The sequence below is a fragment of the Vibrio porteresiae DSM 19223 genome (assembly GCF_024347055.1).
GTDB classification, from domain to species: domain Bacteria; phylum Pseudomonadota; class Gammaproteobacteria; order Enterobacterales; family Vibrionaceae; genus Vibrio; species Vibrio porteresiae.
In genome coordinates, this window is record NZ_AP024895.1 from 2,133,118 (window position 1) to 2,248,460 (window position 115,343).

Here is a 115,343-nt window from a genome sequence, read left to right on the forward strand (position 1 = left end):
AGTATCGGCCAAAAAAACGCCGCCAAGCCAAAAAAGCGGCCGCGCATTAATCGATTACGGCCGGTTAATCGTGCCCACTAATGACTGAGTTCATTGTCCATCATCGTTACCAACAGTTTCAAAAAGGCACTTGGCGCCTTACCCAATTGACGACCCAAACGCGTAATAATGTGCGTTTGGGTCTGATTGAGTTGCGCATTTTTGACCGGTAAACAGTTAAGTCGCGTATCCCATTGCGGTTGGCTTTTGATAATAAAACCGGGAATCAACGTCACACCACCATGCGCAGCATAGCAGTGTAATGCGGTGAGATTATTACTAATGATATTAGGCGTGAGCGTGATATTTGTGTCGTTCTCTACCGCAGAAATGATCTGGCGAATACCGTGCGCGGTATCGGGTAATGCGATCGGATAGGGCTTTAACACACTCATTTTCAAAGGCAATGGCGCTTCATTTAACGGATGGCTTTTATCCACCACCACAGTGAGCGGATGCTGACAGTGATAGTGGCTGCGAATTTTCGGATGGGGCGGCGGATTGAAAATCACCCCGATATGGGCATTATCTTCAGTGATTTTGCGCATTACATCATTGCCACTGTGAATCGAGAGATGAATTTTCACGCCGGGAAACTGCTGAGAAAACTGGCTCATCACATGGGTGACCAGATTGATATAACCTTCCCCAATCGCCAATTCTATGGTTCCCGATTGCAGTCCGCGCAGTGACTTTAAGTTATCGAGCAGCAATTCCTGCTGTTGCAGATAGCTTTTGTAATAGGTCAACACCTCTTCGCCAGCTTCGGTGGGTTTTATCCCGCGTCGATGTCGTTCAATTAATACCGTATCAAGCTCTTGTTCTAAATGGCTAATCTGCCGACTCACTGCCGAAGGCGCTACATTAAGGTAATCAGCCGCCGCGCGCACGCTGCCATGTTGTACCGCTTCAAAGAAGAATTTTATTCGGTTTTCCTGCAAATAGCTCATGACCAATCCTTTGGTATGTGTGTTGCCCAAAACGCAACAAAGTTACGAGATGCGATTATTGTTCACAACAAAGCGCCTGTCTATACTCGCCAAGGTACACAAATAACTTAATTCATGTGCTACTCGCTTAAGCTATTTGCTTCGAGCTATTGACTTCAAGTTAATGACCTAGGAGAGCCGGGATCGCTTTCTTACGTTGCCTGATAGTCTGTGTGCCGGCCTGTGACAAACACAGCCTGCCCTATCAAATCGGGTCAAACCGGATAACTGACCCTCATTTAAAAAGGATTGAAAATGAACATCGGTGTAATCGGACTGGGCAATATGGGCTCAGGCATGGCGGCCACTCTGGCCAAAAAATCTTTCCCTGTCTTTGGTTTCGATCTCTCATCACAAGCGCTAGAGGCTATCGCGACGCAAGGTGTCACACCCGTTGCTCAATTTGCCGAATTGGTTGCGCTTTGTGATGTGGTGATTTTATCTCTGCCTAAAGCCCTTCATGTCGAACAAGTGTGTTTAGGCCATCACCAAAGTACCGAGAGCATTCTCGCCTTAGGCAAACCGGGGTTGATCGTCATTGATACCACCACATCAGAGGCGCAAACCAGTCGTAAGGTGGCAGCTGAACTGGCTAAACAAGGCATAGAGTTTCTAGATGCCCCCGTATCCGGCGGACCAGCAGGCGCAGCTTCTGGCACCATGAGCATGGTGATAGGCGGAAAAGAGAGTACCTTAGCCACCGTTATGCCCATTTTGGCAGCGATGAGCACCACCCAAGTGCACATTGGCGATGTTGGTGCGGGCAATATTGCCAAAATCGCCAATAACTTACTTTGCGCAGCGCACCTTATCACCACGGCGGAAGTGGTGAGCCTGGCTCAGCACGCAGGAGTCGATGCCGACAAAGTCCTCGCTGGCATTAACGCAGGCTCAGGACGCAGTGGCGTTAGCCAAGTGAACTTTGCTAAATGGATTCTCAACGACACCTACAATTCAGGCTTTACCATGGGGTTAATGCGCAAAGACGTAGGTTTAGCACAAAACCTCTGCGAGACGTTAAATCTCTCCCTTCCTCTGAGTGAAACCGTCATGGATTTGTGGCGACAAAGCAGCGAATCGTTAGCTGATAACGAAGATTTCAATGCCATCGTAAAACTCTCCGATAGCCAACTCTATTAAAAGGAATCAATAACATGGAAAAGTTATTTACCACAATGCTCGACCTTTTACACACCGATACCATAGGTAGCTGGGTGAATGGCCAGATTGAACTGGGTAGCGGTGAGCTGATTGAATTGATCAACGCCGATGACGAAACGGTGATGTTGCGTTATCAAGATGCAGACCCTGCGATTGCGGCCACCATTGATGAAGCGGCGCAACGCGCACAACAAGAGTGGTGGGCCATGCCTGCCAAGACCCGTGGTCGCATCCTGTATCAAATCGGCACTGAAATTCGTAAAGAAGCCGAGGCATTAGGTTGGGTGGAATCGCTCTCCACCAATAAACCGCTGAATAATGCCAAGGCAGAGATCCTGATCGTCGCCGAAATGTTTGAATACTATGCAGGCTGGGCGGACAAACTGCATGGTGAAGTGATTCCAGTGCCAACCACCCATCTCAACTACGTCAAATACGAAGCGATGGGCACTATTTTACAAATGACACCATGGAATGCCGCTTTCTTTACCGCCGGTTGGCAAGTTGCCCCTGCGTTAGCAGCCGGGAACGCCGTGATTTTAAAACCCTCGGAGCTAACGCCAATCACCTCCTTGATGCTCGGCGCACTGATTGAACGTGCTGGCGCACCAAAAGGCTTAGTCAACGTCGTCGCTGGCTACGGTCACACCATAGGTCAAACCTTAATTGCCAAAGCCAACATTCGCAAAGTGTGCTTTGTTGGCTCACCGAAAACGGGCGCGCACATCGCAACGGCGGCAGCCAAACGCTGTATTCCATGTGTCTTAGAGCTCGGTGGCAAATCTGCCAACATTGTGTTTGCCGATGCGAACTTAGATCAGGCAATGAAAGGGGCAATGGCTGCTATCTTTGGCGGTTCAGGACAAAGCTGTGTATCAGGATCGCGTCTTCTCGTCCAAGAAAGCATTTTTGAAAAATTCGTCGCTTCGGTGGCGAAAGCGGCGCAACAAATTCGTGTTGGTCATCCACAACATGCCGATTCAGACATCGGCCCAGTCAATAACCGCAAGCAATACGATCACATCTGCAATATGCTGGCGATTGGCGAACAAGAGGGTGCCAAAGTGGTTGCGGGCACCACACCGATTCCTGAGCGCGATGGTTTTTACATTAATCCCACCGTACTCGCCGGAAACAACCAAATGACGGTCGCCCAAGAGGAGATCTTTGGCCCTGTTGTGGTGGCCATTCCGTTTAAAGATGAAGCCGATGCAATTGCTCTTGCCAATGACAGTCAGTTTGGGTTGGCTGGCGCAGTCTGGACCAATGATGTTGCGCGCGCGCATCGCGTTGCCGATCAAGTGAAAGCAGGGACATTTTGGATCAACAGTTACAAAACCATCCATGTCAGCTCACCTTTTGGCGGCTATCGTAACAGCGGTTACGGCCGTTCATCTGGCTTGGAAGTATTACGAGAATACTGTGAAGTGAAGAGTGTCTGGGTTGAAACCTCAGCACAACCAGCCTTTAGTTTTAACTACGGAACAGTAGAAGGATAAAATATGACGATTGCTCAGTCGTTACTCACCGAAGTCAAAGCATGGCGTCGTGATTTACATCGTTACCCAGAATTGGGCTTTGCCGAACATCGCACTGCCGCTCAAGTGGCAGCGCTATTGCAAGAATTTGGCCTTGAAGTCCATACCGGTCTTGGCGGTACTGGAGTCGTTGGCACATTGAAAAACGGGGACGGACCAACCATAGGACTGCGCGCCGATATGGATGCCCTGCCCTTTGCTGAACTTGGCGACATCGAACATAAATCGTGTCATCACGGCGCCATGCACGCCTGTGGTCACGATGGACACACTGCCATTTTGCTCGGTACAGCGAAACTTCTTGCTCAAACCCGTCGCTTCTCTGGGACGGTGCATTTTGTTTTTCAACCGGCGGAGGAGAACTTGGGCGGCGCACTCAAAATGGTCGATGATGGACTGTTTACCCTCTTTCCTATGGACGCGATTTATGGCCTACACAACTGGCCGGGCTTGCCTGTAGGTACGCTTGCGGTCAATGAAGGGGCGATGATGGCATCACTCGATACCTTCAAAATCACCTTAACGGGCAAAAGTTGCCACGCCGCGATGCCAGAAAATGGTCACGACCCAATCGTGGCTTCTGCAGAGCTGGTCACTGCGCTGCAAACCATCACCGCCAGACGACTCTCTCCTTTGCAGGCAGCCGTGGTCAGCGTGACTAAAATCCAAGGTGGCGAAGCAATCAACATCATCCCTGAGAAAGTGGTGTTGGAAGGCACCTATCGCTGCCTCGATAAGGGTGTGCGCGCCAAAGTAAAATCCCTGATCGGAGAACTCGCCAGCTCAGTACCTGCAGCGCATCATGTGCAAGCACAGGTTGAGTTTTTTGATGGGTATTCAGTAACAACCAACCATGCCACTCAAGCGCAACAGGTTCGCGATGCGGGCATTGCCGCTCTTGGGGAAAGTAAGGTGCATTGGAACATCTTGCCTTGCATGGCGTCGGAAGACTTCTCTTATATGCTCGAACACTGCCCTGGTGCCTATTTCTGGCTCGGAGCCGACGGTTCTACCCCCTCCAAACCGCTGCACAATGCCTATTACGACTTCAATGATGACATCATCGAAACTGGGATGACCGTTTGGCAGGAACTCGTAGAGCGCCTGCTTAAATAAACATCGCTTTTGAAATCATCTTTTTTGATACCGCCCAACTGGGCGGTATTTTTATATAAAACCAGTTCATTATCAGAAAAATCCCACACTAAGCGACAAAATAAGCACTTTTGTTTTGCGCTCTTACTCACCCTATCACTGAATCTACGCCACTATTTACTTAAACAACGCCACCATTTGCTTAAACAACGCGATAACATCTTGTTTTCTAATAAGTCACTTCATTTCCTTGATGAATAAGCGCGAGCAGCTACGCTGGCGGCTCATTGTTACCTACATGGTTTTATCGAAATATAACCAAATGATTTACAAGACTTTTGTGTGTTGCCTTTTCGGTAACGATAAAGAGATATAAAGAGAACACTAACTATGCTGTAATGCCTAAACAGCAATGGAATGAACTTTTACTCAAGGAGAGTAATGATGAGCAACCATTATTCAATTAGAGCGCTATTAGATTGGCGACTGCATCTTATTATATTAGCAACAACTGTTATCTCTGAATTAATTGGTGTTAAAAGCATCCCAATCGGTTCAGCAAAATTGTTATTTTTACCCCTTTTCTACTCTTTTCTTTTGTGTTTGCTGTTTAACCCAAACATTACTCGTTTTTCGAGCAAATTGATCACCAAAAAGCAGGCCTCGGTAGCCACCTCCATCATTGGTATTGGCATTTTGCCGTTCATCGCTAAGTTCGGCACTCTGATTGGCCCAGCGTTACCCAAAATCTTCAACTCAGGTCTAGCGATGATTTTGCAAGAAGCAGGTAACCTTGCCACCATGTTGATCGCCATGCCCGTTGCCGTTGTGCTATTTAAAATGGGACGCGAAGCCATTGGGGCAACTTACTCCATCGCTCGCGAACCGAATATCGCGGTGATTTCCGATCGCTTTGGTTTAAAAAGCAGTGAAGGCGTTGGCGTTATGGGCGTCTACGTCATGGGTACCATGTTTGGCACTATCTACTTCGCGTTACTAGCGGGCTTTTTAGCATCGACACACTGGTTTGACCCACGAGCGCTAGCGATGGCCTGTGGTGTTGGTAGCGGCAGTATGACCGCCGCGTGCTCTGGCACTTTAGCCGCCGCTTATCCCGCCATGAAAGATGACATTCTCGCTTTTGCAGGGGCAAGTAACTTGCTGACCAACGCAACGGGCTTATACGTGGCTATCTTTATCGCCCTGCCTTTTGCTGAGTGGTATTACAAAAAGCTCAGTGGTACGAAATCATCAACCGCAGTGACGTCTAACCCAGTGGAAAGTGGAGAATAAGCCCATGAACGTACAAGAAATGGATTTACGCGCCGAAGAAGAGAAAGTCCTTGGCTTTAAAGAGAACGTCATTTTAACGCTGATTTTCTGTGGTATTGCCTTAATGAGTAACTGGGCTGGAACAGGACACAGCTTTGCCAAAGCGCTACCCGGCATGCTGATTCTGTTTGTGATGATTCTTATCGGAATGGGCTTAAAAGAACTGATCAAAGGCCCGATCCCCACCGTGGCATGGGTTTCACTGGTGAGCGTTGTCGCTACTTTGCCAGGTGTGCCGTTCTCTGATCAGCTCTTAGGCGAACTGCAAAACCTCAGCTTTTTATCCCTAGCAACACCCGTGCTAGCGTACGCAGCCATGGCTGTTACGCACATGGAAGTGAAACTGTTTAAACAATCCGGTTTCAAAATCGCGATTGTCTCGCTACTGGTATTCACTGGTACTTATATCGGTTCAGCGCTTGTCGCTCAAGCCTTTCTGTAACACCCTGAGTGACAACGCCATTATGTGACGTTGTCACTCAAACTTCCTCCCTGTAGGACAGAGACTGCATACCATGTGCAGTCTCTTTTTTTATTCCAGCGCCTTTAGGTGAACGTTATTGGGGCGAAGTGGCGTTTCTTACCCATCAGCTTTTTCTTCACACAGTTTCTTTTGCATAAAATAGAGTCAGTTAGGAACTTTTTGCGCTTTTGGCTATCTAAGCCAACATTCTAATAACCCATCACTATCCGAGTTCTTGCTGAGCCTTGAGGTTGCCAGCTTGCACAGACAGTTCATCGTGTCACACCATGAATCAATGCCTTTGCTATTTGCCCTCGCCCTCATCAATGGATGATGAACAGTGAAATAAAACGCTGCCAACATGCGGTGCACTTTCGACAACCAAAGAAACTGCATAACGTTTTTACACACTATTGATACACATAAAGGGATTCAAACCATGATAAAACCACACACTGTGTTTGGCACATCAGCAACCTTAATCACTCTCGCCTGCTCTTTTGCGGTAAACGCGGCGCCAAGCAAAGCCGATGATTTATTGAACGCGACTTTGTGGATGCAAAATTCCGTTGAGTACAAAGCCAACGTCCGCGGCATGTATGCCTTAGCGCAAATGCGCCTAGATGAAGCGTTAAAAGACAAAAATTGGACTGCACTGCCAACCATGCAAAAAAGCGGTTTTGGTATGTTGCCACCAGCAATCATCGTCGACTGCGATGAAACCATGTTAGACAACAATGTCTATGAAGCGTACCTGATTAAATCGGGTCAAGGTTACAGCTCGAAAACATGGTCTCAATATGTCCAAGACAAGGTCACTGAAGCCATGCCTGGCGCAGTGGATTTTGCCAAATATGCTGCAAGCAAAGGCGTTAAAATTTTCTACATTACTAACCGTAAAAAAGAGAGCGAACAAGCCACACTCGACAATATGAAAGCGCTCGGTTTCCCAATGGACAGTCAAGTCGATGTGCTCCTCACCAAAGGAGAGAAAAAAGAGTGGACCTCAGATAAAGCAACACGCGACCAATATGTGGCCAATCACTATCGTGTTGTTTTGATGTTAGGGGATAACCTGGGCGATTTTACCTCGCCTGCCGGCTCTCCAGCACAGCGTCTCACGACTTACCAAACCAACATGGCTCACTGGGGTAAAGATTGGATTATGCTGCCAAACCCAGAATACGGTTCGTTTGAAAGTGCCACATTTGGTAATGATTACTCTCTTAGTCCAGAAAAACGTCGCGAGCTTAAAATCAGCGCACTGAAAGCCTGGGAACCAAAGAAGTAATCTCTCTTTAGAAACATCAATTTACATCCCCCGCAAACCAAGGGGGATGTGCTCTTATCACCTATACTGATAACGATTCGCCATGGCTTGACCGAACGAATCACCTGCCTCTTACGCATCAATATCCAACAAGAATAACTGCTACTATTAGTATATAATTAGATAAATCATTAGCTTAACCGCCCTCATCAACCATTAATCATTTAGACATATTATGAGTCATCGCTTACAAACATCTCAGCCCGTTTTAGGGAAGAACGGCATGATGTTCTTCCTGATTATTATCAGTGCCTTCCCACCTTTGACTATCGATCTCTATTTGCCAGCACTGCCGGAAATGACCCATATCTTTAATACCCAGCAAGCCTTGGTCAACCTCACTTTAAGTGGCTATTTCGTCACTTATGCGGTTGGCTTATTGATTTGGGGGCCTCTAAGTGAAAAGTTTGGTCGTAAACCTATCCTACTTAGTGGGCTTTTCATTTACATGATTGCGAGTCTTTGCTGTTCTCTGGCGGGCAATATTGAACAATTAATTGCTGCGCGCGTGCTGCAGGCTCTAGGCGGCAGTGCAGTTACCGTGGTCTCCACATCAATAGTCAAAGATTTATACTCTGGGCGAGAACGTGAAAGGGTCATGGCGACCATCATGTCACTGGTCACTATCGCTCCAATGGTTGCTCCGGTGTTGGGGGCGTTTATTCTACAGGTGGCTTCATGGCGGATTGTCTTTGTTGCTTTAGCGATATTCGGTGCTTTTGCGACGCTCCTTGCGCTCTGTTATAAGGAAACCTTGGTAAGTCGTTACACTGGCTCGATTATCTACTCTTGGGGACGACTGGCGGTGGTTATTAAAAACCGCCACTTTGTGATTTTGTTGGCGATTTTTTCCATCACGCCGATGGCGATGATGGCTTTTTTGGCGGCAGGTTCTTATATCTACATCAATGACTTTGGTTTAACTGAGCAACAATTTAGCTATGCGTTTGCGTTTAACGCGCTATGTGCTTCGTTTGGCCCAACCATGTACATCAAAATCTCCCGTCATGTTCAGGTGACTAAGCTCATTACCTACAGCTTTTTGCTGCTCTCCTGTGCTGGCGTGCTGACGTTAACGGTGGCGCATCTATCGCCTTGGTTCTTTGCGTTTATCTGCGCCCCTGCGACCTTAACCGTCATAATGGTGCGCGTACCGGGGATGAATTTAATGCTGGATCAACAAGAGCACGATACGGGCTCTGCCGTCGCATTGATCCAGTTCTTTGGCATGATTTCAGGTTCTATCGGTATGGTTTTGGTGTCGTTAAAACCAGACAGTTTAATTAACAACCTCGGCGTGATTCAGCTCTGCGTCGGACTGCTGGGTGGCGCGCTATGGCTGATGGCTCGTCATCGCCCGTTTGTCACCGAAAAACTGCCTAAATAATCGAATACATGACTCATTTTCTGGCTACACAATCTCGGTGATGGTCTATCCCATCACCGTACTAAGCACTCCAAACCACACGATTACGTCCTAACCCCTTGGCTTTATAAAGCGCTTGGTCGGCCGCTTTAATTTGCTCTTCCCACGTTGATTGCGAGCCTTTCACCACAAAATGAGCCCCGATACTGACAGTGACATTGAGTACCAACTGCTCACAGACAATCTCATCATTGGCTAAGCTCAAGCGCATCTCGTTCAATCGCTCATGGAGCACTTGTTGATTATCACTATGAATAACAATGGCAAACTCTTCACCACCGATGCGGGCAATTAAATCGTCACTGCGAACCTGATTACCTAAACGGCTGGCGATCGCTTTTAGTACTTGATCACCCACCATATGACCGTGTTGGTCGTTAATCTGTTTAAAATGGTCGACATCGAGAATCGCCAACGCATAACTGCTATTGACCGCGTCATGCTGCGCAAAATGTTCTTCCAATGCACGGCGGTTATAAAGCCCAGTTAAAGGATCACTCATTGCCATCCGTTTTAATTGCGCTTCAGCCTGGTTACGCGCCTCTTCCATCTCAACTGAATAATAGAGCCCGGCTAACGCGTCGGTTAACGGAGAGAGAAAGGCCGCATCTTGATCACTGTAGTTGTCGAGCTTATTGGCAAATCCAATCATGCCGACCACTTTGCCTTGCAACTTAATCGGTAAGCCCATAAAGCGAAAGATTTTCGGATGCCCTTTAGGCGTGCCCTTAGCGGCACTATGAGTGGATGGCTCATTACTGATGACAATGCTTTCGGTGCGAATCACGCTGCCAAACAGATTGTCGAGATTGGTGAAATAGAGTTGGCGCTGATGGTAAAGCTCCAATAAAACTTGCGCCTGATTATTCCACGCCAGCTCAGAGGTCGCATGAATAAACAGCGCCTCTTTCCCCTCTTTCATGCGCATTTGACCAATAAAGGCAAATTCACTGTCCGCAATTTCGGTTAACTCGGGGAGAACTTTACGACAAGCGTTAGAGAGATCGTGATCCTGCAGATAAGCGCTCATGGCTTTATTTATAAAGCTCAGCAGTTGATGCTGCTTCTCTTGCAATAATTCGATTTTTTTCTTTTGTGTGATATTGCGATGGGTGCCTGCCACACGCAGGGCGTTGTGTTTTGCATCGCGTTGAACAATTTTACCGTAGCTCTCTAACCAGACCCACTCACCATTAGCATGCTTAATTCGATAAGTGGTGAGCATCGCGGTTTCTTTACCAATAATATGCTGATGGAAAGCTTGATCCATTTTTGTGCGATCCGCTGGATGAATCAGGCTATGCCAAAAATGGCGACTTGAACCAAACAGGTCAGGCTCAATACCTAACATATCGTAACAGTACTGATTCACTGAGAGATGATCGTTAGCCACATCATAATCCCATGTCGCAAGGTCAGATGCTTCAAGTAAGATACGCATTTGCTGATTGGCTTCACGGAGCTTTTGTTCCATAAACCGTTTGGCGGTGTAATCAATCAGTAAGGCATGCACCGCATCAAGGTGACCTTGTTCGAAAAACGCTTTACTGATCATCTTGACCCAAAAGGTTTCCCCTTGCGGATTACGTAACTCAAATTGCGCATCGGCATTTTGCACGCCGTCACGGTGCACACTCATTAAAAAGGCAAAATTATTCAAACTCTTGGGATCGATATAATCTTCAAAAATCGCTTTATGCTGACGCAGTTGCTCGACAGGCAAGCCAAAGATTTGTTCCAGATTATTTGAGGCGTAATGAAGGCTTAAACCGCCGGAGATTTGCCATTGCATAATCACCGCTGGCGAGTTTTCGATAAGTTGATGCTCTTCTTGCAAATCCAATTGCTGCTTCAACAAACTCAGATAACTCGACAGCGACGCTCCGAGTGCCACTAACGGTGCAAGGTCAGCTGAACTTAGCTGGCACGCCTTCTCATCCTCGGTATGCTCATCCTCTGCGTACTTATCTTCGGCGTACTTATCTTCTGCATAGATAAGCCCAATCGCTGTATGCTCAACCACCAACGGCACACCAGCAAAAAAGCGGCGCTTTGGCGTCTCCTTAACCCACTTTGAGGGCGAGACAATCACGGATTGTTGAGTTAGCACCGCTTGCTGACTTTCATCATCACTATCCGTTGGGTGAATTGTGCCATCAAACCACTGAGCAAAGTGCTCATAATAGTCATCCAAGATGGCGACCTTAACGTGGGATACAGGTAAGGCTTTGGCAACGGCATCGAGCAACGCATCGATGTCTATCGGTATCGGTTCTCTCGTTAGATGTGCAATTTTGGCTTGATTGGTCGGCTGCGTATGCTCCATTACACCATTCCATCCCAACGGTTATGGGCTCGCCACCAGAAACTCTGTGTCGTTACCCAGTGATTCTCAAAGAGAAAAACAAATTCACTTGAGTATAGTCAATATCACGTTGACCAGAGGGGGAATAGAGAGAAAAAGTGCAACTCACTCATTGCTGACGGTGGTAAAGATTAGCCTTGAGTAAGAGAGAAACTCTGGTTAAGGAAAAAAAGCAGCTCGTCTTGCTCAATCGTCCCATCCAAAAGCAAAGTGACCCAATGCTCTTTGTTCATGTGATAAGCAGGAAAGAAGCCAGGTGATGCTCGTAAACTCATGACCATCTCCGGCGGGCATTTGACATTGAGAATATCGACTATACCGTCACTTTTCAGACCCAGCGTCGTTCTCGGTATCGCAGTGACTAAACCAAACCATTTTCGACTGTTGGTATGGCGAAATACCGCCGTATCGGGATATTTGGCCCATGGAAAATCTGGGCTTATCCCGTATTGGTTTGCAATGTACTGCGTGAGATCTCTCTTTATCGTCATTTTGTTGTCTCAAATAGTCGTAGGCAGTTGCAGTGTATATCCAAACAGTAGTGATGCCCAGCGAGTTGTTTTACGGTTCCATTTGCCTAATTTGAACAAAATGACATACGGCGCATTTTGCTCTGACCTTCTCCTTCTAATCGAGCCAAAACAGCTTCAAATCATTGCATTGAAATGACATTCACAACTGAACTTGGACCAATACTAAAGTTGTTAAGACGGTGCAACATTAACTAGCAAGTTCTTAACAAAATACTCAATGGAAGCGAAGTCACTTGGTAAGCAAGTGGATTCCCGATAAAAATCATGAAGGTATTCAAATGAAAACTAAATTCGCCTTTACTCTTCTTGCCAGCCTAATCGGTGGTAGTCTGTTGGCTCAAAGTGCATTTGCTGATGTCTATGTGGGTGGTCGTGCTGGCTACTCTTTCCTCGATGATGCTTGCCACCAAACAAGCGATTGTGATGATGACAGTGGTGCGGCGGGTCTCTTTATGGGATACCAAGCCAACGATTGGTTAGGCGTTGAACTTGGCGCAGATTGGCTTGGCGACCAAGGTATTAACTACATGAAAAATGGCTCTTTGCACCATGCAGACCATAATCTTTCCGCCATTTCCCTTGCCCCTAAATTCTCTTACCCGATTAACCAAGATGTTGATCTATTCGCCAAAGTTGGTGCAGCTTACATGCAGTATGGCAATGCGAACGATGTGGTACCAACAGGTGCAGTTGGTGCGGAATACCATATTTCGAAAAAATGGGATGCGCGCGTCTCTTATCAACGTTACCAAAATATGGACGACGGCGTGTTTGATGGCATGGACACCAACTTAGTCAGCGTCGGCTTCAGCTACAAACTGGGCCAATCTGAACCAGAAGTACAACCTATCGCCCAAACCGAGCCGGCGCCAGTTCAAGAAGTGCAACCTGAACCCCAAGTGGCACCAGAACCTGCTCCAGAGCCCGTTCCTCAAACCAAATGGGTCGTCAAAGAACATGGTCTTAAAAACAACCAAGGCCTCTTTGAACTTAACAGCGCTAAGCTGACTGAAGGGGGTAAAGAAGCCTTCCAACCTCTGATTGCGACTCTGCTGAAATACCCTGAAGCGCAAGCCACTATCACAGGTTATACCGACTCAACAGGTTCCAAAGACTACAACCTGCAGTTGTCTAAAAAACGGGCTCAAGCTGTTGCTGACTACCTAGTAGAAAACGGCGTTAACCCAGACAAACTGACCGTTGATGGCCTTGGTGAAAAAGATCCAATCGCGACCAACAAAACCCTGGATGGTCGTAAACAAAACCGTCGCGTGGAGATCACCATTCCTCAATTTAAGTACAAAGTGAAAGAGACTGTGACTCCGGCAGCAACACCAGCCGCGGTTTAATCTTTGTTGACCACTGCACTTCCTAACATGACTCCGGCTTACCGGAGTCATTTGTTTTCCCCGCTAAAAACCTTTGACCAATTTGTTGTTATACAGCCAGAGACGGTTGTGATTAACGTCGTTGAGATCGCGCTGCTTAGCTGCGTTTCCCGTAAATGCTCGGTTAGTGGTAGCAGCTGCTCCCCAAGGTTGGTTCACGTCATAACAAGTCTCAATTTGACTTTGGGTGATCAGCAGTTGACCATTGGCCGTTTTGCCCGGCAAATAGCCCGTTTTACTTGCCCCTTGTTCCCATGCCCGTCCCAACTTAGGTGCAAAATGGGTAAAGCCTGAATCACAAGAAAGCTTGCTTTGTGTGACTAAAAAGCCATAGGTGGAGTTAGGTAAGGTATCTGGCGCAAACACATAGGCAGAAGAGACATTTCTTGATGAGACGGTATGAAATTCGACTTGATCAAATACCGCTTGAGCGCGGCCAAATACATAGTCAACATCCCCTTCAATGTAGCTGTTACGAATATAGGCACGAGTATGACGCTCAGTATTATACTGGTTGTCTTTATCGGCGTTGTTGACAAAGAAGGTGTCTTGTCGTCCCAGTAACCGCACGTTATCCAATAGCACTTTATCCCCATCGGTGCGCAAAGCGACACCTTGGTGAGTGCCCGCACCGATACCATCTAACATGCTATTTTCTATCGTTAAGTTGGCTAAGGTAAAGCGATCGCTTTGACTCCACACGACCGCAGAGCACACGGTGGTGACCACTTTATTCGGTGTCTGAGCACAGTTTTGGTACATATACCAAGCAGGGTCGCTCGCTTGGTATTCCCCTTGGCTACCGACTAAGGTTTGATACTCTTGGGGCGAAATCATCGAGTCAATCGCTAAGCTCAGCACCACTTTGTTAGCGTCATCGCCTGCCCCATAAATGGTCATCGCGGGGGCATCTTGTGGAATGTAGACCGTGCCAACATAGCGACCGGGCAGTACTTTAATCGCAATCGGCTCATCGCCTTTATGTTGAGCCAGTGCCGCATTAATGGCTTGCTGCACTGTGTGATACGGTGCTGGACTACGCGGCTCACCGACCACAAAAGCCGTCTCTGCCATCGTCACCGCTTCTGGCACCCAACGGTCTTGGTTTAGGGTTAAATAGCGTTCGACGGTAAATGGCTTCTGCTCTGCAGCCGTTAATACCGGATGTTCGGGAGAGTTTACAAAATCGCTGCTGTTTGCAGCGTTCGCGCCCGCGACCAAAAGCGCAGAAGCGATAAGAGAAGCAACGGGTTTTAGCATAGCGTTCTGTCCTTAATGAAGAACAGCTAGCCTAACCACAGCCAGACGAAAAAAACGCCAGTAAAATCACTTTTTAAAACAGCGTTTCAATATGATAAGTCAAACTGCTATTCAGATCGCAATTCAACTTGACCTAAAACAGGTTAACTCAGGATATAAATCACGTTGATTGTTGATATTTATTGGGTTTGTTATGATTTGCGCACATGCCAACATGAGAAATAGATGATGAGAGTACTGAAGTACGCCATTCTTGGTTTACTAAATCGCCATCCAATGACGGGATATGATATTGCAAAGGATTTTAAACATGAGTTAGCTGAATTTTGGCACGCTAACCATAGTCAAATTTACACCGAGCTAAAAAAACTCCATGACGAGCAGCTCGTGACCTTTGATATTGAAATCAGCGGCGAAGTACTAGAGAAGAAGCAATATTCCATCACTGCCGCAGGCAAAGCCGATCTCCTCAATTGGCTGCACCAAGATGAGTTAATGAGCAAAACCGCTAAAGACCCATTTCGGGTGAGAATGTATTTCTGTAACTTTCTGCCGCTCGATACGCGAATTGCTCTTTTAACACACCAAAAAGAACTTCATGCAGCCAAGCTTGCTAAGTTACAAACGACTGCTTTGCAATACCCTAGCGTTCCTCAAGTCGACAGTGACCGTTTCGGTGACTTTATTATCCTTGAAGGTGCCATCATTCGTGAAAAAGGCTTTATTGAATGGTGTGAGCGCTGCATTGGTTACTGCGTGGCAGCACAAAGTCAATAGCTCAACTTTCGGCAGGTTTCTATATAGAAGCGCCTGCCGAGATAATCAACATCGACGGTTATTTATCGCGAGCTGACACGAGAGTTATTATTTGTCCAACTTAAGAAAATCACCATCAATAATGAGTAGCTTAACGCCATGTTCCGTCACTGAGCGATGTGAGCTTAAGTCATCAGATACGATATAGGACATACCTGGTGTTAATACGCAAGACTCGCCATTTTCTTGTTCATTAACCACCTTGCCTTCAAGGCAGTACACAATATGGCCTTTCTGACACCAATGGTCAGCCAAGTAACCTGCGGTGTATTCCACGATACGAACACGCAATCCGGGAAACTGAACGGTCTGCCAATAAGCAATACCGTGAGTACCATAGTGTTCTTGCTTAGGAATGCTTGACCAGTCAATGGTCTGAAAAGGGATTCCGATATCTTCCATAATAAACGATCCTACTGTACCTAAATTAAGCATTCACCATCCCATTTTTCCCCTTACCGATCAATCGCTATTATTGTTAATGACCGTTATTTATTCCTATTTAAGGGTTATTAATAGATTAATTCAATGAGCCTATAGCCTTTATATATAAATAGCACTCATTGTTATTTATATTTATTTTGTCAGCATTATGAAAGCAAGCGTAAATATACGAAATATCACTACAAGAGGAGTAAGTATCGAACTATTTTTTAATAAGCGGGACATCGAAAACACGATATCGCTATTTGATATCAGGAGTCACATCATGATGAAAATGCAACGTCCTTACTTAAGCCCATTTTTGCTGGTCTGCTATTTGTCGACGTCAATAACCGGGATATTGATGCTGCTGCATGTGGGATTTCCGGCCATCCACCCAATTCACGAATGGGGCGGCGTAGCGTTTGTTATCGGCGGCCTGCTCCATTTGATATTGAACTGGCGCGCATTAACCACTTACTTCAAGCCTAAGCTCCGCTTTACGGTATTCATACCAGAACAAGAGCGACCTAGGCGTCAACGGTTAGGCGGAGCACAAACCAGTATGGTAACGAGTCCCAGTACGTTAACTGGCTCCAGCATGGTAACTAACTCCAGAACAATAGCTAGCAATAGTGCCAACAGCGAAGCTGAGCTTTCCGCCCCAACAGCAATCATTGCCTCTTCACAATAACCACTTATTTTTAATAGAAAAAGGGCAGCCAATGCTGCCCTTTCCATCTATTCTTTTGCCGAGCGCTTAAGACATAAAACGGGCGCGGAAAGATTTACCTTTCATCTTGCCGTTGCTGATTTTTGCCAAAGCCAATTTTGCTTTAGGACGCTGCACAGCAACATAAGACCAAATATCATGAACTTGGATCTTACCTACGTCAGCACCAGACATTTCGTTACCCGCCGTCAGTGCACCTAGGATATCACCAGGACGCAGCTTCTGTTTCTTACCGCCTTCAATACGGATACAGGTCATTGCTGCTTTGGCTGGGAAATCTTCAATCTCTTGCTGCTCAGGCAGACGAGTAAATGATTGTGGACCGAAACGATCTTCTAACAGCGAAAGTTTCATCTCATCTTTAGGACCGACAAAGCTCAACGCCAAGCCTTTCGCACCAGCGCGACCAGTACGGCCCATACGGTGGACATGAGTTTCCGTATCGTGCGCCATATGATGGTTTACCACCAAATCCAACGCGTCGATGTCTAAACCACGCGCGGCAACATCGGTCGCCACCAGCACGTTCACGCATTTAAGAGCGAAAAGCGCCAACGCTTGGTCACGTTCACGTTGCTCTAAGTCACCATGCAGCGCTTTAGCATCGAAGCCAACATCGCTAAGGTAGTTAGCTAACTCTTGCGTTTCACGTTTGGTATTACAGAACACTACCGCACTTTCTGGTTGGAATTGCGTCAGCAACATACGAGTCGCTTCTTGGCGGCTCAACGCATCGGTCACTTGATAGAATTTCTGCTCGATATTGACTTTATCTTCTGTGCTCTCAATTTTTACTGTCACAGGTTCGTTCATCATCTCGCGAGCCATCTCTTCAATTGGCCCAGGGAAAGTCGCGCTGAACAGCAGGTTTTGACGCTGCATTGGCATGTAACGCTCAATGGTCTCTAGTGCTTCAGAAAAGCCCATCTCTAACATGCGGTCTGCTTCATCCAAAACAAACTGAGTCAAGTTATCTAGGTTTAGACGACCTTTATCCAAGTGGTCTAACACGCGACCTGGCGTACCTACAATAATGTGCGCACCATGTTCTAACGAGCCGATTTGTGGACCGATGGCAACACCACCACACAGCGTTAAGATTTTAATGTTGTGAATACCACGAGCGAAACGACGCAATTCACTGGCTACTTGATCCGCCAATTCACGCGTTGGGCACAATACCAACGACTGAACGCGAAAACGCTTCACATCCAGATGGTTTAAAATCCCCAAACCGAATGCTGCAGTTTTACCCGAGCCTGTTTTCGCCTGCGCCAACACATCTTTACCCGCCAAAATGTGCGGTAAAGATTGGGCTTGAATTGGTGTCATTGAGGTAAAACCTAAATCATCAAGCGTACTGAGCAGTGAAGGCTTAAGTGCGAGAGAACGAAAATCAGTCTTGGTTTGCAAAATTTTTCCCATGGCCAGAAACTGGCGGATAACAAAAATGAAAGGCGCGATTGTAGCAGTTGAGTTCGATACTGGGTATCACTAGTTCAAGCTTTAACAGTAAATCGTGCTGCCTAATCTTGATTATGGCGTTTTTTAGCCGATGTGGAAGCTATGTCAAACAATCTTATCCCCCGTAAGATTGTCCCCACTCCTAGTCTCGGTATATGTGCAAAACGGCCATCATTTGCTGTTGCAAAAAGCGATGCCTGACTTTCAGCAGAGCTGATTAAACAGCTAGAACAGCAATAAAATAATGAAAACAATGCCCGCATCGAGCGGGCATTGTTTATGGTTCGGTATGACGCTTTTTGGCAAAACGTATCTATTTGGCAAAATGTATCTATTTAGCAAAATGTATCGATGTAAAGCGCTTCCACTTTATCTCTTGCCCACTGGGTGCGGCGCAAAAACTTCAACGAGGACTTAATGGATGGGTCGCTGTAAAAGCAGTTCACATTAATTTCTGCGTATAACCCACGCCAACCATAATGTTCCACCAATCGGGTTAGAATTTTTTCCAAAGTAAGACCATGGAGCGGATTGTTGGGTTGTTGTTGACTCATCGTCGGTGCCTTAAACTTGCGTAGTGACTAACATCAGATGCCCGCCACTTTAACCGATTTTTTGACGAAAGCCAGCAGCACACATCATTAACGTCAACCTATGGCTTAAAACAGCACCAAATTTGCCCCAAGATAAGCGCCGGAGACCTCAGATTCTATCTCACGATGGTGATCACCAAAGGTGGCAAAATCCACTTTGGAATAACGATAGCCCGCAATGATTTCAATATCGGCAATATCAAAATTGATCGGAAACTTTAAGCCCGCTGCATAATCTGTTGCGCCGTTACCGCCAACCCAATGAGCAAACCCACGCACGTAACCGGTATGCGGCCCAACCACCAACGACGCATAATAGTGTGGTTCTATCTCATCTAGGGTCTTACGTTGAGCAAGGTTAAGATGGCCTGCGGTTTGCGTCCAACCGCCACCGACACCTAACTGTAACCACTCAATGGTTAACGGCTCAATAAACAGCGTGATGTCATTTTTATCATAGGTATAACGCGCCGACGTCATTTTGGTTGAGTAACCGCGCAAGCTTGGCAAAAACACGGTATCGGGTCGATAGATAAAACCATACTGATTCGCCGACGAATCATTACCTTGATCTTGCCCATTCACTTCATAGTGCTGTAACCAACGTGCATACTCAAATTCGGTGCCCGTTTTTAATCCATTACTGGCTAAGTTAACGGTATTGACCGTATCCAATACTGCCGCACCACTCATCGCTGAAAAAAGGGCTAAACCACCGCTAGCAAGCCAACCCCAAGCCTGTTTTTTCATTCTGAACTCTTTCCTAAATACCACTGTCGTGGTTAATCAATTATGGATACCACATTCATCCTATTAACAGATTGCAATAGACGAACCCTACATTTAGCTTCTCTCTTGTATTATTTTTAGTTATTTAATCAAGGGAGATTTAATGCTTATTTATATAAGAGGCACAGTGTACACGAAAAAAGCAAATAATAAGTAGCAAAACCGCCTTGTCCTATATTTAAACCAAGCCTAAATTAGTGATAACTAAATAAATAGAAATGTAAAGATATGAAAAGACATACTACCTTTGTCACTTATTGAAATAATTTTGTTGCAATTGTTATGTAGTATTTTGTGATCAAATTCATTGTATACAGAAATTTGCCGCGTCAACGACGTGATTAAAATGTATATCTATGGCTCTCAGGACTGACCATACCATAAGGATAAAAAATGAGTTGGCGAGTGTTGTCTATTCGAAGTCGCATGTTCATTGTGACTGGGCTGCTATTGGTTATTTTTAGCCTAATCTTCACTGTTAAACAAACTGTTACCAACATGGACCAGCAATTAGGCCAGTTGCAAAACGAAACATTACCCACGTATTTGCAAAATCTCTCTGCGCAAATGAGTTCGGAAATAAAACCCTTTATTACCGCTTCGCAGATGATGGCGAACGATCAATTTATTCAACGCTGGATTGATAACGGCTCCAAAGACGATGAATTAGCCATTATTGAACAGCATTTAAAAACCATTCGTACTTCCATTGGTAGTGACGTGACATTTATCACCGTCGACTCGCCAAATGGAACCGAGTATTTACAATACAATGGTCAATTTTCTCACCCGCTGTTAAAGGATTACCAGTTCAAAGATTTCTACCCTAATTTCTTAGCGACAGGCAAAGAATATGAACTCAATATGGAAAACTTTAATGGCGAATTTGTTATTTTTATCAATTACCGTAGCCAAGCGATTAATAGTAAAACCCAGAAACCTTATGCGGTAGCTGGCCTTGGGTTAAAAGTCGATAAATTAATTGAGATGATCACCAAACTCAAATTGGGTGAACATGGTCGCGCTATGTTGGTCACAGACCAAGGGCAGATTCAAGTCAAACCCAAAGAGAGTAACTTAGATGCCATTCAAACAGAGCACATTCGTGATTTGATTACGGATAAAAGCCAGATCAAAATTGAAACCAAAGAGATTCAAGGTCAAACCTACTATATGGGCTCTTTGTGGGTACCTACTCTTGCGCGTTATCTGATTTTGGAAGTGCCTGCGAAACAAATTACTGCTCCCATTTATGCGCAGCTGACCAGCATCATTACCTTTGTGGTGATCTTTATTGCCATTGCACTAGTGCTACTGCACTTCGCAGTAAACTCTCTAACCAAACCGCTATCAGCGATTGTGGTGAAAGTGAACCAAGCCGCCGATCACCTCGATTTGGGCCATGAAATCACCAGCGAAGATCAAGCAGAAATCGGCCAATTAGCCAAAGCCATTAACTCCCTTTTGACCACGTTAAAAGAGTCGATGCGTACCGTGAATGAAGCCGTGGTCACAACAGACAGCTCGGTGGTGGTACTGAATCAACAATCCAAAGAGCTGTTCCAAGCCGCCGCCGCAGAAGATGCATCGGTGCAGCGTATTTTCACCGCCACTCAAGATATAACCCAACAGAGTTTGCTGATGGCACAACTGGCAACTCAAGCGGGTACGCTCTCAGACCAAGGCAACCAAGATTTGCGTAACGCCAACGACCAAGTTCAGCACAGCTTACATTATTTGGGTGAATTGGAATCCGAAATGAGCAGCAGTAAAGCAAGCCTTGAGCAGCTTAATACGCACATTGAAAAGATTCTCTCCGTGCTGTCTGTGATCACTTCTATTTCCGAGCAAACAAACCTTCTTGCGCTTAACGCTGCCATTGAAGCAGCTCGTGCCGGTGAACATGGCCGTGGGTTTGCGGTCGTTGCCGATGAAGTGCGGATGCTCTCGCAACGCACCAATGAGTCAACGGTTGAAATTCAGAGTATTATCAAAGAGCTACGTGACTCTTCCCAAGATGTTACGCTGCGTATCGACCTAGCTAACCAAAAGAGTGTTAATACTTTAGAAGGCCAGCAAGCTGTCGCAACCAAAATGAATGATTTAGATGAATTTATGCATCAGCTTTTCTCACTGACACAACAAGTTGCCGAGCAAGCTGAGCTGCAAAATATCGCAGTATCAGAGATCAACCAGCAACTGGAAGCGCTTGGAGCGCAAAGCGAACAGACATCGCGTCTGTTTGAGTTAAGTCGCCAAGCAACCAATGCCATTGGTGACGAAATGGGTAACTTGAAAAAACGCGTTTCGCTCTTTCAAGGTATCTAGTTAAAGGTATTTAGTTAAGGATATTTAATTAAAGGAATCACGTTTCCTTCTCGCCCCCTCAAACAAACAGGCAGAGTTCACCACTCTGCCTGTTTTTTATTGCTCAGCATCTCAACAGTCCCAATGACATACGCAAATCACATGCGGTTTAACGCCTGATAAAGAGTTGCTCTGGTCTGCTCCGCTAAGGCTTGTCCGAACGCCTTATCAATGTCACTTGCTTTGAGAGGATCGCACTCGCTGCGGCTTTTGCACTCACCTTTAACCGTTTGCTTTTGGTAACCTTTGCTGGTTGCCATATAGCGTTTTTCTCCCACCTCATCCAAATCGACATCGATAATCTCACTGGCTAAGAGCTGCGAATTATCAAAGCTGTACACCATGATTTGTCCCAGTAATTGCCGCGGATAGTAGTCAGTAAGTTCAATTTCAACCAACAGTTGCGCTGCCGATTTTAGCTTGGTGCTGATGACGTTACTGTCCCCTTTCAGCTCGGCAAAGACGCGTTGATTCACCAGCTTGACGCCATCTTTAAGTAAGCTCGAGTAGTAACTTGGAATCACCCCTTTGACACTCTCATCTAACTCCGTGTTCTTGCGGGTTTCCATCATCCAAGAGCGCTGCTTATGCGACGTTTTGTTTTCACCAACGTTAGAGGTCTCTTCAGCTTGCTCTTGCATGGTAAAACGCACATTGGATTGCCACTCTTGTTCACTGACACCCAATTTATCGTTAATGAAGATGACGATATTCGGCTGCTTTTTCATTTGATAGAGAGAACGAAACGTCTTGCTGTCCACCTCTGGTGCCATCACCTTTTCGACCGGCTCCGCCATCATTGGCATGGGCGTAGGATCGTTGGCGTGGGCAGAAAAACACATGAATAGTGGTCCAAGCGCTAGTAACCACGCTTTGCCACAACGGGTTGGCTTGGTGACCATTAGCGTCCCTCTCTAATCTCAATCATAAAATGTTTAGCCTCTTGCGATAGGCTAGACTCCCGAAACGTTCCTACCCCATTCGCTGGCAAATAGAGACGTGTCCAAGCTGTCACATCGTCTAAAGGAATCGCTTCCCAATCGAGAAATTGCACTCGAACTTCAAGCTGCAAATCATAGTCGGTGCGATTTTTAATCACGGCATAAGCCTGCAAATTGCCCATCGCCAATTGAGTAGAACCAAAACGTTCCGTGGTCACTTTCACCACCGAACGACTCGTCGGAATCATGCTGCCGATTTCCACGCGATTAAGGTTGTGGTCGATGTACACCACTTTATCAATTTGCTGTTCGTAATTGTCTTTCTGCTGCTGCGTATCAGCTCGGTGTACCACGCTTGATTGGCACCCCATCAACATCACTAAGGTTGCTGCCATTATCCATCGTTTCATGTCATTACTCTCCTTGAGACCAGATCACTCGGTAACCTTTGGTTGAGATAATAAAATTCGGATCTTGCGTCAGTTGCCCACCCTCTTTTAACCGATAGACGAGATCAATATCGGCGTTTTCAGGTAACGCTTTGGCGTTGATATAGAGCTTGTCAGGCAAGGTGGGCCAATAACGTGTATCAGCACGAACTTTGGTCTGAGCCGAGATGGCCATGACGCCAACACCTAACAGGGAAATGCCCGCGCCTAAATTGGCCGTTGATTGACCAAACGCGGGCGACAAATAGAGCGCCGTTCGTCCCACATCCGATAGTGCAGCACCCGCGGCCTGAGTGGTGCTTTTGAACACATACTGCCCTTCAATAATGCGATCCACTGGGCGTCCACCTCGTGAAGAGGCTTGCCAAAAAATATCTTCGCGCAGTGTCATCGGCACCGGCAGCTGTCCTGCTTTATCGAACTCAACGGCAGTGATACGTTGATTTTTGCCACGTCGATAAATCAATTGATGATGTCCAACACCATCGGCCAATTTTCGTGGTGCATAACCAGCTTCAGCAATGATCAAAGTGGTATCGGCTGGCGTAGGACGGACAAAATCGGGTTGAAGCTGCTCAAGCTCTAAAAACGCTTGATCAGCTAAATCAGCGCGCCCCATCATCATGGACGTCCAACCAATCAAAAGTAGCTGTGAGCCCATATCGCTGCGGTTTTGTTGCTCTTCGGCAAAGGCATCTTGCATGATCGCATTGAGAAAACTGGCGCGGGCGTTATCCGGTTGTCCTTGGGCAAGATAGGTTAAGCCGCGGTAGTAATACACCATGCTGCGTTCATAAGGTTCCCCTTTAAAATCCTTGCTCCCCTCCTCGTACCATAAGCTGCGCGCCTTAGCGGCAGAGTCGGAATTGGCATACACACTTTCTATCGCAGCAATAGCTTGGTCAAAAGCCCGCGCGGCACTGGGAAAATCCCCGGTAGCAAAGGCTTTCTTACCAATGATCATCAAATTGAGGACTTGATTACGCCCGCCCTCTTCAAAGAGTCGAGTGTAATCTGCACGCAGATACTCAGGTTGAGAAGAAACATACGCCTGGTCAGCAGGCGTTAATGCTTGAGCCGCATATTGCTGCGGCCCAACCTGCGCACAGCCCGCCAATAGTAGACTGGCGAGCACACTGTATTTACCGATATACGACGTCATCTTGGGCACTCTTACGGAATTCATAATAGTTCGACCACACAATGGTGCCGTACTCGAGATCAATCAGTTCAAAGGTGATTTGCGTGTAGCGCGACACCGCATGATCTTTGGTATCCATGGCATCCAGTGAAGAGATGCGTCCGCCCAAACGATAATCGGCGCCAGCCGTGGCTTGGGTTTTCCGAATCGTGCCACCATCGACAACGCCAGTGCGTTTCATTTCACGCTCTTTTTCCACCATGTCACTAAAATGACGACCAACGAAGATTAACTTACCCGCCGCCGCATTATTGAGACCAATACGCAGGCGGTCGGTCAGCAAATTCTTATTCACTGGCGAGCTAGACTCGTTGGTGAAATATTCCGAATCAATAATGACGCGGGGCGGAGTGGTACGCTGCATCAGCGATGGACTGCGTAACATATCGCGCATCATTTTATCGGTGACGGTAATGATATCTTGGCTTTCGATACCCACCCCACTGACCATTTTTGATGATCCTGACGCATCTTCGTAAACCGTCGCTCGTCCCGCTGAGTTATCAATTCCGCTACAGGCGCTCAGCATGAGGGCGCTACCTAAAATAGCGCCGATGTACCATTTACGAGCATGTAAATCTGTGGATAGTTCCGACATAACCTTCTCCTATCTTATTGATTGGTTTCAGGATGCATCGTGTAATACTCTTTCGATGCACTCGAAAGCGCGGCCATCATCCGTTTGTTGTAATCCGGATAGATTTCAGAAACAGAGCTGACCAACTCTTGATAGTTCGGATTGGCGCCATACACGCCGTAAACATACACAATCATGTCATCGATATTGTCGAAGCTTAGATCACTGTTAGTGCGCATGAACTCTTCTCCGCCAGCCGCTGAAATCGCCGCTTGACGACCCAATGCTTCACCTGCGGTTGAACCTAAGAATCCGCCAATGAACGGAATATTTTCCATCAATTTTTGCCCAGCGTAAGCGCCAGCCGTCGCCCCTAAAGAGGCCCCCATGGCAGCATTCACCGCATTATCAATCCATTCCGTTGGCACCCCATCGGAAGTGAGCGGGCAGAGATATTGACCTGTATTGCCTTGCATCGGTTGTTTATTCAATGTTTGAATTTGCTCGGGTGTTGCGATTTTTGGTGCGGTGGCACAGCCAGCCAGTAGTAGCGCAGTTAATAGAAGTACACAGTGAGGTAAGTACTTTTTAATCATAGGTCTATTCCTTAGATAATGACGACTTGGGTATCTAGCGAGAAAAGTATAAACACTATGAATGGATATGCTGACTATTGAGTAGGTTCACATTAAAGGTAAACACCAATGTAACTGATTGTTTCGATATGAAGTGGTTGCGTGAAGTGACTTGAAAAAGGATCACTAGAGATGAAATTAGTATAAAAAAGCATCAAAAATAGGACGATTATCATGATGTATCATTTAAAAATGTGATCTTAAATTCGCGCGTCATGCCATTTTGGCGGCCAATTTATCGTGCGCTTCTGTGTACACAGAGAAAGAAAAACCAAGGAAGGGAAGCGAAGAAAGGGAAATTTGAGCAGGTGTAGGTACACCTACTCATGGCAATATCATATGGATTTTAACTATCCCGACTACTCCCAACTCGAAGGTAAAATCGTCACCTCAGTAAATTTAAGATGATGAAAATACTCACGAAAAATAAGTAATTTCGCATAAAAAAGCGGTGAGATATCCGGTTCATAATCTCGTGGTGGACGTCCTGTCACGATTTCAGCGTATTCACCAAAAAGGCGTTCTAACGCAGTCCGCGATAACAGCATGGTGGGTGACTCTTGCACAAAACAAGCGAGCGCTAACTGGCGAATGTACTCGTTCTGTGTCACCAATTGATAATCTTGATGAGGAATCAATGACGCGACTTTTTCAATCTCATCTTCAATGTCGTTAATCGCGTATTCAATGTCATCGTAGGTGGGCGGTGTATGCGGAAAATGACGCTCTGCTATCGCAGCAAAACCTATCGGCAACACGACTTGCGTTAAAGTGTTATCTTGCCAAAAAGAGAACAGCGATTCGCTGTCACCAATATCCATTATTATCTGGTTTTGATGCGCTGCCAAATAGCGCTCTACCCTTTCACTGTCACTTATTAATTCATCTGTATGCATAGTTCACCAACCTAGTTAACCTATTGATGGTAAACCTCATGACCAGGCATTGTCTAATCACATTGATGCATAAGGCAGAACTTTCGTTCTGCCTTTGCGCGGCGTCACTGACCCTAATTGGTGCTGGTTGGAGTCGCCGTTGTGCTGTCCATCATCGGGCAGTTGCCTTTGTTACCCTGTTGACCATGGTGCCCTTTACCGTTCATCGCCGTTTGTTGCCCTGCCATATGAGTGGCATGTTGTTGCTGCATCCACGCTTGACGAGCTTCAGGGGTCATATTTTGCACTTGCTGCATGGTGGTTGCGTTATTGCTGTTGCCCATCATGCCGTTTCCCATCGTGTTATTGCCCATTGCAGCATAAGCGCCAACAGAAGCGACTAATGCGCCGATAACAAGTAAAGTTTTGGTTGCTGTTTTCATGGTATTTCTCCTCTCGCTTAGAACACCTTGATTACAACAAAAAATTCGCCGGTTTGTGTGTCGCAATTCCCTTCTTTTCTAGCAAAACGTGACAAAACGACCTTTTGACACACTTTGCCACACATTTGGCCGCAACTCTGGTTATAGTAGTATCAGAGAGATTAGGTAAGAGGTTGATATGGAAAGAGCTTATCAAATACTAGTGGTGGATGATCACAAAGACATTCGCGATTTGCTGCAACGATTTTTGCAGCAACATGGCCTTAGAGTCATGACCGCAGCCGATGGTAATGAGATGTACAAACACCTTAACGCGCAACGCTTTGACCTGATCATTCTGGATTTGATGCTCCCCGGTAAAGACGGCATTACGTTATGTCGAGAACTGCGTGCGGAGAATAATATTCCCATTATCATGTTAACCGCTTTAGGTGAAGAGGTTGACCGCATCGTCGGGCTTGAAGTCGGTGCCGACGATTATTTGGCGAAGCCTTTTAATCCACGGGAACTGTTAGCCAGAATCAAATCGGTGTTACGTCGTCACTTTGCCATTCCTAATGTGGAAGAGCAAACTTCCGGCACACCAAAAAACTATCTGTTTAATCAATGGTTACTGAACACCACCACCCGTGAGCTACGTAATCCACAGCAGGCGTTAATCCCACTCACCTCAACTGAATTTACCATGCTGCTTGCTTTTCTCTGCCATCCCAATGTGGTGTTGAGTCGCGAAGATCTGCTCAAACTGGTGCAAGGCCGCGGTGCCGATGTGTACGATCGTTCAATTGATACCTTAATTAGCCGTTTGCGGAAAAAAATCGAAACCGATCCCAAGCAACCTAAGCTGATCAAAACGATCTGGGGCGGCGGCTACCAATTCAGTTGTGAGGTCAGCCATGACGCGCATTAGTTTGCTTCACTGGTATTTCACCCGCAAACTGATTCACCAAATTGGTTTGGTGATGTTGCTCGGCTTTAGTCTGAGCTTTTTATTGACCTTTTCCCTACTCTCTTACGACAAATCAGAAAGGCTCAGCCAATTATCGGTTGCCGGAGCCTTGCAGCGCGTGATTTCCGTTGCCGATACATTGCAACAAACTCCAGAAACCCTGCATGAATCTATTTTGCGCGCGGCCAGCTCCGCCGATCTGTCGCTCTCGCTCACTAGCCAACCTCGCTTCAGTGATGGCCAGCCAAGCAGCAGCGTTGAACAAGCGATCTTAAGTCGCCTCGACAGCTTAGGATTACACACCGCCCATATTGCGTTGGTCAGCCAAGGCGATCGCCCAGTGATGAATCTCGATCCGAATATGAATGCGATGCACCGAGAACAACTGGGCAATACCATGATGGGTTCCGGCATGATGGGCAGCCATCATGGCGCGTCAGCGCGAGTTAACAATGGTGCTTATCGCGCCACCATCAATGGTTCAATATTGTTATCGTCCGGCTCGTGGTTAAATTTCTCATCTGGACTGGCCGACGATGTTGCCCATTGGTCGACCAGCGTCCTATTCGCCTTAATCGCGGTGATGATGTTGACCATTTTCGGGTCATTGCTCATCATTCGCCGCGCGTTGCGCCCCGTATCTGAATTGGGTCATGCCGCCCATGCTTTTGCACAGAATAAACAAGTTTATCAGGTTGATAGCACGCAAAGCCCGCAAGATTTGACTCATACAATTAACGCCTTTAATGACATGCAACAAGAGGTGGTGGACTACATTAAAGATCGTACCCAGCTGCTTGCGGCCATCTCCCACGATTTGCGCACCCCTCTCACCAGTTTGCGCCTGCGCCTAGAGTTTTTTCCTGATAGCGATGACAAAACCCAGTTGCTGCACACCTTAGGCGTGATGGAAAAAATGCTCACGGCAACACTGCAATTTGCCAAAAGCGACCACCATCAGGAGATTCGCCAACCTTGCCAGCTAGCGCAATTGATCGCTGATATCGTGAGTGAATACGATGAAAAAGGGGTGGAACTGGAGTGTCAGTCGATTCCTGATGTCACCCTCGAACTTCCAGTGGTGAGTGTAAGACGCGTGCTGGATAACCTCATCAATAACGCCATTCAATATGCGGGCAATGAAGCCAGCATTGAACTTAGCGCCGCGGTAAGCCAAGAGCAGCTGACACTTTGTGTGGCAGATACCGGGCCAGGCATCAAAGATGAGCAGCTTAACGATGTGGTAAAACCCTTTACCCGCCTTAATGCAGAGCGCGATACCGCCAGTTCTAACGTCGGACTGGGGCTTTCCATCTGCCGAGCCATCGCGACCGCTTATGGCGGCACACTGACGTTAAGTGCCAACACTCCCCATGGTTTGCGTGCTCAAGTCACGATGGCTTTGCCAAACTTATCCCATAAAAAATAAAGCCCTCGGACAATCCGAGGGCCAATCATCTTTCCATTGTTCATCTTGCACTTAGAGATGGCTAAACCAGCTTTTGTGTCCAAGCTTGCGCCGCTTGATCAATGGCGTCAAACGCTAACCTAAATGCCAATTCACCCCGATTAAATGGGTCAGCGATGTTTACTCCGCCATTCCACAATCCGAACAAAAAGACTTTGTAGTTTGCGTCAGGATAATACTGACAAAAGCGTTCTAGCTGCTCTCTTTCCATGACCAAGATAACATCATGGCTATCGACTAACGCTTCAGTAAGCTGAGTGGCTTTATGCTCTTCTAAATCAAGACCATATTCATGCGCAACTTGAATCGCCACTTTATCGGCAGCCTTGCCTTCAAGGCCATGAGCTGTCACATCTAACCCTGCTGATGCAACTTGCAACTCAGGGCACAAGGCGTTCAGCCGACCAGCGGCATAAGGTGAACGACACAAATTTCCGGCACAGATGACTAATACACGTTTATACATCGGTTACTCGCAAGCTTATTTAACTTCTTCGCTTTGAGATTCAAGGCTTATAGCCCACTTTCCCGCTCTTTAATCAGCTGTTGTAACCAGCGTTTTTCCACCAGCCGATTGGTTTCATTGGCGGGGTGAACGCTCGCGACGGGTGTCTGTTCATGAGTTTGTAGCTCATGGTTTGGATTGAGGTCATTTGCAGAGGGATTGCCATTCACATGAGTCGCCTCATTGGTGCGCAGTGGCGCAGCAACCCGCCCATTATCAAGGGCATCACCGCGGCTCGATAATAACTTCCGCTTTTCGCGAATAAGGCGATCCAACTGTTTAATCGTCAGTGTTTTTCTGGCAATCACATCGTCTAACACTTTGTTCACTTCGGCCAATATCTGATGAATTCTGTCTATCTCGACACTCTGCTCTCCATGAGCAAGGCCATAATGCATCGATGACACCGTATTGGCGTTTTTCGGCGCACGAATCTGACCGGTCGGCTGCAGACCGCCCGACAGCTCGGTTCCCATTTCATCCATCACACTGCGCACAGCTGCTTCATCGATGGTGGTGACATTTTCCATAAAAGCGTAAAGGAAGAGACGATCCATAAAGATATTGATCTTCCTTGGCACGCCACCCGTGTACTGACTGATGATTTGAAAAATAGGATCCGCCAACTCAGGATGGTGATTCCAACCCACCACACTAAGGCGATGCAGTATGTATTCGCGAGTTTGCTCAGTATTGAGCGTTTCCAAATGGCAAGAAGCGATAATTCGCTGCCGAAACTGTTCCATTTCAGGCAATTCAATGATGGGCTTGAGCTCTTCCTGACCCAACAAAAAGCTTTGAATAAGAGGCTTATCATCTATTTGAAAATTCGACAACATGCGTAACTCTTCAATGGTCTCTGAAGGCAAATTCTGCGCCTCATCAATCACGAGTAACGCCCGCTTACCTTGCCGATGTAAACTGTGCAAAAATCCTTCGAGGCGTTTTAAGGTCTCAGCTTTACCTAACCCCTCAACTTGCAGGCCAAAATTGGACGCAATCATATTGATTAACGCATCAGGACTTAAGTGTGTGGTCACTAACTGAATCGCGGTGATCGAATCATCAAGGGAGCTTAATAAACTACGCGCAATAGTGGTTTTCCCGGTACCGACAGGCCCAGTGATAACGATAAACCCTTCTCCCGATTCTAAGCCATAACGCAGATAGGAGATGGCTTTACTATGGTGCGGGCTGCCGTAGAAAAACGTCGGATCAGGGCTTAATTTAAAGGGCTTTCCCGATAACCCAAAATGCGATTCATACATAATTAAAGCTCTTTCCTTAGATTGATACTCACTCGGTTCTCTTGGTATGCAGCCGAGCTGGACGTCGATGAGCGATCTTCAATAGAAAGTTCTAAATCCACCGATAACTCTGCTGCAAACTTATGACTCAACTCTAGATCCCATTTGCGGTAATGATCTTGCTGTGTGTTCTCATTCCCTTTAAAAAACTTGTAATACTTGTACTGAAAGCTTGGGGTGAGCGTGGTGTTACGTGTCAATTGATGATCTAGGGAGAGTTCGGCTCCATAAGTATCGACATCGGTATCGGTGGTCACATTGCTCATCGACTCTTTCTTATCCGAAGTGAGTTTTAACTTCGCTGTCGTGCGTCTAAATGCCAGTTGGCTCTCCCAACTTAATGTTTTGGTTAATGAAAGCTGGTTGATCTCATTGCCATCGACATACAAACTCCGGTTATAGTTCGATACCGACTCGGTATAGCTGATGGTATTGGTCAAACGTCGATGCGTGTGCTTAAAAGAGAGTGAATAAGCATCGCCATAAAACCGCTGTTTATAATCCGCATCTAACGTTGTTCGAGGTGATGGAGCCCAATGGCCACTAGCACGCCACGAGTTAGAGTCGTCATCTTTTAAGGTAAAATCGTACCCGACTTCAAAGTAGGAATTTTGCGAAAAATAGTAGCGCACACCCGGACCAACACTGACCGAATCTTCACTATCACTGCTCGTTTGTCCCTGATAATCCTCGTAATAAGAGTGAATTAATGGGCTAATTCCACTGTCGGTACGAAAACCAAACTCATTTTCAGCTTCTGTTGAGGTGGTGTTGTTATCTTCCCCCTGCCCTTGGGTTAATTCATAGCGATCAACACTGGACCAAAACAGAGTATGTGCTTCTTTGCCTTGCTTAAAATTGATTTTGCCGTTGTAGGTATGGTTATTCCCGACGTTATCTTCGTTGTTGGTGACCGTTGCGTTCACATCACTGTAAAAGTCGAACATGCCCGCTGGGTTACTTTGATACGATAACCCCCCTTGGGCTGTGCGTGTTTCAACGGTATTACCATTACTTACATCGTCATTGGCATTAGTTTCGATGTTACGTGAGACGTTAGAAATCGACGCAGCCACATGACCACGCACGTTAGTGGTTGAGAACAATCCCTTATTAGCATCAAACTTGAGCGTGTTATACAGCTCATTTTCATTCGAATCATAAGAGTACAAAAGTTGCTGCAATTGATAGTCAAGGGATAACACACCATCATTGCCTTTGGCATCAATGTTTAAGCCCGCAATAAAATAGGTGATCGAACTGCTCTGTTCATTGGTTGCAACTGAGTTAACGTTATCTGTGTATTCCAGTTTGGTTTCAACGCGAGGCGTGACCAACACATCCGCTGCAACACAATTCTTAGTGACAAAGAGAATCAAGCCGAGCGAATAAATACTATTTTTTACTGTCCTTTGAACCATAGCCATATCCATAGCCATATCCATAACCATGCCCTGCTTTTTGCACCGCTTTGTTAATCACAAACCCAGTATCGATTTCACTATTAAGAAGCGATACCGCTTGTTTGATGTCTCCAAGTTTCGTTTTATTTTGTTCCACCACGACCACAGCCTGACCAACCAAGTTAGACAGTGTCACGGTTTCCACTACCCCAAGTAGCGGTGGGCAGTCGAGCAAAATAATACGGTCGGTATAGCGACTGGCGATCTCTTCCATTAATGCTGCCATTTTACCGCTCGACAACAACTCATAACTCATGTTGTTAGAGCTACCTGCCGGCATAACACGAAAATCAGGGACGGTGGTTGGGTAAATAATGTCACGCAAATCGCCGACATTACCCAACAGATAATCCGTGAGCCCTGGCATTTCATTACCAAAGCCTAACGTATCACCAATACTTGGGCTCAGTACGTCTGCATCAATAAGCAGCACCGTTTTATCCCGTTCATTGGCAATACTCAGTGCTAAGTTAATCGAAACAAAGGTTTTACCTTCATTCATGTTGGCACTGGAAACCATAATCAGGTTGCGCTTGTTCGCTGTCGGTTTATGGGCTTCTTCGGGAGAGAAGGCTTTTTTCAACAGCTTATGTTTAATCAAACGAAATTCGTCTTTGATTTGCCGTTCACTTTCCGACGTGCCGTTATTGATCATGCCTAAGCTCTCTAACAGAGAGTTATTGATCGGAATAATGCGGCTACTGTCTTTAAACGGCTCTTTCTTCCCGGTTTTTTTAGCCGCAGGAGCTGGTGCGACAGGAGCAGCCACCGCCTCAACTGGCGCAATGTGCTCTTCTGGAACATCCTTTTTAGGCGGTGTGTGATGGAACTCACCCATCGCTTTTTCAATCGTACTCACGATACTCTCCCCCGTTTAAATCACGTGGTCTTGAATAGAAGGGACAATGCTAATCGCGACAATCGTGGCAAATAGCAGTATCAACAACACATTCGACAAGATAAACAACTTGGTTTTTCTCTTCTCCCAAACGGAGATACCAGAGACTCGCGTTGCAGAAACCACGCCGTAAGTGTTAAAGCCGGTCAATTGCAACAGCTGACTGGTCGATGACACAACAGGTGAAATTTGGCTAATCAAAAATGACAGACAGATACCCGCACCTAACCCCACCAGCAATACCGCACTAAACCAGAGTGGGCGCATAGGTCCTGAGGCTTTTTCAGGAACTCGTGGTGGATCAATAATGCGAAACTTAATGTCATCCGCTGAATTGCCGACACTTTGCGAAATACGCGCACTCTCTTTACGAGAGAGCAACTGTTCATATTTCTCTTTAGTAATGTTGTAGTTACGGGTTAAAGAGGTGAGCTGAGCTTCTACGCCCGGCACTTTATCTAAGTCTTTTTGTAGGTCTTCAATCTTCGCTTGATAGTTATCCACCCGCACTTTGAGCGACGCCTCATCACTTTCTGATTCACTGAGATTACGCTTCAAATCTTGATAGACCGGGTCGTTGGCTAACGCATCTTCAACCGTGAAGGTATCCAGTTGTTTCTTACGTAACGCTTGTAAATCCGCCAACTGATTACGGGTTTCGATGACGTCGGGGTGTCTATCGGTATAACGAAACAGCAGATCATCAAGACGTTGCTGCAGTGAGTTAATGCGTTCATCGTAATCGGTTTTCCCGCGCAGCACCGCGCTGTGAGCCTGTTGCTCTTCTTTACGCATGTTTTGGGCAATCGATTTTGATTTGGTTGTCGCTTCATTTAATGCCAAACGGGCATCTTCTAATGCGGCTTTATTTTTTTCTAACTGAGAGTAATAGCCTGAATCACTGCCGGGCAAAAAGCCTTGGTATTCACGTTTAAAATCCGCCAATTTAGATTCATCGGTTTTTAGGCGTGATTCGTATTCAGCGATTTGAGTAGCAATGATTTGACTGGCATTGTCGGTATCAAGACGTTGTTCAGAAAGCGTATTTTCCACAAACACATTCAGCGCAGCTTGCACCACATTCTTGGTGTAAATCGGATCTTCACCCTTGTAACTGATGACATAAAGGTTTTCTCGCCCGCCAGAACTGATATCGATGTTGTTTTCCAAGTTCTTGATGATGGCTTCATACTCTTCGCTGTTTTTTGCTCGCACGTTTGCATCTACATTACGTGCAATAATCTCTAAGTTAGAGCGGCTTAACAGGGTTTTCACCATCAGCTGCAACTCTTTAGATGGGTCCACTTCGACCGCCAAACCACGCAGCAAAGGTTTTAAAATCGAACGCGTATCTGCGTAGACACGCGCCTCAGCGGTGTATTGGTCTGGCATGGTCGCGACAAAAATCCACCCGCAAATACAGACCAGCCAACTCACGATGACGATGTAACGCTTTTTGAGCCAGACCCCTCGGATATACTGAAGAATCTCTTCAAACAATTCCTGCATTATCAATTACCCCAAATTAAAACCAAGACTCTGGGATAATGATGATATCCCCAGGCAGCAAGTCGACATTGGCTTTGATGTTGCCATCCTCCAATAAGTCATCGATTTTCAACCCGTATTGCACCTGTTTACCGTTGACCACACGAATCAAACTGGCGTGGTTACCGTTGGCGTACTCAGTTAATCCCCCCACTTGAATCATGGCATCCAGTAGCGTCATGTTTTTGGTGTAACTGATCGCTTTAGGTTGTGCCGCTTCCCCAATCACCCGAACTTGTTCGCTAAATGGTCCAACAAAACCATCGACAATCACAGAAACAATCGGCTGACGCACATAGTTGGCGAGTTTAGATTCAATCTCGCGAGCTAACTGGGTGGGTGTTTTACCTGAGGCATGAATATCTTCGACTAGCGAGGTGGTGATCATACCGTCCGGTCTCACTTTGTAAGAGCCAGACACTTCGGAGTTGCCCCACACAAACACATTCAATGTATCTCCTGGGCCAATTAGATAAGAGTAGTCACTGATGTTTTTAGTCAATGATGGATGCACTGTCGCCATCGGTAAATCTGGAAGTGCACTGGAGCACGCGCCTATCAACAACGCAGAAAAAATCACACCTAATCGTGATAATAAAAATTTCAAATTACCCAATCCTTTCATGGTTACATCCACCGTATGTATATCTAATCATCCCTTGTTTCAGGTATTAACTTCATTTCTATAAATAAATATCATGCAAATATAGTCGAAGTTAGGCATTAATAATCTATTACCGAATGCAAATTATAAACAGATATCTATTTATTTATTTTAGCTATTTGAACTCATGAACAATTATCAACACATTTGTGTCATTTTTGAGACAAACATTCATGGAATCACCAAACCGCTGAACTAGACTAACGAACAAATGTAAATTTACGAAAAGGTGAAGCACGATGAAAAATATATACTATGCTGTTGACCCTAGCTGTAAATTAGGACAAATTAATACACACATTAAAAAGATTAGAAACGGCTTAAACAGAATTTACTTTTTACCATCACCATCTAAAATACAAAATTATCAATAACAATGAGCCATTTGTGAACACAACAAAAAGACATTATAACTAATTGATATTTATATAAAAATACAAGAAAGTTTTGGCTAATGGACTTTTACAATTAATTCAGAATGAGCGAGAGACAGCATTGTTTATTGATTTTATTAATTAATCAGTCAGTTATACAATGCTAGGACTAGAATAGGTTATCGCATGTCATACCTATTCAGTTTATCTCTGGCGATAGGGATAAAAATAAATGAACACTACACTTTTCAGTGGCATAAAGCCAAGTAGCGTTATTGTGATTGTCACAGACTACATCGCTATCATTGGCGCATATTTTCTGTGCTACTACTTAGTAACTCATTATTTAATATCAGATGATTATCTAACGATAATAAATCAATGGGTTCAACCGATAATATTCGCTATAACGATTTCTATCTTTATACTTTCTGTCGGTTTATACAATGTAAAGTTGAGAGAAAATTTCAGCGGAATTGTGATCAGAATATTTGTTTGTGTTTTGTTGGCTTATATTATCGACAAAGTAGTCTACGCTTTAACAGAAATCAACCAACCAGCCCATTTTGCAGAGTATTTTTCTATCTTTGCCTTCATCACACTGGTTTGTACTCGCTACTTGCTAAGTAAGACTGCCTATCAAAGCTTAGGCGAACGCAACATTTTGGTGCTTGGCACCGGTGAACGCGCCAAAGTGATCGAACAGTATATGCGCCGCAAAACCGATAGGATTGGTCTTAACTTCGTTGGTTTTATCGAAATGCCGGGGGATGCGGCTGATGGGATAAAACGCGAGCGAAAACTGGATCTTAAAGAGTCACTAGAAACCTTTGCCCTAAAAAATCACGTTGATGAAATCGTAGTGGCTTGCGATGAAAGGCGTAATGTTCTGCCCAATGAAAGCCTGGCTATCTGTAAACGCCAAGGTATCAACATCAGTAACATCGTCGATTTTTTCGAACACGAAACAGGTCAAGTGGTGGTCACCCAAGTTTACCCTTCTTGGATCATCTATGGTCCTAACCATCGCTATAGCCCTTTGCACAAATCGCTCGATTGGCTATTTAACACTTGCATTTCACTGGCGATTTTCAGTGTTGTCTGGCCGTTTATGTTACTCGCCATGCTCGCTATTAAGCTGGAAGATGGATTACGCGCTCCGGTGTTCTATTCACAAATTCGCGTTGGCTTAGATGGCAAGCTCTTCTCCATTTACAAGTTTCGCAGCATGAGCATTGATGCGGAAAAAGATGGGGCGAAATGGGCGCAAACCTCTGATCCACGTGTCACAAAAGTGGGACATTTCCTAAGAAAATATCGAATTGATGAATTACCTCAACTGTTCAATGTGCTGCGAGGCGACATGGGGTTTGTTGGGCCAAGACCGGAACGTCCTCAATTTACTAAAGAATTTGAAATAGAGATCCCCTACTACAACCAACGCTATAGCGTTCGCCCTGGTTTAACAGGCTGGGCGCAGCTGAAATACCCTTATGGCAGCAGCAAGCAAGATGCCATCGAGAAACTAAAATACGATCTGTACTACATCAAGTACCGCGGCTTTTTGTTCGATCTCTTGATTCTACTGCGAACAACCGAAGTGGTGCTGTTTGGCAAAGGACGCTAATCCGTTGATGTATGTAAACCGTTTTCAGAACCAAGATGTCGAGATCCCAAGGAGTGAGGATTAATGAGTCAACCACGCAGTAATGCAATGACTGTGGATGTAGAAGATTATTTCCAAGTTGCAGCGTTTGAAAAACAGATCCAGTTTGCTGACTGGGGTAAAAAATACGAAGTACGCGTCGAACGTAATACTGAACGATTACTGACTCTATTTGATGAACACCAAACCAAAGCCACCTTTTTTGTCTTGGGTTGGGTCGCTGAGCATTGTCCACAATTGGTGCGCAGAATCGTGGAACAAGGACACGAGTTGGCAAGTCATGGTTACGCCCACCAGCGTGCCAACACCCAATCTCGTCAAGTGTTCCAAGAAGACGTGTATCGCTCAAAATCTTTCTTGGAACAGGTCAGTGGTGTGGCGGTACACGGCTATCGCGCCCCCAGTTTTTCCGTCAATCCAGATAATGAATGGGTATTTGAAGTGCTGGCAGAGGTGGGCTTTACCTTTAGCAGCAGTACTTACCCGGTGAAACGCGATCTGTATGGCGCGCCAGATTGGCCACGCCTCAAATATCGCCGCCCAGAAGGCATTATCGAGATTCCCTTACCCACCAATACCAGTACCGGCTTTAAACTGCCGATTGGTGGCGGTGGTTTTTTTCGCCTTTATCCTTACTCAATGAGTAAATATCTGATTAATCAGTTCATTACTCAAACAGAACAGCCTTTCTGTTTTTACTTCCATCCGTGGGAGATTGACGCACAGCAGCCTCGAATGCACGGCATTCCGCTCAAGTCACGTTTTCGCCATTACCTGAATCTGGGACAAATGGAAAAACGCCTGACCCATTTACTGAATGATTTTCAGTGGGACACCGTCAGTCACGCTTATCAACTTAATGGCTAATAGAATGCAGCAAACAACGATTATTCAACCTCTGACCGAAAAAGAGTATGAGCGTTGGGACCAATACGTCGACCAGCACCCTGAAGGCAGTTTCTTTCATCTGTCCGGTTGGATTCGCGTAATTACTCAGGTTTTTCGTCACAAACCTCACTATTTAATGGCCGTTCAAGCAGGCAAGATTGTTGGTGTGTTGCCACTGGTCCAACAAAAAAGCATGCTGTTTGGTCATGCGCTGATCTCAACTCCTTTTTGTGTTTATGGCGGAGTGATTGCAGACAACGATGAAATTCGGATGCAATTGGAATCCGAAGCCTATCTATTAGGTTGCGAACTGAACGTCGACTACGTTGAACTGCGCGATCGTTATCAACGTGAATCGAAAGAGCCATGGCAAGTGCATTGCCATCATTCCACCTTCTCGTGCCCAATTGCCAACACTCCAGATGAGATTCTGACATCGATAAAACGTAAACAGCGCGCCGTCGTGCGTCACTCATTTGCCAACGAACTCAGTTGGGACGAACACGATGATCCAGATTTGTGTTACGACGTCTACGCCGAAAGTGTACGTAACCTCGGCACGCCTGTGTTTAACAAAAAGCTCTTTCGCACACTAAAAGAGACCTTCGGCGAGCGCTGTCACACCTTAATCATTCGTGATAAAGAGAATCAACCGGTCTCTAGCGTGCTGAGCTTTTACTACAAAGATGCTGTGCTGCCTTATTATGGCGGAGGCAAATTTGAAGCGCGCGAACTGAAAAGCTACGACTACATGTACTATCAACTGATGTGTTTAGCCCATGAAAAAGGCAAAACTCAGTTCGATTTTGGCCGCAGTAAACACGACTCTGGCTCCTACAGTTACAAGAAAAACTGGGGTATGCAGGAAGAGCTATTGCATTACAAAATCGCCTTAGTCAAAAGTGACAGTTTGCCCAACCTATCGCCGAACAATCCCAAATATCGCCTGTTCATTAACTTGTGGAAACGGATGCCGCTTGGCGTTAGTCGAGCTATTGGTCCTAATCTATCGAAGTATCTGGGGTAAGCGTTATGAAAGAGAAGCTGTTATACCTATGCCATCGCATCCCTTTTCCCGCCAACAAAGGCGATAAAATTACGACCTGTAATACGCTGAAGTTTTTGAGTCAGTATTACGATATTTATCTGGGATGCTTTATCGATGATCCGTTTGACCATCGATATATCAGTGATGTTGAGAGTTACTGTAAAGAGACACTGTTTATCGATCTCAACACCCAACTGGCCAAGGTCAAAGGCCTTAAAGCGTTTTTCACCGGTAAACCCATCACCTTGCCCTACTATTACCATCCAAAGATGCAGCAGTGGGTACAAGATACCGTGCGCACTCAACAAATTCATAAAGCCTTTATTTACTCAGGCTGCATGGCGCAATACGTTTTGGGTGATGAGATGAGCTCACTGCATAAAGTGATTCAGTTTGCCGACATTGATTCCGACAAATGGCGTCAGTACGCTGAAAAAGCAACCGGTGTGATGCGCTGGGTCTACCAACGCGAGCACCGAACTCTGGAAAAATTTGAACAGTACGTTGCCAACCGCTTTGCCGTGAGCTGCTTTATTTCCGACAACGAAACGCAACTGTTTCGCGAGATGTTAGGGGATAAGCCTGCGCTGCACGAGCATATTCAAACACTGGGCAATGGCATCGATTGTGAGTTTTTCTCTCCGCAAGCAGAGCAAACCTTGAGTGAGCCCTACCCGATCAGTAAGCAAAACTACGTGATCTTTACAGGAGCGATGAACTACTGGGCTAATGCCGATGCGGTCACTTGGTTTGTCGAAGCGATATGGCCGAAAGTACATCAAGCACTGCCCGACAGTAAGTTTTACATTGTCGGTTCATCCCCAACCAAAGAGGTGCAGGAACTGCAAAACGTCCCTGGCGTGGTGGTGACTGGCCGAGTTGAAGATGTCAGACCCTATTTGCACTACGCCAAAGCCGCGGTCGCCCCGATGCAAATTGCCCGCGGCATTCAAAACAAAATTTTGGAAGCGATGGCAATGGAAAAACCAGTGCTCACCACTGGCCTGGGTATTGAGGGAATTGAGGACTATCCAGAGGCCGATGTGTTTGTCTCGGATTCACCACAAGAGATCGCCCCTTGGGTTATTGCCAAGCTGAGCGATGCCATGCACAGCGCGACACAATCACGGGCGTGGTTAGAATCCACCTACAGTTGGCCAGCCAAACTCAATCCGTTATTGAGTTATTTAGGAACTCGTCATGGGCACTAAGTGGGCACTACGATTAGGATTACCGCTGCTGGCGTGGGTGGCGCTATTCTACTCATCCCTAGAGAATATGGTCAGTGTTTGGGGTCAATCCAAGACCTACGAACATTGCTATTTGATCATTCCTATTTGTCTGTGGCTGCTTTGGCAAAAGAAAGAGCAACTGCTTAGCACTCAGGTGGCTTTCGCTCGCTTACCTGCATTGCTTTTGGTGTTTCCGTTGACCTTATGGGTTATTGGGCGCACTGCGAACATCGCTTTTTTTGAACATGTGGCGGCAATCACCAGTTTGCAACTCATCATCTGGTCACTGATTGGCACAAAAGCGGCGAAGCAGAATCTCTTTGTCATTGGTTACTTGTGGTTTCTTATTCCGTTTGGTGAAGAGCTGGTTCCGTTTTTACAACAGGTCACCACCGATATGGCGTTGGTGCTACTTCGGCTTTTTGATGTGCCTGTGTTTCGTGAGGGGTTATATCTCACTGTGCCCAATGGTCAGTTTGAAATCGCAGAAGCCTGCTCCGGCATTCGCTTTTTGATCGCCAGCTTGGCACTTGGAACCCTTTTCTCCCACGTCTTTTTTCAAAAGCAGTGGAAGTTTTGGTCGTTTGTGATCTTCTCTTTTATTTTCCCAATCATTGCCAATGGATTACGCGTGTTTGGCATCATCATGATTGGCAATTTCATTGATATGAAATACGCCTCTGGTGTCGATCACCTCGTCTACGGCTGGCTCTTCTTTAGCTTAGTGACTCTGTGTACGTTCTTTATTGCCTATTGGCTACGTGATGAACCTGCTACTGAAGACTCTTTGCCAGTGGCGGACACGGATTCAACGATGATTAAGACAACATCTGGAGTGCAAACTCAAGCCATCATCATTGTGTTAGCGCTCGCCGCCTATGGCTGGGCAAGCATCAGTGCCAAACCCGTTGCACCTAGTGCCAAGGTGATCCCGATGTTATTGCCGAATGACTACCACCCCATCAATACCTCGGGTTGGGAAATCCAGTTTCCTAAGGCGGATCAATCCTTACTCGCCGTTGCTAATAATGGCTCAAGCGAATACTTTACGGCTCAGTATTTCAGTGGCAAAGAAGAGGCTGAGGTCATCAGCAGCCGTAATAAATTCTACAGCGAAGATAACTGGACGCTGAGCCAAAAACGCACCGTATCCATTAATCAGCATGAAGCGCAGGAGTTATCTCTGGTTAATACTCGCGGCCAATATCGCACCGTTATCTTTTGGTATCGGATTAACCAACACTACTCTGCTAATCCATTGAAAATTAAACTCTATGAACTTTACTATCGGCTGAGTCGTCGCCCAGTAATGGCCGAATTGGTGGCCTTTTCCAGCACCCGTCTTAATGGTGAAGGTTTAAATCAAGCCATCACGACGGTGAGTACGCTCCCCAGCGTTGAGTTGCATCCATAAGAGGCTGACCGAATGAGTATCTCGCTGTCACAGATAACACATCGCTGCTTCTCACTGTATGAAGTGCCTCATGGTTCACATCAAACCATCGCGCCACTCGAAGGGGTGCGTGCTATCGCCGCGTTCATGGTGTTTATTGTGCACTATTGCGCCCAATTCACCCCGTGGATTGCTCAAGACTCACTGACTTGGGATTGGATTGTCTATTACCGCCACTTGGGTTCCAAAGGGGTTGAACTGTTTTTTATCATCAGCGGCTTTTTAATCTACGGCATGTTGATGGGCAAAGACCGCCCATTTGTTCCCTATATTAAGCGTCGCTTACAACGCCTTTATCCAACGTTTCTGGTGGTGCTGCTTTTGTATCTCTGCCTCTCTTTTGTTTTTCCTCAAGAGAGCAAATTGCCTAATGAGTGGCTGGCCGGTTTAGGGTACGTGCTAGCTAACTTACTGATGTTGCCTGGAATGTTGCCAATCGAAGCGATTGTCACTGTCAGCTGGAGTTTAAGCTATGAGCTGTTCTTCTATCTGATGGTTCCTGCTCTGCTTTACGTCACTCAGCTCAAACACTGGTCGCGTACGCAGCGAATCACGTTTTTATCGAGTGCGGCGCTGCTCGGATACCTTCTGGTGCTGCTTGGTTACGACTCACACAGTGAGATGCTGCTGTTTATTGGCGGCATGTTGGTCTATGAGATTTTTCAAGCGCGAGCCCCTTATCGCGCCATCGTCGGATCATGGATTTTCCCAGTCACACTGGCTCTGCTGGTGCTGATTCGCTGGGTCGGCCTTGCCGAAAAACTCGATATATTGCTGCTGTTTATCGGCTTTTCTTTAGTCTGCTTATGCTGTTTTGATACGCAAACTTGGCTCGCTAAATTGTGCTCGTCACCTCTACTGCGCTGCTATGGCAACATGAGTTACTCCTATTACCTAATTCATGGCGTTACTCTTAAGTGTTTCTTCTTTGTGCTGGCAACGCAGGTTGCACCTCATCATCAATGGGATGTTGAGCTGTATCTTTGGGTGGTTCCGGTCTTTTTCATGACGTGGGTGGTCGCCACTGGGCTGTTCGTCTGTGTTGAAAAGCCGCTATCACTGAGCAAATCCGCTCGTCCGACTGCGGTAAAAATGGAGTATTAACATGTGTGGGATCTCTGGCATTTTCAATATCCACCAAGCGCCCCCCGTGGACAAAGCGCTGTTGCAAAGTATCAACCGTTTGCAGAGCCATCGCGGCCCCGATGATGAAGGCTATTTCTTTGATCGCAATATCGGTCTTGCTCATCGTCGCCTCTCCATTATCGACCTCTCCGGTGGTCATCAGCCGGTGTTTAATGAAACCCATTCGGTCTGCGTGGTGTTTAACGGTGAAATTTATAACTTCAAATCGTTAGTGGCTGAGCTGGTCAACTTTGGTCACCAATTTGCCACCTTATCGGATACCGAAGTGATTGTGCATGCGTGGGAACAGTGGGGCGTCGACTGCCTATCACGGTTTCAAGGGATGTTCTGTTTTGCCTTATGGGATCAAATGAGTCAGCAGCTTTTTATTGCCCGTGATCGCCTCGGCAAAAAGCCTCTCTATTATGCGCAAACCGAGCGGGGTCAATTTATCTTTGGTTCGGAACTTAAAGTATTAGTGGGCCATCCCGATGTGGATAAAACCTTACGTCACGAATTGGCCGAAGAGTTTTTGATGTTTGGCTACCTGCCCGACCCTTACACTGCGTACCAAAATATTTTCAAATTAGAACCCGCGCATTATCTACTGCTCTCGCCAGGAAGCGCAGTTCGTCCCGTGGAATATTGGGACCTACCCACTCCAGAGACGATTCAAACTTGGGATGAAACTCAGCAATCACTTATCGATCACCTCAAAGCCGCAGTGAATATCCGCATGATGGCCGATGTACCATTAGGCGCGTTTTTATCCGGCGGCGTCGATTCCAGCGCGGTGGTTGCCATGATGGCGCACTATCAAAATGAACCTATCAATACTTGCGCCATCGGTTTCAATGAAAGCCAATATGATGAAAGTGATTACGCGGCGCAAATCGCCACGCGTTATGGCACCCATCACACCTTAAAAGTGGTCTCTGGTGATGAGTATGATCTCATTGATAAATTGACCGATATCTACGATGAGCCCTTTGCTGATAGCTCCGCACTGCCTACTTATCGAGTGTGTGAATTGGCTCGTCAATCGGTGAAGGTGGCGTTGACGGGTGATGGTGGTGATGAAGTGTTTGCTGGCTATCGCCGTTATCGCTTACAGCTTGCCGAACAACAGCTGCGCGGCTCGTTGCCTTATGCGGTACGTAAGCCGATTTTTGGTTTGCTGGGAAAAGTCTACCCGAAAGCCGACTGGGCACCTCAGTTTCTGCGCGCCAAAACGACCTTTCAATCCCTCGCGATGAATCCGATTGAAGCCTATGGCAACACCATGTCGCGGCTGCGTCACGATCAAAGAAAGGCGCTGTTTAGTGCGCAATATAATAAGTCGCTTAACGGGTACTCAGGGCTAGAAATCATTAAACATCATGCGCAAAAATCGCCTACGGACGACCCGTTAAAACGCATTCAGTATCTGGATATCAAAACTTGGTTAGCCGGTGACATTCTCACTAAAATCGACCGCGCCAGCATGGCAAACTCGTTAGAAACCCGTGCTCCGCTGCTGGATCACAAATTGATCGAATGGGCTTATTCGATTGCCAACAGCTCAAATATCCATGGCAACCAAGGCAAATACGCGTTCAAAAAAGCCCTCGAACCTTACGTCGATGACAACATTTTGTATCGACCCAAAATGGGCTTTAGTATCCCGATTGCGCAATGGTTTCGTGGGCCATTACAAGAAAAGTTACACCACACCGTGCTCTCAGAACGCATGTTCGATAGCGGTTATTTCAAACCAGAAGCGCTGAAACAGCTAGTGAGCAGCCATATCAGTGGACGAAGTGATCATAGCGATGCGCTATGGTGTCTTTTGATGTTCGGTCAATTTTTAAATCGGCAGGCTTAGTGATGAAAATCCTCACAGTCACGACTCTTTTTCCCCATGTTAACAACCCCAAACATGGTGTTTTTATCGAAACCCGCTTAAGGCAGTTACGCCGTCAGTATCCCGATGTGGAGATTAAAGTGATCGCGCCGATCCCTTATTTCCCATTTAAGCATCCACTGTTTGGTGATTATGCTCAGTACGCCAACGCGCCCGATTGTGAAGTGCGGTTTGGCATGGAGGTGTATCATCCCCGCTATTTTGTAGTGCCCAAAATCGGCATGACACTCACACCGCAAACGCTGGCTCATACGGTATTACGCCAAGCCAAACGCTTGCTGGCAGAGGGCTTCGATTTCGACCTCATTGATGGTCACTATTTTTACCCTGATGGGGTGGCAATAGCCAAAGTTGCCAAACAGTTAAATAAACCTTTTACCGTGACAGCCCGAGGAACGGACATCAATTTGATCCCCGACTTTGCCAAACCAAGAAAGCAGATTCAGCAAGTGTTCTGGCAGGCAAACCACACCATGGCGGTGTGTGAAGCACTGCGTCAAAGCATGATCGATTTAGGTGCCGAGCCGACTCATGTGTCGACTTTGCGCAATGGGGTCGATCTCAATTTGTTTGCTTTTCAAGATGAGCACCAACAGCTGCTGCTACGGCAAAAGCTTGCGTTGCCTGAGCATTCGCCGGTCATCATCTCAACCGGTCATTTGATCGAAAGAAAAGGTCACCATTTGGTGATTGACGCCGTGCAATCTCTCACCGATGTCACCTTGCTCATCGCAGGCAGTGGCCCAGATGGTAAAGCGTTGGAGCGCCAAGTGCACAAAGCAGGCATGGCCCAACGCGTGCGGTTTTTGGGCAGTTTAAGCCAAACTGAATTAGCTGAATATTATGGCGCGGCGGATCTTTCAGTGCTTGCTTCAAGTCGCGAGGGTTGGGCCAACGTGCTATTAGAATCGATGGCTTGTGGCACGCCTGTGGTGGCAACCAATATTTGGGGAACCCCCGAAGTGGTGCAAACACCCGAGGCTGGCCGACTGGTTAAACGCACGGCCAATGATTTGCGCCAAGGCATTATTGACCTGTTGGACACCCTGCCAGTACGAAGCCAAACCCGAGCCTATGCCGAGCAATTTACTTGGCAAAGCACATCGGAGGCGCAGTATCGCATCTTCAATGCCATTGTGAATCATCAACCCGTTCCCGTGTTAACCGCTGAGACTGTGCAATGAAAATACTCTATCACCACCGCATCGCCTCTAAAGATGGACAGTATGTCCACGTGGAAGAGATCATTAATGCCCTGACTCGTCAGGGACATGAGGTCATTTTGGTCGCCCCACAGATAGCGCAAACCGCCGATTTTGGTAGCGACGGCGGTTGGATGTCGAAACTGCGCGCCATGTTGCCGAAAGGATTGTCTGAGTTGATGGAGTTTGGCTACGCATTCTTGGCGTTTTTTAAGCTCTGCATGGCGATTAAACGCCATCAACCCGATGCGATTTATGAACGGTATAACCTATTTCTGCCCGCTGGGATTTGGGCGAAGACCCTATTTCGCTTACCGCTGGTACTTGAGGTGAACTCACCGCTGTATGATGAACGCAAGAAATATGGCGGCATCGCACTCGAGAAATTTGCCAAGTGGACCGAGTATTATGCTTGGCGTCACGCCGACCACGTATTACCCGTTACTGACGTGTTGGCGCACTATATTGAGCAAGCTGGTGTGCCGCGCGAACGTATTACCGTAGTGCCCAATGGCATCGACCCAACTCGCTTTGGCACTCACTCGCCTATCCTTCGTGATGCCAAGTTTGCCAACAAACGTGTAATTGGTTTTGTTGGCTTTTGTCGTGAATGGCACCACCTTGACCAAGTGCTGGATCTGATTGCGCAGCAAAATAATCCAGACCTCATGTTACTCATCATTGGTGATGGGCCGGTTATCGAGGCGCTTAAGCAGCAAGCTAAACAACTCAATATGGAAGATAATTTTCACAGCACCGGGCTTGTTGAACGAGATGAAATGCCCTATTGGTTGGCGCAATTTGATATTGCCCTGCAACCGGCCGTTACCCCGTGGGCTTCGCCACTTAAAGTGCTGGAATATATGGTCAGTGGCAAAGCCATCATCGCTCCCAACACACCCAATATTCGCGAACTGCTGACCGATCAACACAACGCGCTATTGTTTGACGACCAATGCCCAGAAGCCTCCCTACTCGCCTGTTTAGAAACCCTCATCCAATCACCGCAGTTAATGCAACAGCTAGGCAATGCAGCGCAAAAAACCATTGAACAGCGCCAGCTAACCTGGGATTCCAACGCCGCCACCATCGTCCATTTACTGGCTGCCCATGCGGGCAAATCGTCTTATGCGCAATAATCTTTGCGATGTGGAGTCAAACGAAAACCAACGCCTCATTTGAGGTGTTGGTTTTTTAGTGGTTTAGTGGTGCAATCTGTTATTGCTACCTAGATTAATTTTTAACCGTTTCAACCTCGAACAAGAGCGATTTAAGCTTGGCTCGAATGCGAAAATCTTTGGTCATACTCTATCCTTGCGATGAGTTTTGATTAATCACGATACCAGAATACGTTCACACCCCTAGCGCAAAATTATGCAGGGCTTGTCCAGTTAAGCGATAGATTCTCCACTCAGATTGTTCTTCTGCACCGATGTGATGATAGAAATCTATAGCTGGCTGATTCCAATATAAAACTGACCATTCAAAGCGACCGCATCCTTTTTGAATAGCTTTATTAGCTAGTGTTTTCATTAGTAATTTCCCCGCACCAGAAGAACGGTAGGACGGAGTCACGTACAAATCTTCGAGATAAAGGCCATTTTTCCCCAACCAGGTGGAGTAATTATAAAAATATACCGCGTAGCCTACAGGGCAGTTATCAACCTCACAGATAATAGCCTTTGCCGTAGAATGATCACTAAACAAGCTTGAAACAATATCTTCTTCAGTTGCGTTCACACAATGTAGCGCTTCTTCATATTCAGCTAACTCTTTAATAAAATTCAAAATAACTCTTGCATCGGTAGATTTTGCTGATCGGATATTCATTATATTTTAGGGCCTTATGTACTGTAATGTTCGCAGTATACTGATTGACTTGATATGATTTAAGTGCATTGTTTGCATCATTAACCTGTATCGTATTCATGATGAAATTTGAAAACATCGACCTGAATCTAATGAAGGTCTTCTACTACATCTACAAAACACAATCTGTTCACCAGGCTGCTGAGAAACTTAGCCTAAGCCAGTCTGCATGCAGCCACAGTCTTTCTCGATTGAGAGAACGTCTCAATGATGAATTATTTATTCGCATTAGTGGCAGAATGATACCAACCAAACAAGCAGAACTACTCGCCGAATCCATTCTTCCAGCAATCGACTTATTATATTCAGGACTTAAAAGTGCCATTCCTTTTAATCCAAGTTTTGGTCAGCATCACTTTGTGATTTCCGGTTACGACTTTAGCGCCTGGTGTCTAATGCCCAAGTTAACGGCTCATCTAGCCAAATATTTTCCTAATATCAGTGTGCGATTTGTACAAAGTGGAGAGCAAATACCAGCGAAGCAACTTGAGTCAGGGGAAATTGATATCTCACTTGGTTTTGATCATGAAACTGAACAATCAAATCATATAGGGAATGCAATCTGGTTGTACGGAAAATATAGTATTGCGATGGACAGCCGACATGAAGTGTTGAGAAGCAATGTCTCACTGGGGCTAGAGGAATTTCTAAATTATCCTCATATCCTCGTCACACCCTGGAACGAACAACGCGGTATTGTTGACTCTACTCTTGGTAAGTTAAACAAGAAAAGAAATGTCGCCATTACATTGCCAAGTGTTCTTAGTGCTCCTTACTTACTCAAAAATACAGATTATTTTCTTGCGATTCCTGAAATATATATAAAAACATTAGCGGATACTTTGCAATTAACCTACGTAGATCCCCCATTTCCAATACCGGATTATCAAATAAAACTCTATTGGCATAAGGTCAGGGAGACAGAGCCTAAAGTAAACTGGTTGATTAAATTATTACTTAGCCTATCGGGTAGTTGACGATCTTATACATTTTCAGCCAGTGGCATGGATAACATATAGACTTACTATGATGAGAAAGATAATCCAAATGTCAGTGTAAAAAACGGTGGTAACTTCCTGCCTAAAAAGTTAGGGTAACAAACGTGCTAGTCGTAATCATGCTAGCACGCCTCTGGACAGAAATTATTTTGCATTAGGGTAATGATCTGTTGTCTATACATTAAAATATGTATTGAACATCATAATTCTGTCTAGTTTTACTTAACCACTAAAAGTCTGACGCTATGATTCGAAGTAACTTTATCACCAGCGTGCCTTCATTAATGACAGAATATTCAGCAATCAACATCTTCTATACAGCAACACCGATATTAAAATCATTAATGAACCCAATATAGTCATCGATGGCATTGGAGTATTGAACACTAAGTAGTCAAATATCATAGTGACTATCGGGACAAAATAAAAAAGACTACTAACCTTATTAACCGAACCTTGCCTAATCATATAAAAAAGCAAGAGTAATGCACCGGTTGATACCACCGTAATCATCCAAAATAATGAAACAACAAATGATAGGTTCCATGTAACATCCCAACCACTAAAGTAAACAACCAAAACAAATACTATAGATGCTAGAGCATTCTGTACTAAAGCAGAGTCTAATGGATTGACTTCGATTTTCTTTTGATATGCTGAACCAACTGTAATTGCTAGCACGGCACAAGTTGCAAACGCTAACCCTGACCAACTGAAACTACTAAAATCTTTAGAACCAAATAAGGCAATGAATAGACCTAAAAATGCTATAAGCAGAAATAATACGCCATTTATTTTGATTCGCTCTCCACTAAAGATCGGAGTGATAAGAGGTTGCAACCCTAAAACCAAGGCCACTAATCCCACAGAAAGATCGTGTTGAATAGAAAGAAAATAAAATGACTGATATAAAACTTGTAGAAATAATCCATTCAAACATAACACCATCACATTTTTTTTACTTAATGAACTCTCCTGTCTATTAGATTCATTTTTTATTTTTAAAAAAATATAGATTATAAGAATAAGTACAAATGCACCTAACGACCTTAGTGTTAGAAAAGACCAGACAGATGATGAATCTAGACCTGTTTTGACAAAAAATGCACCACTGCTCCACATACATAGAAAAATAAATGGTGCTACATTTACCAAATTAATCATCTGCCATTTCACCTTTTCAATTCCATTCATTAATGATGAAACGTTCACTTAATTCACGCTGGTCTAATAAGTAACGTTTTAACTCTGTAGATTTTAGATAGATAGTAGAAATATAATATCTAGTTCATTTATCTTATGCCATGATTATGCCTACTAGAACTATTATAAAATGGATAGATTTCCCGCCCACTCCAAAAAAATTTAAAACATTAATTACTTCTCTTTGGGAATACCATTTAAATATTCGATTTCTTTACTTAGATCCCCGTACATAGCAAGGTCTCTTTTGCCAACAATTCTTGTACTCATATCTGTCTCCACACTTTATTTCCATTTTTTATATAGATATCACGGAAACACTAATCGTAAAAATTAATAATCAAGATAATTAATATCACAAAACGAGATAAGACCCGATGAACTTAGATACGTCAATCTTAAGGACATTTGTAACAGTTGCCGAACTAAAGAGCTTTTCAAAGGCTTCCACAAGACTCAATCGAGTTCAATCAGCCGTTAGCCAACAAATACAAAAGCTCGAAATGCAAATTGGGCATAAGTTATTTGATAGAACCACTTCTATGGTAGAGCTGACTGTGAAAGGAGAATTATTTTTACCATATGCCATTCAAATCTTGGATATTAATGACAAATCTATAGCTATGATGGCCGAAAACCTGCCTAAAGGGAGAGTAAAAGTTGGCACATCGGACACATATGCCAGCTGTTTTTTTTCTGAATTATTAAGAAGATGTGCAGAAACATATCCAGAAATTGAAATTGAAATTCAATGTGGCTATAGCGGCGACATATGGGAAAAATATGAACAAGGTAAACTCGATTTAGTTCTAACCCAAGGATGTCCTACTCACATCAATCATGAGGTTATACATATAGAACCATTACAATGGGTATGTTCACCAACATCCTATGTTTATAAAAAGCACCCTGTCCCTTTAGCTTTATTTTCAAAAGGATGTGGAGATAGAGAAATTGCATTAGATGCATTAAACCGAGCAGGAATTTTATTTGATGTTAATTTCAGCAGCACCAGTCACACCGGTATTATCGCGGCAGTAAAATCTGGATGTTGTGTTTCAGTAGTACTCGAAAGTACAATCACTGATAAATTTCGAGTCCTAGGTAACAGTGATGGATATCCTTCATTACCAAACCTTGAACTCTCCATTGCTTATCGAAATAGCGACAAAAATAGCCCAAGCTACTTATTTTCAAAAATAATAAGAGATTATTTTCATCATAGACATACTGAACAATCACCTCTAAAAACATCACAACAGAATACAGAAGAAGTATTAGAACCGTTGTATAAGTGAGAATATTTGGGATGTAATGCAACGGCTAGGCAATACTGCACAAAAAACCATTGAACAACGCCAGCTAACCTGGGATTCCAACGCCGCCACCATCGTCCATTTACTGGCTGCCCACGCTGGCAAATCGTCTTATGCGCAATAACTTTTGCAATGTAGAGTCCGCCAATAAAACCAACGCCTCATTCGAGGCGTTGGTTTTATTGGGTTGAGCTGTTTTTAGCTTGGTTTTGGACAAAAATGAGCTAGGAAATCTGATTGAACTGACACTTTAAAATAATGTGTTTTCACAAATGATATGAATTTTGTGTTTATCTCTATTAAATTTATATTAAACTGATTACATTGCAATTCTTTTTGGGGGTACTATGTCAGCTATTTTTATTGATAATTTTTCTAATCCTTTAGGTAATGTACAGCGGTGGAATGAACGAAAAGGTTGGATACAGACGCCGTTAATTTCAGGAATCAATACTAAAGATTTAACTAATGATTTAGATAAGAATGCCATAAGAAAATTATTCTGCTGTCTTTTTTTATTCGATACGATTTTTGTTAAATATCAGGATTATGAAAAAATAATAAAAATATTAGGAGCAGACAACACCATAGAACTCATAAGTTCTGAATCGTTAAAAATCATACTAGATTACGGTGAGTTTACCAGTGATTTTTCTCAAAATCACTTTAATTTAAATCATCTAGGTTATCTGGTTGGGAAAACCCAAAAGCATTTTAACTTTAAAAACCTAAAACATTTCAATGTAAAAAAACAAAATTACTGGAGATACATTACTGATAATAATTCAATTGAAATAAATTATGAAAAGTCCATTTTAAATAGTATGAATTTAATCAATAATGAAATTTTATCAGATCTAAAAAATGAAAGCATGGCGACTGCAATGAATATAGGTAAAGATGGTTTTGCATCACCAATTGACCACCTAAAAGCATTGAGAGTAAGTAATGTTTTTAATGGATTACTAATTCAAAAGGCCGTAGGTGCTGAAAACATTATTCAAGACGAATACTCAGTAAAATATATGAGTTTTAAATTTTTTCTTGATAATAACAACAAATTTATTGACTCTTTCGAAAGTGTACTAAACCGTAAAGGAATTCCTGACTTTTACGATTTATTTAAGAAGGGAGCATTAACGATTAAAGATGTTTTAAATATTAGAGATAAGTCAATCGCATGTGAATTTAGGAAATGGATTAAATCCATAGATTATAATGAAGACGATTTTTACAAAGAACTATTAAATTCAACTTCTTCAAGCTCGCTCTCAAAAATAACAAGATTTCTGTACCCAAACATAATTGGAGCATTTAATCCATTATTAGGGATTGCTGCATCATTCTCTGATTCATTCATCTTAGATAGAATATATAAAAACTGGCATCCCAACATTTTTTTAGATGATATTTTATCAAAGAAAATCATTAAAATTGAAGGTGATTATGAAAAGATGATTAAAAGAAAAGAAATTAAAAAATATTTCAATTCAGTAAATAGAAATGACAAGTGTCCTTGTGGGAGTGGTAAAAAATTTAAAAACTGTCATGGTAATATATAGTTATTAGATAATTAAATATATGAAACATGATAACTAAAATAGTTCTCGTTGATATTGTTAATTCAGGATGTCAGATATACATATCTCAAATTGAAATGGGGCATTAATGAGTTGCCCCATAACTCACTCCGCCCACTCCTCACTCAAATGCTCAAACTAACTTCCCGCCGACCGCCTCCCTTCCCTTCGAATTGCTCGAGCGGCGATGAGATCAAACAGCACGTTTGAGCTGAGCCAGCGGATTGGAAGAGTATCAATTTGTGAGGCGTATTTGGGCATGACGGCGAGGCCATCGCGTTTTAGCTTTGGCACAATGTTGCTTTGCTGCATGTGGCGTTTTGAGTAACGAACGCGGCGGCGTAAGTAGAGTTTGATGTCCTGCCAGCGCCACGGGTTGAGAGGCTCGTAGTTAAATACGGCGTCGGTACACACGCCGATATTCTCCAGCGGTGTATCTTTGCCACTGCACAAATCGGTGGCGGTAAGAAAGCCCAACATGCTGTCATCCCCTATCAGTCCCGTTGGTAAACGGACGTTGTTCGCCACAATCCGCTGAATATACCGTGGGGAAAGCAGATAGAGATTGCCGGTAAATTGATGTTCACGCAGCAGCGCAGTGCGCCACGCTTGCGCACTGCGCCCTTTCAGACACGGGAAGCTGGACACTGCCAAAAAATGCGGGTTGTTTAGGTGGTAATCCACCAGTTGAGCAATGGCGAGTTCGGCAAAGGTCAGGTCGCCATCGGCAAACACCGCAATCGACTCACCATCATAATATTGATGGACGAAGGTGTTCCACGCGTTGGATTTATCCCCCAGAGTAATTTCAATGGGATAAACATTGAGGTATCGCTTGGCAAACTCACTAACGACGCTAAGAGTGTGATCACGACAGCCATTGATCATCACATAAACCTGCACGGGGTACTCACCGCAACTGGTCAATAAACTGTTGAGCGAATCGGCAATGGTCGACTGTAAATTGTAAGCAAAAACGCAGACTTGAATATTAGGCTTCATGATGCACCCCATTAGCCATTGATGCCGATTGATGTTCTGCTGGGTGTCCCGTTGGGTGTGTTGTTTTCTCGTTCGCAACGCTCTGTTTCATGACTTGGTCGAGGCACACCACCACCGCCAAAATGGCATAAAACATCTCTAGATACGCCAGCGATAGCGCGGCTCCTGAGACACAATAAGCCAGAATGGAAATTTTGGTCATTCCCGCCAATAAGCATTGCCAACTCTCCTTGCCCGCTGACTTAGCGAAATAGCGTTCGATGGAGGAAAGCCGCAGAAAGGCTAAGAGGATAAACAGCAAAAACCAGAACAGCCCAAGGAAGCCTTGGTCGCCCAAGACCTGAAAATAGATGCTGTGCGCTGCCCACCCTTTATCGCCAGGTGGCGGTGTGCGAATAAAATCGAACTTATCGATATCCACCGCTAACATGCGCCACACGTAACTCACTTGCGGGCCTTTGAATCCACCGCCGATCAATGGTCGATCAAGTGCCATCAAGGTATGGATTTTCCACGAGTTAACCCGAGTTGTGAATGAGCCATCGGCCATCGCATTATCGATGGTGTCCATGCGGTTATACCAACTCTGAGGTAAGAAATTGTACGCCAGCGTCGCAGCCAAAATGAGCACGAAGATACTGCGAATTTTGTGGCGACTTTTGAGCCAGAAGTAACCCAAGATGATGGTCAGCCCAATCAAACCACCCCGCGAAAATGTGCCTAATACGGCAATGATGCACATCAGCAGCATCATGCGCAGCCCAAACTTAATCAGCTTCTCTTTGGTTTCCCCAGTGAGATAGATAATAAAGGGGATGGTCATACACATGGCCACCGCCATATGGTTGTTATCGGAAAGAATATTGCCCGAAGGACCATTAATTCTATGCCCACCAGCAGAGGCAATAAATTTTAAACCTTCGACAAATCCCATAAAACCGATAGAAAGGACAAAGACCCACAGAAATAAGTTGAAATGGTGTCTCTTTCTTAAGATTAAACTGATAAAAATAAATAATAAGATCGCTTTGGAAAAATCAATCAAATCTATTTTTACAATAATTGCTGGTGCTAAAGCAAAGATACTGGTTAAACAGGTATGCAAGAAAAATATGATCACTACAAAAAAAACGGGATTTATTTTAAAAGCTGGCTTACCTCGATAAATGAGATAACCAATAATAGTCGTGGCGGCAAATATACTGTTGTAGCTAATATGTGATGCAAATCCATATAACCAATAGACTGGCACAAATAATCCACTCCACAACCATAACGAAACGGCAATAAATGGTCGACGAAGTGAGAAAAAAAACAATATTAAGAAGGCTAAGAAAAAAATCAGGTCGCGCATCTAATCACCCTTATCCTGATTATCAATCTCAAGTGACTGTTTTACGACATAAATGAGCAACGCTAAACAGCCCAAGAAAAGTATTCCTTCAATCACTGTCCATCTCTCTCTAAATAAAGGGCTTGGTATGCCGCCACCATTTGGTTTTGGCTAAACCGCTGCTCGATTTGCTGGCGGGCTTTTTGCCCCATGGTTTCCCGTAATTCTCGATGGCGGTACAGCTCAATCAGCCCGTTTACGTAGCCATCATGGTCGCCACTGGCGACCGATAATCCCGTTTCATTGTCGATAATCACTTCACCAATCCCCCCCACCTTGGTGACTAAGTGGGGAATCGCCATCGACATCGACTCAATCAAAGTCATGGGGATGCCTTCGGCGAAGGACGACATAAGAAACACGTCAAACTCTTTATAGTAATCAATCACTTCCGTTTTAGATCCGGTAAAGCATACCCGGTCTTTTAACCAGCTATCTCGGCGTACAAAGCTCTCAAGCTTGGCTCTGTCTGGCCCGTCGCCCACTATCAACAGCACGCAATCCTTCGCGAAATCGCCACTCTTAGCACACGCATCTCGAAACGCTTCCAGTAAAAACGGCTGGTTTTTGATCTGATGTAAGCGCGCCACATGACCAAACACGCATTTGTCTTGGCAAAAGGATAGATGATGCTGCGCATCTCGTGCAGATTTCACGTAATGCTGGGTGTCCACCCCATTGATGATTAACGACACTTTGCGCTGTGGGATACGCACATCATGGATAAGCCATTGATGTAAATCGGCTGAAACCGCCACAATATGATGCGTGACCATGCTGGTCACACGGCGCAGCCAACGGTATTTCTGCACCGTACCATGTGGGTCGTAACTGTCACGTCCATGTTCTGCATGAATTCGCTGTGGCACGCCAACTAACCAAGCCACCCACTGATATTCCATAGTGGCTAAATTATAGGTATGGATCACATCTGGATGTAATTTATTGAGTAATTTATAAAGTCGAAAATAAATACCAATATCATTACCATCTTTTTTATCGAGAGAATAACACTCCACTGGAATGTCTATCTCAGAATAAAAATCACCTATTTTAGTAAGTGAGACAATCACGTGACAAAAATTATCATTTTTGAGATTGTTTATACAATTTACGATAATCCTTTCCAAACCACCCACATCGAAACTATATACTAGATGGCAAATGCGTATTTTTTTCTCAGACATAGTGTAATTATAAATTCCACATTAAGCGCCTTGGTGAAATAAGGCAGGAATAAGAATACTTTAATTCAATTAACACTATAGTAGAAATAAAAAATGCTTTTCTCTCAATAAATCAGATTATTTTTTCCTTAGACAGTGAAAAAGGTTTGTCAATATGATTGTTAGATCGCGCTCACCCCTTCGTCTCGGATTAGCTGGCGGCGGAACCGACATTTCGCCTTACTGTGATACCTACGGTGGTTCCGTTTTAAACGCGACCATTAATATGTACGCTAACTGCACCATTGAGTTAGTGCCAGATGAACAAGGGATCACGTTTATTGCGCAAGATATTCAGCAGCAATTTCACACGCCGTTGGCATCCCATATTCCACTGTCTGGCGAGTTGATGCTCCACAAAGCGGTCTATAACCGCATTGTGCGTGACTACAACGACAATCAACCCATCGCGATGAAAGTCTATACGTTTTCCGATGCGCCTCCGGGCTGCGGGCTGGGCTCCTCATCTACTATGGTGGTCACCATCCTAAGTGCTTATAAAGAGCTACTGAAATTGCCACTGAGTGAATACGATGTGGCGAAAATGGCTTACGAAATCGAAAGGATTGACTGCGGTTTCTCCGGCGGGAAACAGGATCAATACGCGACGACGTTTGGCGGATTCAATTACATGGAGTTTTACGAATGTGATCGAGTTATCGTCAACCCACTGCGTATTCGTGACAGCATTATCAACGAGTTAGAAAGTCAGATGATTCTCTATTTCACTGGCGTGTCTCGCTCTTCCGCGAAAATCATCGATGAGCAGATCAAAGGAACGAAAGTGCCTAACAGCAGCTCTCTCGATGCGATGCACCAAGTTAAGCGCCTCTCTTATGCAATGAAAGAGTGTTTATTGAAATCGGATATCGACGGCATGTCGACCCTGTTTAAAGAAGCGTGGTTGGCGAAAAAAGGCATGTCGAGTTCGATCTCTACCGCGAGTATCGATGACCTTGAAGATCGCGTGCTTTCCGCTGGCGCGAAATCAATGAAAATCACCGGTGCTGGCGGCGGCGGTTTTATCATGCTGTTTGTTGATCCGATTCATCGCTTAACCGTGGAGAAAACCCTCAAAGCGCTGGATGGACGTATTCAACCATTTCATTTTACTCAACAAGGAACCCAATCATGGACGGTGTAAACCGCTGGGTGGTTCGCTTGGTTGACCCCATGCTGCGAGGCGTTTTTTAATGGTGACACCACATTCTGTCACGGCCATTATTTTGTGTGGCGGCATGGGGACTCGTCTTCATGCCATCACCAAAGACCAAACCGCCAAACCTATGGTCGACGTGGCGGGCAAACCGTTTTTGCAATATCTGCTCGATTATTGCCTAAGCCAAGGCATTACTCAGGTGGTGATGGCCGTGGGTCATCATCGTGATGTCATCATGGCGCACTTTGGTCATCGCTATGGCAAGTTGTCGATTGAGTATTCCATTGAGGAATCGCCACTAGGAACAGGTGGTGCGTTGAAACAAGCCATGCAGCAACCACTGGCGCAAACAGCGGATCTTATTTTGGCGTTGAACGGTGATAGTTTTATCGCTTATGACCTCAACACCATGACAGCGCTGCTTGATGACCATCATGCCCAATTGGTGATGGCATTACGCCCTTTGGAAAATACCGGGCGTTATGGTCGCGTCACTATGGATGCAGACCAAAAGCTCACTGGGTTTGAAGAGAAAAAAGGCGGGTGTCCTGGGACCATTAACAGCGGCGTTTATCTGCTGCGTTCATCGCTCATCGAGTCGCTCCCAAGCGCCAGCGTCTTCTCCTTTGAAACCGACTTTTTGGAAAAAGAGATTGGCACGGCACCATTTTATGGCAGCTTGGTCAGTAGCTATTTCATCGATATCGGTACGCCAAGCGATTATAAACAAGCTCAAACCGACTTTGTGAGTAAGATATATAATCAGCAAATACTACCCTCAGCACTCAATTAGTTACACTCGAAAAAAATCTTTCATAACAGTCGGTTACTCGCCCTAGATTACTTCTAAACACAGCATCTGAACTAAGTTGTGGTATTCCATGCTTAATGATTTTATTTAGTTGTAAACGCACAGTTTTTTCCTTAACACCAGTAATCAAACGTTTGCTTATGCGATTGTCTGATGATGGCCATAAACTCATCAGCTTAATTGGATGGTACTCGAGGCCAATGGTACTGCACCAATCATTCCATTTAAACGTGTTGATCTTTTCAGCGCTACTCACCGCAATCCAGGGAATACGTAGTGCGTCTGCAACTATAGCGCCATGCATCGCTTCTGCAATCACCCATTTACAAGAGAGTAAATCGTCCATCACTTGTTGGTATGAGCGTCTTGGGTCAATATACTTAAGTCCCAAATCTTGACACGCTCGCTCCCAAAGTCGATTAGCCACCCCATGGTGCGGCACATACCCCACTCTGCTTTCAATCACGTTATAAATGTGATCATTATTAGCAAGAAGAATAGCTGGGTCGGTAATAACCTGATGACTATCTAGCCCTAGCTTTTTAGCCGTTAAATGTCCTCGAACGAATTTCACATCCCATCTTTCATTGATCAACGCAGGTTGCCCATATCCATACCCGGCTCCCAATAGGATTTTCGTCCCTTGCGCAGGAACGAGCTCGTTCAAAATGGTGCCAATGGCAACCACAAGGGTGTCATTCGCACTGACGTCATATTGGTTATCGACATTGAGAAAAACATTGCCCTGAAATTGCTTTCCGAGACGACGTTGAATCAAGACTTCATTTAAATCATCTCCAAAATTACCCGGAGTCACGCGAAATATTTTGACCATGCTAAATACCTATTCTGCCAAGAAAATCATGGTTGGATTGGTTAAGACTGCACGCGATGCTTAAATGCTATCAACATCGGGTGAATGAATGTTTTATACAAGAAGTCATACTCATCACTGAATTGCTTAACATAATAGATGAGCAACAAAGTAGAACTACAATACACTAAGGCACCACCAATAATACTCATTGCCAAATTGACTAAAGAAATAGAGCTGATATTGAACGAGTGTATTAGAAACAGAAGCAGTAACATGCAAGCTGAACTCAATAAAATAGGGATCAATAAGATAACCGTTTTAAACAAAGAAAGGGACATGATACGGTTCAACACCCCAAATAAAATGAGTAACATTAAATAGGCAATGTACATTCGATAGAGAGCAAAATCATAAAGATTGACCGATGATATTCCGACAACAATGATCAGAAACACAATTGATGTAAAAGATTCATAGTAAAACTGCTTTTTTACTTCGCCTAGTAAGGTAAAAACATCAGTTAGGACCCCGGCTAAAATACCAGAAAATGTCATCACCAAAAAAGTTTGAAATAGAGGAATTGCCTCAACCCATTGCGGACCAAACACTGCTGGTACAATACTATCTGCGAGATAGACACCGCCAAACACGATTGGCAAATAAAGACAGCACAACACCACTATCGATTTATAAACCTTATCTAACAGTTGTTTCTTATCATTGACATAACCAGAAAGACTTGGATAAAGCACCTTGTTTATTGGTGTAATCACAAACTGTTGTGCCGTCACCGAGGCTTCATTAGCAAAATTATATAAACCTAATTCTGTCACTGAATAGCATTTTGCGATAATAATTTTATCAAAGGCTACTTTAATATAATTTATCACCCCTTTTAAAAGAACCCATTTGGAAAATTGCCACTGTTCGCCTATGTTACCCAAGACTAAGGTTAACTTTCTTCGAACAATGAATTGGCTGCCAAAGGAATACAACCCATTGTAGACTAGTGTGCCTATCACGATCGCCCAGTACGATTGAAAAACAATCGCAATAACAACGGATGTTGTGCTCGATATAGACTTAGTAACAATTTCTAAAATGGATAGCTGACCATAATCTAGATTTTTCTCCTTAAGATTAATTGCAGGGCTTTGTAAACCAATGAAAATGGCGCTTAACGACATAACTTTTAATACCAACGCCATTTCAGGTATTTGCATATACTCTGCCACCCATTCTGAACTTAAAAAAATCAGCACCGCAATCACAGAACGTGAGATAAAATTAATGGTCCATGCTGCATTAATATCGTGATCGGAAATCTTATTTTTACGGATTAAATATTGATTACTTCCCACATTAGACAACACATTAAAAAAACCTTGTACGATATAACAGCCGGCTAAAACACCGAAATCATACTTGCTCAAGTTACGTGCCAAAATAATGATACTGATCGCTGAAAGCAATCGGGAGTACCAAGATACGCAGAGCAGTAACATCGACGCTTTCAATATTTTAAGTGTTGCTACATGCATGTTTACTTTAAACTCCTTTAATATTAGATAGTTGAATAAAACTCTCTTTTCCAAGTAATACTCTTAAGCGCTTTTTGATTAGCGTATAGAATGATTTATCCGGTGGAGTAAACTCACGCCAAGGAGTAAGCTCCAAATATTCAAAATACTTACGTTGATAAGGATGATTGCACGAATAAAACCAAGGGCGTGCTAGTCCATTAAAGTGAATAATTTTGGCGTCACGCCGAATGCGATCTAACTCTTGATCCCCTAATTTACGGTAATCGGTGCGGCGAAAATAAGGGGTAATCACATTGTAGATAGAATCGAGCACCACTCGGTCGCGATAGAATACGCCGTTGAGTGCATCTTGGTCGGGATTCAACGCAATATCTTGGTTTTTAATCAGAAAATCGAGCAGCTGATCGCGGCAATGTTCGGTGCGCCAACGGGCGACATTAAACAGCAGAACCCCCGAATTAAAGTAACCGTATTCCAGTGGTAAGTGACAACGGTTATGGCTATCAGCAAAAGGAATATCTACCGCACCAACCACAAAGTCTTGCGCGTTATCAGTAAACAACTCCTCAATGGAATCGACCACTAGGGTATCCACATCAAGATAGAGCACACGCTCCACATCCGGCGCAAAAAACTCATCAACCCATAAACGCAGATAGATGTTTTTGCGATAGCCGCCAATTTGCGGGAATGGCTCGAGCGCCTCTTCAGCAAACTCCACCAGCTTAAGCGTGCCATTGGTAAAAGCATCAACACATTGGTGCAATCTCACTTGGCTAAGTTCACTCAACCCCATAGCGGCCACCGTGATCGCAAATTCAGACTGAGGATTATTTTTTAACAGTGAGACAATACACACCCCACAATGCTGAGCGAAATTCTCATCTGTCGTAAGCAAAATATGATTCATTGATCTTCCTTCCTATGTGCGTTGGCGTGATTCATTCGATTACCCAGCCATGCCTGCCACCACACTTTGACCATGCTTGGGGATAAACGCCAACTTAGCGCCTGCCTTGCCATCGTTTTGGCTAACGAGAAATTGCCAAGTCGCAGCGCTTCTTCTGCAATTCGTCCTGCCGCATAACTGCCATGAGTGGTCGCAAAGCGAGTCAATCGCTGATTAGGGCTTTCCGTTACGAACTTGTTGAAGATATAGATTCTCGCTAGCTGTTTATGGAACAGGCTCATTTGAGTGGTGACGTTATTTCGTTTTTTTGGATTGGGGATGTGATGAAGACTGACCACTTTGTCGTAATAGAACATATGCGAAGCATGGCTCATTAAACGGTGGAATAGCTCGAAATCTTCTTCATAATCCAAAGCTTGGCAAAAGCCGCCATAGCGTTGGAGTAATTCCGTTTGATAAAGCGTGATGTTGAGGTGCGCAAATCCGCCATGCTGATAGAAGTACTCTGGCGCCACTTCGTAAAACCCCTCCTCTCCCACAGGTTGTGATTCACCAATGAGAGACTCGCGATCAAACCAATGCTCGCGCATGACCGAGCGATCTGTACGAAGCGCCTGCTGGTCAGCAAACACCATGGCCGGTCGATAGCGCTGCAATACTGGCAGAAGCGACGCCAAATAATCGGGATCAATCCACTCGTCATCATCATCACAAAAAGTGACATAGTCACCGCGAGCATAAGCGATACCGACATTGCGCGCGACCGAAGGGCCGAGGCCAATCGCTTTTTGGGTACAGAGATCGACATAATCGATGCGATGCTCAATCATATCGAACAGTTGGCAGTAGTGAGCCTGATTCTCCAGTGATGATCCATTATTCACCACGATCACCTGAACGTCGGTCGCGGACTGCTCAAGCACTCGACATGCAGCTCGGTACGCCAAATCCGGTCGATTACAGGTGGCAATAATAACGGATACGGCAATGTTCGATGGTGTTGCACTGGTGGTGGTCATAAACGGCGCTTCTCTCTGTTAATCCACTCTCGATAAATGAACTCTCTCACTCTCTACTCTCCACAATCGAAAAAATCGTTCTCTGCGATTGCTCTTGCTCTCGCTCGGCGGTTTAGAACTCTTCACTCAATGAGTCATCACAATGGATAGCGTTACCAATGCGATGCTCTTCGCTAAAGATCAGTGGCTTCACTTGTGCCAGCTTATCGAGTAGCTGCTCTTGTTTACTCACCAAAGGTTGCGCATCGCTTAACTGAAAATGACCTTTTTTCAACAACTTGAGTAACTGGCTTTTCAGTTGTTTCTCTTTGACAAAATTAATCGCTTTGGATTTTAAGCCCGGGCGAATCTGGTTCCAGTAGGCGGGCAACTGCGTTAAATGCGCATCGATATTGAGTGAGCTAAACCAATCCTGCCATTTGAACGGCAAAATTTCTGGAGAAGTATTGACCGCCAGCCATGGCACTCGATAAGAGTCGGCAATGATCGCACCATGCATCGCAGAGGTGATGAGTTTGCTGCTCGCGACAATCTCTTTGAGTATCTTGTCTTCTTCATCGGAAGGCGAAATATAGTGCCACCCGATGACCTCTTCAATAAAGCGCCGATAGCGCTCAGAGTCGATGCCAATATGAGGCATAAATGAAATCGGATACTGGTGAACTACCTCTTGTGGGCGAAGACGACTGATAAGAATCCCCGGATCAGAGATAGCCATTTGCTCTCCCAACCCTAAGGCATTAGCACTTAACTTGCCGCGCACAAAATGAATGTTCCAGCGTGATGGGTCTACCTTACCACCATTACCATAGCCAACTCCGCTACCTAGTACATGGGTAATGCTCGCTTTAGGGAGTTTGTCATTGAGAACCGTGCCAATCCCAACTAACAAAATGTCATCAGAATAGCAGCGAAAATCTTCGTCAAATATCTCCTGCCAAAACCAATGATTGAATTCATCACCAATATTTTTCGTTGGGCATGGATGCACATAAACTTGCATAGTTACAATCTCATAAAATGGAAGAGGTTGATGGCAAACTTAACTTTGAAGGCACACTGGATTGCGAAGACGCAATCAGCTTCGAAGGCAAGATCGTTTGACCATGAAACTCATCAGTAAACATCTGTATATAACGCTCAATCGTTTGCAGAAAGTGAGCAACGTCTTGCTCCGAACGCGTGTAAGGAGTTAAGCCAAACTTCGAGGTCGGAGAGTGAAAGGACAAAATAAAATCTTGCTGACCAATCGCCAATTGAGCCTTCGTCACTTGTCGCATTTGTTGTGCGGTAAAGCCTTCAGGGGACAAGCGATAACGCTTCACCCGCAGAAACTTACTGGCGAGACGAAGCCAACGGTGCTGTTGAATCCAAGTGAATGTTGGCGGACGGCGGTTGAGGTAATCGCGCAGCGGTGCCAGCACGGCCAAAATCGAGCTGGTGTGCGGCAAATAGGTCAGCTCATTTTGTTCAAAACGATGGCTAGAATAGTGGCTAAAATCAGGCCCTTGCTGATGGCGAAAATCACAGTAAGCGCTGATACTGAGATCGACTTGATACCCTAACGCTTTGATGATCTTTTGCGTATTTGGCCCAACCCCATAGCGCCCCGCCAAATAGGTTTTAGGCCGCACACCTGAGACTTGTTCAATCGTTTCAGTCAGCACCTTGAGTTTTTCATATTCAAGCTTATAGCTAAGGTTACCTGGGTAGGACGCCTCATTAGCCACTTCATCTTGATCATCTTCAAAGGGAGGGTTAACCCAAGGATGCAAATGCGTGGCAAATTCAACGCTCTGCCCATGCTGGGCTCGGTAGCGATTCACGACCTTTTGTCCGCCCATACTGGTAATAAAGGGATAATCCATCGCTAAGGTAATTTTGCCGCCCAATTCAATAATGCGGTCCATCACCTTTATCAAGTGGTCGGCGTGCGTGACAGCGGTATTCGAGCGATAAAACCCACCATCCCAATCAAACTCTTCTTCAGCATGAATCACGATCGCAAGTTGAGTTGCCATTACTGCACTGCTCCTTTATACACATTCAGTAGCCCAGCCACTGAATTCGCAATCTTGGTATAACAATCCACAACATTGTCACTGCCACGGCCGTAAGGATCGTCAATATCCACCAAGTTAGGGAATTGATTATCGAGCAAATCTGCAGCGCAAAAAGCGTGGTTAACTTGATAATAGGCACTGAGCTTGCCTAGATTCTGCTGGTCAAAATAGATCACAATATCGGTGTCGTGGATATCATATTGGCTCAGCCATTTTGACTGATGCGTAGTAAGGTCTTCACCTAATGTGAGAGCCGCTTGAGACGCCACATCAGGACACGCGCGCTGTTCGATAAGATGAAAACCAAAAGAGTCCCAATCGAGAGGAATGCGTTGCAAAGCAGCTTGGTCATGAAAACAGGCCGCCGCAAAAGGGCTGCGCATAATGTTGCCATAACAGACAAAAAGGATGCGCCGTTTAGGATTCTGTTTAAACAGTTTCGCTAAGGTTTGCTGTGCATGATGTCGACGCCAACGCACCACCCAACTGAGCTTACGCACTCTCGCCATCACTAGCGTATCGAGTAGCGAGCACACTTCGGCACGAAACGGCCCCACATCGCGCCATTGCAAGGTATCTATGGTTTCCCGTGGCGTCACCACATTCAAAATTTGCAGCAATCGTTTGATCAGATGCCCCCGAGCACGCCACGCGGTTTGGGTTTTACACAGCTGCTCATACTCTCGTTTTATTTCATAAATATCGGCAGTCAAAGCACGAGCCAAGACGGGAGAATAGTGCAGATACTTACGATCAGGTACGTGATGGGAGACTAAGTAATCGGCATAGAGTTTTGGAAAATCCACTTTGGCATAAATCGCTAAAGGCAGAGATCCCCAAAAACGCGCATTCACTTCCACCAAAATCCAATCTCCCTCTGCGCTGCGACGAAACTCAAACATCGCCACACCAGTGAGGTGCGTGGCTTGGCACATCTTAGCTGTGGCATCCAGTAACGCCTTGTCTAGAGGAATGCTCTTGCGATAAGAGCTGCCCCCGCCAGAGCTGGGTTCAGCCACACGCTCATGAGCAAAAGCAGCATAGACTTCGCCTTCAATAGCAAAAACAGAGAGCCCTTCCCCGTTACCAGCAAAATAGGCTTCAATTAAAAAAGGCTGCTGCTCATCCACTGATTTTCGATAGTCATCAAATTCGGTTTCACTGCGAATAATCGCTACCTTTTGACGCTGGCTTAATTTGGACTCTTCAAAGGACTGCAAGGGTTTGATCACAAAAGGCAATCCATACTGCTGCACTAAATGGGCAAACTGCATCTGTTGTAAACAGTCCACATGACCTTGCGCCGTTGCTACCCCACAGGATTGAGCCACTTGTTTGGTTTTCCATTTATCAAACAGACAATCGAGTGCCTCTTGATTGGCAATGGCGAGTTGAGTGTGCATTGGTAAACGGTCTTTTGCAGACCAAAGGGGATAAATCGCCCTTTCATCACAGGGAATAATCAGGTCAAACTGATAACGTTCGATAAGCGCAAGAACACTCTCTAGCCAATCTTCAGCAGTGAGCGCTTGATAGTTATAAAATTTGGCCGAAGTAATGTATTTACTCGCCAGCGCTGGGCTGGTTTTGTCGTAGCAAACCACATGCACGTCGTAATCTGCAGCGCCTAAACAGCGCACAACAGAGAGAAAACTGCGGGTGTCTTCCCCTAAAACCAAAACAGTTACTCGGCTACCAGTGATGTATTGCTGCATGCTTATCGCTCTCTTCCTAGTTATCTCATCCAACGCCATTAAGACTGACTTGTTACTCGATTTTTAAGCACGGTGTTGCGGACATTCGCCAGTAACTCCAGTACGTATTGATATTCGGGAATCCATGCTTTTGCGCCCCAAATGAGCAGCACCATTAACGGAATAAACATCGCCATGCCCACCACCGCAAGGATCAGCAGATTGAGCAATGGATTAAAAGCCAACGCTGATTTTAATAGCGCCACCACCGCATACATCACGCCACTGGGTAACATTGGCAGCAGTAACACCGCTAAAACTCTTGTCAGTGCCACATGCAAAACCGCCTTGTACACCAACAAAAGCAGCGCAATAAACACCACCACCAAAGCCACACGCGCCAAAGTGTAGGTAGCGAGTAAGGTAATACCTTGCTGATAAAGGAGGGAAAAACTCGCCCCGATAGCCACGATCATGACCACGTCGATCCAAACCAAATAGCTGAGTTTCGACATGTGGGTTAACAAACTTTGCAGCGCAATATTGAGCGGCATAGAGAGCATCAAAAGGCTCAGTAGCCCAAGAACTGGCGCCGCATCGGCCCATTTTTCACCCATCACAACGCTCACAATCTCATCTTGCAGCACATAGATGCCTGCCGCCGAGGGAACGACGAGCAGATAAGCTAACGCCAAATAACGACAGAGCTGATGGGTCAGCGCCTCTTTGTCATCAATTAACTGGGTTAAGCCAGCGTAAAACGAACGCGTAGCGGGAGCGATTAACTCGGAAAAGGGCAACCAAGCAAACTCTTGGCTGACGCGATAAAGCCCCACCGCATTCGAAGGTAAAAACCGCCCTAACAAAAACGCATCAAGCCGAGAGCGTAGATACCCAGTCGTTGTCGATACCACCATCCACTTGGAGAAATGCCACTGCTCAGACCATTGGCGGCTCGACCACTTAGGCCGATATGGATGAATCCAATAGGAGCCTAGTACCGTGATGACTTCACTCATCAAGGTGCCGATAACCAAGGCCCAGTAACTTTTTAGCCACAGCGCCAAACCAATCGTGATAGGAAACACGGTTAATTTCACCAACACCGATAATTGAGTCAGCGGACGATAATTTAATTCACGCTCGTAATTTAATAGGCCCACGTTTTTTAGCGCGCCAATAACAGGAATCACGCTGCAAACCAATAACACATTCGTTAATAGCGGTTCATGGATGAAGTCCGCGACATAAAATGAGAGCAACGCGATAAATAATCCACATCCTAATTTAAGCGCAATATTGAGTGACCACGCACTATTAAGTAATTCGTTGGTGCAAGATTGAGACTTAATTACATATTTATCGGTACCCACTTCCGCTAACATCACAAATAGAGCCATCACAATATTGGCTAACGTAGCGATACCGAAATCGATAGGATTAAGTACTCTAACCAAAATTAACGTGCTAATAATACCGATAAAGCGCGTAATCCATTTAGAAGCTAGGTTCCATAAATAACCGATTGCGATCTTTTTATTTAAGTTTTCTATCATTGCTGTTGCTCACCTAAAGAGCATGAAATTACAGTCGATGTTTCAATTCTCGAGCAAAGTTTTCCACGCTCATAAAGGCGCCAGGATGCCCATAACGAGACACCGCAAGGTTGCCCTCTTGATTAGAAAACGTTGATTTATAGCGCGCCTGCCCACCCATGAAGTCATAGATACTGACCCCTTCGTTAACGGCTTTATTAATCAGCAGATAGTGGGAAACCAACCCAGGCTTAAAGTGCGTACTCTGGTGGCAATAGTTCATCGCGCCTAAATAAAAGTAGACCACACCTCGATAGTGAAAGTTGTAAATGATCCCAATCGTTTCATTACCCGCTCGGATATGGTGCAGTTCAATTTGCCCTGTTGCCATGCCTTTTTGAATCAACTTTTCGTGAAACATAACAAACAGCGGATTAGCCATACCACTGCCACTGTTACTGCTTCCCCACCGCGCCAAATGCAGCGGTTTTGCCAACGTAAATAGAGCGAGCGCCTGTTCAACACTTTTGGCGGTGTCGATAATTACCTCTCCAAGCTGACTATATTCCCGCAAGCTGCGGCTTATACCGTAGCGCGAATTCCGGGATAGATATTGCAAAAGTGTTTGATGTTTAACGCGTAACTCATCCAAATCCAAAAAATAATTGCGCGTTTCCCACACGGTTCGTTCCGCTAAGCCAAAGGCTTTAAGCGCATGAAATTTTTCCGGGATACTGGCTCCCACCACAAAGGTATCATTGGGCGCTAACCAGCCAGTCACACTGGCACACATGGCTTCCCGTATCGCCTCGCTCGACTCATCGGCAATTAAAAAATCGTTGTATTCGATCCAGATTTGGTCCTCTTGCTGGGAACCGGTGCGATGCAAAAAATGCTGTTTGCGCCACCACCGATTCGACAACATGTGGTTTTTGGTGACCACAATGCCCAAGCCGACCGTTTGCCCATTCAACTTGGCTTCGATGAGCGTGAACTCTTTGACAAAGCAGTCAAGCCAAGTGCCAATCCACAGCCAACTTAAGAAAAAATTAGCCGAAGACCGACTTTCCAAATCGATCCACGCACTCGCTAACCAAGCTCTATCCGGATTTTTATACCACTCGACTTGCACACCAAAACGATCCCTAAGGAGCATGACTTATCCTTTCGTTATTACCCGCCACGCTCAATCTCATTGCAGAGAGGTTTGACGCACGCTTCACCGTCTCACCAATGAGATAATGACAAAAATAGTCCCTAATGGGTGACGTATATTGGGTATAAACCAAGTTATTTCTTTGTATCAATACTATATACCCAAATATCAAAACAATAACAGCGTAAGTATTTAAAGTGGTTTAATAATTAAAAAAACATTATAAATATCAATTGTTGAAATCCTTTATAATAAATACCATAGAAATAATTGATTTATCTTCTCAAAAGTAAGACAAGCTTTAATAAAAACATTACAGCACTGAAACCCTAGCCGAGCTATTATGGTAAAACTGTGAGTTTCTATCGATAAATTCCATATTAACTCGATTTATTATCTTCATTTTTAACGATAAAAATTCATATTTTTAGAACACAGTTAAATACATTTTTGGTTGATATTGTTTTTTGACTTATTACGCAAAGAGCGCAAAACTGACTATCATCGCCAAGAAGTTACGGATATTCACTTAAAATCAGGGAATTGTATGTTCCAGCATAAGCCTAAAATGGTTAGAGCCCTACTAAGCTCTAGTCTCGCATCATCTTGTCTGTTGCTTGCGGGTATAAGCTACGCAGACGACTACATCAATAGTGCCCAAGTTTATCTGAGCAAAAACGACTTCAATTCTGCGACGATTGAACTGAAAAATGCCATTCAATCGTCCCCTAAAGATGCCACTCCTCGCTTAATGCTCGGCAAACTCTATCTGCAACACGGTAACTTTCCTGCCGCTGAGCAGGAATTGTCGCGCGCGTTACAATTGGGCGCAGAGAAAGCACAGGTCCTTCCCCTACTGGCTAGAACACTGGTCGCCATGGGTCGCAACGACGATGCCGCCGAGCTAATTAACGAATCGACGGTGTCAGAACCGAGTGCCAAAGCGGATTTAATCGGCCTACAGGCGATTGCTGAGTTCAATTTGCGCCGCGAAGAGAATGCCAACAAATTGATCGCCGATGCGAGCAAAACCGTCGACAGCAAGGTATTGAGTCAATCGGTCTATTTTAATTTGGCTCAAGTCCGCCAATTGAATACCCAAAACAAAACAACTGAAGCGCAAGCACTACTCGACCATGCACTGAAGATCGACGAAAACAACAGTGATATTTGGCTCCTTAAAGGTCATATGGATCTGGCGCAAAAGCAGTTTGAACAAGCCACTCAAGATTATAAAAAGGCTTACTCAATATCACCTTCCGCGAATCTCTATTCCATTTTTGTCGCCAATGCGCTGGTGCTTTCTAAGCAGTTTAAAGAAGCCACTCCGTACGTAGACAGAATTCTGAAAGCCATTCCTGATTATCCCGTTGCGAACGAGCTGAAAGCCACCATTCTCTACTCCGAAAAAAATTATGAAGGGGCAAAAGACGCCGCAGAGAAAGCAATTAATAATGGTTCGCAAAACACAGCAACCATGTTGATTTCAGCAGTGTCGGCCTATCAACTCAAACTGTATGAACAAGCCAACCGCCGACTAAAACAAGTGTTACCCAGATTACCGGCTAACCACTTTGCCAACCGCCTTTATATCGTGACCTTGATGAAACTGGGTTACATCAACCAAGCGGTTGAGAAGATGGAGAGCATGGATACGGCCAGTGAAGAAAACAGCAATTTCTTATCGCAAATGGGCTTGGCGCTATCCAAATTAGGTCGCAACGATGAGGCACTTTCGTTGGCAACTAAGGCCTACGACAGTAATAAAAATGCCAGTAGCGAATTGATGCTTGGCATGGTTAAGCTCGCTGATAACGATGAAAGTGGCTTAAAAGAGTTACAATCGGCAATTGCCGAACAACCCGACCAGCGTAAAGCTGCAATTGGCGCTGCCTATTACTATCTGCAACTGGGCAAATTGGACGACGCTCAAGCCGTCGCTGATAAATGGTTAGCCAAAGACGCCAAAGATATTGATGCGCTTGGTTTACAAGGCCAAATCTCTTTGGTTAAAAAAGAGTACCCAGAGGCTGAAAAGACCTTTCGTACCATTCTTTCTATTTCTCCAGACCTACCTAAAGTGCAAGAGTTACTCGCTCGCACGTTGTTTTTACAAGAGAAATACCAAGGCGCTTATGACCTAGCCTATAAAGTGAAACAAAAAATTCCCAACAGCATTCCAGCGATTCAAATCTTGTTTGCCAGTGCACAAAAACTTAACAAGATGGACGATGTGCTTGCGCTGATCGAAAAGCAAATCAGTGCCAATCCAACAGATATTACGCTTCTCCACCAGAAGGCTTTTGCTCTTATCACTGAAGGGAAAAATGAGGCTGCGCTAGCGCTGTTGGAAAACATCCCGAATGAATCCAAAACAGGTGAAACATGGTCGTTGATTGGTAACTTGTACGCGCTAAAACGCTCGTGGATTGATGCCGATCGTGCTTACCAAAATTGGATAAAACTCTCTCCTAATAACGTCAATGCTTACCTTCGCTCGCTGCAAATTTATGACGAGTGGAAAAAATACCCTAGCGGTGTGGCACTGGCTGAAAAAGCGCATAGTCAATTCCCCGAAGATACCCGTTTTGTGATCATCAAAGGTAACATGCAGCTCAGATCAGGCGACCCAAAGGCAGCCCAACAAACCCTCGATACGTTACCTGACGCAGTGAAAAACTCGGTGTATGCGCTGACCTTACAAGAGTCGATTTACGTTGCTAACCGTGATTTGAAACGTGCCCTGCCACTGCAAGAAAAAATTCATCAGATGGCTCCGGGACTGACCACAGCGCGCGAACTTGCCTCATTGTATGAGGCATCAGGCCAGCGAGACAAAGCGATTAAATTCTTGGAAAAAGAGATAGCAACGCATGCCCAGAAAGCACGTCCGCTGCAAATTCTTCTGGCTGACATTCAAAGCCGCGCGAATCCGGATGCGGCCATCGATGAATACTTGCAGATCATTAAGCGAGAACCGTCAAACGTGATTGCGTTAAACAACATTGCTTGGCTTTACATTGATAAAGGCGATTTTGGCGAAGCATGTAAGTATTCAGGTCAGGCTTATAAGATTGCGCAGCAAGAGCCCGTGATTGCGGATACCCATGGTTACTGCTTGTTGAAATCTGGCGACGTCACCAATGCGCTGCCTATTTTGTCTCAAGCCTATGAAGCAACTAAAACACGCAATAATGCTGAAATTGCCCTGCATTACGCGGAGGGGCTGATTCAAAGTAAGCAAAAATCGCAAGCACAAACGCTGTTAAACACCATTCAAATACCGGCTAACAGCAAACTGGCTGCGGATAAAAGCAACCTAGTTCAACTGGTTAAGAGTATTTGATTAGTAGCGAAAGTCAGTGAGTTCTTTGGGGCTTACTGACTTGCCATTCCCAGAACAGTTTACACAACCGTCAGTAAACATGGAGCGTTCAACCTATGGGAAATCCAACGATGAAATCTCTGCTCAAAGCAGTGTTATCGTGCAGCCTACTGTGGTTATGCTGGGCTCGCTTTAGCTATGCTTCTCTTCCCGATACGATAGATAAAATTCGCCCCTCGATTGTGGGAGTGGGTACGTACAGTCGTTTATCGGATCAACACTCTCGCTACCTTGGCACCGGATTTGTTATTCAAGACGGTCGGTATGTGGTTACCAATGCCCATGTTGTTCCTGAGCTGCTCAATAAGGAGATTAAAGAGCGACTCGTGGTCTATATTGGCCGAGGTTCTCATCCTCAGATGCGAGATGCCGAAGTGATCGCCATTGATCCCGTGTTCGATATCGCGATTTTAAAAATCCCCGGCCCGGCACTACCGGCATTGACGCTCTCGGCGCATAACGTACGTGAAGGTGAAGATATCGCCTTTACCGGCTATCCCATTGGCGCGGTGTTAGGGCTCTATCCTGTTACACACCACGGCATACTATCGTGCATTACTCCGGTGGTCGTACCCGCCCGAACCACCAGAGAACTGACGGTCAATCAGATAAAACAGCTAAGAAACCCCTATATGGTGTATCAGCTTGATGCCACTGCCTATCCTGGTAACAGCGGCAGCCCTGTTTATCTTCCTGAAACCGGAGAAGTGATTGCTATCGTCAACAAGGTGTTAGTCAAGGCTACTAAAGAGGCAGCATTAACCAACCCAAGTGCAATTACCTATGCCATTCCGATTCAACATCTCAAGAACTTGTTAAGTGAAGTACGCAATAAATAGTAAGGATTGCTCACATGCTGCAAAGTGTTAAAAAGGTCGCGTTAGTCGGTTACACCGCTTTGATTGGCTATGTTTCTCTCGCAAATGATTCATCACCAGACAGTGTGGTTCCCGATCTTAATAGTTATGGTGTGCCCGACCTCGACAAAATGGCTCACCTTGGGGCATATACCCTATTTGCGGTGATTGCTATTTTGGCGTTAGGATTGAGGTCGCTAAAATCCATCGGCTTATGCGCTGTTGTCATCGCCGTATACAGTGGCGTGCTCGAAGGGCTGCAAACCTTGGTTCCGTTACGAGAAGCCTCTTGGCTCGATTTCTTTGCCAATGACATCGGGATTATGTTGGGGTCACTGCTTATGCTGTGGTGGCTTTACCCACCCAAAGGCAGAGCGAAAGAAATGGCGTAATGGCGAAGCTTAAACCTGCTCAAACATTCGCGGTGAGGTTATAAAACCTCACCGCGCTTTATTTAATCACTTTTGATTTATACCATTAGTAACGTCATATCGTTTGTCTTATGCGATGCTATTGGGTAATGCTCTTAAGCAAAGCCGCCTTCTGGTCGGAGAATTTGCGCGCGGCTAAGAAACGTTTTAAACGCTGCAGTGGACCACGATTACCCCAGTGCAATTTGCCTTTTCGATATAAACACCGATAGGTATCGAACTGCATGAAGTAAGGGGCAGCCATCGGAGGGCGTTTATTAAGCAGAATGATCAGCACTTCTGACGTGAGTAAACCCGTAGCAATATTGCAAGCACAAGAGAGTGACGGACCGGCATGATCAGAGGAATCGACTTTACTGGTGTCCATATACCGCCAATGTGTCCCGCGTGGCGCAACACCGACAGTAAAAGCAATCAACTGTTCGAACAGATCCATATCATCATTGATATCAAAGTATTCATCAAAGCTCATGCTCTCAGGGGTAAACACATTCATTGTGCCAGAAAAACCGAGAGGCGCAGCGAACACCACCGGTTTTCCTAATCGGCGAGCAGTACGATATAACAAGCGCCGCGCTGGCATGGAGAAGAAATCAATTGCATCGACGATTACATCGGCATCAGCGACGAACGCTTCAACATTCTCTTCTTGGATGCCTTGGGGAAACATCTTGATATCGACGCTGGGGTGAATGTCTTTGGCCATCTCCGCCATCACTTCGACTTTAGGGCGGTCCACTGTCGAGGACATCGCACCGATTTGACGATTGATATTTTTAATACTGAATTCGTCAAAATCAGCCAGATTGAAGCCACCAATCCCCATACGAACGAGATCGATAAACTCTCTACCTCCCAATCCACCACATCCTGCAACGGCAACACGTGAGCGTTGTAAGGTCATTTGTTCCTGTTCAGTCACAAGACCAATATTACGCGTGACTGCCAATTTATAATATTCTTGACTATCCATCCTATTTACCTTCTCTTCTGAGCACGACAGAAGTGAGCTCTGTTTCTCGTTAAGCAAGCTGTTTTATCAAGACGCTTCGATGTTTAGGCCTTATTCAAAAAGGAAACTCTTGACCTAACTCTCTGTATTCATTACGCAAAAGTAACAAATCTTTATCGTCAAGTGAGTGAATAAAATCGGTACGTTCAGCGAGAAAATAATGAAGTAACTCGGGCGACAATGAATGCCCTTCCCCTTTTTTGCGGTTAAAGCTTTCCGTAAAGAAGAATCGATGCAAATCCGCATCGAACTCACGACCAGAATAAAACTGCTCCGCTTTTTTATTCGCTGCAGCAATGTTTAGACGATGGCCTTGCACCTTATGTATGTAAGCCGCTGAATAAGGAACCAATTCCCCGAGCGGTTCAAACAGACAGATCTTCTGATAAAACCGACAGTGACGCTCGGCGACAGAGCAGCAAAGATCAGTGACTCCTTTCAATTCAGCGAATTGAAACAACAACTTAAAAAGATGCAGAAAGACTTTGTATTTGGTGTATTGAGGATTTAGAGCAAATGAGGTGACTTCAGCAACTCTGCCGCCTTCTGCTCTGATTTTATTGATTTGCTCGCCACAAAACTCCTCCATTGGCAGCCCCATAGGACTGTCAAACACAATCGAAACGGTGCCCACCACATTGGTGGATTCTCTGAAGTTCTGTGGTGTGCCCATCTCCAGTTCTTCATGGAAATTGGCGATAAATATTCTGGTACTCGGCAGCAAATGATACTTGGTAAAACGTATTCCTTTATGAGTATCTTGCTGTAGCCCCGCTTCGACATAGTTATCCCAAACCAAGGTAAAAGCGCGTTCAATCTCCGCTTTATCAACTGCAATTTTATAGGTGACTGCCTGTGTACAAAGCTCGCTATCGCTGCCCTCTTTTGCGATACGCACTTCCTTACGTCTCTCCACTGGCACTGTTCTGCCATTTAATTCAGTGAGTGGGGCCTTTTCTATGATCGCCATATGTTCACCTCCAAACCAGCATTGACAACCGATGATATGAGTTTGGTTTTCCGATGTGATTACCCGAGCTTGTACCAAAAAATAAGCACTAAAACTCATCTCCACTAAGTACGGTAGCGTATATTTTGGAAATAACTGCCTAAAAATAGAAAAGAATAAAATTAATTTACTTAAGTTTTAAATAAAAGAAATATTACATCGTATCGTTTTAAGAAAACGCTAAGCAAGATGATGTAATGGCAGTTAATAAATCATAATCATCTCAATTAATCCAATGTTATTTTATAATAAAATCATAATGTAAAACTTAGGTGTCGGTATTTTTTACACCATCACAAAAACACACTAAAAATATAACCAATGTTATAAGCGTTGATTTTTATTAACTTTTTAACATTGATATAAATTCTTACTGACTAAAGTAAAATTTTAATTAGGTTATATGTCAGGCTATTTTACACTTTACTAAGCATTCTATTATACATGCTATATCTCACCGCCTAATCAGCTGATAAATAACAATATTTTTCTTGGCACTATAAATGCTTATAAGCCTAGGTAACAAACTTAAACGGACAAAGGTAAATTACATGAAAGTATTTCGAACACTGAGTCAGTTGTTAGCAGCCGGTATGCTTATATTTGTATCTAGCCAAGTATATGCAACCGCGTATAGCTTATCTGATTATGCATGGGCGTATGATTCAAACCAAGATGGAAACATTAGCAATGATGAGATCGTCTCTGATGATTCTTTTAGTTTTGAAGGGTATACACTTGTTGAAGTGACAACAAATAGTGGTACTGCTGATTTAACTAGTGGGGCAACATTTTCTGATTATACCTACTTGACCAATACTCAAACAGGCGTATACGCAGAAGCTCTTTTAAATGGGACTATCAGCAGTGGATCAACGATAGCATACTTTAATACTACAGCTTCTGACCCAACGTCTCAGATGGAATGGTACACAGCTAGTGGTGATTACATTTTAACTGTGGACTTAGTAACAAATGACCTCGGCCAACAAGGTCGCTCAGTGTTAACTGTCATTGACGGTGACCTTTTAGTGAATCAAATTACCTTATACCTTTCAGTCTCTGATGTTGAGTATGGTTATTTCTATATTTACGACGAGACGCTAGGAGAATGGGTAGATTTTGCGACACTGTTAGCTGAAGGTGATGAATTATTATTCACATCCGTTACGACTTCTAGTGCAACGAATGAGGGTGATGTAAGTAATGAAGCTAGTGCATACATCGAAGGCGCAAGTGGTGAAAATCCTAACAGTTATGCAGCCGCCGTCGGTAATGCCAGCGATCTTATCGATTTAACCATTGCGTATCAATCCGATGGGACATACATGTATAGCCTATCTCACGATGGTGGTATCGATGTTGACTCAGACGCTGTGCCAGAACCTGGCATGCTAACTCTGATGGGACTTGCGCTAATCGGCCTTGCTTATCTGCAACGTCGCCGTAAAGACGATGGGCTATCACTAGCTCACAGCTAAACCGCGCTCATCACTTGGATAGGCACTTTCTTACTCGATTGGCTTAATCGTTTAGCATGAGAAAGTGCCATCCTGTTTTATTGACAAATCACACCACATTCACTTCGACTCCCCACCGTTCAACGTGATTCCCATTGGTTTTGTTAAACAAAGCCAATGGGAATATACCCGTCGCTTACACATCAATTTAGTTATTATTTTCAATGAATTATATAAATAAAGCGATACTTTATCACTTTAGTGTCAGATTGTTTTACAACGTAGAAAATAGAATATTTAATTAATGACTCTTTATATTTCAGTTTGTTAAATTGATAAACATAACATATTAACCATTATGTTATTTTAAGTAGCTAAAACTATTAGGATATTAACATAGTCACATATGCATCATGTGACATTAAATTATACACCTAAGTCCTCGTCCGCCATTTATCATCATATGAATCAATATAAGCCATTAAATTATTTACCGAAATTAAGTTGGCATTATCAATGCTTTATAAGCCTTGGTAACAAACCTTAACGGACAAAGGTAAATAAAATGAAAATATTTCGTAGACTAAGTCAGTTGCTAGCAGTCAGTATGCTTATATTGGCATCAAGCCAGGTATATGCAACTGCGTATAGCTTATCTGATTATGCATTGGGGTATGATTCAAACGGCGATGGAACAATTAGTAATGATGAAATCATTTCTGATGATTCTTTTAGTTTTGAAGGATACACACTTGTTGAAGCGACACCTAATAGTGATGGTGATCTAACCAGTGGCGCATCATTTACTGACTATACCTACTTGACCAATACTCAAACTGGTGTATATGCAGAAGCTGTGTTGAATGGGACTATCACCAGTGGCTCAACGATAGCATACTTTAATACTACAGCTTCTGACCCTGAATCACAGATGACATGGTACACAGCAAGTGGTGCTTACATTTTAACTTTGGACTTGGTAACAAATGACCTTGAGCAACAAGGTCGCTCAGTGTTAACTGTCATTGACAATGACCTTTTAGTGAATCAAATCACCTTATATCTTGAAGTCTCTGATGTTGAGGCTGGATATTTCTATATTTACGACGAGACAACAGGAGAATGGGTAGACTTTGCGACGCTGTTAGCTAGAGGAGATACATTACTACTCACATCAGTTACGACTTCAAGTGCAGCAAATACTGGTGATGTAAGTGATGAAGCTAGTGCATACATCGAAGGCGAAAGTGGTAAGGATCCTAACAATTATGCTGCCCCTGTTGGTAATGCCAGCGACCTTATCGATTTAGAAATTGCTTATCAATCCGGTGGGACATACATGTATAGCCTTTCTCATGATGGCGGTATCGATGTTGACTCCGATGCAGTACCAGAACCAGGCATGCTCTCTCTGATGGGTCTTGCATTCTTAGGTTTAGCTGGCTTACAACGCCGTCGTAAAATGCAAAGCAGCACAGACGTTAAGCTTAATTAAGTTATTATCTTCGTCCTAGATGGCGACTTCCTATACAGCAATACCTTGTGTAGGAAGTCACCTCTAATAATCTCATCCCTTTCAACCTCTGGTTATCCATTCCTGCACTCGATGTTTTTCAAGATAGTTGTCATCAATCGCGATTCTTACTTTTTAGATCAACAGCAAATCGAACATTTAGCACGACACTCTTTACAGAAACGGCTCAATAATAGAGTTAAACTTTGCTGCATAAGATGACAGAGCATCAGGGAATTATGTCGAATTTATTATTGAATGCCACGGGCTATGGCATTGTGGCTCTTGGGTTTCTCTTTCTATTTATTCTGTTACTCGCGACCAAACAAAAAACGCTCCAACGCAGCCTGTTACTGATTGCATCCTTGACCAGTGCCATTTGGGCTGGTGTGGCTGCGTTTGCGATGCATCCACTCATTGCCCTAGTGTTATTACCTATCGAAACTCTTCGTAATATCAGTTGGTTACTGCTGATTATGGGCACATTGACCGTGCAAACTCAGTGGCGTCACTTTCTCCACGACGACCCTATGGTCAAACGCACTTTAGCCGCACTCTCCTTAGTGCTGGTCATTGAGCTATCGAGCATGCTGTTTTTTTGGTTGCCGTTTCGCTATTTGTTGCTGATTCATCTTGCCGAATCCGCCGTCGGTTTATGGTTTATCGAACAGCTTTATCGCCGCACCGATAGACAAGATCGTTGGGCAATCAAACCCATTACCCTAGGTCTAGGAATGACCTTTGCCTACGATTTCGCCCTGTACGCCAATAGCGCCCTAACTAACAACGTTGATGATGGGTTTCTTTTGGCCCGAGGTTGGATCACTATCGTGACCATTCCGCTTATCACGATGACGGCGAGACGGGTGAAGAACTGGTCAACACGTATTTATGTCTCTCGCGATGTGGTGTACAGCAGCACCTTATTAACCATCGCAGGTGGCTATCTGTTAGTGATGGCGATTGTGGGGTACTACATTCGCTACCTTGGTGAAAACTGGGGCAGTTTCGCGCAATACGTCTTTTTTGCTTTAAGTGCCCTACTGTTAGCGAGCCTATTTACCTCAGATGCGCTGCGGCGCAAGCTCAAGGTCTTCATTACTAAGCACTTTTATGCCAACAAATACGAGTACCGTGAAGAGTGGATGAAATTTGCGGCCATCTTGGAACAAAACGTCCATGAGCCTTACCAGATCGCTCTTAACGCCATTATTCAGCCGTTTGATTGTGAAGCGGGACTTCTCGCGATGGTCAATGGGGATAAACTTACCAATAAAACCAGCTATAACCTCAAAGCTGGCTACCCAGAGACGGATGAAATTCTGTTACCTTTGGCAAAAGCCGCGATAGAGCATCAATGGATCATTGATATTAAGCAGCTCATCAATCACGACACGAATAACCCCTTTGCTTATGACCACCAGCAAGTTTCAACTATTCGAACCTTTGACTACATCGTGCCAATCATTAACCACAGTGGCGACAGTCATGTCTGCTTTATTTCCAAACCCCACACGACGGAATCGATCAATTGGGAAGATCGCGACCTGATGTTCGCCATCAGTAAACAGCTAGCCGTGTATCTCAACTTATATCACACCAACCAAATTTTGGCGGAAAATCAGCAATTTGATGCGTTTAATCAGATGTCAGCTTTTCTCGCCCACGATTTAAAAAATATCTTGGCACAGCTCCAACTGCTCGCTAAAAATGCGCAAAAACACAAACACAACCCTGAATTTATCGAAGATGCGTTTGAAACGGTGGACTCCGCCATCGAACGTTTGAGTAAAGTTGTCGAACATCTGCGCAAAAAAGAGCTTACCGCCCAAGCAGGTGAAACCTTTGACGTAGAGCCATTAGTAAAAGCAAGCTGCGCCGAGCGCGCCAATTCAGAGCCTATTCCAGAATTTCACAGCCAGACGACACAAGCCTTTGCTATCAACACCGACAAAGAGCATTTTCATAATATGCTGTTGCACTTAATCCAAAATGCGCAAGATGCCACGGAGAGTAGCGGCTTCGTTCGCGTTTCCACCTCAGTTGCAGAAGAGTGCTATCGCATAGAAATCCGAGATAATGGCTGTGGGATGAACGAAGAATTTATCGAAAAGCGCCTATTCAAACCATTTGATACAACCAAGGGAAATTCAGGAATGGGTATAGGAGCCTATGACGCCAAAAAATTTATCGAACAATTAGGCGGTTATATTGATGTTCAGTCCGAACTAGGAAAAGGAACCTGCTTTACATTGTCTATTCCGTTTAGCCGACACTGTTCACGGTAAATATCACGTCTAACTGTCTTAACTTTAAGAAACATCATGTAAACCACAGGATGACTTAGTCTCAAGCTTCTCTTTTCGGGGATGACGTTATAGCCTATTGAATAGAGTAAAATTAATAAGTTAGCACTCAACAGCTGAATATTATTATGTATTAAATCAGTATATTGGGGAGTATTTACGAGATAGATAGAATGTCTCCTCTCCCTATTCAGACTATAACTATATGGGTGATATTCAAACTCAATATTTAGGTTCAATCGCCATTATTTATTATTGATACTTAAATCGTTTCTCTAAAGAAAAGAAATAATTTGATTTGTGACACATTCATATTCCTCAATGCACCATGATGAATAATATTAAACAAGGTTATGCGCTATTTTTCCAAGCTGAGGTTCATACCAATAACGAACCACAAGAGCCTGTCGGTAAAAATAGAGCGCAGACAAAACCACTGTTGAGCATGAGTGAGACCTTGTTGTGAAACCCTAGCAACACTTTCGTTGACCCGTCATACAAAACTGCTGAAAGGAAAGGCGTTACACGTAATGGAAACACTACTGATTATTGAAGATGATCGCGGCATCCAGAAACAACTAAAATGGGCATTTGGTGACTACAACGTGGTTCATGCTTTTGATAAAGCAACTGCGTTGGCAGCGCTACGTCGCTACGAACCCAAAGTCATTACTTTGGATTTGGGGCTACCACCCGACCCAGATAATGCTTCGGAAGGTTTTGAGACGCTAAAAGAGATTCTTGCCTTAGCGCCTAAAGCCAAAATTGTGGTCATTACTGGTAATGATGAGAAGATCAATGCACTGCAAGCCATTAAAATGGGTGCGCATGATTTTTATCACAAACCTATCGACCAAGATATTCTGTCGGTCATCGTCAGCCGTGCGTTCTTTATTGCCAACTTGGAACTCGAAAATGAGAGCCTGAAGAAGCACTCTTTAAATCACAATGGTTTTATTGGTCATAGCCCCAAAATACAGCGGGTGTGTGAACTTATCGAACGTATTGCCCCTACCGATGTAAGCACCTTGCTACTGGGTGAAAGTGGTACAGGGAAAGAAGTGCTCGCACGTGCCATTCACGATTCAAGCGGTCGTAAAGATCAGCCGTTTGTCGCAATAAACTGCGCCTCCATTCCAGAAAACCTCCTTGAAAGTGAACTGTTTGGTTATGAACGTGGCGCTTTCACTGGCGCAGTAAAAATGACCAAAGGGAAAGTGGAATGCGCCGAAGGTGGTACTCTGTTCTTGGATGAAATTGGCGATATGCCTTTCTCATTGCAAGCCAAGATCTTGCGCTTTTTGCAGGAAAAAGTGATTACCCGTATCGGCGGCAGACAAGACATTCCGGTGAACGTGCGTATCGTCTGTGCGACCCACCAGAACTTACAAGAGATGGTGGCAGAAAAATCCTTTCGTGAAGACTTGTTCTATCGTATCAGCGAAATGACCATCAATATTCCGCCACTACGTGAGCGTGATGAAGACATTATTTTGATTGCCCGTTCTGTGCTGCAAGCAAACTGTGAGCAAATGGGTAAACAGATCAATGGATTTACTGAAGAAGCGATTCAAGCCCTGATTCAATACCCTTGGCCTGGTAACGTGCGTGAACTGCAAAACCGCGTTAAAAGTGCCTGCATTATGGCGGACGGCAAGAACATCACAGTGCATGATTTGGCGCTACCGACCAATCAGGAAGTGGTCACCATGGACATTAATTTGAAGCATGTTCGCGAGGCTGCTGAAAAACAAGCCGTGAGTCGAGCGCTCTCTATCAGCGACGGTAATATGTCTAACACGGCAGGATTACTCGGCATTACTCGACCAACACTCTATGCCCTGATGGAGAAATTCTCTTTACGTAAATAACGATGATGGCTCTGATTAAACGAACTTTTTTCACCGCTCAGAGCCATCACAACCCAACTAACTGGCAGATGTGGGCATAACAAGTTCCATCCAAACTCATCACCATCGAGATAAGGTTGTCCTTACTAGGTTATTGGGGTAAACGGAGGTTACTGATGCATCAACACTATAAAGGTCGGCTGTCTCAACCCGATGTGTGGTTACAACATCTCGTTCACGCCCCCATTATTTCGCTGTGCGTGGTGGCGATTTTGCTTATCAGCGCCGCCATCGGGATTAAAGATCTGCAGTTTCGCGGCGATTACAATATCTTCTTCGATAAGGGCAACGCCCAACTGCAATCCTTTGAACGGATTCAAGCTGAGTTCGCGAAAACCGATAACCTCGCGATTTTGGTGGCTCCCGATGACGGTAACATTTTTACCGCCAAAACGCTTACTTTGATTCAAGAACTCACTGAAGCCGCATGGCAAACGCCCTACTCAAGTCGCGTTGACTCCCTGACTAACTATCAACATACCCAAGCGCAAGAAGATGACCTTGCCGTCCATGATTTAGTGCCCCGCGGTTCTCGTCTAGACACCAACGCCATTGATGAAATTCGTCAAATCGCCATCAACGCGCCGGAAACGCGCAATGCGATTGTTTCTCAGAAGGGAGATTTAGCGGTAGTCAACATCACGGTTCAGCTACCAGAGAAAGATAAAACGGCTGAAATTGCCGAAGTCTATCAATTTGTTACGCAAATGCTGACTAAATTTAAAGCTGAGCATACCGATGTTCACTTCTATCGCGCTGGCTTAGTCGCGATGAACTACGCTTTGATTCAATCGGCGCAACAAGACATTACTCACCTAGTGCCGGGTATGTTCTTGGTTATTTTGGCGGTACTGGTCATTTTGCTGCGTTCTGCTTTGAGTGTGTTTGCCACACTCATTTGCATTATTTCCGCCGTTGTCTCTACTGTCGGCTTAGCCGGCTGGCTTGGCTTATCGATTAACGTTGCCACCGTTAATATTCCTACCTTGATCTTGACGTTGTCGGTCGCCGACTGCGTGCACATCATCGCCACCATGCGCCATCAAATGCAGTTAGGACAACGAAAATCTGCCGCCATCATGCACAGTATGAAAATGGATGTCATGCCGGTCATCATTACCTCAGTCACCACGGCAGTTGGCTTTTTCATGATGAACATGTCTGACTCTCCGGTGCTGAGAACCTTCGGCAACTTAGCCGCGATTGGGGTGTTAATTGCTTGCCTGCTCTCGTTGGTGTTACTGCCAGTGCTATTGCAACTGCTGCCCATTAAGGTGGGCTCTAAAACCACAGCGCAAAGCACATTCGCCATCGATAAAATCGCCGATGTGATTGTGAAATATCGCCTGTCGCTCCTAGTCACCTCGACGCTTGTTATCATTGCTGGCGCTGCTCTCATTCCACTGAACACCATTAATGATGACTCGGTGAAATACTTCAACAAAGGGAGTGATTTTCGCCAAGTGGCGGATTATATGCAGGAACACATTAGTGGTATGGGAACCATCAGTGTGGTGGTGAACTCAGGGCAAGACCAAGGCATTGTGGACCCACAATTTCTCCAAACCGTTGATGCCTTTACGGCGTGGCTAAGAACGCAGCCTGAAGTTGACCACGTCTCTTCACTGACGGATATTTTAAAACGCCTAAATAAAAACATGCATGGTGATGATGACAGCTATTATCACCTGCCCACCAGTCGCGAACTCTCTGCCCAATATCTATTGATGTATGAGATGTCGCTACCTTACGGCTTGGATTTAAATAACCAGATCAACGTGGCGAAATCGGCGATCAAAGTGCAAGTGACCACGGAAAACTTAGGCAGCCACGACTTTATTAACCTGGAAGACCGCATCAATCTGTGGTTTGAACAGCACAACAGCGGTGGCAAAGTGCACGATGTGACCCAATCAAGTCCGTCGTTGATGTTTGCGCACATCGGTTCGAAAAATATGCGCAGCATGCTGATTTCCTTACCGATTAGCTTAATCATGATCTCCGGACTGCTCGCCTTGGCGTTGCGCTCACTCAAACTTGGGCTGTACAGCATCATCCCTAATATGGCTCCTGCCTTAATTGGCTTTGGCCTTTGGGGCGTGATTTCGGGAGAGATTAACCTCGCGTTATCAGTGGTCGCTTCTTTAACACTGGGTATCGTGGTGGATGACTGCGTGCATTTTCTCACCAAATATCAAATGGCCCGTCAACAAGGGCAATCGGCTGAAGATGCGGTGCGCTATGCCTTCCACAGTGTGGGACGCGCATTATGGGTTACCAGTGTGGTGTTGATTGCCGGCTTTTATGTGCTCACGCTCTCAACGTTCCGCCTCAATTCCGACATGGGCACGCTAAGCACCCTGATCATTTTCTTGGCACTGGTGATCGACTTTATCTTTCTACCCAGCTGCTTAATGTTTTTTGATAAGAAGAGCGTGGCGAGCACCGTCGATGTCGCCAAACCACTACGGAAATAGCGCCACGATATACGTGACTAAGGAGTCTTTAAATGAAACGCTTTGTTGTCCCACGATCTTTGGCTACCGTGTTATACGGTATCTGGGCGCTGACACTCTTTTCCTCTGTGATACTCAGCCCTGTGGTGGTCAATACTGTCTACGCTGCGGATGCTGATAAAGGGTTGAGTATCGCCAACGAACGTAAAGCGCGCGATAGAGGCTGGCAAGACAATACGGCCGATGTTCAGATGATTTTAAAAAATGCCCAGGGCGATGAAAGTATCCGCATCATGCGCATGAAAACCCTTGAAGTCAGTCAAGATGGCGATAAAGGATTAACCATCTTTGATGAACCAAGAGACGTCCAAGGCACGGTGTTCCTCTCCTATTCCCATGTGCAGGGAGACGATGACCAATGGCTCTATCTTCCAGCGTTAAAACGCGTAAAACGAATCTCATCCCAAAATAAATCCGGTCCATTTATGGGCAGCGAATTCTCCTATGAGGATTTGAGTTCCTTTGAGGTAGGCAAATATCACTTTACCTATCTGCGCGATGAAACCTTAGATGGCGTGCCCTGTTTTGTCGTGGAGCAGGTGCCAGTGGATCGCATGTCTGGTTATACCAAAATGATTGTGTGGGTCGATAAAGCCGAATATCGTCCGATGAAAACCGAGTATTACGATCGCAAAAAGGCGCTGCTCAAAACTCTAACGTTAAGCGATTACCATCAGTATCTTGACCACTATTGGCGCGCGCTGACCTTAGAGATGATCAATCATCAGTCAGGGAAAAGCACCATACTCAAAACCAGCAATATCCAGTTTAAAACGGGCTTAACCGAGCGCGACTTCAATCAAAACATTATGACGCGGATGAGATGATCGCCATGAAACAGCATCCCATCGCTTTAGGATTGAAAACGGCTTTGTGTGGCGTCGCCTTATGCTACGGCATTCCGATTCTGGCCACCCCATTGACTCAGCCAGAAGTCAGAGGCCAAGCGGATTTGGAATATCGGCAGTTTTTTCAAACCGGTGTCGATGGACAAAACAATGGTCAACCGTCCATTGCCATAGAACCACAGCTGTATTGGGAAGATAAAGATAGCCACTCCAGTGTCACCTTTACCCCCTTCTATCGTTACGATGAGATGGATGACGAACGCACCCATTTTGACGTTCGCGAATTGTTTTACCTCAACTATTGGGGCGATTACGAACTTCGCGCGGGGGTGAACAAAGTGTTTTGGGGCGTCACAGAGGCTGAGCATTTGGTTGATGTGATTAACCAAACTGACTCTATCGAAGCCATTGATGGAGAAGATAAACTCGGTCAACCTATGCTGCAGTTGACTGCCATTAAAGATTGGGGAGTGAGCGAATTTTACCTACTCCCCTATTTTCGTGAACGTACTTTTGCGGGCGAAGATGGTCGACTGCGTACGGTTGTTCCCATCGATACTGACCATGCGCAATACGAATCCTCCGCAAAACAGCGACATGTGGATGTTGCCGCTCGCTACACCAACACCTTTGGGGATTGGGATGTAGGGCTAAGCTATTTGCAAGGGACAGATCGTGAACCTTATCTGATGGTGATCGGTCAAAAAATCATCCCTTATTATGCGCAGATGAAACATCTCGGGCTGAGCGTGCAAGGTACCAAAGGCAGCTGGCTGTGGAAACTAGAAGCAAGCTACAAAGACAGCTATCAAACCTATACCTCTACTGACGCTGGGTTTGAGTACACCTTGGTGGGTATCGGTGACACCGCCTATGATTTAGGGCTACTTAGTGAGTACCTCTATGACTCTCGCGGACCAGGTTCATTGGCCGTTGGGCAAAATGACATTTTTGCCGCGCTGCGGTTAGCGCTTAATGACGAGGCCAGCTCTCAAGTATTGCTGGGCATGACTCAGGATTTGGACGACAGTGACATCAGGCTGTTTAAGCTAGAAGCCTCCACGCGCTTAACAAATGCGTTAAAACTCAACCTTGATGCGTGGGCAAGTGATAACCATACCCCTACCGATTCGCTCTACTCCATTCGCCGGGATGACTTCGTAAAACTCACTTTGGAATATTATTTCTAAAGGCTCAGCGATTTACTCGCACTAGAAACATCAATGGCGTAGAAAGCTTATCCCTTCTACGCCATTTTGATGACATCGAGCTGCGTTTTGTTACCGCTATTTAGTGGGGTAAAAACAGCCCGAACTGTTTTGGAATGCGCCGATGAACTGCTGCTTATTCGCAATATCATCACCACAAAAATCCGCCAGCTTTTCATTCTGCTGCAGTGGATAAGGGGATGCGCCTTTGGAGAGATCGGTTTTACTGTCTGCAAAGGTGAAATTACCCGTTTCAGGAGAGACAAATAGGCTATTTAGCTCTTCTTTATTGGTAAAGAATCCCCGTGGGTAGATTTTATTTCCCGCTTGGGCAATCACTTTAGCATCATCACGCACGCGCACGTGACCACTCACAATATTGTTGAAAATCATCGCACTACTTTCTTCGAAACGCACATCAATACCATTGGTGTTATAAACGGTGTTGTTGTTGATCAATGTATCGCGACCGCCATTGAGGTAGATGCCGACATCACTGCAGTGGAACACGATGTTATTGCGGATAATCAACTTGTTGGTTTGGTAACGCACACCACCACGGCGATCTTCCATACCACCACCACCCGCTGAAATACCGATGGTGGAGCCCGGGTAGCGTTGTTTGGTGGAATTACATAACACTAAGTTGTTTTCAATAATCCCATTATTTGAACCACCTTTCATAAACACGCCGTAGCTGATTTTATTTCCGGCACTTTTAACAAAGTCGCGAATAATATTATGTGACACCACCCAATTATTCGCATGGTCAATATTAATTGGTGTGACTGAATATATTGTTTCTCTCGGTTTGGTAAAATGGAAATTGTTATAAAGCACTTTACCATCGTCGGGATACATCCCTGCATTACCATTGACCTTAACTGCCGCGTTAAAATCGATAAACTCATTATTTATAATCTGTACATTATGCGCGCCACCCACCACGTGAATAGCATGTTCACAGGAGTTTTGGTTAGGACACTGACCAACGAACTGAAAGCCGGTAATCGTCCAAAATGGTCGAGCGATGTAAAGCCCCTCTAAGGAGGTCATTAATAGCCGAGCTTTACCCGGATGTTCCGCTTTGAGAACAATTGGGTTGTATTTGGTCGGTTCATCATTACTGGTTTCAAACCGTTTGGCTTGTAAGGTGTAATCCCCATCAGCCACAACAATCGTGGTGCCGGGTTTTGAATAATGGATCGCATCAATTAATTCATTAGTATTAACCACATAGAAGCTTTTTCTTGGTTCAACACCTATGCTAGGAGGCGACGCGTAGTCAGGTCCAACCGTTGGCCACTGTTGACGATCATAAGGCTGCCAATAATAGACGGGCGTATCTAACGCATTGCCAATTGACATCAACACATCACCCACCGAGCGAGTGGAATTATGCGCAGTTAATTTCCCTGCCATTTTAAAGAAAACACCGGGTACAGTTTGACCATCAAAAAGAGCATGACTAAAAGAATAAACTGAATAAAGAAGCCCAACGTTGAATACTAAACCACAGAAAAGAAAATAGCGCTTGAACAGCTTCCAGAACATAACCTCTATCCTTGTCATTACCCCATTAGGGAAAGAATAATTATCCTACGTTAGTATTTATAATACATAGCCCACTGATAATTTTCTGACTATTTTCACAAATCAGTCTTAAATCGGAGTCAATTCTCTAAAATAAGAAATCACACTATTTAAAATGTTCTAAAAAAGCTATTTATCGAGTCATTCATCATTAATAAATTAAGTTCGCCTACCTTGTTTGGGATTAAACAGGGAAACAAATCCCTCATCGACTGTCATATTGGTTACACCCAAGGTCAGTAGCGTAGTATGCTACTCATCAATTTTCACCTCATGTTGCCTTGGTTTAATGTGAGGTATAGCCATTCAGGAGTGAACTCATGCATCTTGTTCCGTTAAGCGTGTTGCTAGCCACGCTCGGTACTCTCTTCTCAGCAGCCTCTAGTGCACAAGCGATTGATAAAGTTCAAGTCGGTGATGTGGTTAAAGTCACCTTAGGTGAGTTAAAACCCACCCAACCGTCGATTGGTTATGACGAGGTCTACTACAAACTGGGACGCTATCAACGGGACAGCAAAAAGCTTTTTGATGAGATCTGCGAAACCTTCGGTCAAAAAGGCGTGAAGCACTTCGATAAACACTCACAGCCTAACCAACTCGATACTTTTCGCTGTAAAGAGCCTGTTGGTACAGAAAAACAAGCGATGAAAACCGTCGTCATTGGCCCCGATAATCACTATTACTTAACGGATGGACACCACACCTTCACCTCGTTTTGGCAACTGCCACAAGGCGGCGCGAGTTTTCCAGCTTATGCGGTCGTCAGCAAAGATTATCGCCAACACGAGAGCATGGGCGATTTTTGGCAAAGCATGATTTTGGATAACAATGCATGGCTCTACAACGTAAGCCACAATGCCATTTCTTGGCAGCAGTTACCTAAACAATTAAATTTGAAAGAATTTGATGATGACCCGTACCGTTCACTGCTCTATTTTGCACGTGGGATTGCCTGGGACAAACCGACAGCGCCCGTGCCATTTTTGGAGTTCTACTGGGCTGACAGTCTTAAATCGATCTTTGATGTTACCCATTACAATTTGAATAATGAGAAAAGCTACATTCAAGCGATTACCGACATCAGTGATGCGATGATTCATCTCACCTCAGCCAATCTTGGCGGCTCCGGTTACAGCGCAACGGCGATGGGACAATTTAAAACGGTCAATAAAAAAGAGCTGCGCAAACTGTCTAAGCCACACAGTAAAGTCAGCGACATGATTCGTTATAAACATCAGTAACGAAAATGCCCGAGGCTAACCTAGGTTAGCCTCGTTATCCATGCCCAGAATATGAACCGAACCATCATATTGATCTCAGCAAATAAACATCCAGAAACGCGAGTGATAAAGCGCATAGATCCGTTGCTATGTACTGGCTGCAGTGGTCTAATAGCGGGGAATCATTGATAAATTTGGTAACTAGACATGCAACAGCAACACCAACCTACTTTCTTTTTCTTTGAATATGATACATTTCACAAAACCCATTGATTTACATTACTTTTGTGAAAAACCAATTAAAAAGAGGACACAAATAGGACGCATTTATTCTTGAGATTCATCGTTCTCATATCTTTTTTTACTTTCTAGAATCCCCTCCATTACTGCTTCAGGATCTTCACAATCTTTTGTTAGGTTAATCAGAAACGCCTCTTCTGTGCTTGTTTGTCTGACCCCATTAAAATAATAACTAAACGGAACACTCATCTTTACTCCTTACAAATGGAACTGATAGAACGTATTTTATAAAATCGTATGACTGAGCATGTTTGGCACACCCAAGATAACTAGAGATGATTGGACTGATATCATCGAGTTCAACTTCCCCTTGAGCATACAACTTTCTCAATCTTTTTATTTTATGCTTGAACCTTTTCTGAGTGCACTTCCTAAGCAGTTTATGGGTTGCATAAATTCTGTAGCCTACAAAATCCAGAGCTCTCCCATTACCAGAAGAAATAGGAAACACCTGAGTTTTATTATTGGTCTTTAGTTGAAGATTAACACTTAGCCACTCTTCAATAGTTTTTCTCACTCTCTGTAAGTGCTCTTTATCATGATGGATAATAATGAAATCATCCATATATCTGACATAAAACTTTTCCCTCAAACCATGCTTTACAAACTGATCCAGCTCATTTAAATACATGTTGGCAAATAGTTGGCTGGTTAGATTTCCGATCGGGATTCCCACCCCCGCATTATCTGTATCTGAATGGTCTATTATTTTTTCTAAAAGAACCAACGTTCTCTTACAATTAATATGGGTTCCAACAATGTACTTCAATGTAGCGTGGTTTATTGAGTTGAAGTACTTTGCAATGTCAGCTTTTAGAGCATATACGGAGCCATGGTTCCTTTTTACAATTCTGATGAACGACTGAGCACGATCAGCGGCGGCGTGTGTGCCCTTGCCCTTCCGGCAAGCGTAACTATCATATATAAATCTTTTATTGATTACCGGCTCTATCACTCTATGGATTGCATGATGCACAACTCGATCTGAAAAAGGAGGTGCCGATATGATTCGAAGTTTTGGCTCGTATACTGCAAATCTTCGGTGATTAGAAGGGGTGTATGAGCCCCATATTAGATGGTTCTGCGCATTAATTATGTTCTCTTCAACGCTTTCCATGTACTTCATAACGGGGGATTTATATCTTTTCCCCTTTTCTGCTTCTTTTGCAGCGAAGTATAAATTGTCGAATTCGACTATTTTTTCAAACATATTAGTTCCTGAGCAGCCAGATCGCTCCAGCTGTTTGTATACGTTTCGGCCTCCTGCCGCGGCATAAGCATCCTTTCTTTCTGCTCTGGATTATGCCCCTTAAGGAATAATCTTCTGGCGATTGAAGGGAAGCGGGCGAAACCCAACGTAGCTGCCCGCGTACGAGCGAGGGTTGTCGCAGTTCAGCGCCGCGGGGCCAGCATCGGACGCGCTGCTCCAGCCGCCACCGCGGATCGGGAAGCGGAATAATGCTTATGCCTTTGATAAAAATTATAGGGACTTCAACCATCCCCCAGTCATTCTTCCAAGTTCAGAAACATGCCTAACCCATATTTCATATTTCTTCATATCAATATAATGAAGGTCGTATGCGATTCTGATCATGTTTTTTAACGTCGCTAGCTCTATATCTAAATCTTGGATTGTTGTTTTCTTGTGGTACCTCTTTGACGCCACAATAGTAAGCCTGAGAATTAGGTACATAGCTCTCCTAATGTCAGCTGCTAGAATGAATTTTTCTGACTTAGGAAATTGCCGCAAACAGACAAAGGCATAAGTCATCATTTCTCTAGTTTTAACCTGTATTGATAATTCGTTATTCACTTCACCATAATCCACTGCGCTATCGCGCAGAATAACAAGACACAAAAGACCAAGGATCAAGACGCGAAAGACGGGCGAAACCCAACGTAGCTGTACGCGTCCGAGCGAGGGCCGTTGCAGTACAGCGCCGCGGGGCCAGCATTGGACGCGTAGCTCCAGTGGCCACCGCGGATCGGGAAGCGCTCTCCGTCAGTGTTGTAATAAAAGCGCCCTTTTAATGACTTAGTGCAATCGATCGGCTCAATCAGTAGTCTTTGGAGAAGCTCATGCCCTTCATAGTCACTTGATTTAGTCAAACTACCCCAAACTTGATTAGATGCCACGGCAGCTGGGGGCGCAGTCATTGAGAACACATGACCAGAGTTGATGTATCTTCCAGTTGCAATCCATTCAGCTTCGGGCTGTCCTAGGTATTCAGAAACATAAAACTGTCCATTAACCATTTTCCATCCCTCATCGCGCTCCCATACGTTACCGACCCAATTGCTAACACCAAATGGGCCGCCATCATGCCTCCACGTGTCAGGACCCGAGCCAGTAAGCACTCGAGCAGTACCTGCCCGATCATTCGGCACTAGCCCATCTTGACGCATGCCAAATTCGTTAACGGCGTCATATGCACGACCGTACTCTGTATTTCCGCGGGGCTGAAAGTTTTTTGACAGCATAATCCAGCCCAAGAGAGCTCGCTCGTATGCGCCTGCCATATGCCAACTATCACCCAGTTCTTCACATCTAGATCTCGATGTATCTGTATTAATTGACGTCCATGGGTCAAGGCCAGCTTGAGATACAGCTTTGCCACCACTATTCGATGCTTCATGAACACATATGTCAACGTAAGGCCTCAATGTGCCATCCTGACGCCTAAACGCGTCAACAACACCAGTAAACGGACAGTTCGGGACGTTAAGATCCTCGTACGTGCACAAGGGTATTCTGCACACAAGCTGAGCATTGCCGAACGAATCTTTACGTAGAATATTTCGACCGCCAGAGACTAATGCCACAGCGTCTGCCATGGCTGTCTTTGCCAACCAATCATCTGCAAGCTTGCCGCTTGCATTGGCCTGGGGGATTTTACTTGCTGACGCTGTCTGAGTAGTTTCAATGCCGACCGTGTTCTTTAGTTCTGTAACTCCGCTTGGCAAAGATGCCCCGGCCGCAGTACCGATCTTCTGATCTATACTTCCAATTACATTCCAAGCCGTATTTGAAGCATTTCGGCGCTTAATGAGCGCTGGAGATGTTGAGCTATCAATCCACTCAAGAAAAGCAAACGGCGCTGCTGGCTCGTTTACACCAACGTACTGACCAGTAACCCCATTTTCAATTTGTTCTACTAGATCATTGTATTTACTAAAGGCAGAACGAGGGCTTTCTCCTTTTCTTCCATTTGGTTGGGCGGTGTCTAAATCTACTTTATATAGTGATAAATCAGTCATTGCATTTCTCGCCTATTTCTCTTGGTTGCTGCTCTTTAATTGCTTTTTCAATCACATTTTGAAGCCTTGCGTTCAACCCAGCAATTAACTCACTAGTTAATCTATTTCCAGCGTTAGAAATCAGTATTTCATATACTTCTTGCTTAATACTTTTAGCAGGAATTAATCCGCTAATTAAATCTTTATCGATACCTTTCATTATGCAAAACCCGTCACATCGATAATTGCGAGATTACAAGCTGGACTACTCCAGCTATCATTAGGATAGTAACCGCTACTTCTCATTTGTGTTGAATAACTGTAGTCAGCAACATATGCGGCAGTTATTCCATTTGGTGCATTTGTTATATAGCTAGCTGTGCGACTCTGTACGTAAATCATATTTCCTTGGACACCAAAGTAATTTGTTACAAACTCACTTTTTATATTTATAAAAATTGCAGCGTAAGTTCTACCAGATACATAAGAAAAAGTTCCATGCCCAGAAACGAATCCTGCAAATGCCAAGTTTTTGTCGCCAGAATAATATACGCACTGACCAGAAGTGTTGAATACCTGCAATCCAACTCCGCTCGCTGGATTAGATGGCTTATTAGAAAATATGTAAGCCGTAAACTGTACAGAAGCATTAGCAGACGACTTCCCGACACCTCTGATTATTGCCCTGCCATTTCCGGCCCAATCGAGATTTATATAATCGCTACAACGTAACGCAATTATTTCACCATCGTTGTAACTTATTTCTGCATATGAATGGTTATAATTTGTCGGAATTGTGGATGCTGTAATAACTCTGTCAAGAACGAATGTCAGGGTTTTTGAGTCAACCTGAAAAGTCCCATTGTTATTGACCGATTGAAAGCCAGAGCTCATCTTACCCCCACTATTGTATAGCATGTATTGATCGTATAGCCGCTGAGGGATGAGTCTCTAGTCCAAGACATAGTCGAACCATTAAATACCAGGTAAGGGGCCGCGGCCATAACAGAAACTGATTCTGCTGGGGTGCCATTCCAGCCATTTAATGGAACCCCAAACAGTTGATCACCTGATTGAACTCCAGGGATTGTTACGCTACCACTTATAGCAGTTGTATCTACGATAGTAAGCAATCTGCCAATGACAGTTGACGAGTCCATGTCGAGAACTCCATTGCTGTTGAATACCTGTAGACCCGCAGTCATTACCAAATCCCCAATCTAACTCGTAATGTATTATTCTCGTCATACACTTGTATGACCTCATTATTTAATGTCATGCGCCCCCCGCCTGAACTAGACGCATTCAATTGTATCTCCCCTGTGACGAAATTCAGTCGTAAAATCGGGTTCCCATCTTCATTAACAGCTTCAGATTCCAACCACTCAGTAAATTTTGCTGCACCAATTGATGCGTCACCAATGATTGCAGAGTTCAAGACAGCAGTGTCATTGACAGTATCAAATACAAATGGCGCATGGACCTTTCCGTCTATTAAATTAAGAAATCCAATAGTGTCAGCCATAATTAGAAATTCAGATCTAGACTCCCCATCCTCTCCTATCGACGCCCCTAGTGCGACGCCAGCTTGGACAACTTTACCATCTGCTCTAACTTGGGTTTTTACTTGCCAGTTTGCCTTTATCGCACCATCAAGATTCGCAACTGTTTCTGAAACTTGCTGAACAGTAGCCTCAATTCCCCCTAAATCACCCAAGCCATCAATAGTCGCGGTTAACGTTTGAATATCTTGTGCCAATGCAGAATCGGCATCCGCTCGCGCCGTTTGCTCTGCCAAGATAGCAGCTGAGTTGTCACCAACGGTCGCGGTTAACGCATCAATGTCTTGTGCCAATGCAGAATCAGCATTCGCTCGTGCGGTCTGCTCTGCCAAGATAGCAGCTGAGTTATTCCCTACCGTCGAGGTGACGGTATCGATACGAGAGCCTAGTGCTTCATCTGCGCTGGCGCGAGTTGAAGCCTCTGTGCTGATCTGAGATTCAGCGGTACCAACTCTAGATGTCAGTGCATTAACGTCGGTCGCCAATGCAGAATCGGCATCCGCTCGCGCCGTTTGCTCTGCCAAGATAGCAGCTGAGTTGTCACCAACGGTCGCGGTTAACGCATCAATGTCTTGTACCAATGCTGAATCAGCGTTCGCTCGTGCGGTCTGCTCTGCCAAGATAGCTGCATTTGAATCGTCGATCTTCGCCGTTACAAGCACGACACTTTCAGCTAGCGCATCGTCAGCACTTACTCGAGCTAATCGCTCATCCGTGATAGCAGCTTCGCTTGCTCCAACTGAAACTTTTAATGTGTTTATTTGCCGAGCAAGTGAATAATCCCTCTCGTTCGACGCAGAAGTAGCGCTAACATTACCAACAAATGACTCTTCGTCATCATCATCACCGGCATACCACTGAAATCGTTCGTCAGTAGAACTATCATCACCAGATAAGAAGCCAAACGTTTTCAGTGCATCGTCAAGAATGCGTGAGTCAAGCTCGCTTACCTGTCCAGTCCTAACCTCGGACTCATTAATAATTGCAGCTGAGTTGTCACCAACGGTCGCGGTTAACGCATCAATGTCTTGTGCCAATGCAGAATCAGCGTTCGCTCGTGCGGTCTGCTCTGCCAAGATAGCAGCTGAGTTATCCCCTACCGTCGAGGTGACGGTATCGATACGAGAGCCTAGTGCTTCATCTGCGCTGGCGCGAGTTGAAGCCTCTGTGCTGATCTGAGATTCAGTGGTACCAACCCTAGATGTCAGTGCATTAACGTCGGTCGCCAATGCAGAATCGGCATCCGCTCGCGCCGTTTGCTCTGCCAAGATAGCAGCTGAGTTGTCACCAACGGTCGCGGTTAACGCATCAATGTCTTGTGCCAATGCAGAATCAGCGTTCGCTCGTGCGGTCTGCTCTGCCAAGATAGCAGCTGAGTTATCCCCTACCGTCGAGGTGACGGTATCGATACGAGAGCCTAGTGCTTCATCTGCGCTGGCGCGAGTTGAAGCCTCTGTGCTGATCTGAGATTCAGTGGTACCAACCCTAGATGTCAGTGCATTAACGTCGGTCACCAATGCAGAATCAGCATCCGCTCGCGCTGTTTGCTCTGCCAAGATAGCAGCTGAGTTGTCACCAACGGTCGCGGTTAACGCGTCAATGTCTTGAGCTAATGCAGAATCAGCGTTCGCTCGTGCGGTCTGCTCTGCCAAGATAGCAGCTGAGTTATCCCCTACCGTCGAGGTGACCGTGTCGATACGAGAGCCTAGTGCTTCATCTGCGCTGGCGCGAGTTGAAGCCTCTGTGCTGATCTGAGATTCAGTGGTACCAACTCTAGATGTCAGTGCATTAACGTCGGTCGCCAATGCAGAATCAGCATCCGCTCGCGCTGTTTGCTCTGCCAAGATAGCAGCTGAGTTATTACCAACAGTCGCGGTAATTTGAGCTATAGATTGAGAGAGAGCCTCATCCCTAGTTGCAGATGCCGCATCAACCCTTGCTATTGAAGCCTCATTGTTTGCAACTCTTCCGCCTACGATTGAGATGGATTTTGCCTGTGAATAGTCAGCTTGATTAGATGCAGAAGTAATTGATACATTACCAACAAACGTATCTTGATCTTCATCATCTCCAGCGTACCAAAGCACATCTTCAGGCGAATTTTCATCATCACCAGATAAATACCCTATTAAATCATCACCAATCCCATCAATCTTTTCTTCAAAATTGATTTTAAGATCATCAATTCGGTCATTTATATCACCAGACAGATTGGAGACGGTTTGATTTGTTTCATCAATACGCTGATTGACTGTGTTGCTCAGCTCCTCTACGGTTTGGTTTGACGAGTCAATTCGTGAATTAACATCTTGAGAAAGGTCAGACACAACCTGATTAGTCTGATCTATTTTTTGATTAACATCTAAGCTTAAAGCAGAAATCGTTTCGTTGACTTCACTAATTTTTTGATCAACTTCGATGTCTATATCACTGGCAATCCCATCTCCTATCTGTTCAATAAGACCAGGGGCCAGCTCTCCAGTGCCGATCTTCCCCTCCAGATAGCTGAGAATCTCATCTGATGAAGTTGAGGAAACACCGCGAACCCATGCCGTCCATGCACTCACATTTCCTGTTCTATCTAAAATTCTGGCTCTGAACCAAAATTCAACTCCAGCGGCTAAACCAGAAAGCTCATGGCTCTGATCAGGGTAAGCATAATTACCAAGCGTTTGCGCACTATTCCCATCGGAGTTGTCAGCGTATTCAATTTCCGTATATAGCGTATCTTCAGAATCATCGGAAAAAGCCCAATTTAACTGAATAGAAAAAGCCTTGCTCTGTGTAGTAAAAAGCGCTAGCGCTGGCGGCTCACCGTTTTTTCCTGTGATATCGGTAAGCGCTGAAGATGCTGGCACAGAAGCAGTTCCGGCAGCATTGATAGCTCTAACACGAGCTATATATTGCCCAGTATAAACCCCTTTAACCTGAGTGCTTAGCTGCCCAGTTCTAGGTATTGATACCCATTCGCTATAATCTCGACGCCACTGAACATCATAAGATACAGCCCCATCCACTTCATCCCACTTAATCGTCATCGTTGTAACAGCCATCGTCTGCTCAACATGGATGGATTGTGATATTAAAACAGAGCTTGGTGCAGCTTGTCCTCCAACTGGAAGGTTACTAACCGGCCTTTCCTCAAGGCGCGCGCCTGAATCAACATAATCGTATTTATTTAAATTGTAAGCCACGCCAGTGAACTCATATTCGATAGTATCGCTATCTGACTTTTTGGCGCTAATAATTTGAAAATGCTGACTAGCTAAAGCGTCACTTTCTATTACCCATTGAAAGAAACGCTCTGGGGTTTCACTAAAAGGTGTAGAAATAACAACATCACGACCAGAAACTTCAAAAATAGTTCGAGCTTCTGATATTCCAGATGGTAGGTTCACCCTAATTGTACTTCCAGAACTGAAGTCTATGTCAGAGTCAACGGTAATAGTTAAACCATCACTAGAGACCTCAGAAATCCTTCCTCCGATTCTCGAACCCGATATCAACTTATCAGCTACAGAAATGATATTACCGACCTGAGGAATTTCACCGTCCATACCCATTTTAAACGAAACGGTTCTATCGTTATTATTTGTGTAAATAGCCCATTTACCACGGCGCTGAGCCTCAGACTCTCTCGTACAACCATAGGCGGACAACTCTACAACATTATCGCCATAACGAATTTGAAGATCGTCGTCATAAGTTGTTGTAACATCGGTTTCATAAGCGTTGTCGGGGTCATCCCAGCTAACTAGGGCTCTTGTGTACTTAACTCGAGAATCACTGCCAGAATAAGTAAACAGGCCATCGATCACGTTAGCATTGGTAATTACATAGTCAGGGTCTCTAGGCATGTCCGCTCGAACCATCATTTGGCTCTGCATCCAATAGACCATTCCTCTATAAATAGCTGAAATATCTCTTAGAACCTGCCATGCTTCAGTTGCTGTTTGCAGGTAGATATTGCACTCATAGCGATGTTCCATTCCCCCTTTCCCATCAGAAACGAGCTGATCGCAATATCGGGCTATATCGTAAAGTTCGAACTTATTTAGAAAACCGGCACCAACACGGTCGCCGATAGAAAAACGGTTTTCTACGATCAAATCGTAGGTCACCCAAGCAGGGTTATTCGTGTACGCATATTTAAATCCACCCGTCCACGTACCTGAGTAAACCCTCTCTTCTGGATCGTAATTATCAGGAACCCTAACCTTTCTCATCTTTGCATGGACAGCAATCGTCGGAATGTTGTTAAACTGACTAGCGTCAAACTCAACGCCCAGCAACGCGGTATTAGGATAGCGTAGCTTAAGATCAATAACTTCCGTGATTGCAGCGATGTTCATGGTATCTGCGATGGAACTATCATTCTGATTTGGAGTGATACGAACAACGCGCACTACCCATGAACTTCCCTCAGGCAAATTTACTCGAGTGCTTCTTTCGTAGGTTGATATTGCATAACCACTAATCGATAAATCAGCCAGGACCTCATAAGGCCCGCCATCTGTAGAAACTTCGATTCGATACTTAATTTCGTACCCAACAAGGTCTCCATTGCTTTTCTGTCGACGAAGAGCTGGCCAACTAAAACGAATAACCACCGCCGACAATTGGCTATCTGTTATAGAGTGCACCCACGGAACATCACTGGTAAGTTCGACGCCGACACTAGTCTCTGACTCCACCCCTGGGAAGCCGGGTATATAATCCTGATCAACGGTGCCAGGTCGAAAAGCCCAAGATACGCCACTGAAGTTACTGGAACCATTTTCGGAAATTAGCGGCGTCCCATCGAGGTAAATATCTTTTCCATCCACTCCGCCTTCAAACTCACCCTCTCCAAGCGCTAGCAATATTTTGGCTGTGGCTATTGAGCGTAAGTCGACGTCAGCTTCGTATGGTGTAGAAGAGCTGCTACTTTTTTTACCAGAGACTACAGGTTTGTTCATAAGGACCTACATTAAGATTTTGTACTGATATCTTCCGCATAAATTCCGGCACTAATAATCGCGCCGCCTATTCGACGCTCTCCGTACCCAATTCCAACAACACTTCCGGCCGCTGTAGTGTTAACCGCCCCACCAAAGGCATAACTAGGATCGCTCTCAGACGAACTCGTACTCTTGGGCTGAGGAGAAAGCATTTGATACAAACCACCGATCGCTAGCGATAGCCCGACACTCGCAGCAGTACCCCATGCTCCAGCCCCCGCAGCAAATGCCGCGCCAACCCCACCAGTGGCAATAACAGCGGCAGCGATCAAAGCAACACCTAAAACAGTTTGAAATGCGCCAGCTCTTTTACTGCCCCCAACAACTGGAACAAGCCGGATTTCATTTGTTCCAGCATAAGAGAGCCCATCTTCACCGATATTTTCTCTGTTTCGAAAAATGACATAACGAACTCCCTTCTTGGCCTGCTGCCTAATAAATTGCTCGAATCCATCAATCGTGCACTTTAAAGCGGAAAAAGCCTCTCTAGTGGTCCCAGAGTCCAAATCGTAAACATGATTCCTGCCAAACTGTTTTGCCAGAGATCCTGACAATAAAATGGTGGTAACAGACATAGGTAACTCCTTATTCAATAAGATCACGGTGGCGAACAATCATTCGGGTGCATCGCAGCCAGAAACCGCCGAAAACATCCCTCTTACTCAACTTGCCATACATGTGCTGAAGTATCATTCCATCCCCCACATAGACTGCTGCGTGATTTGCCTTCTTACTCCGTATCTGCATGATGATTACATCACCTTTCTTAAGTTCAAATCCAGCTAAAGCCTCAGGCGAATTTTCACAGACTTGAAGGAAACCGGCTGACTTAAAATTATCTAAGTAAAGATCTTCCCCTCTTTCCCACCAGCCATCATTTCTCTCATAATCTGGGATATCAATATCCAACTCTGATGAGAAATAATCTCTAATCAATCCATAACAGTCCCAAATTCCATGAACAAATTGCCTTCCAATCAACGGCGGCGAGTCGGTTAGAGGGGCAAACTGGAATAAGTCACCTTCTGGCCAACTAAAAATCAGCCAATTAGCCAAGGGAAATTCACTATGTAAGCTGTAAGCCTTTGCCAGATCTGTCGGGCTTGGTCTACTTGAGGAATCAGGATGGCTATGACATATACCGATAATCTCGCCAATGTCTTCACATGTGGCAATATCAATAGGATTGATTACAAAATCACTCTCTGGGGTGGGAGATGTATTTCTACAGGGCATATAAACCTGACTATCTCCCTGTTGGACAATTAAGCCACAGCACTCTTTGGGGTACTCAGCCTTAGCGTGCTGCATGAATTTTTGATTAGCTTCTGCTCTGCCGTTAACAGGGCTCATCATTGCTTCCACAATTCCTCCAGGAGGGATAAATTGGCCAGAAAAAACAAACCCTGAAGCACCATTAGCACCTCAGGGTTATTATCTCGTTAGAGTTCTTTATCGCTTAATGAGTCTTACTGCTGGAAATCCTCCATGAGGCAGTTGGTTGTTTTCACCAAACCGCACCTTGCAACCAGCAAGGGTTCCAGAGCATTTATCCAAAGAAGGATCATCCGTCGGCTTATCATCTACGGTATACATTTGCTCGCCAGAATAACCGCAATCAGCCCCTCTGTACTGACCTTTGATGCACCACTGGCAATAAGCAGTCATTTTGCGACCTATCTTCATTCCACCTACATCCGCGGGGCTGGCTAACTCAAATGTAACCTGATTCTTGTCTTCCGAAGATTTTCGGCTAATGTACCAAAGCTCAACACTTTCCTGATCAGGATCGGCATCATCATTACCACCGGGGAAGTTATCCGAATCCAGATATTTTTTTAATGTGCGGTGTATAGTTACTTTAGCCTGGGACATATCTTGATACGCCAAGCATAATGCCGTTATAGAGCTGTCTACGTTAGCAACAGAAAGTGATGGTGATGCCGGTGAGCCATCACTATTTGACTCAAGGCCTGAGATTGAAGCGGGCCAAGTGAAGTAATCACGGCCTTGCCAAACTATTTTACTTAAAGGAAGCTCGTCACCACTTGATATTGCAGAGCGAATTTCTTCCTCAGTATACCCTTGAAGATGAGATTGAAATCTAAGAACATCAGCTCCAAAATCAGTGCCGTCTATTTCAATCAGTACGAGCTCATTGCCAGGATCTAATTTTTGAATATCAGCTGTTAATGACATGATTCCTCTTATGAATAAAAAACCTCTTCAAAGGTGGCAGTTATTCTGTAAATACCTGCACCTAAAGGCTGGCATGAGTATGACGGCACGGTGAAAAGCTTAAGTCCAGATAATGGAGGCTTCCATGCGAACGCTTTATGACCTTCATGCTCATCAAAGAAGCGAATGATTTCATCAGCTTCTGACTTCACTTTTGTGAAGGTTAGGGGCCAATTTTGCCTTTTGTTGTTGATACCATCACCCGCAGTTTGGGTATAACCATCCCCAAACTGCGCCGTTCTTAAACGAAACTCAAATGAGCCAGAGGCTTGAGCATCTGCGCAATGAGTGAATTCAGATATTGCCATTTATCGTCCTTTCATCGCTCGCCAAATAGTACCGCCAGGTTGCAGTTGTTTTGCAATTTCAGCTTTAGCTCCAGCTCGCGCAGAATCGGCATAAGCTTTTGCTAAACCTTGTGAGTCATTGTTACTACTTTCGGAGTCAGAAACGTTAATTTGTTGCTGTATCACAACGCTTGAACTTTGACCGCTAGAAGATGCAGAAGAAGAGCCAATAGCAGAACCAACAACTCCACCCGAGGCATAGCCAGTGAGACCGCTTGTGTAGCCAGACATGCCCTTTCTCATAGCTTCAACGATGCCAACGCCACCAGCTCTATTTACATCATCCTGCGACCACACCACCTCACCCTTGTGGACAATTCCAGCGGGTTCATATTTACCACCCGCTCCTGTGTATCCGCCTGTAGAGTACATGGGACCTATAGAACCAACATCAATAGAAGCCCCCATCCCAGCGCTATAATCAACACCAGGTGCTGGGGTAGTAAAAAGGCTACCGATAGCCGAAGTAGCTGACGAAAGCAGGCCAGCCGCCGCTTGTTGAGAAGCTATTCTCACCATGTCCTTTATGATGGCATCCGCAAAATCTTTAAAGGAGGCTTTTCCTGTTAAAGCGAAATCCGCGATGGTGTCAGCCATTTCGTTAAACATGCCAGTGAAGAACTGCTTGGAAATTGTTGCCGCTTTGCGTGACTCGTTAACATAGTCTTTCATGGCGGCCTGAAACCCATTGGTCCAGTCAGATTCATACTCGTCAACCTGAGCGTAGTAATCCCTATTAGCCTCAAGGCGATCAGATAAACTTTTTTGGAGTATACTCTTCTGCTTATCAAGCTCTTCTTGAGAAATTTTTCCAGAAACCTGATCTGAGGTGGCTGCTTGTATTTGCTTGGCAATATCTTTTCGGATGCTTAATTCATCTTTAAGCTGTTTGTTCTGATCGCCATCCAAACCCTGATTAGCCAATGCATCACTATACTTTGCCATTTCGGCAGCTAATGTAGCATCTGCAGCTGACTGCATGTTTTGAGTGCGAGATAACTGCTCTTTTAGCTTTATCTCGTTCTCTACCGCTATATTCTTTTGAAGCTGAGACCGAATCGCGTCTTCACTGGCTAAAAGGCTTTTTTGATCTGCAGTAAGGGTTTGTTTTGACTTGATGTCAGCAATTTTCTGCTCAAATTTTGCCAAAGTTTCTCGTGATGAAGCCAACTTGGTATTAGTGCTTAATTGTTCGTTAAAGACAGATTCTTGTTCTCTTAGGCTCTGCAGCATTTTGGTTGCAGCATCTTCCGTTGCCTTGGTGGGTTTGAATCTATCATTAATTGCTTTTGTGGTTTTTGATACCAGCTCTGGGTCCAGCAACTTACTGTCAGGGTTAACAAGTCGAATGGCTTCAAGGTTATCTTTGTAATCTTTTAATGCCTTATTCCGCTTCTCGTCTTTGGTAAGAGTATCATTCTTTAGCTTCTCGACCTCCTTCATCGCCTCAATAGCTTTAGCGTTGAGTTCGTTAAACTCTGCCTGCTTTTGGTTTTCTTTTACATCAAGCTCAAGCTTAGACTTCTTGGCCTTATTAAGCTCCAACTCTTGTTCTAACTGAGCCTTCCTGTCAGATAGGTTTACGATGGTATAGCTGGTTAGACCATCACCAGAATTGAGCTTATATTTATCTCCTGAAGCAAGAAGTGATTCTGTTTCTTGCAACGCTTTTAAATTGGATGCTATTTTTTGATTTACAGCATCCAATTGCTGTTCTGTAGTTTCTTTACGAAACACATCAAGCACGCCATCCCAAGCTTCAGCAGTAGCTGATTTTATCTGCTTCCATTTCTTCTCAATCTCTCCCAGGTCACCATTTATTTTGGTGGTCCTTTCCGAAATGGTTTCTTGGTATGTTTTGAATGCTAGAGTTACAGCCTCCTGCTCCTTTCCTTGAGATTTAAGAGATTGAATCTGCTCATAGACAGAGGCCGTGAGGAAATTTTGATTTTCATTGAGATCTTCGATCGCTTTAACTGGATCTTTCGATAGTTTAGTAAACTCTGCAATAGTCTCAGAAACGGCCTTTCCTGTGGCAGATTCCATCTGAATAGCGGCAAGGCTAACTGATTCAATCTGCTGTGCGGTAAATTTACCGGTGCTTGCAACCTCGGCGATTACAGCTGCAGCATTGTGCTGAGTACCAGATACAGCGTCAATCCTCTTGGCCATGTTTTGCAGATCGCTAACTGTGGCACCCGCTGCATTACCAGTGAGAATCAGGGCATTTCTATATTTATCGGCTTCCTTAGTACCCTGATAATACGCCACCGCAAGCCCAACACCTGCGGCAGCTGCCAATGTATATGGATTTATAAGCCCGACAATATACCCCGCCATCGCTCGCGCAGCTGGGCCAATACCACCAAACATGTCCTTTAACTGTCCACCTTGTTGCAGTAAAACAGTTAAGGGTTGCTGGCCTCCTTGTAACGAAACCACTATATCAGTGAACTGAGCGGGCAATCCTCGTAAGGCAAATTGCATTTCCTTCGCTGATTTAGCACTCTTGTCATAAGCAGCACTATTCTCAATAATATGTTTCTTGTTTGCTTCAAGTTGAGAATTCAATTTAGAAAATTGATTTTGATCGATAAGCCCGTCAGACAATGACTTTTTCAACAGCGCCTGAGAAGAAGCAATATTATTCAACTCATGCGAGACAGGATCTAGAGCCGCTGAGAGTCGATTTAGCTCTTTAACTTGATCTTGCGTGGCCTTTTCAGCTTGTCTCTGTGCAGCCGCGGTACCATCAATTTCTTCTCGCATTAGCTTGAGCTTGGCAGATCCTTTTGTCAGCTCATCTTGACTGACAATGCCAGATGCAAAGCCTGAAGAAAGCTGAGCCTGCTTAGCATCAATTTCGGCTAATTTAGTCGAGTACGGATCTAAAGACGCAACCAACTCTCTAGTTTGCGCTATTTGCTTTTCCTGCTCAGCCTGCAACCTCTTTGATGCAGCCGCGCTCCCATCAACCCCAGCCCGCATTTCTTGAAGCTTTTCGATGTATCCATCAAAATCATCTTGCGAGAGAGTCCCTTCTTTTCTGTGCTTCCGGAGTTTTTCCTCCATTTTATCCAGGCGATCGTATTCCGCAACAACAGGGTCTATTTGACCGATCAGCCGTGATAGTTCGTCTCTTTGCTTTTTCGCTGCTTTCTCTGTACGCTCGAGAGCTCTTTCAGCTCTGCCTGCGCCCTCGGTAAAGCTTCCAGTGTTCAACACCATATTTACGGTGAGATTACCTAATGATCGTGACGCCATGAACCATCTTTCCCGAGACTAACGCGGCATTTCCGCTACTTATTACTTTCATTACGCTTAGCAACACTCTTAAGCGCGGCAAAAATATCATCTATGCTTGCTTCTTTGTCTTCCTTAGGAACTTCGTACAATTTGAAATCAGAAAGAGCCAGAGAGCCCGACTGATCCTTAATGCTGTGCGCAATACCAAAGTAAGGCATAAATGCCTCCAGCATATCCACTGATCGGCGCTGCATAGACAAAGGGCCATTTTTCATCCTATAAGACTGCCAAGTAAGCACTTCTTTATAGGTTAGGTTTTGCTTTGCTCCTTCGAGCGTGTTTCCGCCGATTCCTGCGAGGACGAGGTCACACCAGAACTCATCATCGGCTGAGATTGCTTTGGGTCAGCTTCTAAACCCAAACCATTTACCTCATAAATCACTGCCAGAAGGGCCATTGATAAACCAGCGCACATAGGACCATGGTCTTCGTTCCCAATTACATCGCCAACATGAAATATTGGCTTACCTTCTGCATCAACTATGCTCGAAGATATTTTTGAAGCGATAGCCAAATCACTTTCTTTTGCAGATTTACTTTCTTCAATCAATGTTAAGAAAGATTTTTTCCGCACGTAAACAATGGCTTTAAAAGACTCATCGCGGCCATCAACCATCCATTCTATTTCTTTACGCTCTGGTTTAGCCGGTGCGAAGGCACCGGCTGTTTTTAGCATATCGACACTAAGTTGTTGCATGTTGTCTCCATTCAATTAGGCTGATTTTGGAACTAGAACCGGGTCACCTGATATTTGAATACCAACTGTTGATTGAACAACCGCATTCAAAGCGAAGCTGAAAGGATAGCTGTTCATGAATCCAACAAATGGAATCCAACTTCTAGTCTCAGGCAAGTCCCATTGATGCTTGCCATCGCTATCGAGAACAATAAGAGGTTTGATATCTTTTCCGTCACCCCACCCTAAGGCCCACTCTAGTTTAGTTCCTGCTGTTTTTAGCTGATGTAAGCGCACATGACTTCCGTCAGAAGGATCTACGTTGATGCCAAAACTTGCTGTTCCGGGAGTCGCCAATCCACTTTCATAGTCACGGGCATCGGCCTCCAAACAGGTCGTTTCAATTTGCTCAATGGTCGAGTCAATACCATCAATAGAGGTAACACAACTGACCGCAAGCAACGAACCGTCTGCTGGGTCAATGGCATACAGTTGCGTGCCCTGGGTTTTTATTGCCATGGGTTTATCTCCAGAATAATTACTTAGAAAAAAGCCAGACTGATGTCTGGCTTATAATTGGCTTGTGGCGATATTTAGCGGTTAACCAACCAATCGACATCAAATCCATTTCGATAATTCATCGTGTTGTCGTCGCGACTTTCAGGTCGATATGAAGTTACATACGCATGAGGCTCTATTGCATCTATCAAGGCACTAGTCACACCTCTAGCATCTGAGGCTGATTTCGCATAAACATCGACCTGTAGTGTGTAACCATCAATATTAGGGGTTTCATTAATATAGTTTTCTGGGGCACCATTAACTACTTGCCACACCGCATAAGGATATGTTGGTGACTGAGGCGCAAATCCAAACAAATAAAAACGAACTGGGGAATCGCCAAGAAACGCTTTTACATCTTCGCTCTGCGAACAAACTTTAAAAATTGGAGCCGGTTTAATCATATTTTAAGAGCCTTTTCGATCTCTTTACTGAGCTCTGTTCTAAGCCTGTCCAATACTGGATTTATATTGTCAGAAAGAGCCGGGCGCAAAAACGGCTGAGCTTTTGCATGCTCAGTTCCTTCCTCTATAAGATGCCAGTGAGGTGTATTCCCCCCGCGTCCTTCATCTGGATTGTTTTTAGGGATTGGCCCCTTTTTAGTAGAGACACCGACTCGATACATAAGATCCCCAGTTTCTCTATAATGCTTGGAGGCAAACTGCAGACGGATATTATCCCTAATTCTCCTACCAGTCACAGGATCGTCCACCAGCATTGCGTTATCACGAGCGGCTTTAGCAACAATTCCTGCAGCCTTTTTTAATGCAGAACGACCAGCCTTATCTCCAACATCTACAGATAGACGCATGAGTTTCTTAGCAACATCGTCAAAACCAAGTATGCTGAAATCATTTTGAGCCATTTAGCGTTACCCCCCTGAGACGCTCACGCCTGCTTCGCATTTAAATCGCCATTCTTGGCGCGCTGTCAAATCTGTTTGAACATCGATAATGTTCATTATCTGGCTTTCCCAGATTATTCTGCACTTATACAATTCCTGTTGAGGGTACGGGAACCATCGGATATTAATTCGTGCCGCAACTTCAGAGAACTTCGAATTCTCCGCGTAAGACTCTTTCCCTCCACCAGTTAAAACTTCAGCAGGTATGTCAGACTTACCCGTCGACAGCTCGATATCTTGCCAAATCGTAATGATTTCACCACTATCGTCATCTTGTGATTCGATGGGCGACTGAATCTTTATGGAATGTCTTAATCGATGAGCAAGCATTAAATCCCCCAACCGATACGAAACGGAGTTAGCTTGATTTCCGCTCCTTTGCGTAACCTCTCCGCATCTTCTGGCGTTGCTTGATAAGCTCCCTGCAAAAGCATCATCACAGCCAGCACCACAGAACTTGGCAGAGTGTTTTCATTAATTATTTCACTAGATGATTCGATCACATCTTCTTCAACAAGATCAGATAATGTTCGTTCGATAAACTGCGTAGCTTCATCTTCTGCGCCGTCAAGCAACATCTGAAGTTTGAGATCATCAAAGTCATGAATAACATTGAGATACTGCTTGGCTAAATCGAGGCTAATAAAACTCATTCAGGGCTTTCTCCAAAGGAATTCTTTCGAACATTTTCAATGCTGTTTCCCTTGTGCTGTTAATAATTTTCACATCGGGATACCTAGCTTTAATTCTTTCAAACTCTTCGGGCCATTTGCACACGGCTCCTGCATTTTTTAGCGGCTCTGGATGGTCTGGATGCCAATGTTTTTTCCCATCGGTGTGTTGCATGTCATAGCCAGTGAGAATAATTGTTTTGGCGCCAAGTTGAATCGCCAGCTCAACAGCGCCAGCGCCTGAATTGTTTCTTTCTGGTATCACAAATCGCTCAACATTGAAGCACCCAAGTAGAATTGTCGCTAGATGGCCCTCAAAGGTTTCTTGAACAGCTCGAATATTAACGCGCCACCAAGCCCTATCCATCGCATATAGATAATCGCAAAAAGGAGCCATCCTGTAGCTACTATTTACGCAGATGGTTGCTACTTCGCTTTCGCTGTTTGGGCCTTTCCTGTGGCTGTCTTTCCACTGCTTGATTTTGTCGCAGTCTGACTTTGTGAGGCTTGGTCCGCTTGCGATGCAGACGACGGTTCTGGCTCTTCGGATTTTTGGGGCTTTACCTTTGCGTCTGAACTTAGAACGACAAGGCCTTTGTTGGACAACTGCTTGTATTCATGCTCACTGACCGTAAATGCCGGAGATCGCCGAGTTTTTACTTCCGCACCGAAATAGAAACTTCTTTTTGCTGTAACTAGAACTTCACTCATTATGTTTCTCCAAATAATAAAGGCCGCGGAATGCGGCCTTTATCTGTTTTTCATGATTTAACTAGCAACTTCCGTAAGCTCGCCGTGAACAAATGCTTCTGGTCGGTAAACCGCTAGAGCTGTACGCTCCTCACATCGAATTGAGACCATATTGTTTTCAAAGTCATCAACGTTTTCCGTTGAAACAACCACTTCGATATCTTGACGATCAAAGATTTGCGCGCCAAGTCGGAACGAACCACAGAGGAACTCATTCTGATTAATCGACTGAGTCGCAACGACGGGGCGGCGCCATAACATCGGCTCCACGCTACCTTGAGGATTACCGATAATGTAACGGCCTTGAGTATCTTTGATGAGCTCAATATTTGCCCAATCGGTTTCATGAATAACAATACCGTCCGATGGGTATTCAGCTAGCGCAGCCTGCAACAAAGCCAGGCGTAATCGATCTAGACGTTGCTCACCGGTTACCGCCGCTCCAGATGGCTTAGCATACGTCTGAGCCTGAGGGATAATGCCTGCAATTTGGTTACCAGTACCAGTCCCGTAAAGAAACTGGATTTCTTCTTTCAACTTCAGACCATAGCGTGCACGAGCGTCGATAAAACTTGCTAACGCTGGCATGTCGTCAAGGATTTGCTTAGACGTTTTCATCAAGTGAGCAATAACTTGAACAGTTGCATGATCTGGTTCAAATTTCAGATCGGAATAGGGCTTCTTCACTGTTTCAGAAACAGTTGCTGCGTTATTGGTAAAGCCCGTTTCGCGAACAAAAGGCACCGTGTTGCTATTTGTATTTCCGGGCGCCAGTAAATCTCGGATTGTCAATTGACGAGTAGGACCTTCAATAATTCCCCGTTGCCAGTCAGGGGCTACAATATTGTCCCCTGCATCGCTAATTGATGTGATCGCTGAACGAGGCATGGCAATTCTAGCTGATGAGCGAGCATTGCTTTGCCAACCTTTCTCTTCCAATAAGCTGGCAACTCGCTTACCTGCAGATTGAAACTCTTCTCGCTCCGGTTCTTTACCTGAATTAACCAATTTTTGCTCAGCTTCTTGCAGGCGAGCTTGGAGTTCGCCTTGTTTTGATAGAAGCTCATCAACTTTTGCTCGGGTTTCACCGTGCATTTCACCGACACGTTTTACTTCTTTTTCAGTTGCTTCAGCTTGAGCCTTAATTGCTGCATTAATTTCGCTAAGGCTAGCTTGGAGTTGTACGAACTGCTGTTCAGAATTAGGAGTTGGCATGTTTTAGCCCCTTTATTGTCTCTAAAAGTGAGTTTGCTGCACCCAATGCAGCACTAAGATCTGGTTCAACAACAGCGCTCGGCGTATTGGACAGGTTAGCGCCAGGCGTAACCCCGCCAGCAGCGCTAGGCGTGCTGGGCTTAAAGTTTGAGAAAAGTTCACGGCGTTTAGCTCGCGGCATGCCAGACTTAGCCAATGCAATGTCCATCGCTTTTAACGCATTGGTTTGCTTTGACTCTTCATCATCCGATTCAGAGACTTCACGAGAATCAAGCAATGAGGTCGCAAGCCCAAGCTCGACGCATTTCTTACCTCGAATGTAGGTTTCTTCGTCCATCATTCGGGACATATCTTCTACTGGTTGATCGCTAGTTTCCGCATAGAGATCGGCCATGGTTAAATCAAACTCTTCCATGGTATTTGCAAATTCACGCATGGCGTGTCGATTTCCGCAAACACATGTCCAACAGTTGTGAATCATCAGAAATCCTGTGGCGGCAACTTCTCGCTTATCCCCTGCCATGGCGATAACCGACGCCGCTGATGCGGCGATGCCAATAACTTTCACTGTGATATCTTTTGAATGCTCCCGAAGTCGGTTGTAGATAGCGATACCTTCGAACATGTCACCACCGGGTGAATTGATGTAAACGGTAACCGGCATATCTCCAATACGTCGAAGTGCGGCATCAATGCGATTCACTGTTACCCCTTCCCCAGTCCACCAGTCCTCACCAATGACACCATAAATAGTAATAGTCGTTTCTGGATCTGACGCTTCAGCTCGAATGCTAGGGTTCCACATTTCAAAAGCTTTAGGGCTAATATCGCTGTGGATATTGTTTGAATTAAGCCCCGACTTAGTGAGCCATGATTTCATTTTGATTGGCATAATTAATCCTCGCCATCTTTCAAGAGGTTTAGAAGAGCCGCTCTAACATCATTGGCCGGGGTGTTGCTCCCTAATTGATCAAGCGGTAATAGGTTTGACTGGACGGTTAGCACATCTGCATTGCCACCTTTACGCGGCAGATTTTCTTTAGTGCGGATATCATCTCTTGTATAAACACCGTTTTGCGCCATAGAGCTATAGAAAGATGCTCTTGCAGCGCTATCGGCCTTAAGAAAGCCCTCAAGAGAAAACTCTGAGTAATACTTTCTTCTTTGAATCGAAGTTAATAATCTTTTGTTGACGCATTGCTGAATTTGGTTGGTAAAAGCACTTATACAAAAAGTTAAATACCAGATTTGTTTTTGCTCTAACCCTGTTCCCCAGTTACTGTCCTTCCCTCCGTGACCAATCATGGAAGGGTCTACACCAAACCAGCGGCATATTTCTTCTATGCCAAAAGAACGCGACTCTAATAGTTGAGCATCTGCAGGATTAATTCCTATTTGCTCAGGCTTAACCCCCTGCTCTAACACTGGAGATTTTCCCGCGTTCATTGCTCCAGATACGGTTTCAACGTACTTTCGAAACTCAGCACGCTGATCGGACTTAAGAATTCGGTCAACAAGAAAAGCTGTCGTTGGCATTAACCCGTTCTTAAACGTCCCATTTGCTGCATCTTCTGCAGACATTGCAGCACCAAAAATATTTACTCCGTAGCTGATGGCTGATAACCCAATCCTGCCATCCAAACTGAATGCTGGAATGTGCAACATATTTTTTCTATTGATCTCTCTTAGGCCACCTGCAACGCTTCTGTAAAAATACCGAAGGCGTCCCTTGTCATCAGTTTTGAGTTCAATACGACTGGGAAGTAGGAAATCTAAGGCGATAGGTATTACCCCTCCACGCCCATCCGATGACCAACTTATTTCCGCATAACCATTCCCCCATAACAGCATGGAGGCAACAATAGCCTGCCAAAACTGAAATGCCGTCATATCTTCATTTGGGCTATTGTGAATCACATCGTAAGCACTCAGATCAGTAGCGCTTATTCTTCCGCCATCTTTCGTTTTTTCGTAAACACCGAATGGCAAACCAGCCACTGAAGTGGAGACCAGGCGAACACAAGCCCATACCGCCGATAGCTTCATGGCCCCATTAACACTTACAGGCTTTCCACTATTCGAACTGAACCCAAATACTTGAGTCCAAAAGCTTCCATCACTTAAGCCAAACGACTGACCACTAAAAAATGAGCCAAGAGAAGATGACGGCGAAGTGACAGATCGACTAATAACGTCCAAAAACGATTTATTATTCGCCATTTAATCAGCCTTTTTGTTTGGGTTGTTGTTGGGATGGTTCTTTTAACCCTCTACCTATAATGAGAGCCAGAACGATTAACGCGATCCCACCGGCTAGATATGCATATCCCAACCCCAGCAATATATGAACACCTACCACCAAGCTTGAAAGCCCAACAATAAGAAATGTGAAGTAAAGAACTAATGCATAGATCATACGATTATTGGGTCCATTATTGATTTCATGAAATCTTCATCGTCAGTTTCATCCGGCTTCATAACCTGACCAACAGCCATCATTAAAGTAACGGCTCCGTCAATTTTGTTGTCGTTACCTTGCTTGATCGGCCTAACGACATCGTCATTGCCCGGTAAGTTTTTTCCGATAACGTTACTCATACACCAAGTCATAATTGGATTGCCGTCATGATGAAATCGGCCTGACGCGATTGCTGCCTCTATCTCTTTCATCGGGTCACTCATGTTGGTGTAGTTTTGCGTTATGGTGATGGGCTCTAATCCTTCATCATCAAGCTGATGAGCAAGATAGGTAGCACCAAATGGATCGATAGGGGATGCTTTAATTGGGTTTTCCTGGCTAGCGTGCTTTGCTTCTTCAAGTATTTCTCGATAGTCAGTTTCAGCCCCATCGGTTGCGGTTAAAATACCCATGTTCACCCACGTTTGGTACTTCTCAGCCAACTTTTGGTTGTCGTGGTTAAATACCGTATCTTCTGGCACCCAAAACTTAGGCGCGACACTGTAATAGTGGCGCCTACCGTCGATATCTTTCCAAAATAGGCGCGCCATTGAGTTCAGATCGAGTTTTCTAGCCAAGTCAAATGAGAGAACGGCAGGATAACCTTCAAAACTTTCAAGTTTTAGAGATGTATCTC

At 44.8% G+C, this 115,343-nt stretch carries 103 protein-coding genes (2 of these 103 only partly in view); 40 read left to right on the top strand and 63 right to left on the bottom strand.

What is annotated here, in order from left to right; translation table 11 throughout:
- On the top strand, nucleotides 1-50 hold the 3' end of the coding sequence (locus OCV11_RS09620; RefSeq protein WP_261892614.1) for a DMT family transporter. Its footprint begins 871 nt before the window's first position; 50 of the gene's 921 nt are visible here — the last part of the coding sequence; its start codon lies off the left edge, out of view; the stop codon is at nucleotides 48-50.
- A 27-nt stretch (nucleotides 51-77) separates the two neighbouring features.
- On the opposite strand, the gene OCV11_RS09625 is transcribed toward OCV11_RS09620, so the two are convergent.
- Complete coding sequence (locus tag OCV11_RS09625) at nucleotides 78-989, bottom strand: LysR family transcriptional regulator (RefSeq protein WP_261892617.1); 912 nt, start codon at nucleotides 987-989, stop codon at nucleotides 78-80.
- Between the two features lie 294 nt (nucleotides 990-1,283).
- On the opposite strand from OCV11_RS09625, the gene OCV11_RS09630 reads away from it, so the two are divergent.
- From OCV11_RS09630 to OCV11_RS09660, 7 genes are all read left to right on the top strand, one after another.
- Complete coding sequence (locus OCV11_RS09630; RefSeq protein ID WP_261892618.1) at nucleotides 1,284-2,168, top strand: NAD(P)-dependent oxidoreductase; 885 nt, start codon at nucleotides 1,284-1,286, stop codon at nucleotides 2,166-2,168.
- 14 nt (nucleotides 2,169-2,182) lie between these two features.
- Nucleotides 2,183-3,688 carry an aldehyde dehydrogenase family protein gene (locus tag OCV11_RS09635; protein WP_261892620.1) on the top strand — a complete coding sequence of 502 codons (1,506 nt, stop codon included), beginning with the start codon at nucleotides 2,183-2,185 and terminating at the stop codon, nucleotides 3,686-3,688.
- Nucleotides 3,689-3,691: 3 nt separating this feature from the next.
- Complete coding sequence (locus OCV11_RS09640) at nucleotides 3,692-4,843, top strand: M20 aminoacylase family protein (RefSeq protein ID WP_261892622.1); 1,152 nt, start codon at nucleotides 3,692-3,694, stop codon at nucleotides 4,841-4,843.
- 420 nt (nucleotides 4,844-5,263) lie between these two features.
- Nucleotides 5,264-6,115: a DUF3100 domain-containing protein gene (locus OCV11_RS09645; RefSeq protein ID WP_261892623.1), complete on the top strand. Its 852-nt coding sequence runs from the start codon at nucleotides 5,264-5,266 to the stop codon at nucleotides 6,113-6,115.
- A gap of 4 nt (nucleotides 6,116-6,119) precedes the next feature.
- Entirely contained in the window at nucleotides 6,120-6,596 is a 477-nt protein-coding gene (locus tag OCV11_RS09650) for a hypothetical protein (RefSeq protein WP_261892625.1), read from the top strand.
- A gap of 460 nt (nucleotides 6,597-7,056) precedes the next feature.
- On the top strand, nucleotides 7,057-7,908 hold the full coding sequence (locus OCV11_RS09655) for a 5'-nucleotidase, lipoprotein e(P4) family (RefSeq protein ID WP_261892626.1): 852 nt from the start codon (nucleotides 7,057-7,059) through the stop codon (nucleotides 7,906-7,908).
- A 214-nt stretch (nucleotides 7,909-8,122) separates the two neighbouring features.
- Complete coding sequence (locus OCV11_RS09660) at nucleotides 8,123-9,334, top strand: multidrug effflux MFS transporter (RefSeq protein ID WP_444546115.1); 1,212 nt, start codon at nucleotides 8,123-8,125, stop codon at nucleotides 9,332-9,334.
- Nucleotides 9,335-9,395: 61 nt separating this feature from the next.
- Here the strand turns inward: OCV11_RS09660 and OCV11_RS09665 are convergent, their stop codons facing one another.
- Both OCV11_RS09665 and OCV11_RS09670 read right to left on the bottom strand, forming a co-directional pair.
- Nucleotides 9,396-11,699 (bottom strand): sensor domain-containing diguanylate cyclase, encoded by a 2,304-nt coding sequence (locus tag OCV11_RS09665; protein ID WP_261892628.1) that lies wholly within the window; start codon nucleotides 11,697-11,699, stop codon nucleotides 9,396-9,398.
- 170 nt (nucleotides 11,700-11,869) lie between these two features.
- A complete protein-coding gene (locus OCV11_RS09670; protein ID WP_261892630.1) occupies nucleotides 11,870-12,229 on the bottom strand; it encodes an MmcQ/YjbR family DNA-binding protein in 360 nt (119 codons plus the stop codon).
- A gap of 320 nt (nucleotides 12,230-12,549) precedes the next feature.
- Between OCV11_RS09670 and OCV11_RS09675 the strand changes: the two genes are divergently transcribed.
- On the top strand, nucleotides 12,550-13,620 hold the full coding sequence (locus tag OCV11_RS09675; RefSeq protein ID WP_261892632.1) for an OmpA family protein: 1,071 nt from the start codon (nucleotides 12,550-12,552) through the stop codon (nucleotides 13,618-13,620).
- A 63-nt stretch (nucleotides 13,621-13,683) separates the two neighbouring features.
- Here the strand turns inward: OCV11_RS09675 and OCV11_RS09680 are convergent, their stop codons facing one another.
- Entirely contained in the window at nucleotides 13,684-14,919 is a 1,236-nt protein-coding gene (locus OCV11_RS09680) for a putative acyl-CoA thioester hydrolase (protein WP_261892634.1), read from the bottom strand.
- Nucleotides 14,920-15,144: 225 nt separating this feature from the next.
- Here OCV11_RS09680 and OCV11_RS09685 point away from each other — a divergent pair, with 225 nt between their 5' ends.
- Nucleotides 15,145-15,696 carry a PadR family transcriptional regulator gene (locus OCV11_RS09685; protein WP_261892636.1) on the top strand — a complete coding sequence of 184 codons (552 nt, stop codon included), beginning with the start codon at nucleotides 15,145-15,147 and terminating at the stop codon, nucleotides 15,694-15,696.
- Nucleotides 15,697-15,783: 87 nt separating this feature from the next.
- Here the strand turns inward: OCV11_RS09685 and OCV11_RS09690 are convergent, their stop codons facing one another.
- Nucleotides 15,784-16,137 carry a DHCW motif cupin fold protein gene (locus OCV11_RS09690; RefSeq protein WP_261892638.1) on the bottom strand — a complete coding sequence of 118 codons (354 nt, stop codon included), beginning with the start codon at nucleotides 16,135-16,137 and terminating at the stop codon, nucleotides 15,784-15,786.
- Between the two features lie 307 nt (nucleotides 16,138-16,444).
- Here OCV11_RS09690 and OCV11_RS09695 point away from each other — a divergent pair, with 307 nt between their 5' ends.
- Entirely contained in the window at nucleotides 16,445-16,852 is a 408-nt protein-coding gene (locus OCV11_RS09695; protein WP_261892640.1) for a DUF4405 domain-containing protein, read from the top strand.
- 66 nt (nucleotides 16,853-16,918) lie between these two features.
- On the opposite strand, the gene dbpA is transcribed toward OCV11_RS09695, so the two are convergent.
- The 3 genes from dbpA to OCV11_RS09710 all read right to left on the bottom strand — a co-directional run bounded on the left by dbpA (nucleotide 16,919) and on the right by OCV11_RS09710 (nucleotide 19,698).
- Nucleotides 16,919-18,316 (bottom strand): ATP-dependent RNA helicase DbpA, encoded by a 1,398-nt coding sequence (gene dbpA, locus OCV11_RS09700; RefSeq protein ID WP_373332786.1) that lies wholly within the window; start codon nucleotides 18,314-18,316, stop codon nucleotides 16,919-16,921.
- A 374-nt stretch (nucleotides 18,317-18,690) separates the two neighbouring features.
- Entirely contained in the window at nucleotides 18,691-18,909 is a 219-nt protein-coding gene (locus tag OCV11_RS09705; RefSeq protein ID WP_261892645.1) for a VF530 family protein, read from the bottom strand.
- Between the two features lie 105 nt (nucleotides 18,910-19,014).
- Nucleotides 19,015-19,698, bottom strand: a complete 684-nt coding sequence (locus tag OCV11_RS09710) for a porin family protein (RefSeq protein ID WP_261892648.1) — start codon at nucleotides 19,696-19,698, stop codon at nucleotides 19,015-19,017.
- 432 nt (nucleotides 19,699-20,130) lie between these two features.
- Here OCV11_RS09710 and OCV11_RS09715 point away from each other — a divergent pair, with 432 nt between their 5' ends.
- A complete protein-coding gene (locus OCV11_RS09715) occupies nucleotides 20,131-22,065 on the top strand; it encodes a methyl-accepting chemotaxis protein (protein ID WP_261892649.1) in 1,935 nt (644 codons plus the stop codon).
- Between the two features lie 137 nt (nucleotides 22,066-22,202).
- Here the strand turns inward: OCV11_RS09715 and OCV11_RS09720 are convergent, their stop codons facing one another.
- The 7 genes from OCV11_RS09720 to OCV11_RS09750 all read right to left on the bottom strand — a co-directional run bounded on the left by OCV11_RS09720 (nucleotide 22,203) and on the right by OCV11_RS09750 (nucleotide 27,225).
- On the bottom strand, nucleotides 22,203-23,006 hold the full coding sequence (locus tag OCV11_RS09720) for a hypothetical protein (protein ID WP_261892650.1): 804 nt from the start codon (nucleotides 23,004-23,006) through the stop codon (nucleotides 22,203-22,205).
- Nucleotides 23,006-23,455, bottom strand: a complete 450-nt coding sequence (locus OCV11_RS09725) for a putative periplasmic lipoprotein (RefSeq protein WP_261892652.1) — start codon at nucleotides 23,453-23,455, stop codon at nucleotides 23,006-23,008. The genes OCV11_RS09720 and OCV11_RS09725 overlap by 1 nt, the downstream gene beginning before the upstream one ends.
- Nucleotides 23,456-23,459: 4 nt before the next feature.
- On the bottom strand, nucleotides 23,460-24,656 hold the full coding sequence (locus tag OCV11_RS09730) for a tetratricopeptide repeat protein (RefSeq protein ID WP_261892654.1): 1,197 nt from the start codon (nucleotides 24,654-24,656) through the stop codon (nucleotides 23,460-23,462).
- The gene (locus OCV11_RS09735; protein ID WP_261892656.1) at nucleotides 24,637-25,293 is read right to left on the bottom strand and encodes a penicillin-binding protein activator LpoB; all 657 of its coding nucleotides are present in this window, start codon (nucleotides 25,291-25,293) and stop codon (nucleotides 24,637-24,639) included. Before OCV11_RS09735 ends, OCV11_RS09730 begins: the two co-directional genes overlap by 20 nt.
- Before the next feature lie 14 nt (nucleotides 25,294-25,307).
- Nucleotides 25,308-25,868 carry a hypothetical protein gene (locus tag OCV11_RS09740; protein WP_261892658.1) on the bottom strand — a complete coding sequence of 187 codons (561 nt, stop codon included), beginning with the start codon at nucleotides 25,866-25,868 and terminating at the stop codon, nucleotides 25,308-25,310.
- A gap of 398 nt (nucleotides 25,869-26,266) precedes the next feature.
- A complete protein-coding gene (locus OCV11_RS09745) occupies nucleotides 26,267-26,803 on the bottom strand; it encodes a hypothetical protein (protein WP_261892660.1) in 537 nt (178 codons plus the stop codon).
- Between the two features lie 113 nt (nucleotides 26,804-26,916).
- On the bottom strand, nucleotides 26,917-27,225 hold the full coding sequence (locus OCV11_RS09750) for a hypothetical protein (protein ID WP_261892662.1): 309 nt from the start codon (nucleotides 27,223-27,225) through the stop codon (nucleotides 26,917-26,919).
- A 178-nt stretch (nucleotides 27,226-27,403) separates the two neighbouring features.
- On the opposite strand from OCV11_RS09750, the gene OCV11_RS09755 reads away from it, so the two are divergent.
- Entirely contained in the window at nucleotides 27,404-28,135 is a 732-nt protein-coding gene (locus OCV11_RS09755; protein WP_261892663.1) for a response regulator, read from the top strand.
- Nucleotides 28,122-29,603: an ATP-binding protein gene (locus tag OCV11_RS09760; RefSeq protein ID WP_261892665.1), complete on the top strand. Its 1,482-nt coding sequence runs from the start codon at nucleotides 28,122-28,124 to the stop codon at nucleotides 29,601-29,603. The genes OCV11_RS09755 and OCV11_RS09760 overlap by 14 nt, the downstream gene beginning before the upstream one ends.
- Nucleotides 29,604-29,664: 61 nt before the next feature.
- Here OCV11_RS09760 and OCV11_RS09765 read toward each other — a convergent pair whose 3' ends face one another.
- From OCV11_RS09765 to OCV11_RS09790, 6 genes are read right to left on the bottom strand one after another with little or no spacing between them, the layout of a single operon-like run.
- Nucleotides 29,665-30,108, bottom strand: coding sequence for an arsenate reductase/protein-tyrosine-phosphatase family protein (locus tag OCV11_RS09765; protein ID WP_261892667.1), 444 nt, complete (start codon nucleotides 30,106-30,108; stop codon nucleotides 29,665-29,667).
- A 47-nt stretch (nucleotides 30,109-30,155) separates the two neighbouring features.
- Complete coding sequence (locus OCV11_RS09770; protein WP_261892669.1) at nucleotides 30,156-31,415, bottom strand: XrtA/PEP-CTERM system-associated ATPase; 1,260 nt, start codon at nucleotides 31,413-31,415, stop codon at nucleotides 30,156-30,158.
- Between the two features lie 2 nt (nucleotides 31,416-31,417).
- Nucleotides 31,418-32,887 carry a TIGR03016 family PEP-CTERM system-associated outer membrane protein gene (locus OCV11_RS09775; RefSeq protein WP_261892671.1) on the bottom strand — a complete coding sequence of 490 codons (1,470 nt, stop codon included), beginning with the start codon at nucleotides 32,885-32,887 and terminating at the stop codon, nucleotides 31,418-31,420.
- Nucleotides 32,850-33,776, bottom strand: a complete 927-nt coding sequence (locus OCV11_RS09780; protein ID WP_261892672.1) for an AAA family ATPase — start codon at nucleotides 33,774-33,776, stop codon at nucleotides 32,850-32,852. The genes OCV11_RS09775 and OCV11_RS09780 overlap by 38 nt, the downstream gene beginning before the upstream one ends.
- Before the next feature lie 15 nt (nucleotides 33,777-33,791).
- A complete protein-coding gene (locus tag OCV11_RS09785; RefSeq protein ID WP_261892673.1) occupies nucleotides 33,792-35,324 on the bottom strand; it encodes an XrtA system polysaccharide chain length determinant in 1,533 nt (510 codons plus the stop codon).
- 16 nt (nucleotides 35,325-35,340) lie between these two features.
- On the bottom strand, nucleotides 35,341-35,970 hold the full coding sequence (locus OCV11_RS09790) for an XrtA/PEP-CTERM system exopolysaccharide export protein (RefSeq protein ID WP_261892674.1): 630 nt from the start codon (nucleotides 35,968-35,970) through the stop codon (nucleotides 35,341-35,343).
- Between the two features lie 663 nt (nucleotides 35,971-36,633).
- Between OCV11_RS09790 and OCV11_RS09795 the strand changes: the two genes are divergently transcribed.
- The 9 genes from OCV11_RS09795 to OCV11_RS09835 all read left to right on the top strand — a co-directional run bounded on the left by OCV11_RS09795 (nucleotide 36,634) and on the right by OCV11_RS09835 (nucleotide 48,057).
- Nucleotides 36,634-38,028 carry a TIGR03013 family XrtA/PEP-CTERM system glycosyltransferase gene (locus tag OCV11_RS09795; RefSeq protein ID WP_261892675.1) on the top strand — a complete coding sequence of 465 codons (1,395 nt, stop codon included), beginning with the start codon at nucleotides 36,634-36,636 and terminating at the stop codon, nucleotides 38,026-38,028.
- Nucleotides 38,029-38,091: 63 nt separating this feature from the next.
- Nucleotides 38,092-38,934 carry an XrtA system polysaccharide deacetylase gene (locus tag OCV11_RS09800; RefSeq protein ID WP_261892676.1) on the top strand — a complete coding sequence of 281 codons (843 nt, stop codon included), beginning with the start codon at nucleotides 38,092-38,094 and terminating at the stop codon, nucleotides 38,932-38,934.
- 4 nt (nucleotides 38,935-38,938) lie between these two features.
- Complete coding sequence (locus OCV11_RS09805) at nucleotides 38,939-39,982, top strand: FemAB family XrtA/PEP-CTERM system-associated protein (protein ID WP_261892677.1); 1,044 nt, start codon at nucleotides 38,939-38,941, stop codon at nucleotides 39,980-39,982.
- Between the two features lie 5 nt (nucleotides 39,983-39,987).
- Nucleotides 39,988-41,214, top strand: a complete 1,227-nt coding sequence (locus OCV11_RS09810) for a TIGR03087 family PEP-CTERM/XrtA system glycosyltransferase (protein ID WP_261892678.1) — start codon at nucleotides 39,988-39,990, stop codon at nucleotides 41,212-41,214.
- On the top strand, nucleotides 41,204-42,649 hold the full coding sequence (xrtA, locus tag OCV11_RS09815; RefSeq protein ID WP_261892679.1) for an exosortase A: 1,446 nt from the start codon (nucleotides 41,204-41,206) through the stop codon (nucleotides 42,647-42,649). Before OCV11_RS09810 ends, xrtA begins: the two co-directional genes overlap by 11 nt.
- A gap of 12 nt (nucleotides 42,650-42,661) precedes the next feature.
- Complete coding sequence (locus OCV11_RS09820; RefSeq protein WP_261892680.1) at nucleotides 42,662-43,792, top strand: acyltransferase family protein; 1,131 nt, start codon at nucleotides 42,662-42,664, stop codon at nucleotides 43,790-43,792.
- A 1-nt stretch (nucleotide 43,793) separates the two neighbouring features.
- Nucleotides 43,794-45,677, top strand: a complete 1,884-nt coding sequence (locus tag OCV11_RS09825) for an XrtA/PEP-CTERM system amidotransferase (RefSeq protein WP_261892681.1) — start codon at nucleotides 43,794-43,796, stop codon at nucleotides 45,675-45,677.
- Nucleotides 45,678-45,679: 2 nt separating this feature from the next.
- The gene (locus tag OCV11_RS09830) at nucleotides 45,680-46,900 is read left to right on the top strand and encodes a glycosyltransferase family 4 protein (RefSeq protein WP_261892682.1); all 1,221 of its coding nucleotides are present in this window, start codon (nucleotides 45,680-45,682) and stop codon (nucleotides 46,898-46,900) included.
- Complete coding sequence (locus OCV11_RS09835; protein ID WP_261892683.1) at nucleotides 46,897-48,057, top strand: glycosyltransferase family 4 protein; 1,161 nt, start codon at nucleotides 46,897-46,899, stop codon at nucleotides 48,055-48,057. Before OCV11_RS09830 ends, OCV11_RS09835 begins: the two co-directional genes overlap by 4 nt.
- Before the next feature lie 214 nt (nucleotides 48,058-48,271).
- Here OCV11_RS09835 and OCV11_RS09840 read toward each other — a convergent pair whose 3' ends face one another.
- On the bottom strand, nucleotides 48,272-48,748 hold the full coding sequence (locus tag OCV11_RS09840; protein WP_261892684.1) for a GNAT family N-acetyltransferase: 477 nt from the start codon (nucleotides 48,746-48,748) through the stop codon (nucleotides 48,272-48,274).
- Between the two features lie 98 nt (nucleotides 48,749-48,846).
- Here OCV11_RS09840 and OCV11_RS09845 point away from each other — a divergent pair, with 98 nt between their 5' ends.
- Nucleotides 48,847-49,764 carry a LysR family transcriptional regulator gene (locus OCV11_RS09845; protein ID WP_261892685.1) on the top strand — a complete coding sequence of 306 codons (918 nt, stop codon included), beginning with the start codon at nucleotides 48,847-48,849 and terminating at the stop codon, nucleotides 49,762-49,764.
- A gap of 324 nt (nucleotides 49,765-50,088) precedes the next feature.
- On the opposite strand, the gene OCV11_RS09850 is transcribed toward OCV11_RS09845, so the two are convergent.
- Nucleotides 50,089-50,949 carry a DMT family transporter gene (locus OCV11_RS09850; protein WP_261892686.1) on the bottom strand — a complete coding sequence of 287 codons (861 nt, stop codon included), beginning with the start codon at nucleotides 50,947-50,949 and terminating at the stop codon, nucleotides 50,089-50,091.
- A gap of 416 nt (nucleotides 50,950-51,365) precedes the next feature.
- Here OCV11_RS09850 and OCV11_RS09855 point away from each other — a divergent pair, with 416 nt between their 5' ends.
- From OCV11_RS09855 to OCV11_RS09865, 3 genes are all read left to right on the top strand, one after another.
- Nucleotides 51,366-52,286, top strand: coding sequence for a LysR substrate-binding domain-containing protein (locus OCV11_RS09855; protein ID WP_261892687.1), 921 nt, complete (start codon nucleotides 51,366-51,368; stop codon nucleotides 52,284-52,286).
- A 16-nt stretch (nucleotides 52,287-52,302) separates the two neighbouring features.
- Nucleotides 52,303-52,428: a hypothetical protein gene (locus OCV11_RS09860; protein ID WP_261892688.1), complete on the top strand. Its 126-nt coding sequence runs from the start codon at nucleotides 52,303-52,305 to the stop codon at nucleotides 52,426-52,428.
- Nucleotides 52,429-52,651: 223 nt separating this feature from the next.
- Nucleotides 52,652-53,866, top strand: coding sequence for a YecA family protein (locus OCV11_RS09865; protein WP_261892689.1), 1,215 nt, complete (start codon nucleotides 52,652-52,654; stop codon nucleotides 53,864-53,866).
- A gap of 156 nt (nucleotides 53,867-54,022) precedes the next feature.
- On the opposite strand, the gene OCV11_RS09870 is transcribed toward OCV11_RS09865, so the two are convergent.
- From OCV11_RS09870 to OCV11_RS09880, 3 genes are all read right to left on the bottom strand, one after another.
- Nucleotides 54,023-54,886 (bottom strand): glycosyltransferase, encoded by an 864-nt coding sequence (locus tag OCV11_RS09870; RefSeq protein WP_261892690.1) that lies wholly within the window; start codon nucleotides 54,884-54,886, stop codon nucleotides 54,023-54,025.
- Nucleotides 54,876-56,240: a putative O-glycosylation ligase, exosortase A system-associated gene (locus tag OCV11_RS09875; RefSeq protein WP_261892691.1), complete on the bottom strand. Its 1,365-nt coding sequence runs from the start codon at nucleotides 56,238-56,240 to the stop codon at nucleotides 54,876-54,878. The genes OCV11_RS09870 and OCV11_RS09875 overlap by 11 nt, the downstream gene beginning before the upstream one ends.
- Nucleotides 56,241-56,332: 92 nt before the next feature.
- Nucleotides 56,333-57,466, bottom strand: coding sequence for a glycosyltransferase (locus tag OCV11_RS09880; protein ID WP_261892692.1), 1,134 nt, complete (start codon nucleotides 57,464-57,466; stop codon nucleotides 56,333-56,335).
- A gap of 154 nt (nucleotides 57,467-57,620) precedes the next feature.
- Between OCV11_RS09880 and OCV11_RS09885 the strand changes: the two genes are divergently transcribed.
- Complete coding sequence (locus OCV11_RS09885; RefSeq protein WP_261892693.1) at nucleotides 57,621-58,649, top strand: GHMP family kinase ATP-binding protein; 1,029 nt, start codon at nucleotides 57,621-57,623, stop codon at nucleotides 58,647-58,649.
- Nucleotides 58,650-58,698: 49 nt separating this feature from the next.
- Nucleotides 58,699-59,457, top strand: coding sequence for a nucleotidyltransferase family protein (locus OCV11_RS09890; RefSeq protein ID WP_261892694.1), 759 nt, complete (start codon nucleotides 58,699-58,701; stop codon nucleotides 59,455-59,457).
- Here OCV11_RS09890 and OCV11_RS09895 read toward each other — a convergent pair.
- The 9 genes from OCV11_RS09895 to OCV11_RS09935 all read right to left on the bottom strand — a co-directional run bounded on the left by OCV11_RS09895 (nucleotide 59,450) and on the right by OCV11_RS09935 (nucleotide 70,213).
- On the bottom strand, nucleotides 59,450-60,310 hold the full coding sequence (locus OCV11_RS09895; RefSeq protein ID WP_261892695.1) for a polysaccharide pyruvyl transferase family protein: 861 nt from the start codon (nucleotides 60,308-60,310) through the stop codon (nucleotides 59,450-59,452). The genes OCV11_RS09890 and OCV11_RS09895 overlap by 8 nt on opposite strands.
- Before the next feature lie 41 nt (nucleotides 60,311-60,351).
- Nucleotides 60,352-61,833, bottom strand: coding sequence for an oligosaccharide flippase family protein (locus OCV11_RS09900; protein ID WP_261892696.1), 1,482 nt, complete (start codon nucleotides 61,831-61,833; stop codon nucleotides 60,352-60,354).
- A gap of 7 nt (nucleotides 61,834-61,840) precedes the next feature.
- Nucleotides 61,841-62,746, bottom strand: a complete 906-nt coding sequence (locus OCV11_RS09905) for a glycosyltransferase family 8 protein (protein ID WP_261892697.1) — start codon at nucleotides 62,744-62,746, stop codon at nucleotides 61,841-61,843.
- Nucleotides 62,743-63,765 (bottom strand): glycosyltransferase family 2 protein, encoded by a 1,023-nt coding sequence (locus OCV11_RS09910; protein WP_261892698.1) that lies wholly within the window; start codon nucleotides 63,763-63,765, stop codon nucleotides 62,743-62,745. The genes OCV11_RS09905 and OCV11_RS09910 overlap by 4 nt, the downstream gene beginning before the upstream one ends.
- Nucleotides 63,766-63,877: 112 nt before the next feature.
- Nucleotides 63,878-64,768, bottom strand: a complete 891-nt coding sequence (locus OCV11_RS09915) for a polysaccharide pyruvyl transferase family protein (protein ID WP_261892699.1) — start codon at nucleotides 64,766-64,768, stop codon at nucleotides 63,878-63,880.
- Nucleotides 64,769-64,778: 10 nt separating this feature from the next.
- On the bottom strand, nucleotides 64,779-65,786 hold the full coding sequence (locus OCV11_RS09920; protein WP_261892700.1) for a polysaccharide deacetylase family protein: 1,008 nt from the start codon (nucleotides 65,784-65,786) through the stop codon (nucleotides 64,779-64,781).
- The gene (locus OCV11_RS09925) at nucleotides 65,786-67,543 is read right to left on the bottom strand and encodes an arsenate reductase/protein-tyrosine-phosphatase family protein (protein ID WP_261892701.1); all 1,758 of its coding nucleotides are present in this window, start codon (nucleotides 67,541-67,543) and stop codon (nucleotides 65,786-65,788) included. Before OCV11_RS09925 ends, OCV11_RS09920 begins: the two co-directional genes overlap by 1 nt.
- A 38-nt stretch (nucleotides 67,544-67,581) precedes the next feature.
- Nucleotides 67,582-69,078: an oligosaccharide flippase family protein gene (locus tag OCV11_RS09930; RefSeq protein ID WP_261892702.1), complete on the bottom strand. Its 1,497-nt coding sequence runs from the start codon at nucleotides 69,076-69,078 to the stop codon at nucleotides 67,582-67,584.
- Between the two features lie 28 nt (nucleotides 69,079-69,106).
- Nucleotides 69,107-70,213, bottom strand: coding sequence for a GNAT family N-acetyltransferase (locus tag OCV11_RS09935; RefSeq protein WP_261892703.1), 1,107 nt, complete (start codon nucleotides 70,211-70,213; stop codon nucleotides 69,107-69,109).
- A 547-nt stretch (nucleotides 70,214-70,760) separates the two neighbouring features.
- Between OCV11_RS09935 and prsT the strand changes: the two genes are divergently transcribed.
- From prsT to OCV11_RS09950, 3 genes are all read left to right on the top strand, one after another.
- Nucleotides 70,761-73,559 carry an XrtA/PEP-CTERM system TPR-repeat protein PrsT gene (gene prsT / locus OCV11_RS09940; protein ID WP_261892704.1) on the top strand — a complete coding sequence of 933 codons (2,799 nt, stop codon included), beginning with the start codon at nucleotides 70,761-70,763 and terminating at the stop codon, nucleotides 73,557-73,559.
- Nucleotides 73,560-73,654: 95 nt separating this feature from the next.
- On the top strand, nucleotides 73,655-74,437 hold the full coding sequence (locus tag OCV11_RS09945) for a S1 family peptidase (RefSeq protein ID WP_261892705.1): 783 nt from the start codon (nucleotides 73,655-73,657) through the stop codon (nucleotides 74,435-74,437).
- A 14-nt stretch (nucleotides 74,438-74,451) separates the two neighbouring features.
- Nucleotides 74,452-74,847: a VanZ family protein gene (locus tag OCV11_RS09950; protein ID WP_261892706.1), complete on the top strand. Its 396-nt coding sequence runs from the start codon at nucleotides 74,452-74,454 to the stop codon at nucleotides 74,845-74,847.
- 118 nt (nucleotides 74,848-74,965) lie between these two features.
- Here OCV11_RS09950 and OCV11_RS09955 read toward each other — a convergent pair whose 3' ends face one another.
- The gene (locus tag OCV11_RS09955) at nucleotides 74,966-75,859 is read right to left on the bottom strand and encodes a ThiF family adenylyltransferase (protein ID WP_261892707.1); all 894 of its coding nucleotides are present in this window, start codon (nucleotides 75,857-75,859) and stop codon (nucleotides 74,966-74,968) included.
- A gap of 94 nt (nucleotides 75,860-75,953) precedes the next feature.
- The gene (locus tag OCV11_RS09960; RefSeq protein ID WP_261892708.1) at nucleotides 75,954-76,868 is read right to left on the bottom strand and encodes an N-acyl amino acid synthase FeeM domain-containing protein; all 915 of its coding nucleotides are present in this window, start codon (nucleotides 76,866-76,868) and stop codon (nucleotides 75,954-75,956) included.
- A gap of 590 nt (nucleotides 76,869-77,458) precedes the next feature.
- Here OCV11_RS09960 and OCV11_RS09965 point away from each other — a divergent pair.
- The 7 genes from OCV11_RS09965 to OCV11_RS09995 all read left to right on the top strand — a co-directional run bounded on the left by OCV11_RS09965 (nucleotide 77,459) and on the right by OCV11_RS09995 (nucleotide 88,650).
- Nucleotides 77,459-78,388 (top strand): PEP-CTERM sorting domain-containing protein, encoded by a 930-nt coding sequence (locus OCV11_RS09965; protein WP_261892709.1) that lies wholly within the window; start codon nucleotides 77,459-77,461, stop codon nucleotides 78,386-78,388.
- Between the two features lie 544 nt (nucleotides 78,389-78,932).
- A complete protein-coding gene (locus OCV11_RS09970; RefSeq protein ID WP_261892710.1) occupies nucleotides 78,933-79,862 on the top strand; it encodes a PEP-CTERM sorting domain-containing protein in 930 nt (309 codons plus the stop codon).
- 257 nt (nucleotides 79,863-80,119) lie between these two features.
- Nucleotides 80,120-82,168, top strand: coding sequence for an XrtA/PEP-CTERM system histidine kinase PrsK (prsK, locus tag OCV11_RS09975; protein ID WP_261892711.1), 2,049 nt, complete (start codon nucleotides 80,120-80,122; stop codon nucleotides 82,166-82,168).
- Between the two features lie 548 nt (nucleotides 82,169-82,716).
- Nucleotides 82,717-84,057: a PEP-CTERM-box response regulator transcription factor gene (prsR, locus tag OCV11_RS09980; protein ID WP_261892712.1), complete on the top strand. Its 1,341-nt coding sequence runs from the start codon at nucleotides 82,717-82,719 to the stop codon at nucleotides 84,055-84,057.
- Between the two features lie 155 nt (nucleotides 84,058-84,212).
- Entirely contained in the window at nucleotides 84,213-86,573 is a 2,361-nt protein-coding gene (locus OCV11_RS09985; protein ID WP_261892713.1) for an efflux RND transporter permease subunit, read from the top strand.
- 32 nt (nucleotides 86,574-86,605) lie between these two features.
- On the top strand, nucleotides 86,606-87,439 hold the full coding sequence (locus OCV11_RS09990; RefSeq protein WP_261892714.1) for an outer membrane lipoprotein-sorting protein: 834 nt from the start codon (nucleotides 86,606-86,608) through the stop codon (nucleotides 87,437-87,439).
- A gap of 5 nt (nucleotides 87,440-87,444) precedes the next feature.
- Nucleotides 87,445-88,650, top strand: coding sequence for a hypothetical protein (locus OCV11_RS09995; RefSeq protein WP_261892715.1), 1,206 nt, complete (start codon nucleotides 87,445-87,447; stop codon nucleotides 88,648-88,650).
- Nucleotides 88,651-88,746: 96 nt separating this feature from the next.
- Here OCV11_RS09995 and OCV11_RS10000 read toward each other — a convergent pair whose 3' ends face one another.
- Nucleotides 88,747-90,222, bottom strand: coding sequence for a right-handed parallel beta-helix repeat-containing protein (locus OCV11_RS10000; RefSeq protein ID WP_261892716.1), 1,476 nt, complete (start codon nucleotides 90,220-90,222; stop codon nucleotides 88,747-88,749).
- Between the two features lie 359 nt (nucleotides 90,223-90,581).
- Here OCV11_RS10000 and OCV11_RS10005 point away from each other — a divergent pair, with 359 nt between their 5' ends.
- Entirely contained in the window at nucleotides 90,582-91,502 is a 921-nt protein-coding gene (locus tag OCV11_RS10005; protein WP_261892717.1) for a ParB/Srx family N-terminal domain-containing protein, read from the top strand.
- Nucleotides 91,503-91,808: 306 nt separating this feature from the next.
- Here OCV11_RS10005 and OCV11_RS10010 read toward each other — a convergent pair whose 3' ends face one another.
- The 25 genes from OCV11_RS10010 to OCV11_RS10130 form a co-directional block, all read right to left on the bottom strand.
- Nucleotides 91,809-91,970 (bottom strand): hypothetical protein, encoded by a 162-nt coding sequence (locus OCV11_RS10010; RefSeq protein WP_261892718.1) that lies wholly within the window; start codon nucleotides 91,968-91,970, stop codon nucleotides 91,809-91,811.
- Nucleotides 91,954-92,991 (bottom strand): reverse transcriptase/maturase family protein, encoded by a 1,038-nt coding sequence (locus tag OCV11_RS10015; protein ID WP_261892719.1) that lies wholly within the window; start codon nucleotides 92,989-92,991, stop codon nucleotides 91,954-91,956. The genes OCV11_RS10010 and OCV11_RS10015 overlap by 17 nt, the downstream gene beginning before the upstream one ends.
- 270 nt (nucleotides 92,992-93,261) lie before the next feature.
- Nucleotides 93,262-93,609, bottom strand: coding sequence for a diversity-generating retroelement protein Avd (gene avd, locus OCV11_RS10020; protein ID WP_315972731.1), 348 nt, complete (start codon nucleotides 93,607-93,609; stop codon nucleotides 93,262-93,264).
- A gap of 41 nt (nucleotides 93,610-93,650) precedes the next feature.
- Nucleotides 93,651-95,039: a hypothetical protein gene (locus OCV11_RS10025; protein WP_261892721.1), complete on the bottom strand. Its 1,389-nt coding sequence runs from the start codon at nucleotides 95,037-95,039 to the stop codon at nucleotides 93,651-93,653.
- On the bottom strand, nucleotides 95,032-95,238 hold the full coding sequence (locus OCV11_RS10030; protein ID WP_261892722.1) for a hypothetical protein: 207 nt from the start codon (nucleotides 95,236-95,238) through the stop codon (nucleotides 95,032-95,034). Before OCV11_RS10030 ends, OCV11_RS10025 begins: the two co-directional genes overlap by 8 nt.
- Entirely contained in the window at nucleotides 95,238-95,912 is a 675-nt protein-coding gene (locus tag OCV11_RS10035; protein WP_261892723.1) for a DUF6453 family protein, read from the bottom strand. The genes OCV11_RS10030 and OCV11_RS10035 overlap by 1 nt, the downstream gene beginning before the upstream one ends.
- A 310-nt stretch (nucleotides 95,913-96,222) precedes the next feature.
- Nucleotides 96,223-101,538: a TipJ family phage tail tip protein gene (gpJ, locus tag OCV11_RS10040; RefSeq protein WP_261892724.1), complete on the bottom strand. Its 5,316-nt coding sequence runs from the start codon at nucleotides 101,536-101,538 to the stop codon at nucleotides 96,223-96,225.
- Nucleotides 101,539-101,549: 11 nt separating this feature from the next.
- Nucleotides 101,550-102,155, bottom strand: coding sequence for a tail assembly protein (locus OCV11_RS10045; RefSeq protein ID WP_261892725.1), 606 nt, complete (start codon nucleotides 102,153-102,155; stop codon nucleotides 101,550-101,552).
- A 10-nt stretch (nucleotides 102,156-102,165) separates the two neighbouring features.
- Nucleotides 102,166-102,936: a C40 family peptidase gene (locus OCV11_RS10050; protein WP_261896271.1), complete on the bottom strand. Its 771-nt coding sequence runs from the start codon at nucleotides 102,934-102,936 to the stop codon at nucleotides 102,166-102,168.
- A 96-nt stretch (nucleotides 102,937-103,032) separates the two neighbouring features.
- A complete protein-coding gene (locus OCV11_RS10055; RefSeq protein ID WP_261892726.1) occupies nucleotides 103,033-103,779 on the bottom strand; it encodes a phage minor tail protein L in 747 nt (248 codons plus the stop codon).
- An 8-nt stretch (nucleotides 103,780-103,787) separates the two neighbouring features.
- Nucleotides 103,788-104,126, bottom strand: a complete 339-nt coding sequence (locus OCV11_RS10060; protein WP_261892727.1) for a phage tail protein — start codon at nucleotides 104,124-104,126, stop codon at nucleotides 103,788-103,790.
- Nucleotides 104,127-107,429, bottom strand: coding sequence for a phage tail tape measure protein (locus OCV11_RS10065; protein ID WP_261892728.1), 3,303 nt, complete (start codon nucleotides 107,427-107,429; stop codon nucleotides 104,127-104,129).
- A 35-nt stretch (nucleotides 107,430-107,464) separates the two neighbouring features.
- A complete protein-coding gene (locus tag OCV11_RS10070; protein WP_261892729.1) occupies nucleotides 107,465-107,665 on the bottom strand; it encodes a hypothetical protein in 201 nt (66 codons plus the stop codon).
- 56 nt (nucleotides 107,666-107,721) lie between these two features.
- On the bottom strand, nucleotides 107,722-108,168 hold the full coding sequence (locus OCV11_RS10075; protein ID WP_261892730.1) for a phage tail assembly chaperone family protein, TAC: 447 nt from the start codon (nucleotides 108,166-108,168) through the stop codon (nucleotides 107,722-107,724).
- Nucleotides 108,169-108,183: 15 nt separating this feature from the next.
- Nucleotides 108,184-108,666 carry a phage tail tube protein gene (locus OCV11_RS10080; protein WP_261892731.1) on the bottom strand — a complete coding sequence of 161 codons (483 nt, stop codon included), beginning with the start codon at nucleotides 108,664-108,666 and terminating at the stop codon, nucleotides 108,184-108,186.
- A 74-nt stretch (nucleotides 108,667-108,740) separates the two neighbouring features.
- Nucleotides 108,741-109,112 carry a DUF3168 domain-containing protein gene (locus OCV11_RS10085; protein ID WP_261892732.1) on the bottom strand — a complete coding sequence of 124 codons (372 nt, stop codon included), beginning with the start codon at nucleotides 109,110-109,112 and terminating at the stop codon, nucleotides 108,741-108,743.
- Nucleotides 109,109-109,573 (bottom strand): HK97-gp10 family putative phage morphogenesis protein, encoded by a 465-nt coding sequence (locus OCV11_RS10090; RefSeq protein WP_261892733.1) that lies wholly within the window; start codon nucleotides 109,571-109,573, stop codon nucleotides 109,109-109,111. The genes OCV11_RS10085 and OCV11_RS10090 overlap by 4 nt, the downstream gene beginning before the upstream one ends.
- Before the next feature lie 6 nt (nucleotides 109,574-109,579).
- Nucleotides 109,580-109,942, bottom strand: coding sequence for a head-tail adaptor protein (locus OCV11_RS10095; protein ID WP_261892734.1), 363 nt, complete (start codon nucleotides 109,940-109,942; stop codon nucleotides 109,580-109,582).
- Nucleotides 109,942-110,265: a head-tail connector protein gene (locus OCV11_RS10100; RefSeq protein WP_261892735.1), complete on the bottom strand. Its 324-nt coding sequence runs from the start codon at nucleotides 110,263-110,265 to the stop codon at nucleotides 109,942-109,944. Before OCV11_RS10100 ends, OCV11_RS10095 begins: the two co-directional genes overlap by 1 nt.
- The gene (locus OCV11_RS10105; RefSeq protein ID WP_261892736.1) at nucleotides 110,252-110,680 is read right to left on the bottom strand and encodes a hypothetical protein; all 429 of its coding nucleotides are present in this window, start codon (nucleotides 110,678-110,680) and stop codon (nucleotides 110,252-110,254) included. The genes OCV11_RS10100 and OCV11_RS10105 overlap by 14 nt, the downstream gene beginning before the upstream one ends.
- A 29-nt stretch (nucleotides 110,681-110,709) precedes the next feature.
- Nucleotides 110,710-110,994 (bottom strand): hypothetical protein, encoded by a 285-nt coding sequence (locus tag OCV11_RS10110; RefSeq protein ID WP_261892737.1) that lies wholly within the window; start codon nucleotides 110,992-110,994, stop codon nucleotides 110,710-110,712.
- 57 nt (nucleotides 110,995-111,051) lie between these two features.
- A complete protein-coding gene (locus OCV11_RS10115) occupies nucleotides 111,052-112,248 on the bottom strand; it encodes a phage major capsid protein (protein ID WP_261892738.1) in 1,197 nt (398 codons plus the stop codon).
- Nucleotides 112,235-113,140: a head maturation protease, ClpP-related gene (locus OCV11_RS10120; protein ID WP_261892739.1), complete on the bottom strand. Its 906-nt coding sequence runs from the start codon at nucleotides 113,138-113,140 to the stop codon at nucleotides 112,235-112,237. The genes OCV11_RS10115 and OCV11_RS10120 overlap by 14 nt, the downstream gene beginning before the upstream one ends.
- A 2-nt stretch (nucleotides 113,141-113,142) precedes the next feature.
- Nucleotides 113,143-114,468 carry a phage portal protein gene (locus tag OCV11_RS10125; protein ID WP_261892740.1) on the bottom strand — a complete coding sequence of 442 codons (1,326 nt, stop codon included), beginning with the start codon at nucleotides 114,466-114,468 and terminating at the stop codon, nucleotides 113,143-113,145.
- Between the two features lie 192 nt (nucleotides 114,469-114,660).
- A protein-coding gene (locus OCV11_RS10130; RefSeq protein WP_261892741.1) for a terminase large subunit crosses the window boundary here: on the bottom strand, nucleotides 114,661-115,343 show its 3' portion. The gene runs 1,030 nt beyond the window's last position; 683 of the gene's 1,713 nt are visible here — the last part of the coding sequence; its start codon lies off the right edge, out of view; it ends in the stop codon at nucleotides 114,661-114,663.

What these genes read in the sequence shown, in the direction of transcription:
- OCV11_RS09625 (WP_261892617.1), bottom strand. Translation starts at nt 989, where the DNA reads ATGAGCTATTTGCAGGAAAACCGAATAAAATTCTTCTTTGAAGCGGTA.
- OCV11_RS09630 (WP_261892618.1), top strand. Translation starts at nt 1,284, where the DNA reads ATGAACATCGGTGTAATCGGACTGGGCAATATGGGCTCAGGCATGGCG.
- OCV11_RS09635 (WP_261892620.1), top strand. Translation starts at nt 2,183, where the DNA reads ATGGAAAAGTTATTTACCACAATGCTCGACCTTTTACACACCGATACC.
- OCV11_RS09640 (WP_261892622.1), top strand. Translation starts at nt 3,692, where the DNA reads ATGACGATTGCTCAGTCGTTACTCACCGAAGTCAAAGCATGGCGTCGT.
- OCV11_RS09645 (WP_261892623.1), top strand. Translation starts at nt 5,264, where the DNA reads ATGATGAGCAACCATTATTCAATTAGAGCGCTATTAGATTGGCGACTG.
- OCV11_RS09650 (WP_261892625.1), top strand. Translation starts at nt 6,120, where the DNA reads ATGAACGTACAAGAAATGGATTTACGCGCCGAAGAAGAGAAAGTCCTT.
- OCV11_RS09655 (WP_261892626.1), top strand. Translation starts at nt 7,057, where the DNA reads ATGATAAAACCACACACTGTGTTTGGCACATCAGCAACCTTAATCACT.
- OCV11_RS09660 (WP_444546115.1), top strand. Translation starts at nt 8,123, where the DNA reads ATGAGTCATCGCTTACAAACATCTCAGCCCGTTTTAGGGAAGAACGGC.
- OCV11_RS09665 (WP_261892628.1), bottom strand. Translation starts at nt 11,699, where the DNA reads ATGGAGCATACGCAGCCGACCAATCAAGCCAAAATTGCACATCTAACG.
- OCV11_RS09670 (WP_261892630.1), bottom strand. Translation starts at nt 12,229, where the DNA reads ATGACGATAAAGAGAGATCTCACGCAGTACATTGCAAACCAATACGGG.
- OCV11_RS09675 (WP_261892632.1), top strand. Translation starts at nt 12,550, where the DNA reads ATGAAAACTAAATTCGCCTTTACTCTTCTTGCCAGCCTAATCGGTGGT.
- OCV11_RS09680 (WP_261892634.1), bottom strand. Translation starts at nt 14,919, where the DNA reads ATGCTAAAACCCGTTGCTTCTCTTATCGCTTCTGCGCTTTTGGTCGCG.
- OCV11_RS09685 (WP_261892636.1), top strand. Translation starts at nt 15,145, where the DNA reads ATGATGAGAGTACTGAAGTACGCCATTCTTGGTTTACTAAATCGCCAT.
- OCV11_RS09690 (WP_261892638.1), bottom strand. Translation starts at nt 16,137, where the DNA reads ATGGAAGATATCGGAATCCCTTTTCAGACCATTGACTGGTCAAGCATT.
- OCV11_RS09695 (WP_261892640.1), top strand. Translation starts at nt 16,445, where the DNA reads ATGATGAAAATGCAACGTCCTTACTTAAGCCCATTTTTGCTGGTCTGC.
- dbpA (WP_373332786.1), bottom strand. Translation starts at nt 18,316, where the DNA reads ATGGGAAAAATTTTGCAAACCAAGACTGATTTTCGTTCTCTCGCACTT.
- OCV11_RS09705 (WP_261892645.1), bottom strand. Translation starts at nt 18,909, where the DNA reads ATGAGTCAACAACAACCCAACAATCCGCTCCATGGTCTTACTTTGGAA.
- OCV11_RS09710 (WP_261892648.1), bottom strand. Translation starts at nt 19,698, where the DNA reads ATGAAAAAACAGGCTTGGGGTTGGCTTGCTAGCGGTGGTTTAGCCCTT.
- OCV11_RS09715 (WP_261892649.1), top strand. Translation starts at nt 20,131, where the DNA reads ATGAGTTGGCGAGTGTTGTCTATTCGAAGTCGCATGTTCATTGTGACT.
- OCV11_RS09720 (WP_261892650.1), bottom strand. Translation starts at nt 23,006, where the DNA reads ATGGTCACCAAGCCAACCCGTTGTGGCAAAGCGTGGTTACTAGCGCTT.
- OCV11_RS09725 (WP_261892652.1), bottom strand. Translation starts at nt 23,455, where the DNA reads ATGAAACGATGGATAATGGCAGCAACCTTAGTGATGTTGATGGGGTGC.
- OCV11_RS09730 (WP_261892654.1), bottom strand. Translation starts at nt 24,656, where the DNA reads ATGACGTCGTATATCGGTAAATACAGTGTGCTCGCCAGTCTACTATTG.
- OCV11_RS09735 (WP_261892656.1), bottom strand. Translation starts at nt 25,293, where the DNA reads ATGTCGGAACTATCCACAGATTTACATGCTCGTAAATGGTACATCGGC.
- OCV11_RS09740 (WP_261892658.1), bottom strand. Translation starts at nt 25,868, where the DNA reads ATGATTAAAAAGTACTTACCTCACTGTGTACTTCTATTAACTGCGCTA.
- OCV11_RS09745 (WP_261892660.1), bottom strand. Translation starts at nt 26,803, where the DNA reads ATGCATACAGATGAATTAATAAGTGACAGTGAAAGGGTAGAGCGCTAT.
- OCV11_RS09750 (WP_261892662.1), bottom strand. Translation starts at nt 27,225, where the DNA reads ATGAAAACAGCAACCAAAACTTTACTTGTTATCGGCGCATTAGTCGCT.
- OCV11_RS09755 (WP_261892663.1), top strand. Translation starts at nt 27,404, where the DNA reads ATGGAAAGAGCTTATCAAATACTAGTGGTGGATGATCACAAAGACATT.
- OCV11_RS09760 (WP_261892665.1), top strand. Translation starts at nt 28,122, where the DNA reads ATGACGCGCATTAGTTTGCTTCACTGGTATTTCACCCGCAAACTGATT.
- OCV11_RS09765 (WP_261892667.1), bottom strand. Translation starts at nt 30,108, where the DNA reads ATGTATAAACGTGTATTAGTCATCTGTGCCGGAAATTTGTGTCGTTCA.
- OCV11_RS09770 (WP_261892669.1), bottom strand. Translation starts at nt 31,415, where the DNA reads ATGTATGAATCGCATTTTGGGTTATCGGGAAAGCCCTTTAAATTAAGC.
- OCV11_RS09775 (WP_261892671.1), bottom strand. Translation starts at nt 32,887, where the DNA reads ATGGATATGGCTATGGTTCAAAGGACAGTAAAAAATAGTATTTATTCG.
- OCV11_RS09785 (WP_261892673.1), bottom strand. Translation starts at nt 35,324, where the DNA reads ATGCAGGAATTGTTTGAAGAGATTCTTCAGTATATCCGAGGGGTCTGG.
- OCV11_RS09795 (WP_261892675.1), top strand. Translation starts at nt 36,634, where the DNA reads ATGAACACTACACTTTTCAGTGGCATAAAGCCAAGTAGCGTTATTGTG.
- OCV11_RS09800 (WP_261892676.1), top strand. Translation starts at nt 38,092, where the DNA reads ATGAGTCAACCACGCAGTAATGCAATGACTGTGGATGTAGAAGATTAT.
- OCV11_RS09805 (WP_261892677.1), top strand. Translation starts at nt 38,939, where the DNA reads ATGCAGCAAACAACGATTATTCAACCTCTGACCGAAAAAGAGTATGAG.
- OCV11_RS09810 (WP_261892678.1), top strand. Translation starts at nt 39,988, where the DNA reads ATGAAAGAGAAGCTGTTATACCTATGCCATCGCATCCCTTTTCCCGCC.
- xrtA (WP_261892679.1), top strand. Translation starts at nt 41,204, where the DNA reads ATGGGCACTAAGTGGGCACTACGATTAGGATTACCGCTGCTGGCGTGG.
- OCV11_RS09820 (WP_261892680.1), top strand. Translation starts at nt 42,662, where the DNA reads ATGAGTATCTCGCTGTCACAGATAACACATCGCTGCTTCTCACTGTAT.
- OCV11_RS09825 (WP_261892681.1), top strand. Translation starts at nt 43,794, where the DNA reads ATGTGTGGGATCTCTGGCATTTTCAATATCCACCAAGCGCCCCCCGTG.
- OCV11_RS09830 (WP_261892682.1), top strand. Translation starts at nt 45,680, where the DNA reads ATGAAAATCCTCACAGTCACGACTCTTTTTCCCCATGTTAACAACCCC.
- OCV11_RS09835 (WP_261892683.1), top strand. Translation starts at nt 46,897, where the DNA reads ATGAAAATACTCTATCACCACCGCATCGCCTCTAAAGATGGACAGTAT.
- OCV11_RS09840 (WP_261892684.1), bottom strand. Translation starts at nt 48,748, where the DNA reads ATGAATATCCGATCAGCAAAATCTACCGATGCAAGAGTTATTTTGAAT.
- OCV11_RS09845 (WP_261892685.1), top strand. Translation starts at nt 48,847, where the DNA reads ATGATGAAATTTGAAAACATCGACCTGAATCTAATGAAGGTCTTCTAC.
- OCV11_RS09850 (WP_261892686.1), bottom strand. Translation starts at nt 50,949, where the DNA reads ATGATTAATTTGGTAAATGTAGCACCATTTATTTTTCTATGTATGTGG.
- OCV11_RS09855 (WP_261892687.1), top strand. Translation starts at nt 51,366, where the DNA reads ATGAACTTAGATACGTCAATCTTAAGGACATTTGTAACAGTTGCCGAA.
- OCV11_RS09860 (WP_261892688.1), top strand. Translation starts at nt 52,303, where the DNA reads ATGCAACGGCTAGGCAATACTGCACAAAAAACCATTGAACAACGCCAG.
- OCV11_RS09865 (WP_261892689.1), top strand. Translation starts at nt 52,652, where the DNA reads ATGTCAGCTATTTTTATTGATAATTTTTCTAATCCTTTAGGTAATGTA.
- OCV11_RS09870 (WP_261892690.1), bottom strand. Translation starts at nt 54,886, where the DNA reads ATGAAGCCTAATATTCAAGTCTGCGTTTTTGCTTACAATTTACAGTCG.
- OCV11_RS09875 (WP_261892691.1), bottom strand. Translation starts at nt 56,240, where the DNA reads ATGCGCGACCTGATTTTTTTCTTAGCCTTCTTAATATTGTTTTTTTTC.
- OCV11_RS09880 (WP_261892692.1), bottom strand. Translation starts at nt 57,466, where the DNA reads ATGTCTGAGAAAAAAATACGCATTTGCCATCTAGTATATAGTTTCGAT.
- OCV11_RS09885 (WP_261892693.1), top strand. Translation starts at nt 57,621, where the DNA reads ATGATTGTTAGATCGCGCTCACCCCTTCGTCTCGGATTAGCTGGCGGC.
- OCV11_RS09890 (WP_261892694.1), top strand. Translation starts at nt 58,699, where the DNA reads ATGGTGACACCACATTCTGTCACGGCCATTATTTTGTGTGGCGGCATG.
- OCV11_RS09895 (WP_261892695.1), bottom strand. Translation starts at nt 60,310, where the DNA reads ATGGTCAAAATATTTCGCGTGACTCCGGGTAATTTTGGAGATGATTTA.
- OCV11_RS09900 (WP_261892696.1), bottom strand. Translation starts at nt 61,833, where the DNA reads ATGCATGTAGCAACACTTAAAATATTGAAAGCGTCGATGTTACTGCTC.
- OCV11_RS09905 (WP_261892697.1), bottom strand. Translation starts at nt 62,746, where the DNA reads ATGAATCATATTTTGCTTACGACAGATGAGAATTTCGCTCAGCATTGT.
- OCV11_RS09910 (WP_261892698.1), bottom strand. Translation starts at nt 63,765, where the DNA reads ATGACCACCACCAGTGCAACACCATCGAACATTGCCGTATCCGTTATT.
- OCV11_RS09915 (WP_261892699.1), bottom strand. Translation starts at nt 64,768, where the DNA reads ATGCAAGTTTATGTGCATCCATGCCCAACGAAAAATATTGGTGATGAA.
- OCV11_RS09920 (WP_261892700.1), bottom strand. Translation starts at nt 65,786, where the DNA reads ATGGCAACTCAACTTGCGATCGTGATTCATGCTGAAGAAGAGTTTGAT.
- OCV11_RS09925 (WP_261892701.1), bottom strand. Translation starts at nt 67,543, where the DNA reads ATGCAGCAATACATCACTGGTAGCCGAGTAACTGTTTTGGTTTTAGGG.
- OCV11_RS09930 (WP_261892702.1), bottom strand. Translation starts at nt 69,078, where the DNA reads ATGATAGAAAACTTAAATAAAAAGATCGCAATCGGTTATTTATGGAAC.
- OCV11_RS09935 (WP_261892703.1), bottom strand. Translation starts at nt 70,213, where the DNA reads ATGCTCCTTAGGGATCGTTTTGGTGTGCAAGTCGAGTGGTATAAAAAT.
- prsT (WP_261892704.1), top strand. Translation starts at nt 70,761, where the DNA reads ATGTTCCAGCATAAGCCTAAAATGGTTAGAGCCCTACTAAGCTCTAGT.
- OCV11_RS09945 (WP_261892705.1), top strand. Translation starts at nt 73,655, where the DNA reads ATGGGAAATCCAACGATGAAATCTCTGCTCAAAGCAGTGTTATCGTGC.
- OCV11_RS09950 (WP_261892706.1), top strand. Translation starts at nt 74,452, where the DNA reads ATGCTGCAAAGTGTTAAAAAGGTCGCGTTAGTCGGTTACACCGCTTTG.
- OCV11_RS09955 (WP_261892707.1), bottom strand. Translation starts at nt 75,859, where the DNA reads ATGGATAGTCAAGAATATTATAAATTGGCAGTCACGCGTAATATTGGT.
- OCV11_RS09960 (WP_261892708.1), bottom strand. Translation starts at nt 76,868, where the DNA reads ATGGCGATCATAGAAAAGGCCCCACTCACTGAATTAAATGGCAGAACA.
- OCV11_RS09965 (WP_261892709.1), top strand. Translation starts at nt 77,459, where the DNA reads ATGAAAGTATTTCGAACACTGAGTCAGTTGTTAGCAGCCGGTATGCTT.
- OCV11_RS09970 (WP_261892710.1), top strand. Translation starts at nt 78,933, where the DNA reads ATGAAAATATTTCGTAGACTAAGTCAGTTGCTAGCAGTCAGTATGCTT.
- prsK (WP_261892711.1), top strand. Translation starts at nt 80,120, where the DNA reads ATGTCGAATTTATTATTGAATGCCACGGGCTATGGCATTGTGGCTCTT.
- prsR (WP_261892712.1), top strand. Translation starts at nt 82,717, where the DNA reads ATGGAAACACTACTGATTATTGAAGATGATCGCGGCATCCAGAAACAA.
- OCV11_RS09985 (WP_261892713.1), top strand. Translation starts at nt 84,213, where the DNA reads ATGCATCAACACTATAAAGGTCGGCTGTCTCAACCCGATGTGTGGTTA.
- OCV11_RS09990 (WP_261892714.1), top strand. Translation starts at nt 86,606, where the DNA reads ATGAAACGCTTTGTTGTCCCACGATCTTTGGCTACCGTGTTATACGGT.
- OCV11_RS09995 (WP_261892715.1), top strand. Translation starts at nt 87,445, where the DNA reads ATGAAACAGCATCCCATCGCTTTAGGATTGAAAACGGCTTTGTGTGGC.
- OCV11_RS10000 (WP_261892716.1), bottom strand. Translation starts at nt 90,222, where the DNA reads ATGTTCTGGAAGCTGTTCAAGCGCTATTTTCTTTTCTGTGGTTTAGTA.
- OCV11_RS10005 (WP_261892717.1), top strand. Translation starts at nt 90,582, where the DNA reads ATGCATCTTGTTCCGTTAAGCGTGTTGCTAGCCACGCTCGGTACTCTC.
- OCV11_RS10010 (WP_261892718.1), bottom strand. Translation starts at nt 91,970, where the DNA reads ATGAGTGTTCCGTTTAGTTATTATTTTAATGGGGTCAGACAAACAAGC.
- OCV11_RS10015 (WP_261892719.1), bottom strand. Translation starts at nt 92,991, where the DNA reads ATGTTTGAAAAAATAGTCGAATTCGACAATTTATACTTCGCTGCAAAA.
- OCV11_RS10025 (WP_261892721.1), bottom strand. Translation starts at nt 95,039, where the DNA reads ATGACTGATTTATCACTATATAAAGTAGATTTAGACACCGCCCAACCA.
- OCV11_RS10030 (WP_261892722.1), bottom strand. Translation starts at nt 95,238, where the DNA reads ATGAAAGGTATCGATAAAGATTTAATTAGCGGATTAATTCCTGCTAAA.
- OCV11_RS10035 (WP_261892723.1), bottom strand. Translation starts at nt 95,912, where the DNA reads ATGAGCTCTGGCTTTCAATCGGTCAATAACAATGGGACTTTTCAGGTT.
- gpJ (WP_261892724.1), bottom strand. Translation starts at nt 101,538, where the DNA reads ATGAACAAACCTGTAGTCTCTGGTAAAAAAAGTAGCAGCTCTTCTACA.
- OCV11_RS10045 (WP_261892725.1), bottom strand. Translation starts at nt 102,155, where the DNA reads ATGTCTGTTACCACCATTTTATTGTCAGGATCTCTGGCAAAACAGTTT.
- OCV11_RS10050 (WP_261896271.1), bottom strand. Translation starts at nt 102,936, where the DNA reads ATGATGAGCCCTGTTAACGGCAGAGCAGAAGCTAATCAAAAATTCATG.
- OCV11_RS10055 (WP_261892726.1), bottom strand. Translation starts at nt 103,779, where the DNA reads ATGTCATTAACAGCTGATATTCAAAAATTAGATCCTGGCAATGAGCTC.
- OCV11_RS10060 (WP_261892727.1), bottom strand. Translation starts at nt 104,126, where the DNA reads ATGGCAATATCTGAATTCACTCATTGCGCAGATGCTCAAGCCTCTGGC.
- OCV11_RS10065 (WP_261892728.1), bottom strand. Translation starts at nt 107,429, where the DNA reads ATGGCGTCACGATCATTAGGTAATCTCACCGTAAATATGGTGTTGAAC.
- OCV11_RS10070 (WP_261892729.1), bottom strand. Translation starts at nt 107,665, where the DNA reads ATGCAGCGCCGATCAGTGGATATGCTGGAGGCATTTATGCCTTACTTT.
- OCV11_RS10075 (WP_261892730.1), bottom strand. Translation starts at nt 108,168, where the DNA reads ATGCAACAACTTAGTGTCGATATGCTAAAAACAGCCGGTGCCTTCGCA.
- OCV11_RS10080 (WP_261892731.1), bottom strand. Translation starts at nt 108,666, where the DNA reads ATGGCAATAAAAACCCAGGGCACGCAACTGTATGCCATTGACCCAGCA.
- OCV11_RS10085 (WP_261892732.1), bottom strand. Translation starts at nt 109,112, where the DNA reads ATGATTAAACCGGCTCCAATTTTTAAAGTTTGTTCGCAGAGCGAAGAT.
- OCV11_RS10090 (WP_261892733.1), bottom strand. Translation starts at nt 109,573, where the DNA reads ATGGCTCAAAATGATTTCAGCATACTTGGTTTTGACGATGTTGCTAAG.
- OCV11_RS10095 (WP_261892734.1), bottom strand. Translation starts at nt 109,942, where the DNA reads ATGCTTGCTCATCGATTAAGACATTCCATAAAGATTCAGTCGCCCATC.
- OCV11_RS10100 (WP_261892735.1), bottom strand. Translation starts at nt 110,265, where the DNA reads ATGAGTTTTATTAGCCTCGATTTAGCCAAGCAGTATCTCAATGTTATT.
- OCV11_RS10105 (WP_261892736.1), bottom strand. Translation starts at nt 110,680, where the DNA reads ATGGCTCCTTTTTGCGATTATCTATATGCGATGGATAGGGCTTGGTGG.
- OCV11_RS10110 (WP_261892737.1), bottom strand. Translation starts at nt 110,994, where the DNA reads ATGAGTGAAGTTCTAGTTACAGCAAAAAGAAGTTTCTATTTCGGTGCG.
- OCV11_RS10115 (WP_261892738.1), bottom strand. Translation starts at nt 112,248, where the DNA reads ATGCCAACTCCTAATTCTGAACAGCAGTTCGTACAACTCCAAGCTAGC.
- OCV11_RS10120 (WP_261892739.1), bottom strand. Translation starts at nt 113,140, where the DNA reads ATGCCAATCAAAATGAAATCATGGCTCACTAAGTCGGGGCTTAATTCA.
- OCV11_RS10125 (WP_261892740.1), bottom strand. Translation starts at nt 114,468, where the DNA reads ATGGCGAATAATAAATCGTTTTTGGACGTTATTAGTCGATCTGTCACT.